Source organism: Pseudomonas sp. S3_C06 (assembly GCF_054667675.1).
On record NZ_CP162747.1, the window covers coordinates 2,772,579 to 2,872,500 of the forward strand.

A 99,922-nucleotide genomic window follows, 5' to 3' on the forward strand; every position below is an offset into this window, starting at 1 on the left:
AGGCCTGGAACAGGGTGAACAGGTGCGAGTTGTCCGGATCCTTGGCTTCGCCCGGCGCTTTGGAGTCGGTGACGATCCGCGAGATCGCGTCCTTCATCTCTTTGGCGCTGGAGAACAACGGAATGGTGTTGTCGTAGCTCTTCGACATCTTGCGACCGTCGAGGCCCGGCAATGTCGCCACGCTTTCTTCGATCAACGCTTCGGGCATGGTGAAGAATTCTTTGCCCTGACCGAACAAGTGGTTGAAACGCTGGCCGATATCGCGGGCCATTTCCACGTGCTGGATCTGGTCACGACCGACCGGCACTTTGTGCGCGTTGAACATCAGGATGTCCGCGGCCATCAGCACCGGGTAGCTGTAGAGGCCCATGGTGATGCCGGCGTCCGGGTCTTCACCGGTTTCAACGTTCTTGTCCACCGAGGCCTTGTAGGCGTGCGCACGGTTGAGCAGGCCCTTGGCGGCGACGCAGGTCAGCAGCCAGGTCAGCTCAGGGATTTCCGGGATGTCGGACTGGCGGTAGAAGGTCACGCGGTCAACATCGAGGCCACCGGCCAGCCAGGTCGCGGCGATTTCCAGACGCGAGCGCTGGATGCGCAGCGGGTCATCGCATTTGATCAGGGCGTGGTAGTCGGCCAGGAAGTAGAACGAATCGGCATTGCTGTCGCGGCTGGCAAGGATCGCCGGGCGGATGGCGCCGGCGTAGTTGCCCAGGTGCGGCGTGCCGGTGGTGGTGATGCCGGTGAGGATACGGGTACGGTTCGTCATGGGTAATCGCTTGTCAGACTGCAATCAATTCGAGAGACGCGGCAGGATCAGATCCTTGAGATCGGTCAGCTTGCCATGAAAAAAGTGTCCGCATTCTGCCACTTTCAGCAGCTCATGGGGGCGCTGGAGTTTTTCCGACCAGTCGTAAACGAGTTGCGGATCGATGACTTCGTCGGTTTCCGGCTGGATCACCGTGAGTTCACCCTGCTGCGGCAGTTGATCCTGTTCGCCCAGACGCATGACTGCCGGGGCGACCATGAACAGGTGCTTGAGCTGCACGCCTTGGGCTTCGAGACGCCCGCCGAGACTTGCTGCAACAAATCCGCCGAAGGAGAAACCGAACAGGGTCAGCGGCAGATCCGGGTGTTTCTCGCGCAACCACTTGGCGGCTGCCTGGGCATCGTCGACTTCACCAGTGCCCATATCGTGCGAACCTTCGCTGGCGCCGACGCCGCGATAGTTGAAGCGCAATGTGATCAGGCCGGCGTCGCGCGCAGTGCGCTGCAGGGTCGAAACGACCTTGTTGAGCATGGTGCCGCCCTGCACCGGGTTCGGATGACAGATCAGCGCGATGCCGCGCGGCTGCTCGTTATCGAGGTACAAAGCTTCGATTTGGCCGACTGGGCCGGCAATCACTACAGGGGTTTCACGCATCAGCAAGGAAGGAACTCCGTGACCTCGAATCGGGTCGACTCGTCTAGCAAATTGTCTGTGCCAATCTATTGCGAGTGAATCGCGGTATACAGCGCAGGTTCGAGCCGTTAACGTAAAGCAAAGCCGTTTATAGAGGAAGGACTCGTGGAACACTCGCTCTTAGTTTGGTTGTTACCGACTCTTGCCCTGGTTGTGGGTGTCGCCATTGGATTCCTGATCGCGCGCGTTGCGCCGAACGCCGCGCCGAGTCGTACGCAGCGTCAACTGGATGATATCCAGGAGCGTTTCGACAGTTATCAAAACGAGGTGGTCACCCACTTCAACAGCACCGCGATGCTGGTCAAGAAGCTGACCCAGAGCTATCAGGAAGTGCAGGATCATCTCGCCGAGGGCGCCAATCGTCTGGCCCTGGACGAGCAGACACGCCAGCGCCTGATCGCCGCCCTGCACGCTGACGCGGCAGTCGCGCCACGTGAACGCCTGACGCCACCGCGCGATCAGGAGCCGCCGCGTGACTACGCACCGAAGACTCCGAACTCGCCGGGCATGCTCGATGAGCATTATGGTCTGAAGAAGTAATCAGCCTTCGCTGGTAAAAAAGCCCCCGGACAGTGATGTGTCCGGGGGCTTTTTTGTGTCTGTAATCTTCGGTGCTGGTAGCGGCCCCTTCGCGAGCAGGCTCGCTCCCACAGGGGAATGCATTTCAAATGTGGGAGCGAACCGGCTCGCGAAGGGGCCGGCACAGGCCAGACAAAAAAATGCCCGATCACAGGATCGGGCATTTCTTCAATCAGGCATTCAGTTACGGATATTGCTGAACCGTACCCGGCTGCTGTTGCTGCTGACCACCATACTGCTGACCCGGAATCGCTTTCAGGTTGACTTCAACGCGGCGGTTCTGCGCCCGGCCATTCACATCGCCATTGCTGGCGATCGGGTTATCCGGACCGGCGCCACGGGCCGACAGGTTGGCACCGCTGACACCTTGCGAGGTCAGGTAGGTCGCCACGCTCTGCGCACGACGCTGCGACAGGTCCATGTTGTGCTGGCGGCTGCCGGTGCTGTCGGTGTAGCCGACGATTTCGATCTGGTTCTGGCTGAACTCTTTCAACGAGCCCGCGAGGTTGTTCAGCGGCTGGTAGAAGCTGGAGGCGATGTTCGCCGAATCGGTGGCGAACGTGATATTGCCTGGCATGATCAGCTTGATCTGGTCGCCCTGACGCTGCACTTCAACGCCGGTGTTGGCCATGCTCGCGCGCAGTTTCTTTTCTTGCTGGTCGGCGTAGTAACCGTAACCGGCAGCGGAAGCACCCACCACTGCGGCGCCGATCAAGGCACCCTTGCCGCGGTTGTTGTGGTCGATGGCAGCACCGGCGAGCGCACCGGCCAGAGCGCCGAGGCCGCCGTATTTGGCGGTTTTGCTCATGCCTTGCGAGCCGCTGTCAGCCTGGCCTTGATTGTCATACGGGTTAGGCGAGGCGCAGCCGGACAGCAAGGCCACGGCAGTAGCGACAATAATCAAACGACGCTTGGTGAACATGGAGAGCTCCTGGTTTTTCGCATTCTGTGGTGCAGCGGCCACTGGGTTAAATGGACCTGCGCGGGCGTTGGATCATGACAATGCACAAAAATTCCGCCGGGCACTCGTGACAAAATATTTAGGCACGTACAAACGGGTTTTCGCGCATCTCGTCACCCAGACGCGTATCCGGCCCATGCCCGGTCACCACTGTCGCGTCCTCGTCCAGCGTGTACAGCCGCTGCTTGATCGAACGCACGATGGTCGCCTGATCGCCGCCCCACAAATCCGTGCGCCCTACGCCGCGACGAAACAACGTGTCGCCGGCAATCAACAGCTTAGCCTCGGAAAACCAAAAGCTCATGGAACCGGGTGTATGTCCCGGAGTATGCAGGGCCACGCCGCAACCACAGGCCAGTTCTTCATCATCGCTCAACCAGCGATCCGGTGACGGCACCGGTGTATACGGCACGCCGAACATCTGGCATTGCATTTCGAGGTTGTCCCAGAGGAATTGGTCTTCCTTGTGCAAATGCAGGGTCGCTCCGGTCTTCTCTTTCATCTGGCCGGAAGCGAGGAAGTGATCGAGATGCGCGTGGGTGTGGATGATGCTGACGACTTTCAGGCCATGCGCATCGAGACGCGCCATGATCAGGTCAGGATTGCCGCCCGGGTCGACGACGATGGCTTTCTTTGTAATCGGATCGCCGATGATGGTGCAGTTGCACTGGAGCGGGCCGACGGGGAAGGTTTCGCGGATGAGCACTGGGCTTGAAACGGTCATGGGAAATCCTGGGCAGTGGTTCGAAACGGCCGATCCGCAATTTTACCGTCGCTAGATCATTAACCCCAGCTCTTTGGCCCGCGCCACTGCCTGTGTGCGCCGCTCAACCCCCAACTTGCTGTTGATATGACTGGCGTGAGTTTTTACGGTGTGCAGGGATATGAACAACTGCTCGCTGATTTCCTGATTCGAACAGCCTTGAGCAATCAGGCGCAGAACGGCCAGCTCTCGACTGCTGAGCTGTTCGGCCACCGAGACCTCTGCGACGGGCCGGGCAGCGGGAACAGGCAGGTGTCCCAGCAATTGCTGACTGACCGCTGTCGAAAGGTTCGAAACCAATTGCCCGCGTAGCCAGTCACCGTACTTTTTCAGCAAGCTGTCAAATGGCTGCACCACGCCACCCGCTGCCGCCTCCAACGCCTGGCTCAGCGCTTTTCTGGCCTCCGGCTCACGCCCACACGCCAGCAACAGGGCCACTTTCTGCGTCAACGCCATCACGCTGAGCAACTGCCGCCCGGTCTGCTGACCGTTTTCATGCAACACGTTCAGCCGTCCTTCGGCGAGCATGGGTTGCCCTTGAATCATGTCCAGCAACGCCTGCTGCAGTTCAACATGCAACGGCAACTGTGGATGAAACTCTGGTGGTGCGGCAGCACGCTCGCCGGTGTAAGTCTGCCCAAGACGCGCCAGCCACGCCTCGGCCAGATCGGTACGGCCCTGCGCCAGCCACAGCTCGCATTTGACCAGCGTGATCATCGCCAGGTAGTAGATCGGCGGCACGTCCCAGATGTGCATCAGGCGTTCGGCTTCGGCGAGTTCGGCAAAGGCCTTGGCGAATTCGCCACTGCTGCCGTCCAGACGAGCGATGACACAATGGCCGATCAACACACTGATATCGCGGCAGGCACGCGCCTCACCAATCCCGGCCAACAAGCGCAAACGAGCGGCCTGAGGCTGCAAGCGCATCGCCAATAGAAAACCTTCGTACAACGTCAGCCGCGCACGCACCGCGTATAAGCGTTGTGGCGACAGACCGCGCAAGCGTTCCAACCCCTGATGGACTTCATCGAGTGCGCGCAGAATCTCGCCACGCGCCTGCAAAACACGCGCACGATCGTAATGCGCCAACGCTTCAAACAAAGGATTGCCGACGCGCTGCGCCAGCTCCAGGGATTCACGATTAAGGCCGCGGGCGCGCCATAGATCGCCGTCGGCAATGGCCAGATTGGACAAGGTCGATAAACACATCAGCCGTTGGCCATAGCGCTTGGCCGGCAGGCTTTCCAGGGCCTCGGTGCAATATCTGATCGTCAATTCTCGATGCCCACGCCCGCGAGCGATGATCCCGCTCAGCGCCAGCCATTGCGCGAGCATCGACTTTTGCGCGGTAGCGGAAGGCGCCGGCAGAAAGCGGCTCAAGTGGCCGGACAACTCTTCGGCGGCATCGAGCTGACACGCCAGCCCCAATGCCCAGCTGTACAGCACGATCAGCCGCGGCGTGCTGATCAGCAAGCTGTCAGGTAAATCCATTTTCCAGCGCAGCAGCATGCCGACGTTTTGTTCGGCCAGCAGCTGTTCCTCGGAAAGGTTCTGTACGAGATTTGCCGCCACATCGAGGTGACCAGCGCGCAACGCCTGCTCCACCGCCTCGTCGAGCAAGCCTTGGGCATTGAACCAGCGACACGCGCGCAGATGCAGCGTTGCGGTCGGCACCATCGCTTGCGCTATCGGCCGGCTGCGCAACAAATCGGAGAACAGATGGTGGTAGCGATACCAGTGCCCGTGCTCGTCCAGCGGTACGAGAAAGACCTGATGCGCAAGCAGAAAGCGCAGGATCTCGGCACTGTCATGGGCCTCGCGAACGGCATCGCACAACTCGCTGCAAAAGCGTTCCTGGGGAGCGGTGTCGTAAAGGAAGGATTGCACTTCGGCCGGCAGGCAATCGATGACTTCTTCGAGCAGATAATCGCGAATCAGCCCTTCCCCGCCGTTCAACGTTTGCGGCAATGCGGCATCGCTGCCGGCTTCAGACATCGCCAGCAACCAGAAACGCAAACCGGCGACCCAGCCTTCACTGCGCTGAATCAGATTTTCCAGGGCTTCACCGCGCAGAGACGTGCTGTGGCGATCAAGCAAGGTCAGGGCTTCGTCGTGGGTCAGACGCAGATCAGACTCATGCAGCTCCAGTAACTGCCGCGACAGACGCAAACGCGCCAGATGCCAGTCCGGACGCTGCCGGCTGGTGACCATCACCAGCAAGCCGTCAGGCAAATGATTGAGAAAAAACTGCAGGCACCGGTCGAGTACCGGACCTTGTGCAAGATGATAGTCGTCGAGCACCAGCAGCAACGGCTTGGCTGGATCGAGGTGCAGGGTCAACTCATCGAGCAAGCCGTCGAGCCATTCTTCGAAGGCAAACGGCTGATGACGTTGGCGCATTTTCAGCAGGCCGAGTGCACGACTGCCCAGTTGCGGAAAGTAGTCCTGCAAGCCTTCGAGCAAACGCTCAAGAAAGCGTCCGGGGTCGCTGTCGCGCGGGCTCAGGCCCAGCCAGAGGCTTTGCCAGTGCGCCGGCAGACTCTGACAGAACTCCACCGCCAGCGAGCTCTTGCCGAATCCGGCGGGGGCGCTGACCAGCAACAGGCGCCCACCGAGTCCGGCCTGCAGGCGCTCGCAAAGACGTGGTCGCAAAACGTAGCCGTCGGGCAGCGGTGGGCGAAAAAAACGCCCGTCCAGTGCCGCGACGGCAACGCTTGCGGGACCCGGAAGTGGGGACAGATCAGTCATGGCCGGCTCTTGTTCGAATTGCTGTTGGCGGCGTTGCAGATGTCCGCAGACTAGCCTTAAACGAACCGGTTATGAAGGTTGCTGCTACAAATGGCTACAAAAAGGCTACGGAAAAATCCGCAGACAAAAAAACGCCCCGAACCGGTCGGGGCGTTTTCACGAGGATGCGGCCTCGGGTTACAGCGGGTTAGCGAACGCCATCCTGACGCAGTGCGGCCGGGGTGAAATCGCTGGTGGTGGCAGTGAAGCCGAAGTCATACGCACTCTTCTCTTCGTTCTTCATGCCCAGTGCCAGGTAGCGGCCGGACTGCAGGTCGTAGAGGGTTTCCAGGGCATACCACGGCACTTGCTTGTCGTAGTAGTTCTCCGCATGGGCTTCAGCGACGCGCCACAGTTGGCCACGACCGTCATAGTGGTCGATCACTGCCGCCTGCCAGGTGTCCTCGTCGATGTAGAAGTCACGTTTGGCGTAGATGTGGCGCTGACCTTCCTTCAAGGTTGCTACCACATGCCAGACGCGGCGCAGTTCGTAACGCGCCAGGTCCTGGTTGATGTGGCCGGCCTTGATGATGTCGGCGTATTTCAGCTTCGGATCGTCGAGCTTGTAGCTGTCGGAGGCGATGTACATCTCTTTCTTGCCTTCGAGCTTCCAGTCGTAGCGATCCGGTGCACCGTTGAACATGTCGAGGTTGTCGGAGGTACGCAGACCGTCGGCGGCAGTACCCGGACCGTCATAGGACACTTGTGGTGCACGGCGCACCCGGCGCTGACCGGCGTTGTAGACCCACGCCGAACGGGGTTCCTTCACTTGGTCGAGGGTCTCGTGCACCAGCAGCACACCACCGGCCAGACGTGCCGGCGCGGTCACTTTCTGCTTGAAGTAGAACAGGATATTGCCCGGGTTCGCCGGATCGTAGTCCTTCATCTTGTCGCGGAACACGAACTGATCCTGGAAGTACACCAGGCTGTACGAGCCGTTCGGTTGCGGAGTGGCCTGAGTCACCAGACGAGTCACGCTGCCGCCGCGATAGCGGGTGATGTGGTTCCAGATGACTTCCACACCGGTTTTCGGAATCGGGAACGGTACGGCGGTATCGAAGTTTTCCAGGCCGTTGCCGCCAGACACCAGGTTGGTGGTGGTGGCGTTTTTCTTGATGGCGGCGAATACGTCATCCGGCACGGTCGCACCGCGATGGGACGGATACACCGGCATCTTGAAGGTGTCCGGGTAACGCTTGAACATCGCGTACTGCCCCGGCGCCAGTTTGTCCTTGTACTTGTCGACGTCTTTCGCAGTGATGGTGAACAGCGGTTGCTCGCTGGCGTATGGATTGGACAGGAACCCCTTGCTGTCGACCGAGCCGGCATTCTTTGGCAGCGGCTTCCACGCCGGGATCGAACCGTCGGCGTTACCGGCCATTTCAGCGCCCATCGGCGTCAGGCTCTTGCCCAGTTTGTCGGCTTCTGCAGCAGGCACCGCAGCCATGACCCCGGTCGCCAGCAGCGACAGACCCAGAACACCGGCGTGGAACAGACTCTTTGTTATTTTCATAAATTCGTTCGTCCTGAAATGCAGTGCTTAGAAGTTCACGCCGAAGCTGAGCGCAACGAAGTCGCGATCATCCACAGTGGTGTACTTGCCATCGAAGAAGTTGGTGTAAGCCAGGCTCGCGGTGTAGGTGTTCTGGTATTCGGCATCGACGCCCAGGCTGACCGCTTTGCGACCTTCCTCGAAGTTACCGCCAGGGCCAGGGGAGTAACCGCTGACGTCGTGGGACCAGGCCACGTTCGGCTTCAGGTTCACACCGGCGAAGACGTCGTTGTATTCCCAGATGGCGCGACCGCGGTAGCCCCACGACACTGAGGTGGTGAAGCCGTCGTTGTCGCAATTGCGGCTGCGGTTGTTCTGCGGCGATCCTGCCCCTGCACCGTTGATGGTGCTGGCATTGAGGATATTGGCGCAGGTGTTGGTGGTGCCAGTGGCTGGCAACTCGCCCGGACCGTAGACCGGATCGCGGCCATAACGCATGTCGGAACGGCTTTCCAGGCCACCAACGTAAGTCGCGCCGACTTCACCGACCAAAGTCAGACGACTGGCGCCCATGACCTGATCGAAGAAGTGCGTGAACGTTGTCTGGATCTGGGTGATTTCCTTGCGCTCGTAACCGTGCAGATCCTGACCCGGCACACCATTGAGCAGCGAAGCGTTGGTCAGTGCGCCGCCGAGCGGACGTACACCGGCGAACAGGATGTCGGTGGAGTTCAGTTGTACCGGCGCGTTCGGACGATAGCTGATCTCACCGCTCCACGCCGTACCGGTAGGCAGAGTGGTGGAGAAGCTCAGACCGTAGAGGCGAATGTCTTCAGGGTATTCAATGAAGTAGTTCGAGTTGCCCGCGACCAGCAGTGGTGCGAGCGCCGCAAAAGGCCCTGGCAGCGCGCGTGCAGTGTTGTAGACCGATTGTGGCGCACCGGTGGCGCTGAAGATCGGCGCGCGGCTGTGGTAGTTCATGAAGTAGGCGCCGAACTCGGTGTCGAGCGGTTCGTACATGTACTTGAAGGATGCGCCCCACTGACCGCTGTCGCGGGCATCGCGATCCGGGCCACGACGAACCAGCACACCTTCCTCGTTGACGTTGACGCCGTTGGCGGCCAATGGGCCAAGGGCCACGGCCGGGATTTGCGAACGTTTGTTCAACACGCGCAGGTTGTCGTTGCAACCGTCAGCAACAATGTCCGGCTGCGAGAAGAACGTGCCGCAGTTGTCGACGACGGTCTGGTCCCATTCCAGTTGATAGAACGCTTCGGCCGAAAGGTTTTCGGTCAGGCTCTGGGACACGTAGAACATGTTCACCGGAATCAGGCCTTCCTTGATCTCGGCACCGGGACGGCGGAACGCGGAGACGTCGATCGGGTTGATCGAGTTGATGCCGCCGCCGATGAAGGTACTTTCACCCCAGCTCACAACCTGCTTGCCCAGACGCACGGAGCCCGGCTGATCGGCAATCGCATAGTTGTGGTAGACGAAGGCGTCGAGAATCTGCCCGCCGGACGACTTGGCGCCCTCTTTACGGTTGCTGTCGCTGATGTCTTTGAACTGGCGGCTCTCGTCCTTCAGTTCGAAGTCGTACCAGTATTTGCCACGGACGAATACGCCGGTGTCGCCGTACTTCAGCTCAAGGTCATGAATACCCTTGAAGATCTTCGAGAAGGTTTCACCGCTTTTGAAGTTGGCGTGACCGTCATCGGACGTTTGCGACAGACCGTGGCCGCCGTTGTTGACGCCGATGAGGTTCTTGTTCGGGCTCTGAGTAGACCAACTGGCACCGATCGACAAGGACGAGTCGAACTGGCCTTCGATTTCACCGACGTTGAAACTGACGCCGAATGCGGGCCCGGCGAGCGAGGAGGCAAGACTGACTGCCAGAGGCAGTTTCGCCCGGCGCCAGAACTGGTTTACTGAGGTCATCGACGCTACTCCATGTGCATTATTGTTATGGCAGTGAGTACTTTTAAAAACGCTGTGGAAGACCGGGTGCCAGGGCTGCCCGAATTCACTCCAAAGTTGCTCGCCCCAATCAGTGCGTGTGCTCCGTTCTTAAAAATCCTTGAGCGGACTATAGCCAGCAGGTGGTACTGCTTGATCCCTCTAAAGTGTGATTTGCAGCTGCCGGCCACTCTGGAACAGTCCTTTCGCCAGTCCGACACATGTCGGCACGGCAAGGATGGCTGATTTTTTCGATTTCACAAGCCAAGCGCTTGCTTGGTGGGTCTGGCGCGCCGGTTTCGGCGCGCCAGCAGACACTCAAAGTGTCGAGAGGAAGGTACTGTTGTTGGCCTGCCATTCGGTGATGTCGAGGCGGATGCGCTTCTTGTCGAGCTTGCCGACACTGGTCTTGGGAATTTCGGTAACAAGAGCGATCTGACTCGGAATCGCCCACTTGCTCAGATGGCCCAATTCCACGAACGGCTTGAGGTGTTCCTTGAGCTCGCGCGCCCCGATCACGTGCCCTTCACGGATTACCAGCAAGGCAAACGGACGCTCGCCCCACTGCGGATCGGCGATGCCCACCACTGCTACTTCGCGTACCGCGACGTGACGACTGATCAGGTCTTCGAGGTCCAGCGAGGAGATCCACTCGCCGCCGGTCTTGATCACATCCTTGATGCGGTCGCGGATATCGATCACGCCCATGCTGTCGAGCGTGGCGACATCGCCGGTGTGCAACCAGCCGCCGGCCCAGAGCTCGGCGCCCTTCTGCGGCTCGTTGAAATAACCCTCGGTGAGCCACGGCGCGCGCAGCACCAATTCGCCCTGGGTCTCGCCGTCAGCCGGAAGAAAGTTACCCTCGGCGTCGACAATCGCCGCTTCCACCAGCGGCCCCGGCACGCCGGCCTTGATCCGGTAAGTGGTGCGTTCGTCTTCAGTGCCGGCCATCAATTCATCATTGAGGTGCGCACAGGACACCAACGGCCCGGTTTCCGACATGCCATACGCGGCGGTGAGCTGAATGCCGCGTGCCTTCGCGGTTTCGTAGAGTGTGCGATTGAGCGCGCTGCCGCCAATGACGATTTTCCAGCCACCGAAATCAGTGCCTTGTGCGCCTTTGGCGTTAAGCAGCATTTGCAGGATGGTCGGTACACAGTGAGAGAAGGTGACTTTCTCCTTACGCCACAACTCGACGAGAAACTCCGGATCGTAACGCCCCGGATAAACCTGTTTCAGGCCCAACATGGTCGCCACGTACGGCAGACCCCAGGCGTGAACGTGGAACATCGGCGTGATCGGCATGTACACATCGTTGGTGCCAAGCAAGCGCACGCTGTCGATCGAACCCATGATCGTCGACACGCCCATGGTGTGCAGCACCAGTTGTCGGTGGGTGAAATACACGCCTTTCGGGTTACCGGTGGTGCCGGTGGTGTAGAACGTGGTGGCGACCGAGTTTTCGTCAAAATCCTGAAAGTCGTACTGCGGGCTCGCGGCGGCCAGCAGTTGCTCGTACTCGCCGACCAGATTCGGCAACTCGGCGGTTTTCTCCGGCAGATCGGTCAACAGCAGGGTTTTCTCGACCGTGGTCAGGTGCGGCGCGATCGCTTGATACAGCCCGACGAACTCGCTGTTGACCAGCACAAAGCGGTCCTCGGCGTGGTTCATGGTGTAGAGGATCTGCTCAGGCGAGAGGCGCACGTTGATGGTGTGGATCACCGCGCCGATCATCGGAATGGCAAACATGCACTCCAGATAACGATGGCTGTCCCAGTCCATCACCGCCACCGTGTCACCGGCCTTCACTCCGGCCGCCGTCAGCACGTTGGCCAACCGCGCGACGCGCTCGATCAGGGTCGGGTAGCTATAGCGAATCTGGTCGCGGTAAATGATCTCGCGGGTTTTCTCGTAACGGGCGCCGGACATCAGCAGCCGTTTGATCAGCAATGGATACTGGTAGGCCCCATCGGCCGGGGGAATGACGCGAGTCTGCAACATAAGAATCCCTTTTCTGACTGCACGGTGTTGGCGTAGAGACAGGTACTCTAGAACCCTTATACGCCAGCCAAATCAGCCAAAGGAATGATTTGCAAAGCCGTACAAATGCTAGCTTTGCGCCAGCATTTGCCGGTTTTCGTCTTCGGTCAGGCCGTTTGCCCTACAACCTCCTCGGAAGGTGTCCGTGGGAATACGACTGCCGCAAGGAAGGTCAACGCGCCGAAACCCGCGAGAATCAAGTACAGACCTACAAAGCCATGGCGCGGTTCGACGTAGGAAATCAGCGGTATCGCCGTCGCACTGGCGCCAAACGATAAACAATAACGCAGGGCGAAGATTCGCGATTGCCATTGCGGGGCGACGAAGTTGGCAACCATCGCATCGTTCACTGTTACCTGACCAAACACCACGAACATGAATGCCGCACCCAGCGCGATCACTGCCCAGCCGTCGGCATAGGCCAGCACGAACAGCAGCGGTGCCTGGCACAACGTCAGGACAACAAACGGCCATTTCAGGCTGAAGCGGTGCAACACCCGACCAATGCTCAGCTGCGCCACCGCGCCAAAGGCATAAGCCAGACTGACCACCACGCCGAGGGTTTGCGGCGAAGCGAACAGCTCATGCAAACGCTCCTGGAACAGTTTCGGATAAGTCATGGTGGTGGCGTTGAACACCACCCCGCCGGTAGCTGTGGCCAGCGCCAGCACGCCGAACACCATAACCATCGAAATACGCTGACCGGCGGCGCCTTTAAGCGCCGTGTGCGGGCGTTGCGGGATCGGCTCTTCGCGCACCTGCAAGGCGAAGCCAAGACCCAGCACAATCGCCACTGCGCCCGGTATCAGAAACGCCGAGCGCCAGCCGAACTGCGCCACCAGCAAGCCAGTGATCAGCGCCGAAAATGCCACGCCCAGATTGCCCCACATGCCGTTGATGCCGATTTCGCGGCCACGGTTCTGCGCGTAAGCAACCAGCATTGCCGTGCCGACCGGGTGATAAATCGCCGCGAAAATACCGATCAGGGTCAAGCCGATCACCAGCATGCTCGGGCTGTTGCTCAGGCCGGTAAAAATTGCCGAGACGCCAATGCCGAAGAAAAACACCAGCATCATTTGCCGCCGGCTCCAGTGATCGCCCAGCCACCCTGCCGGTAGCGAACAGGCGCCGAAAGCAATGAAACCGCCCAGTGACAGGCCGATCAGCGCGGCGTAATCAAGACCGAAGGCCTGAGTCATGCCGAGCACGGCGGCGGGAAAGATCAGCATGAACATGTGATCGATCACATGAGCGGCGTTGATGTAGCGAATGACATTTCGGGATTGATTCATGGCGGCACGCATTACGTTGTTGTGTGCCACTTATGCTAGGTTGGTCGTAAAGCGCATTTCTGCCAAGCAAGTCATCGAATCAGACATGTTGATCAGCCATTTCGAACACGGCCCGGTGAGTGCCTATCCCCGGGATTATCTGGACGGCGCCCACCAGCCGCTGCACCTGCATCGCGAGGCGCAATTGCTGTATGCCGTCAGCGGCCTCATGCGCGTGGTCACGGAATCGGGTGCGTGGGTGATTCCGCCAAGCCGCGCGGTGTGGATTCCGCCCGAAGTGGCGCACGAGATTTTCATGAGCGGTGATGTGCAGATGCGCTCGCTGTTCATCGCGCCGGAACTGTCACCCGCCAGCCTGCAACAGTGCTGCGTTTTGGCCGTGACACCGCTGCTGCGCGAGCTGATCCTGCGCGCGGTGCAAGGGCCGCCGCACGCCGACAATCCGCTGATTCAGCAGTTGATGCTGGAAGAACTCGCCAGCCTGGAAAACCTGCCGCTGCACATTCCGATGCCCAGCGACCGGCGCCTGCAAAACATTTGTCTGGCACTGCTGCACACCCCCGATCACGCCAACACCCTGGAAGACTGGGCGCAGCAGGTCGGCGCCAGCTCACGTACGTTGGCGCGGCTGTTTCAGCAACAGTTGCAGATGAGTTTCAACGCCTGGCGCCAGCAACTGCGCCTGATGGAAGCCCTGCCCCGCCTGCTCGCCGGGGACAGCGTGCAGCGTGTGGCGCAGGATCTGGGTTACGGCAGCGCGCGGGCGTTCAGCGCGATGTTTCGCCGCTTGCTCGGGGAAAATCCCCGCGAATACCTCAATAACCTGAGCAAACTCAGCGAACTTCTTTAGGAATTACTCAACCCCAATGTGGGAGCGAGCCTGCTCGCGAAAGCAATCTTCCAGTCACTTGTAATTTCGACTGATCCGACGCCTTCGCGAGCAGGCTCGCTCCCACAGGTTGTTCGCGGTGTTTTCTCAATGCATCTCGGTAAACGCGATTTTCACGCCGAGAGCGATCAGCACCGCGCCCATGGTGCGGTCGAACCAGTGACCCATGCGGGCAAAACCGGCACGCACGCGTTGCTGGCTGAACAGCATCGCCACCAGACAGAACCAAATCGCAGTCGCAACCGCCAGGTAAATACCGTAACCGGCCTGCACGGCCAGTGGCGTGTGCGGGTTGATCACCACGGTGAACAGCGACAAGAAGAACAGCGTGGCTTTCGGATTCAAACCGTTGGTCACGAAGCCCGAGGTGAACGCGCCGCGCGCCGTGCGTACGCCAGCCTCTTTGTGCAGATCATCGGTCACGGTTTTCGCCGGTTGCGCGCGCAGCGCCTTGAAGCCGATGTACAGCAAGTAAGCGGCGGCCGCCCACTTCAACGCGTTGAACAGCACGATCGACTGCGACACGATCAGGCCGATCCCCAGCAGCGAATAACCAACGTGGAGGAAAATCGCCGTGCCCACGCCCAGCGCGGTCCAGGTGCCAGCGCGGCGCCCGTGGGTCACGCTCTCGCGCACCACCACGGCAAAGTCCGGGCCGGGGCTGGCGACGGCCAGCAAGTGGATCAGTGCAACGGTCAAGAACTCGGTCCAGTACATGGGGGCTCCTTTCGGCCAAGCGTATCAATTTGTTTCATCTGGTAGGCTCGGCAGATTACGCCCAACGCTCACAGCACAAAAGGTACAGTTGATGACGAACACGCGCCGTGCGGTATTCCTTGATCACCCTTCGCTGGATCTCGGCGATCTGGACCTCAGTCCGTTGCGCGACTGCTTCAGCGATCTGCAGTTGTTCGCCCAGACCTTGCCCGAGCAAGTCGCCGAGCGTTTGCAAGGCGCCACCGTGGCGATCAGTAACAAGATCCTGATCGACGCCGCCGCGATGGCTGCCAACCCCGATCTGAAACTGATCCTGATCACCGCCACCGGCACCAACAACGTCGACCTCGCCGCCGCCCGCGCGCAGGGCATTACCGTGTGCAACTGTCAGGGTTACGGCACGCCATCGGTGGCGCAACACACCATCATGCTGCTGCTCAACCTCGCCACGCGTCTGGCCGATTATCAGAAAGCCGTCGGTGAAGGTCGCTGGCAGCAGGCCAAACAGTTCTGCCTGCTCGACTATCCGATTGTCGAACTGGAAGGTAAAACCCTTGGCCTGCTTGGGCATGGCGAACTCGGTGGCGCTGTTGCTCGATTAGCCGAAGCGTTCGGCATGCGCGTGTTGCTCGGGCAGATTCCGGGTCGCCCTGCTCGCCCGGATCGTTTGCCGCTGGATGAACTGCTGCCGCAAATCGACGCGCTCACCTTGCACTGTCCGCTCAACGAACACACCCGCCACTTCATCGGTGCCCGCGAACTGGCCGCAATGAAACCCGGTGCGTTCGTGGTCAACACCGCCCGTGGCGGTCTGATCGATGAGCAGGCGCTGGCCGATGCGTTGCGCAACGGCCACCTCGGTGGCGCCGCGACAGATGTGTTGAGCGTCGAGCCGCCGACCCAGGGCAATCCCTTGCTCGCGGCAGATATTCCGCGCCTCATCGTTACGCCGCACAACGCTTGGGGCAGTCGCGAGGCACGCCAGCGCATCGTCGGCCAATTGACCGAAAACGCTCAGGCGTTCTTCAGCGGTAAGGCGCTGCGGGTCGTCAGTTGATAAACTGCGGCACTTTTTTTTGAGGAGCAGTTATGGATCCGCGCAGTGAAGTACTGCTTCGTCAGCCCGAGTTGTTTCAAGGTTCGTTGTTGTTGGCCGGTTTGCCCGCCGACGATTTGCTCGGGCGCCTGCCCAATGCATTCGGCTGGTGCTGGCATGCCGGCGATCAAGCTGCGCTGGACGCACGCTTCGAGGGTCGCAGCCATTTCGGTGTGAACATTCCCGAGCGCGAGTTCGACAGCGCCGTGGTGTTTCTGCCCAAGTCCAAGGACCTGACCGATTACATCCTCAACGCCGTGGCCTCACGTCTGGCCGGGCGTGAAGTGTTTCTGGTCGGGGAAAAACGCAGCGGCATCGAGGGCGCGTCCAAGCAGCTCAACCCGTTCGGCAAGCCGCGCAAGCTCGACAGCGCGCGGCATTGCCAGCTCTGGCAAGTTACCGTGGCCAACGCCCCTGAAGCCAAGTCGCTGGAAAGCCTGGCGCAGACCTATGAGTTGCCTTTGGCCGAAGGTCCGCTGAAAGTCATCAGCCTGCCGGGCGTATTCAGCCACGGTCGCCTGGATCGCGGCAGCGCCCTGTTGCTGGAGCATCTGGACAAATTGCCGAGCGGTCATCTGCTCGACTTCGGTTGCGGCGCAGGTGTGTTGGGCGCTGCGGTCAAACGTCGCTACCCGCACAATCAGGTCACGTTGCTGGATGTGGATGCGTTTGCCGCTGCCAGCAGCCGTCTGACGCTGGCGGCCAACGGTCTGGAAGCTGAAGTACTGACCGGGGATGGTATCGACGCTGCACCGATGGGTTTGAATGCAATTCTGAGCAATCCACCGTTCCACGTCGGCGTGCACACTGATTATTTCGCCACGGAGAACTTGCTGCGAAAAGCAGCCAAACATCTGAAAAACGGCGGCGAACTGCGCTTGGTCGCGAACAGCTTCCTCAAGTATCAACCGCTGATCGAGGAGCATCTTGGCGTGTGTGCGATCAAGGCCGAAGGCAATGGTTTCCGCATTTACCGGGCCAAGCGCGGCTGAAACTTGTTTTAAAAAAGAGGCTTGCTCAATCGGATTTGCCTAGGCAGAATCCGCTCCGTCCTAGGGGAGTAGTCTCCCACGAGCGCCAAGCTCGTCCGGCATACGTCAACATACTTGATCCTCAGATCATGGCGTATGCGACCCAAGCGTCCGCAACAGACGGATCGCAGGGTTTGACAAGACCTATGACACGCACACCTTACCCGGGGCGGGAAGGCTGTACGTGTCATAGCCGTGTCGACCCGCCCCTTAGGAAATCCTGATGCTGGACTCGTTACTCGTTCCCACCGCAATCGTTGCCTTGGCCGAAATCGGCGACAAGACGCAACTGCTCGCGCTGATTCTCGCCGCTCGCTTCCGCAAACCCTGGCCGATCATTGCCGGTATTGTCGCCGCGACCCTGGCCAACCACGCAGCAGCCGGTGCGGTAGGCGCCTGGTTCGGTAGTTTCTTCTCGAATGCGACGCTGCACTGGATCCTCGCCGCGAGCTTCACGGCCACGGCGCTGTGGACGCTGGTGCCGGACAAAATGGACGACGATGAAACCAGCACCGCGCGCAAGTTCGGGCCTTTCCTGACCACACTGATTGCATTCTTCCTGGCGGAAATGGGCGACAAGACTCAGGTCGCCACGGTGATGCTCGCGGCGCAATACCCGGATCTGTGGCTGGTGATTATCGGTACGACAGCGGGCATGTTGATTGCCAACGTGCCAGTGGTATTGGCCGGTAACTTTGCCGCCGACAAATTGCCACTGACCCTGATCCGTCGCCTCGCAGCTTCGGCGTTCATGATTCTGGCAATTGTTGCGGTGTACAAAGCGATGCAGAGCAGTGGCTGGGTTTAACCCTGAGAGAAGGATCGTTCCCACGCTCTGCGTGGGAATGCAGCCGGGGACGCTCTGCGTCCCTTTTGGAACGCGGAGCGTCCTTAGAGGCATTCCCACGCAGAGCGTGGGAACGATCACCGACTCAGGATTTCGGGGCCTGTTCGTACAGCGGCATGACTTTCGGGATCGCCGCCTGCAACGAGGCAATCCGGCTGGTCGAGGCCGGGTGAGTGCTCATGAACTCCGGCGGCGAACCTTCCGACGCTTTGCTCATCTTGTTCCACAAAGTGATCGCGGCGTTCGGGTTGTAACCGGCGCGTGCGGCCAGTTCCAGACCGATCAGGTCGGCTTCGTTTTCGTTGGCACGGCTGTTCGGCAACGTCATGCCGTAGTTGGCCACCGTATCGGCCAGCGCCAGACTGTCCTGACCCAGACCAAGCAATGCACCTGCGCCCTGCTTGGCCATTTCAATCCCGTAGGCTTTGGACATTGCTTCACGACCATGCTCGCGCAGGGCGTGGGCGATTTCATGGCCCATGACCGCGGCGATTTCATCGTCGGTGAGCTTCAGGCTGTCAATCAGCCCGGTGTAGAAAATGATCTTGCCGCCAGGCCCGCAGTTGGCGTTGAGCTCGTCGCTCTTGATCAGATTGACTTCCCACTGCCACTGCGCCGAATCCGGACGGAAGTTCGGCGCCTGGGCGATCAAGCGATTGGCAATTGCCTGAACCCGCTTGGCCTCAGGACTGGTCTTGTCCAGCACACCTTTGCTGGAGGCTTCACCGACAGTCTTCTGATACGACTGGGCATACATCTGGTCGACCTCTTGCGAGGACAGCATGCTGAACATGTACTGCTTGCGCTCCACACCCACGGCACCGCCGCTGGTGGTGTTGACCGACTGACAACCGGCCAGCAACAGCGCTGCGCCCAGTGCACTTACAACCATTGTCTTGTTCATTCAAAAGCTCCCTGAAAACCTGTCGCGTATCCTAGGCGGGTAATTGTATCGACGCCAGATACAACGGACGTGCTGCAGCGACTTTCAGACGTTTCCCACCATGGCTGTCGTAAAAAATTCACAGCAACGGCAGAGCCTCTGCCACTGCGTCGCGCACTGATCCATTTGCGACATCGGCGTTCAATTGCCACTGCCCGCGCTCATGGCCCAATGCCGCCTGCCGATATATCACCGCAGACGTCCTCTTGCGTGCGGAGCTCCCATGAAGTTCAAGTCGATCCAGTTTTCCGTCGCCGCCCTGGCCGGCGCCATCGTGCTCAGTGTGGTCGCCGCGCTGGTGCTGTATGCGCTGTTCTCCGGTGCGCGCACGCAAGAGATGGTGCAACAACGCACCCAGGCGCAGTTCGAGCAAGTCATCGAACAGCGCCTGACCTCGCTGGCGCAAACCCAGGTCAGCCAGATCCAGCGCGAACTCGAAGCGCCGCTGCTGATTGCCGGCGGGCTGGTGCGGGTCAACGCCCTGCTCGGTACGCCGGGCGCCGATGGTCAGCCGCGCCTCACTGTCAGTCGCGAGCAACTGATCAGCCTGATCAAAGAGAACGTCGAAAAGAACCCGAAAATTCTCGGCACTTACATCGGCTGGGAAAAAAATGCTCTTGACCACAATGACGCGGCCTATGTCGGCACCAGCGTGGCTGGCATCGACGCGGCCAACGGGCGTTTTCTGCCGTGGTGGTTCCGCAACGATGACGGCACCCTCGGCCTGGACAAACTGGTCGACGTTGACGACCAGAAAACCCTGTCCACCGGTGTGCGCGCCAGCGAGTACTACCTGTGCTCGAAGGAGAGCAAAAAATCCTGTGTGATCGATCCGGCGCCGTACAAGGTCGGCGACAAGATCGTCATGCTCGCCTCCTTTATTGAACCGATCATGCTCAACGGCGCCTTCCAGGGCATCGTCGGCGCTGACCTGTCGGTGAACTTCATTCAGGAAATGCTCCTCGCCGCCAACCAGAAGCTCTACAGCGGCGCCGGGCAAATGGCCCTGATCGGCGGCAATGGCCGGATCGTCGCCTACACCAAAGACCCGAGCAAATTCGGCGAAAAAGTCAGCGATATCCTCGATGCCGAGCAGACCGCCAACCTGGCCAATCTCAAGCGCGATGAAGTGACTTACTCGGTCAACAAGGACAAGGGGCGCATCGAGTTGTACCTGCCGTTCGGCATCGGCCAGACCGACGCGCGCTGGACATTGATGCTGCAATTGCCTCTGAACGCGGTGATGGCTGATCTGCAGAAGCTACAGGCCGATCTGGATGCTCAGCGTAAATCCGACACCTTCGGCATGGCCATGGTCGGTCTGCTCATCGCTGGCATTGGCTTGCTAGTGATCTGGCTGGTCGGTCACGGCATTGCCCGACCACTGAAGCAGATGGTCGCGATGCTCAATGACATTGCTCAGGGTGAAGGTGATCTGACCCGACGCTTGAGCAGCGATCGCAGCGATGAACTGGGCTTGATCGCCAAGGGCTTCAACACCTTCCTCGCCAAGTTGCAGGCGATGATCACTCAGGTGGTGACGTCCGTGCAGAGCGTCAGCGATTCCTCGGAACACACCGCTGACATTGCCATTCGCACCAACATCGGCATCCAGAAACAAATGGCCGAGATCGATCAGGTGGCCACCGCCGTGCAGGAAATGACCGCCACTGCGCAGGACGTGGCGCGCAACGCAACGCAGGCTGCGCAAGCCGCCAGTCACGCCGATCAAGCGGCCAGTCAGGGCATGCAGATCGTCCGCGACACCTCGAATTCGATTGGCGTGCTGGCAGTGGAAATTGGCAAAGCCGTAGACGTGGTGCAGACGCTGGCCAAGGACAGCGAAAACATCAACGCGATTCTCACGGCGATTCGCGGGATTGCCGAGCAGACCAATCTGCTGGCCCTGAACGCGGCGATTGAAGCGGCGCGTGCCGGTGAGCAAGGTCGCGGTTTTGCCGTGGTCGCCGACGAGGTGCGCAATCTGGCGCAGAAAACCCAGAAAGCCACCGAAGAAATCCAGAGCATGATCCAGCAACTGCAACAGGGCACACGCGACGTGGTGCGGGTCATGGAAGACAGCCAGAACCGCACTGATGAAAGCGTGCAGCACGCGGCGAAAGCGGCTCAAGCGCTGGAAACGATTACTCAGGCAGTTTCGGTGATCAACGACATGAACACGCAGATTGCCAGTGCGGCGGAAGAGCAGAGTGCGGTGGCCGATGACATCAACCGCAATGTGATCAACATCGGGCAAGTGGCGAATGAAGTGGCGGGTGGCGCGGATGAGTCGAGTTCGGCGAGTGCCGACTTGACCAAACTGGCGGAGCAGCAGCGGCGGTTGATCAATCAGTTCAAGGTCTGAAAAGCGAAAAGCCCCTCACCCTAACCCTCTCCCAGAGGGAGAGGGGACTGACCGAGTTGTCTCCCGTCATACATCGACCTGAAATAACCAGTCGATTATGGATTCCAAGCTGAGCGTTCAAGTCGGTGTATTTCGTCAATATCCCCCAATCAGTCCCCTCTCCCTCCGGGAGAGGGCTAGGGTGAGGGGCTTTTGATCTAAAGGCTTTAACCCGGAGTCAAACACTCCGGCCCGTTGAGCTTGGGATCATTGATCAGATTCGCCAACACCCGCTCACGCAGCGCCGCCGGTTCACTGGCCAGCAACCCTTGCAACACATGCAACGGCGTCTCGGGATCCAGCCACGCCGCCTGCCCTGCTTCATCAAGGATCAACGGCCGGCGCTGACTCGACGCCGGCTGAGTAATCACCGCCGTACTCAACCACACCTGTTCCTGCACCGGATAAGCCTCCCAGATCGCCGCAAAAAACAGTGATGAGCCCTCCCCCGGCGTCAGCCAGAACGGGCGCTTGCGCTGGGTCCCGCGCCATTCATAGAAACCATTCGCCGGCAGCAGGCAGCGACGCTGGCGCAGCGCCTCACGAAACATCGGCTGCTCGGCCACGGTTTCCGCCCGGGCATGCGCCGGGGTTTTCGACAGATCGGTCAGCCACGGCGGTGTCAGCCCCCAACGGGCGCGCGCCAGGGTGCGCTGGCCGTCTTCAGCGGCGCGCAGCATCAACACCGAATCATTGGGGGAAATGTTCCACTGCGCCTGCTGATCGGCGGGAAAACCTGGCAGGGCCGCGAAATCGCGGTTCCAGCGAAACAGGGCATAACGTCCACACATGGGGCAACACGACTCTGAAGTAAAACGAAGCTCAGCCTAACAGACCAGCGTCCCGGGGAAGCTCTCCGGTTCATCGCCGGGCAGCGGCAGCGCGGCATTGTACGCGGTGATCAGCTCGCGAGCGTATTCGGCCTGATCGTTATCGACGGACAAGCCCAACAGACCGAAGATCGGCAGCTCGCCCGTTCCACCGAGCAAATCGCGGCCAATCAAGTGCGCCTCGATGCCTTCGCTGGCGAGCATGCCCTTGAGCATTTCACCTTCCATCAGGTTTTCCGGCTCGTAGATTCGCTGCATGGGCGCGCCTCACTCGTTTTCGCTGAAGACTTCCAGAAACCAGTCCTCTCCATGGACCTGCAACACGAACGTTATTGGTCGGCAACACACCTGACAGTCCTCGATGTAGGTCTGATCGCCACCGGACAAGTCCACCGTCGTCTCAACAGGCTCCCCACAATAAGGACATTCGTATTCAGCGGCTTCCAGCATCGCGGTCTCCCAAGTGACTTGTGCGTATAATCGCCGGTCTATTTGCAGGGCTATTTTTGTCTGGCTACTTTTTCAGACCGTGCCCCGTGGGTTTTCGATCAAAACCTTTACTTACCCTAGCCGTTTCCAACAAGAGAGCATGATGGGCGAATTCGATGCCATCCGACCTTACGACGACAGCGAAGTACCTGTGGTACTGGCAAGACTGCTCGGCGACAAGGCGTTTCTAGATATCCTCACCCACTTCCGCTTCCCGCGTTTTGCCGGTGCCTTCGGCTGGATGCTCAAACCACTTATAGCCCATCGGCTGCGTCGTGAGTTCGCCGACGTGACGTCGGTGGCGACGTTGCAGGACAAGGTCGAGTCCTACGTCGACCACACCATCGAGCGCGCCACCGACGGCGTGACCTACACCGGTGTCGAGCAATTCAAGTCCGGCAGCGCTTATCTGTTCATCGCCAACCACCGCGACATCGTGATGGACCCGGCCTTCGTCAACTACGCCGTGTACCACGCTGGCCTGCCGACGCCGCGCATCGCGATTGGCGACAACCTGCTGCAAAAACCGTTTGTCAGCGACCTGATGCGTTTGAACAAGAGCTTCATCGTCCACCGTTCGATCACCGGCCGCCGCGAGAAAATGGCTGCGTATCAACTGTTGTCGGCGTACATCAACCACTCGATCCGCAACGATTGCGCGTCGATCTGGATCGCTCAGGCCGAAGGTCGGGCGAAGGACGGAGACGACCGCACCGAGTCGGCGATCCTCAAGATGTTCCACATGAGCCGCAAGGACGAGCCGTTCGGCGAAGTGATCCGCTCGCTGAATGTCACCCCGGTGTCGATCAGCTACGAATACGATCCGTGCGACCAGGCCAAGGCCCGCGAGCTGTACATCCGCGCGACCACCGGCACTTACGCGAAAGCGCCGGGCGAGGATGACGTAAGCATTGCCAAGGGCATCACTGGCTACAAGGGCCGCGTGCATGTGAACTTTGCTGCGCCGATCACTGAGCTGTTCGAAGACACCAAGCAATTGGCGGTCGAAATGGACAAGCAGATTCTCGGCGGTTACCGGTTGTTCCCGGTGCATTACCTGGCGTATGCGCAGTGGGCCGATGCTGATCCGCAGTTGAATGTGCCGAAAGCTGCCGAGGTATTCCCGGCGGATGAACTGGCCAAGGCGCAGGAAGAATGGCAGAGCCGGCTGGATGCATGCCCTGCAGAGCACCGTCCGTATCTGGTGCTGCAATACGCGACGCCGGTACGTAATCAGTATCGGGTCAAGGCTGGGTTGCCGCTGTAAAACAACGGCAAGATCAAAAGATCGCAGCCTGCGGCAGCTCCTACACGGGAATGATGTACACCCTGTAGGAGCTGCCGCAGGCTGCGATCTTTTGCTTTTAGAAGCGCGTGCTGATCCAGGAAACGATCAGGGCCAGGCCCAGGCAAGCAAAACCAAAACGATAGAAAAACCGGTTCATGCGCAAGGTCGCCCAATCCAGTATCGGCTCGGCATTCGGCTGTGCCTGACGCTGGGCGGCAATGCTGGCCATCGCGCGCTGTTCACGGCGACGAGTGGCGTGCAGCAGCCAACTGCCCGGAAACGCCAACAGCAGTGCCAGCAAGTTGATCAACTTGGCGGGATGGGCGGTAAACAGCGTCATCAAGTGCAGCGACATCACAGACCTCTATCTGAACCGGTATGGCAGACGCCAGACCGACGACCGCGGCGCGGATTCTACCGAAACCTTGCTCCCCTGCCCCAGCCTTTGCGACAAATTACCTGACAATCGACCGATGGCTGTCCTGTGTCACGGCATCGTCATGTGGATAGGCCACCCTGCGCGCCTCGAAACACACATGGAACGCGACATGCTTCACGCTGAAAACCAGGATCGTCTTTATCTCATTACCCCTTACGACGAGCAGCAAAGCCTCGTCGGCAGCCTTGCCTTCAATGTTCAGGATCGCCATTGGCTGGTGTATTGCGCACTGGGCGGGCATCAGCATGCGGATTTGCCGGAGACGGATTTGCTGACGGGTGTCAGCGTTCTCGACTTTTACTCGCAGGCTGCCTGAAAGCAAAAGCCCCTCACCCTAGCCCTCTCCCGGAGGGAGAGGGGACTGACCGAGGTGTTTATTCGAGGTACATCGACCTGAAATATCGAGCCGAACTCAGATTCTGAAAAGCCCCCGATCGACTCCCTTTCCCCCTCGCCCCCCTTGGGGGAGAGGGCTGGGGTGAGGGGGATCGATTGTTCATCCAACACAAAATTTCAATCCTGACACCCACAAAAAAGCCCGAAACCATCACTGGCCCCGGGCTTTTTCACATCTGCCGAAAACTTACTCGGCCAGAACCTGACCCACAGTCGGATCCTTGAACAGACGCGTCAGCGCATCGCTCAACACGTCGCTGACCAGTTTGGTGTTGGTTTCTTGGTTCGGCGCCATGCCGAAACGCTGGTCCAGCGAAGCGCCGTAACGGCCGCTGTAACGGCGGTTGGCGTTCTGCACGTCGGAGCGGAAGGTCGCGCCGATGGTCGCCTCAGTCACGTACATGCCTTCTTTCGGCGACTGATACTTCAGCTCGGCCAGGGTCACGGTCAACTGCGGAGCATTCGGCGCGTTATTGGTCGGGGTGAAACCGAGCAGACGCACGGCGGCTTCAGCCTGAGCCTGCAGCTTGGGCAGGATCTGCTCGCGCTGCACGGTGATGGCGCTGGTTTCCGGGTACAGACCGCCACGCGTGCCCAAAGTTGGCGACGGACGACCGTCTACTACACGCACGACAACAGGCTGGCCACGACCGACCGCTGGCAGCTGGGTGGTCAGCTTCGGCTCCGGGTTCAGTTGTTGCGGGCTGTGGGCGCAGCCGGCCAAGGTCAAACCGGCCACAGTGATCAAACCGAACAACAGGCGTTGCAACATGCTCTTCTCTCCAGAATCAGGCACAAACAGGCCGGCAGTATAGCGGTGGGCCACTGCGGGTAACCAGCGCCCGACAGTGAATACTGAAATGTCTGACAAACCCGCGGGAAAGCGGTTCCTGTCACAGATTATTCACCCGGCATACACGTTCACGTCACGGCGCCTTGGCAACCTTGCAATCAGTCCCCCACAAGGTACTCAATCATGCGTTATCTGATCTCGTTGTTCTCGCCACGCCCGCTGCACCGCAGCTTCGCCCTGCTCGATCGCAACGGCCATTGCCAGGCATTCAAGCAGTGCAGCCTGCAACCGATGGGCGATGGCTGGGTGGAAATCGAAGAAATCCGCCTCAACTGGTTGCACCAGCCACTGCCCGCCAGCGCCCGCGTCATAGCGTCGCAGCCCCGTGCACGGGTGCAAGCGATGTTGAGCATCTGACCGGATGCCTAATAAAAGTCATTAAACACGAGCAACTGCCCGCATTTCTTCGATACAATCTCCCCCCGATTATAAGGACGTCTCCTGATCGGGCCCCGCAACAGCGTCAATGCGCATGCATCGACACCCAAAATCGCCCACAGAGAGCCGCCCACACAGATCGAGTGAAGTTGGCGCGCTTGCCTGTTCTTCCGGCAAAAACCCCGCTTTTCGCGAATCTGCAGAGCTGTCATGACGCTCGGCCACCGCGTTGTTTTTGCCCTCGGGCAAGGTGCCAGGCCTGGACAGCCCTTTTTTGAGGTTCACGTCTTCAAAAGAGCGTGAAAAAAACGGGTTTTCACAACTTCACAAGAGTGTGGCGAGCAAATGAAAAGTTTTGCGTCTGAACATGCACCATTAGCGTCTGAAACAGCCCAACGACACAGGACCGGGTATACCTCGAATATCGGAGCCTGAAGCCTGTCCGCTACGGATTTGGTTGCACAAAAACGGATGTCTCGACCATAAGTCGAATTGCCAGCTACGTGCTGAAATGAGTTCATGGAGCTCTTGAAAGCCAAGCCGCATACATCCGTCGAAGTTGCGAAAAATTGCGAAGATTCGGACATGGCGACCTGACCACGGATAGCTGGGGCATAACTGATCTGTCCCGGAACGCCTGGCAGCCATGCCGACAATTTGGTGCTGCAGATTTTGGAGACGCGTTAAATGGCGCATAACGAAGCAGTCGACGTAGTTCTGGTTGGGGCGGGCATCATGAGTGCCACTCTGGCCGTGCTGCTCAAAGAGCTCGACCCCGCGATCAAGCTGGAAGTCGTCGAGCTGATGGATTCCGGTGCCGCAGAGAGTTCCAACCCTTGGAACAACGCCGGTACCGGCCACGCCGGTCTGTGCGAGCTGAACTACACGCCGCAAGCCGCTGATGGCACCGTCGACATCAAGAAAGCCGTGCACATCAACACCCAGTTCGAGGTGTCGAAGCAGTTCTGGTCGTACCTGACCAAGAAAGGCACCTTCGGCTCGTGCAAATCCTTTATCAGCCCGGTGCCGCACCTGAGCTTCGTCCAGGGCGACAGCGGCGTGTCTTTCCTCAAATCGCGCTTCGACGTGTTGAGCAAGCACCACGCCTTCGCTGACATGGAGTACACCGAAGACAAGGCCAAAATGGCCGAGTGGATGCCTCTGATGATGCCGGGCCGCGCGCAAGACGAAGTCCTCGCCGCGACCCGCGTGATGAACGGCACCGACGTCAACTTCGGCGCCCTGACCAATCAGTTGCTCAAGCACCTGACCAGCGCCCCGGACACTCAAGTCAAATACTGCAAGCGCGTCACTGGCCTCAAGCGTAACGGCAGTGGCTGGACCGTCAGCATCAAGGACGTCAACAGCGGCAGCAGCCGTGAAGTCGACGCCAAGTTCGTCTTCCTCGGCGCCGGTGGCGCTGCCCTGCCGTTGCTGCAGGCTTCGGGCATCGAGGAAAGCAAAGGCTTCGGCGGCTTCCCGATCAGCGGCCAGTGGCTGCGTTGCGACAACCCGGAGGTGGTCAAGCATCACCAGGCCAAGGTTTACAGCCAGGCCGCTGTGGGTTCGCCACCGATGTCGGTGCCGCACCTGGACACCCGCGTAGTCGACGGCAAGAAATCCCTGCTGTTCGGGCCATACGCCGGTTTCACCACCAAGTTCCTCAAGCACGGCTCCTTCATGGACCTGCCGCTGTCGGTTCGCGCCGGCAACATCGGGCCGATGCTGGCCGTGGCGAAAAACAACATGGACCTGACCAAGTACCTGGTCAGCGAAGTGATGCAATCGATGGAACAGCGTCTGGATTCCCTGCGCCGTTTCTACCCGGAGGCGAAAGCCGAAGACTGGCGCCTGGAAGTGGCCGGCCAACGGGTGCAGATCATCAAGAAAGACCCGAAAAAGGGCGGCATCCTGCAGTTCGGTACCGAACTGGTTGCGGCCAAGGACGGTTCCCTCGCCGCCCTGCTCGGCGCTTCGCCAGGTGCGTCGGTGACCGTTTCGATCATGCTTGAACTGATCGAGAAGTGCTTCCCGGCCAAGGCCAAGGGTGAGTGGGCTGGCAAACTGGCGGAAATCTTCCCTGCCCGTGAAAAGGTCCTGGAAACCGATGCTGCGCTGTATCGCAAGATCAACACGCAGAACAACATCGCGCTGGAACTGGTTGAAGAAAGCAGCGAGACCCCAAGCTACGCTTGATCACGCCGCATGAAAAACGCCCCGATCGGGGCGTTTTTTATGCCTGTCAAAAGCAAAAGATCGCAGCCTTCGGCAGCTCCTACAGGGCCAACATAAATCCCATGTAGGAGCTGCCGAAGGCTGCGATCTTTTGATCTTGTCTTTTGCCCTTAACCGCGGGACTTTTCGATCAGCTCGATGTATTCCGGGGCGTTGCGCTGATCGGCGATCAGCTCAACGAAGGTCTTGCCCTGTTCGTCCTTGCCATCGACGTCGTAGCCAGCCGCAACGAAGAAGCCCAGAAAGCGCTCGAAGTCGTCGATACGCAGGCCACGGTAAGCCTTGATCAGTTTGTGCAGCGACGGCGAAGTGGCGTCGACCGGCTCAAAATCGAGGAACAGCTTGATCTGCTCATCGCCGATCTCGTCACCAATCACTTGTTTCTTATCTTTACGCATTGCCGACTCCAGCTCGCAGACATTACACGGGGCGGGCAGTTTACCCCTGCCCGGCCGCCCGGCTCAACGCGATCGCACCGCCCCGGTATGCAAATCGGCCCAGATATGGCCGTTGGCGTAACTGAGGAACTGCACATACACCGTGTCATTGCGCAGCAGATCGATGATCACGCGGTATTGAGCCAGTGGATAAAACAGCGTCAGGGTTTTGCTCTTGTCGTCGTAGATCGGCTTTTTCAGGCTTTTGCTTTCGCCGTCGAAATTGACCAGCACCTGAGTGATGGCCGCACCCTTGTTCAGGGATTTGCCCTTGAGGCGGATCATCAGCGATGAAGTAACCGGAATCGGCTGCTGATTGGACTGGCGTTGCGCGCCGACGACCACCGAGTAATCGGTGACCTGCAACAGTTGCTGCTGTTCAGGCTCGGCATCGCGCACCGTCAGATCGTCCGGCGGCAGGAATTGGCTGTGCATCGGCGCGGCGGAAAGAGGCAGGCTGAAGATCAGGAAAAGCGCGGCGAGGCTGCGGATCGAGAGGCTCATGACGGGCTCCGGAGGGCGGGGCCGAGCACTCTAGCATGGGTATCACGGATGGATCAGCACACACAAAACAACTGTGGGAGCGAGCCTGCTCGCGAAGGCAATTTCACATTCAACACTTATCCTGAATGAAAGATCGCTTTCGCGAGCAGGCTCGCTCCCACATTGGATCGAGGCGCGGATTACATGCCTTTAACGGCAAAGATCCCGTTGGCGTTGCGCCAGTAGCCTTTGTAATCCATGCCGTAACCGAAGATGTAACGGTCGATGCACGGCAGGCCGACGAAATCGGCTTTCAGGTCAGGACGCGCCTTGCGGTCGTGATCCTTGTCGATCAACACGGCGGTGTGCACTTTGCGCGCGCCGGCGTGTTTGCAGAAGTCGATGATCGCGCCCAGGGTGTGACCTTCATCGAGGATATCGTCGATGATCAGCACGTCGCGGTCGATGAACGAGACTTCCGGCTTGGCTTTCCAGAACAGGTCGCCGCCGCTGGTTTCGTTGCGATAACGGGTCGCGTGCAGGTAGGAGGCTTCCAGCGGGAATTGCAGATGCGTCAGCAGTTTGCCGGAGAAAATCAGCCCGCCGTTCATCACGCAGAACACTACCGGGTTGCTGTCGGCCAGTTGTTCGTTGATTTGTGCACCGACGCGGGCAATGGCGGCCTCGACTTCAGATTCGGTGTACAGGCAGTCAGCCTCTCGCATGATTTGACGGATATGCTCGAGATCAGCGGACATGGCGCTCTCCAGGGGTTGGCGGAATTGGAAAAGCGGGCAAAGGTACGCATCCATCGAGGCCGAATCAAGCCTTTATGGACTAACGTACAGAATGTCCTATAGGACATCACCCTCGGATAGATTAATCTAGGCCGGTTTTTTTGCCCGCCGCCGGAGTTTTTCCATGCCCATCCTCGAGATCCGCCATCCGCTGATCCGTCATAAACTCGGCCTGATGCGCCGCGCCGATATCAGCACCAAGAACTTCCGAGAGCTCGCTCAGGAAGTCGGCGCCCTGTTGACCTATGAAGCTACAAAAGATCTGCCGCTGGAGTCCTACGATATTGCGGGCTGGTGCGGCACCGTGTCGGTCGAGAAAATCGCCGGCAAGAAGATTACCGTCGTGCCGATCCTGCGCGCCGGCATCGGCATGCTTGAAGGCGTGCTGAGCCTGATCCCGGGTGCCAAGGTTTCCGCTGTGGGTGTCGCCCGCAACGAAGAAACCCTGCAAGCGCACACCTATCTGGAAAAACTGGTTCCGGAAATCGACGAACGGTTGGCGATGATCATCGACCCGATGCTCGCCACCGGCAGTTCGATGGTTGCGACCATTGACCTGCTGAAGAAAGCCGGCTGCAAAGATATCCGCGCCATGGTGCTGGTTGCCGCGCCGGAAGGCATTGCTGCAGTAGAAAAAGCTCACCCGGACGTGACCATCTACACCGCGTCCATCGATGAGCGCTTGAACGAGCACGGTTACATCATCCCTGGACTTGGCGACGCCGGTGACAAGATCTTCGGCACCAAGCAGAAGGACGCGTGACCATGCAGCAAGAGTTCAACGATCCGCTCTGGCGCACGGTGCTGTCCGGCGCCCAGATGCTGTTCGTGGCTTTCGGCGCTTTGGTGCTGATGCCGCTGATCACGGGCCTGGACCCGAACGTGGCACTGTTTACCGCAGGTCTGGGAACGATTCTGTTCCAGATCGTCACCGGGCGTCAGGTGCCGGTGTTTCTGGCGTCGAGCTTCGCTTTCATCACCCCGATCATTCTCGCCAAGGGCCAGTTCGGCCTCGCCGCGACCATGGGCGGGGTGATGGCGGCCGGTTTCGTCTACACCTTCCTCGGCCTTGCCGTGAAGATCAAAGGCACGGGCTTCATCGACCGTTTGCTGCCGCCGGTGGTGATTGGTCCGGTGATCATTTCCATCGGTCTGGCCATGGCGCCGATTGCCGCGAACATGGCGATGGGCAAGGCTGGCGACGGTTCTGAACTGATCCACTACCAGACCGCGATGATGATCTCGATGCCGGCATTGCTGACCACGTTGATCGTGGCGGTGTTCGGTAAAGGCATCTTCCGCCTGGTGCCGATCATTTCCGGCGTGCTGGTCGGTTTTGCTATGGCGTTCTATTTCGGCGTGGTCGACACGGCGAAGATTGCCGCTGCGCCATGGTTTGCGATCCCGCATTTCACCGCGCCGGAGTTCAACTGGCAGGCGATTCTGTTCATCGTTCCGGTGGCATTGGCCCCGGCGATTGAGCACATCGGTGGCGTGATTGCCGTCGGCAGCGTGACCGGTCGCGATTACCTGAAGAAGCCGGGCCTGCATCGCACCCTGCTCGGTGACGGCATTGCCACCACCGCAGCCGGTCTGTTCGGCGGTCCGCCCAACACCACCTACGCCGAAGTGACGGGCGCGGTGATGCTGACCAAGAACTACAACCCGAAAATCATGACCTGGGCGGCGATCTTCGCTATCAGCCTGGCGTTCATCGGCAAGTTCGGCGCGCTGCTGCAGAGCATTCCGGTGCCGGTGATGGGCGGGATTCTGTGCTTGCTGTTCGGTTCGATCGCGGCGGTGGGCATGAACACCCTGATCCGTCACAAGATCGATCTGGGCGAGGCGCGCAATCTGGTGATTGTCTCGGTAACGCTGGTGTTCGGGATTGGCGGTGTGCTGGTCGGCACCGGCACCGGCCCGGACGACTTCGGCCTCAAAGGCATCGCGCTGTGCGCGGTGGTGGCGATTGCGCTGAACCTGATTCTGCCGGGCAATGATGGCTGGAAGAACAAGAAGGCGGATGAGCCGCTGATCTAAGCCTTTAGATCTGATCGTTCCCACGCTCTGCGTGGGAATGCCTCTAGGGACGCTCTGCGTCCAGTGACGCGGAGCGTCACGGGCTGCATTCCCACGCAGAGCGTGGGAACGATCATCACAGGGCCAGCGGCGCTCGTTCGCAGAGGGTTGCCAAGGCCTTGGCCCATTGCGGGTCATCGTTCAGACATGGCACCAGCACCAACTCCTCGCCCCCCGCTTCGCGGAACTGTTCCTTGCCGCGATCACCAATCTCTTCCAGCGTCTCGATGCAATCGGCGACAAACGCCGGGCACATCACCAGAATCTTCTTCACGCCACTTTTCGCCAGCTCATCCAGGCGCGCCTCAGTGTACGGTTCGATCCACTTGGCCCGGCCCAGACGCGACTGAAACGACACCGACCATTTGCCATCCGGCAGGCCCATGCGCTCAGCGAATAACGCCGCAGTACGCAGGCATTGCGCGCGATAACACGTCGCCAATACCGCAGGCGAGGCGTTCTTGCAGCAGTCGTCATTCTTGAAGCAATGATTGCCGGTCGGATCGAGTTTGGTCAGATGCCGCTCGGGCAAACCGTGGAAGCTCAGCAGCAAGTGATCGTAATCCTGCTGCAGATGCGGCCTGGCGCTTGCAACCAGCGCGTCGAGATATTCCGGCTGATCGTAGAACGGCTGCAACACCGACAGTTGCACGTTGAGTTTCTTTTCGCGGATGACCCGCTTGGCTTCTTCGATCACTGTGGTCGTGGTGCTGTCGGCGAACTGTGGATACAGCGGCGCCAGCGTGATGCGCTTGTGCCCTGCCGCCACCAGTTTCAGCAAGCAGGTTTCAATCGACGGCTCACCGTAACGCATCGCCAGTTCTACCGGGCCATGCGTCCATTGCCGGGTCATTTGCTGCTGCAAGCGACGGCTGAGCACCACCAGCGGCGAACCTTCGTCCCACCAGATCGAGGCATAGGCGTGGGCCGATTGCTCGGGGCGTTTGATCAGGATCAGCGACACCAGCAGACGCCGCACCGGCCACGGCAGGTCGATCACATACGGGTCCATCAGGAATTGATTGAGGTAGCTGCGCACATCGGCCACCGAGGTGGAGGCCGGGGAACCCAGGTTGACCAGAAGCAAGGCGTGATCGGTCATGCAACGTCCTATTTCAGAGGCGGCTGGAGAGATCGTCCAGGGCCGCACGTAAATCCGTGAACTGGAAAGTGAAACCCGCTTCCAGCAAGCGTGCCGGCATAGCCTTCTGGCCGCCGAGCAACAACAAAGACATCTCGCCGAGGCCGACCTTCAGCGCCAGCGTCGGCATCGGCATGAACGCCGGGCGGTGTAAAACGCTGCCCAGCGTCTTGGCAAATTCGCGATTGCGCACAGGTTTCGGCGCGCAGGCATTATAAGGACCGCGGGCCTGATCGCGGTGCAGAAGAAAATCAATCAGGGCGATTTGATCGTTGATATGAATCCACGGCATCCATTGCCGACCATTGCCCAAAGGCCCGCCCAGCGCGAGTTTGAACGGCAATAACAAGCGCGACAAAAAGCCGCCCTCGGCCGACAGCACCAGCCCGGTTCGCACCAGCACCACACGGATGCCTTGGGCCTCGGCCCGTTGCGCGGTTTCCTCCCAGGCAATACACAACTGACTGGCGAAATCGTCGATCACCGGCGGCGACTCTTCCGTCAGTTCGCGCTCACCGCCATCGCCGTACCAGCCAATGGCCGATCCGGAGATCAGCAGCGCCGGTTTCTGTGATCGCGTTTCAAGCCACGCCAGCAAGGTTTCCGTGAGCTTGATACGGCTGCTCCACAGCAACGCTTTGCGTCGATGTGTCCACGGCCGATCGGCAATCGGCGCACCAGCGAGGTTGATGATCGCGTCCAGCGGCTCGTCACCCAACTCTTCGAGACGCGCGATACCACGCACCTGCGCACCGCAGATTTTCGCGACTTTCTCCGGTTTGCGACTCCACACCGTCAGGCGATGGCCCTGCCCCAACCAGTGTCGGCAGAGCTGACGTCCTATCAAACCAGTACCGCCGGTCAGCAATATGTGCATGACATCTTCCTCGCGTGGCGTTTAACCCGGATCACTAGTCTATTTTTATAAGCAGGGATCTTTTCTATCGGGCAGGCTCTATTGTTTAACAATAGGCCAAGCTGTCAGAACGAGAACGCTAGAAGTTATACCAAAAAACAAAATTGTACAGGTTTCATCCACGGCGTAGTCTGTACAGAAAGGTAAACGAGGCCCCTATGACTGTACCTATCGCAATCATCGGCACCGGCATCGCCGGGCTCTCCGCCGCCCAGGCTCTGACAGAGAGCGGGCATACCATCCAATTATTCGACAAGAGTCGCGGCAGCGGCGGGCGCATGTCGAGCAAGCGCAGCGACGCTGGCTCGCTGGACATGGGCGCGCAATATTTCACCGCCCGTGACCGGCGCTTCGTCACCGAAGTGCAGCGTTGGCAAAGCCAGGGCTGGGTCGCCGAGTGGACGCCACAGCTCTACACCTACCAGGGCGGGCAGCTGAATCTGTCGCCGGACGAGCAGACCCGCTGGGTCGGTACGCCGCGCATGAGCGCCATCACCCGTGGTCTGCTCGATGGCCTGGAAGTGCATTTTGCCTGCCGGATTACCGAGGTCTATCGCGGTGAGGAACACTGGCATTTGCAGGACGCCGAAGGTTTCACTCACGGGCCGTTCAGCCACGTGGTGATCGCCACGCCAGCCCCGCAAGCGACTGCATTACTGGCTGCTGCGCCGAAGCTGGCCGGTGCCGCCGCCGGGGTAAAGATGGAGCCGACCTGGGCCGTCGCCCTCGCCTTCGACACACCGCTGGATACCCCCATCGAAGGTTGTTTCGTGCAGGACAGCCCGCTCGACTGGCTGGCGCGCAACCGCAGCAAACCGGGGCGCGATACCACCCTCGACACTTGGGTGCTCCACGCCACCAGCGCGTGGAGCCGGCAACACATCGACCTGTCCAAAGAAGCGGTGATCGAGCAACTGCACGGTGCGTTTGCCGAATTGCTGCACAGCGCGATGCCTGCGCCGACCTTCAGCCTCGCCCATCGTTGGCTCTATGCGCGCCCGGCGACGGGCCACGAATGGGGTACGTTGGCCGATGCTGATCTGGGCCTGTACGCGTGCGGCGACTGGTGCCTGTCCGGGCGTGTCGAAGGCGCGTGGCTGAGCGGTCAGGAAGCCGCGCGACGTTTGCACGAACACCTGCAATGAACCGCATCAATCCGCAAAAATTGCTGCTGTCGAAATGGACAGCAGCTCACCCGCAGAATCGTGAAAAGCATTTTCTGGTCACCGAGTTGTTTCGCGACGAGGAAGGCACAGTGCTGGAAGTCGAGTTGCAGGCCGTGCTGACCAAGCGTGCCGAACGCCTCGATTGGCAAGTCCTCAGGAACAAGGATCACTGGTTATTAGGTTGGAAATAAAGATCCTGTAGGAGTGAGCCTGCTCGCGATAGCGTCGTATCAGTCAGCATCAATGTTGCTGACATACCGCAATCGCGAGCAGGCTCGCTCCCACAGTGAATTGCGTTCAATCAAAAAAGTTATACAAACAATTTGACTTGTACACCTATGAATCTATGCTGAGCAAAGTTGTACAGAGATTTACCTCTGTACAGGTATAGATTCGAGGTGCCCATGTCAGATCCTTGCGTAGCCAAGCCAAAAATCGCCATCAGCGCCTGTCTGCTGGGTGCCGAGGTGCGCTACAACGGTGGGCACAAGGAATCACGGCTGTGCAGCCGCACCCTCACCGAGCATTTCGATTTCGTCCCGGTGTGTCCGGAGGTCGCAATCGGCCTGGGCATTCCTCGCGAACCGATCCGCCTCGTCGGCGAGGCCGAACATCCACAAGCGGTCGGCACGGTGAACCGGGCGATCAACGTCACCCAGCCACTGGCTGAGTACGGCGAGAAAATGGCCGCCGAACTGGATGACATCTGCGGCTACATCTTCATGCAGCAGTCGCCGTCCTGCGGTCTGGAACGGGTCAAGGTCTATCACGCCAACGGTGCCCCGGTGAATGGCGGCGGACGCGGCATTTACGCCCAGGCGTTCTGCGCACGGCATCCGGATCTGCCCGTGGAAGAAGCCGGGCGCCTCAATGATCCGGTGTTGCGCGAGAACTTCATCACCCGCGTGTTCGCCTACAGCGAATGGCAGCAAGTCCTCGCCAATGGCCTGAGCCGTCGCGCCCTCACCGAATTCCATTCGCGCTACAAATATTTGCTGATGGCGCACAACCCGCTGCAATACAAAGCACTCGGCAAGCTGTTGGGCAACATGGTGCACAGCGATCCCGTCGAGCTCGGCCCGCGCTACTTCAGCGAGCTGATGGCGGCATTGAAGAAATGCGCCACGCGCGGCACCCACTGCAACGTGCTGCTGCACATCAGCGGTTATCTGAAACAGGTGATCAGCGCTGAAGACAAACAGGAAATGCAATACGTCATCGGCCAGTACCGCCAGGGCATCGTGCCGCTGGTGGTGCCGTTGACGCTGCTCAAGCATCACTTTCGCCTCCATCCGGATTCGTATATCGCGCAACAGGTTTACCTGCAACCGCACCCGGAAAACCTCAGCCTGCGAAACGCAATCTAATGAACGACAAAATGGATACCAGCGCCCAGGAAGGCCTAGGCGCGGATTTTAAAAAAGCCCTCGACGAGGGTTGGCTGCCGATTCGCGAAGTCGCCCGGCAGACCGGCGTCAACGCGATCACTTTGCGCGCGTGGGAACGCCGCTACGGGCTGGTCGTGCCGCAACGCACCCCCAAGGGCCACCGACTGTATTCGGCCGAACACGTGCAACAGATTCTGACCATCCTCACCTGGCTCAACCGTGGTGTTGCCGTCAGTCAGGTCAAACCGCTGCTCGACGCACCGCAGGCGTTCAGCGAATCGGTGGAAAACGACTGGCAGCGCTTGCGCCAAACCCTGCTTGCCGCCGTCACGCAGCTCAATGAACGCAGCCTCGACGACAGCGTCAATCAGGCCATGGCGCTCTACCCGCCACGCACCTTGTGCGAGCAATTGCTGATGCCGCTGCTGGCGGAACTGGAGCAGCGTTGGCAGGGCCAGTTCGGCGCGCAGATGGAACGGGTGTTCTTTTATTCGTGGTTACGCAGCAAATTCGGCACACGCATCTACCATAACAATCGTCAGTTGCATGGCGCCCCGCTGTTGTTGATCAATCATTCCGACCTGCCACTGGAACCTCATCTGTGGCTATGCGCGTGGCTGATCAGCAGCGCCGATTGTCCGGTGCAAGTGTTTGACTGGCCGCTGCCGGCCGCCGAACTGGCGCTGGCGGTCGAACATCTGCGAGCCCGTGGCGTACTGCTGTATTCCAGCAAAGCCATGAACCTTGCGCAGTTGCCCAAGCTACTGAACGGAGTCAGTTGTACAAAAATGCTGGTCGGACCAACGGTATGCATCCACCACGCCGAGTTGTCCGTAAAAACCTCAGAGATGGCTGATGTGTTCCTGGCTGAAGACGCGCTTGTAGCGCACCAGGTGCTCGTTCAGCGTGGGCTGATCTAATGGACGCAGTGAGTTCCGACATGCAATTGATCTGGCTGCGCAGCGACTTGCGCCAACATGACAACACCGCCCTCGCGGCCGCCGCAGCGCGCGGCCCGACGGTCGCCGTGTACCTGTTGAGCCCGCAGCAGTGGCTGGAACATGACGATGCGCCGTGCAAGGTCGACTTCTGGTTGCGCAACCTGCGTGAGCTGAGCGCAAGCCTTGGCAAACTCAACATCCCGTTGCTGATTCGCACCGCAACCCATTGGGATCAAGCCCCGGCAGAACTGCTCAAGCTCTGCCAGCAGTTGAAGATAGCGGCGGTTCACGTCAATGAGGAATATGGCGTCCATGAAAGCCGTCGCGACGCAGCGGTGGCCGAAACACTGAAGGCCGAGGGCATCACCTTTCACAGCTATCTCGACCAGTTGCTGTTCAAACCCGGCACGGTGCTGACCAAGACCGACAGCTACTTCAAGGTGTTCAGCCAGTTCCGCAAAGTCTGTTACGAACGCCTGCATCGCTCGATGCCGGCACTGGTTAAAGCCCCCGGCAAACAGGAAAAACTTGAGGTCAGCAGCGACCCGATTCCCGACTCGGTTAAGGGTTTCTCGACGCCGAGCCAAACCCTGCGCGATCTATGGCCCGCCGGCGAAAAGGAAGCCCGACGCCGTCTCGACACCTTCACCGACGCGCAAATCGACTACTACCAAAGCGAACGCGACTTCCCGGCCAAACCCGGCACCAGTCAGCTCTCGGCGTATCTCGCTGCCGGCGTGATCTCGCCGCGGCAATGCCTACACGCCGCCCTGCAAAGCAATCAGGGCGAGTTCGAGAGCGGCAAGGTCGGTGCGGTCACCTGGATCAACGAGCTGCTGTGGCGCGAGTTCTACAAACACATCCTGGTCGGCTACCCACGGGTCTCAAGGCATCGCGCTTTCCGCCCGGAAACCGAAGCACTGGCTTGGCGTGATGCGCCGGACGATCTCACCGCGTGGCAAGAGGCGCGCACCGGTTTGCCGATCATTGACGCGGCCATGCGCCAATTGCTCGAAACCGGCTGGATGCACAATCGCCTGCGCATGGTCGTGGCGATGTTCCTGACCAAAAACCTGCTGATCGACTGGCGCGAAGGCGAACGCTTTTTCATGCGTCACCTGATCGACGGCGATCTGGCAGCGAACAACGGTGGCTGGCAGTGGAGTTCGTCGACGGGCACCGATTCGGCGCCGTACTTCCGCATCTTCAATCCGCTGAGCCAGTCGGAAAAATTCGACAGCGAGGGCCTGTTCATCAAGCACTGGTTGCCGGAACTGGCCGACCTCAACAAAAAAGAACTGCACAACCCGGCCAACCTCGGTGGTTTGTTCGGTGCGGTGGATTATCCGTCGCCGATCGTCAACCTCAGCGACTCACGCCAACGGGCACTGGCAGCCTTCAAGAACCTGCCTGCGCGTACGTCTACAGGAGGCGACGATGAGTGAATTCCTGCGCCGCTTCGCCCGGCAATTCTCAGCGTTGAACAAAGACAACCTGCAAAGCCTGGGCGAGCTGTACAGCGATGACATTCACTTCACCGACCCGCTGCACGAAGTGCAGGGTCTGGGACAGTTACGCGACTATTTCGGCGAGCTATACGCCAACGTCAGCGAACTGCGTTTCGACTTTCATGGTTTCGACCAGATCAGCGACGGCGAAGGCTATTTGCGCTGGGTCATGAGCTATCGCCATCCGCGCCTGGCGAATGGCCGCGTGATTCGCGTCAGCGGCTGCTCGCATTTGCTGTGGCACGACAAGGTTTATCGCCATCGGGATTATTTCGATGCCGGGGCGCTGCTGTATGAACACTTGCCAGTATTGGGCCGGGTGATTGCCTGGCTGAAAAAGGAGAATGGGATGAGTCGTACACCTCCACGGCGTTATTGGTTGACCGGGGCCAGCAGTGGCATCGGCGCGGCGCTGGCTGAAGAGATCCTGAAAACCGGTGCGCATCTGGCGGTCAGTTCCCGTCAGATCGCCCCGCTCAAGGTCTTGTCGCAACGCTATCCGGGGCAGGTTCTGGTGGTGCCGGGGGATCTGACCAACAGCCAGACGGTTCGCGAAATCGGCGAGCAGATCGCCGCAGACTGGGGTTCGCTGGACTCGGTGATTCTCAACGCCGGCACCTGCGAATACGTCGATGCCAAACAGTTCGATTCGTCGATCATCGAGCACGTGGTACGTACCAACCTGCTCGCCAGCAGCTATTGCATCGAGGCTGCCCTGCCGCTGCTGCGCAAAGGCACCGCGCCGCATCTGATCGGCGTGGCCAGTTCGGTCACCTACTTGCCGCTGCCACGGGCCGAAGCCTACGGCGCCTCAAAGGCCGGTTTGCGTTACCTGTTCGAGTCGTTGCGCATCGATCTGGCCGACGAAGGCATTGAAGTCACCGTGGTCAGCCCGGGTTTTGTCGAAACTCCGCTGACCGCCAGGAATGATTTCCCCATGCCCTTGAGCTGGCCTGTGGATAAAGCCGCACGGCACATCTTCGCCAAACTCAAGGATCGACCATTGGAAATCGCCTTTCCGGCGCTGTTCATGGCCGCGCTGTGGCCGCTGTCGAAACTTCCGTCGCGGGTACAACTGGCAATCGGCAAGCGCATGGTGCGCAAGTCACCTCCGCTGAAGGATCCGACATGAAAATCGCCATCGTCGGCAGCGGCATCGCCGGGCTGACCTGCGCCTACCTGCTCAATCGCCGCCATGACGTGACGGTGTTCGAGGCGGGCGACTGGGTCGGTGGTCACACGCACACGGTGCCGGTGACCGTCGATGGCCGCCAATATGCGGTGGACACCGGTTTCATCGTGTTCAACGACTGGACCTACCCGAACTTCATCCGCTTGCTCGGCCAGCTCGGCGTGGCGTTCAAGCCGACCGAAATGAGCTTCTCGGTGACCGACCCAGACACCGGTCTGGAGTACAACGGCAACAACCTCAACAGCCTCTTCGCCCAGCGCAGCAACCTGTTTTCGCCGGGGTTCTGGGGTATGTTGCGCGACATTCTGCGCTTCAACAAAGAAGCCCAGCGCGACCTCGTTGAACTGCGCATCGCCGCCGACACCACCCTCGACGAATACCTCAAGGCTGGCGGTTACGGCGAGCGTTTCATCCTGCATTACATCGTGCCGATGGGCTCGGCGATCTGGTCGATGCCGATGGCGGAAATGCTCAATTTCCCGCTGCAGTTCTTCGTACGTTTTTTCAAGAATCATGGACTGTTGTCGGTCAGTGATCGTCCGCAGTGGCAAGTCATTGAAGGTGGCTCGAGCGCTTATATCGCGCCGCTGACGGCAGCGTTCAAGGAAAGGATTCGTCTCAATTGCCCGGTAGCCCGGGTTGATCGTGACGTGCATGGCGTAGTTATCCACAGCCCGGCGGGCCTCGAACACTTCGATCAGGTGGTGTTCGCCTGTCACAGCGATCAAGCGTTGAAACTGCTGGCGGTCCCGAGCGATGCCGAACGCGCGATCCTCGGCGCCCTGCCCTACGCCGACAATGAAGTGGTACTGCACACTGACACGCGTTTGCTGCCGACACGCAAACTCGCCTGGGCGAGCTGGAACTATCGGCTCAGCGGCGCCGGCCACACCCACGCCGCCGTCACCTACGACATGAACATTCTGCAGGGCATTCAGAGCGACACCACGTTCTGCGTCAGCCTCAATCAGAGCGCCGGCATCAGCCCCGACAAAGTGCTTGCCCGTTACACCTATGCCCATCCGCAATTCAGCCTCGCGGCGGTGGCAGCACAAAATCGCTGGAGTGAACTGGATGGCGCGCAGCACACGCATTATTGCGGCGCCTACTGGGCCAACGGTTTTCATGAGGACGGTGTGGTCAGCGCCTTGCGCGTGGCCGCCGCGTTCGGGGAAACCTTATGAACAGCGCACTCTACAGCGGCTGGATCGGCCATCGGCGCTTCTCGCCGCGCCGCCATGAATTCCGCTACCGGATCGGTCTGCTCTACCTCGACCTCAGTGAACAGGATGCAGTTCTTGAACTGTCGCCGCTGGCCGGACGCAGTCGCTTTGCGCCGTTTTCCTTTCGTGAGACGGACTATCTCAAGGCATTCACCGGCCGAGGCATGCGCCTGATCGATGCCGTACGTCAGCAGGTCGGCATCGCCATCGGCCACGAACCGCAAGGCGCGATCTGCCTGCTGACCCAGGCGCGCAGTTGGGGGTTGTCGTTCAACCCGGTGAGTTTCTTTTATTGCCATGAAGCCGACGGGCAACTGGCGGCGATTGTCTGCGAAGTCACCAACACGCCGTGGCGCGAGCGTTATCACTATGTGCTGCCGGCGCGTGCGCCCGCCAATCTGCAGGATTTTCACCAGCACTTCGCCGTGGCCAAGGCCTTTCACGTTTCGCCGTTTCTGCCGCGCGATCTCGAATACCGCATGAGCTTCAGCCCCGCCGCGCAATCCCTTGGCGTGCACATGGCCGACTGGCAGGGCGAACACAAACTGTTCGACGCGACACTCAATCTGCAACGCGAAAGCCTCGACCGTCGCAGCCTGCATCGTTACTTGCGGCGGTTTCCGTGGATGACCGCGAAAACTGCTTTGGCGATTTACTGGCAGGCGCTGCGCCTGCTGCTCAAACGCGCACCGATCTTTGCTCATCAGACTGCCGACGGCAGCTTTCAAACCGCCACTGTGCCTCCCAAGGAGCACCACCATGAAATCCTCTAGTCTGTCGGTCAGTCGGCTCAGCACCAACGGTTTGACCGGATCGCTGCTGCGCCGCGGCGTGTTGCGCCAATTGGCGCAGCTCAAACACGGACAACTGTTGGTGATCGAGGATGGCGAACGGCTGATGTTCGGCACGCCCGGCAGTGCGTTGCTCGGGGAAATCCATGTGCTCGACTCGGCCGTCTGGGGCATGGTCGCCGGCAATGGTTCGATTGGTGCCGGCGAGGCGTTTATCCACGGCTATTGGAGTTCGCCGGATCTGACAGCGGTGGTGCGCGTGTTCGTCAGCAATCTGGACGTGCTCGATGCCATGGAGGGCGGCCTGGCGCGCCTCGGCCGGCCGTTGGTGCAAGGCTTGCACTGGCTCAACCGCAATACGCGCAAGGGCTCACAGAAAAACATCGCTGCGCACTACGATCTGGGCAACGACCTGTTCGAACAGTTTCTCGACCCGACCATGATGTATTCAGCGGCGCAGTTCCTGACGCCCGAAGACAGTCTGGAGCAGGCTCAGTTGAACAAGCTGGAGCGAATCTGCCAGAAGCTCGCGCTCAAACCCGGCGACCATTTACTGGAGATCGGCACCGGTTGGGGCAGCATGGCGCTCTATGCTGCTCAAAATTACGGTTGCCGTGTAACCACCACCACACTGTCGAAAGAACAGTACGCGTTTACCGCGCAACGCATCGAACAGCTGGGCTTGCAGGATCGGGTCACGCTGCTGCTCAAGGACTACCGCGACCTCACCGGCGAATACGACAAACTGGTGTCGATCGAAATGATCGAAGCGGTCGGTCACCGCTTCCTGCCGACCTACTTCAAACAATGCGCGCACTTGCTCAAGAGCAACGGCCTGATGCTGATCCAGGCGATCACCATTCGCGAACAACGCTACGAACAAGCCAAGCGCGGCGTCGACTTTATCCAGCGTTACATCTTCCCCGGCGGCGCCCTGCCCTGCGTGCAGAAAATGCTCGAAGTGGTCAGCCGCGACACCGACATGAACCTGCTGCACATGGAAGATTTCGGCTTGCACTACGCCCGCACCCTGCGCTTGTGGCACGAGAACTTCCGTCGCGCCCACGGGCGCTTGAGCGAGTTGGGCTACGACGATTATTTCCTGCGCCTGTGGGAGTTCTACCTGTGTTACTGCGAGGGCGGTTTCCTCGAACGCACCATCGGCACCGCGCAACTGTTGCTGGCCAAACCGGCAGCGATGACCGCGCCGTTGCTCGGGCGTTTCGATGCTTGAGCGTGTTGCCAATGCCGTGTTGTTCCAGCTCGGCTGGCTGACCTGCGTACTCGGCGGCAACAGCTTGTGGTTGTTGCTGGCGTTGGCGGTGCTGGTGATTCATCTGCGCTGGATCAGCAGCTGGGCGGCTGAAGGCCGTTTGATTTTGAGCGTGGTGATTGTCGGCACGGCGGTGGACAGTGTGTTGCGTGGTGTCGGGGTGTTCGAGTTTCAGGATCAATCGCCGCTGATTCCGTTGTGGCTGATGCTGCTCTGGGCATTGCTGGCAACCACATTGCGCCATTGCCTGGCATGGAGCGCCCGGCCGTGGTGGCTGGCGAGTCTGCTTGGCGCGGTCGGCGGAGCACTGTCGTATTACGCCGGCGGTCGCTTGGCCGGGGTGCAATTTCCCTATGGCGAGTTACCGACACTGATCGGTATCGGCCTGCTCTGGGCACTGCTGTTTCCGCTGCTGCATTCCATGGCGCGGCGGTTGGCGCACTGAGCGTCTGTCAGACCTTTCACACGCACAGCAGCGACTGCCTTACACTGCCGCCATGAAAACCATTCCCCACCAGCAAATCACCGAGCCGGCGGTCACCTGCTCGACCTGCGCGGCGTGCTGTTGCCAGCTCGAAGTGATGTTGATCACCGACACTGGCGTGCCTGATCGCTTTATCGATACCGATGAATGGGGCGGCGAAGTGATGCTGCGCCTGGACGACGGCTGGTGCGCGGCGCTGGATCGCGACACGATGATGTGCACGATTTACGAAAAGCGTCCGTTGATTTGCCGCGAGTTCGAGATGGGCGCGCCGGAGTGCATTGAAGAACGCAAAGGCATCACTACCGCCTACCGCTGATCCCAAGAACACCCCCAAAACAAATGTGGGAGCGAGCCCGCTCGCGAAAGCGCTCTTTCATTCAACATCTTCGTTGAATGTGGAATAGCTTTCGCGAGCAGGCTCGCTCCCACTGGGGTCAGGTGTGTATCAGTCAGAGCGGCATTGTGTAATGCAGCGAGTAACTTTCTACCCCGTCGTTGCTGCTGGCCAGGCCGGCGTTGGAATAGTGCGTCGCACGAATTCCGACTTCATGCCCGCCATTGAAACGCAGACCAAAACCAAAGCGGTCTTCAAACTGGAAAGAGCCGCCGAGATTGTTGGATTCGTACTTGGTGTCAGAGAAGGCCGCCACACCGATCCCCGCTTCGATATACGGTTTTACCGACTGGCCGGCAAACTCGTAAACGAAGACTGGAGAGAACGACAAGCTGTTATTGCTCGACGTCTTGTCACCTTCCCAATAGGTATAAGCACCGCTCCAGTAGCCGGTCAGGCGACCGACGTCGCTCTGCAGCCAGCTCTTGTCCCAGTCGAAATTCATGCCCAGGCGATACGTCATGGTCGAGTCGCTGGTGGCCCCCACCGCAAACTCAACACCTGCCGCTTGTGCAGTAAAACTTTGCCCCATCAGTGCGGCCGCAATCGCGGCCAAGCAGAATAGTCGCTTCACGTTGAAACTTCCTTTTCCGGAACGATCGTTTGGTTTTCTAGATAACTCTTCGCTATAGAAGCTAGCGCCTGCTCAGAAGTTCAGCTGATTTTTTAGTTATTTCACAAATTTTTTACAAGTCGAAGTTTTGTACTTCGCCGCCGCTCTGGCCCAGTCGCGGCAGGATGTTTTCGAAGTAGGCAGGATCAGCGCTGGTCCAGAATCTGACCGGTCGGTTCGGGCCGGCAGCGAGCAAATCGCGCTCAGCCAAAAGGCGCTGAAGTTGCCGCGCTACAGCAGCACCGGTATCGATCAGGCTGATGTCCGCAGGGATCATCGACTTGAGCATCGGCTTGAGAAAGGGATAGTGGGTGCAGCCCAAAATGATTGTGTCGCAACCGCTGGCCAACAGCGGGTCGACATAGCCTTGCAGCAACTGACGCAACTCGGCGCTGTGCAGATCGCCGCTTTCAATCAGCTCGACCAGGCCAGGGCATGGCTGGGTGATCACACGCACGTCAGTGGCGAAACGATCAAGTAACGCGGCGAACTTGGCGCTCTGCAGCGTGCCGGTGGTGGCGAGCACGCCGACCACACCGCTGCGGGTCGCGGCGGCGGCAGGTTTGACCGCAGGCTCCATGCCGACAATCGGCCAGTCAGGAAAGTCGCGGCGCAAATCGGCAACGCCGGCAACCGTGGCCGTATTGCAGGCCAGCACCAAGGCCTTGGCACCCTGCTCACGGAAAAACCCGGCCATCACACTGCAGCGCTGGCGGATGAACTCCGGGGTTTTCTCTCCGTAGGGAATGTGCCCGCAATCAGCGACATAGAGCAGCGATTCATTGGGCAGCAAACGCTGGATTTCCGCCAGCACCGACAAGCCGCCGACACCAGAGTCGAATACGCCGATCGGCGCTTCACGCATGGCGCGAACCACAGACGCTGCAACCCGGATCACGCTTGACGCGCAACTCGCGGAAGCGCGAACCGAGAGCATCGATCAACAGCAAACGGCCCACCAGCGGCTCACCGAAACCGACCAATACTTTCAACGCTTCCAGCGCCTGCAAGCTGCCGACCAGGCCGACCAGCGGCCCGACTACCCCGGCCTCGCTGCAGGTCAGTTCAGCTTCGCTGCCGTGGCCGTATAAACAGTGGTAGCAAGGGCTCTCGGCTCGACGCGGGTCGAACACCGACAACTGCCCTTCCAGACGAATCGCCGCGCCGCTGACCAACGGTTTGCACGCAGCTACACACGCAGCGTTGACCGCTTCGCGGGTGGAGAAATTATCGGAGCAGTCGAGCACCAGATCCACCGCTGCCACGGCTGCGGCGAGAGAATCCTCGTCCAGCGCCTGACGATGAGGGATCAGTTGGATTTCTGGATTGATCGCGGTCAGACGCTTGAGCGCCGAGTCGACCTTGCTCATGCCGACGCTGTCGGTGTCATGGATGATCTGGCGTTGCAGGTTGGTCAGATCGACCGTGTCGAAATCCGCCAGATGCATTTCACCGACACCCGCCGCGGCCAGATACAAGGCAACCGGCGCACCGAGACCGCCAAGGCCGACGATCAGCACGCGACTGTCCTTGAGCTTCAATTGCCCGTCGATGTCGATGTGTTGCAGCAGAATCTGCCGGCTGTAGCGCAGCAACTCCTGATCATTCAGCACGGCAGGCGCCCCAGACTGATGCGTTGATGACCGCCCAGATCGGTGCGGCTGTGGACTTCTTCGAAACCGCGCGTGAGCAGCAAGTCGCGGACGGCTTCGGCTTGATCATAGCCGTGTTCGAGCATCAACCAGCCAGCGGCCTCCAGGTGATCCGGCGCCTGCGCAACGATCAAGCGCAGATCATCGAGCCCGTCTTCACCGGCGACCAGCGCACTGGCCGGTTCGAAGCGCACATCGCCTTCGACCAGATGCGGATCGGCGGCAGCAATGTACGGCGGGTTACTGATGATCAACTGGAAACGCTGACCTTCCAGCGCGCTGAACCAATGGCTGCTCAGCACCGTGGCGTTGTTCAAATGCAGGCGCTGGCGATTACGTTCAGCGAGGGCCACGGCTTCGAGCACGCGATCCACCGCAGTGACTTTCCACGCCGGACGCTCGCTGGCCAAGGCCAAAGCAATCGCGCCGCTGCCCGTGCCGAGATCGAGCACTTTGGCCGGCGTCGCGGGCAGTAATTCCAGCGCCGCTTCCACCAGCAGCTCGGTGTCCGGGCGCGGGATCAGCGTGTGCGGCGCGACTTCCAGATCGAGTTTCCAGAAACCCTGCTGACCGAGAATATAGGCCACCGGCTCACCGCTACGGCGGCGTTGCAGGTACTCGGCAAAAGTCAGCGCGGCCTCACTTGGCACGATGCGCTCGGGCCAGGTGTGCAGAAAACTGCGCGATTTGCCCAGTGCAGCGGCGAGAAGCAACTCGGCATCCAGACGCGCAGTCGGTGAATCCGGCAATTCCGCGGCACGCAACAGGCTGGCAATGATGGTCATTTATTCACCTATCGCTGCGAGTTGGTCAGCCTGGTATTCGGCCAGCAATGGCTCGATCACCGCTTCAACGCCACCGGCAAGAATTTCGTCAAGGGAGTACAGGGTCAGGTTGACGCGATGGTCAGTGACCCGGCCCTGAGCAAAGTTGTAGGTACGAATTCGCTCGGAACGGTCGCCCGAGCCAACCAGCAATTTACGCTCGCTGGCGATCGCGTTGGCCGCCGCTGCGTTTTGCTGATCGTTGAGCTTGGCCGACAGCCAGGCCATCGCCCGCGCCCGGTTCTTGTGCTGGGAGCGCTCTTCCTGACACTCGACGACGGTGCCGGTCGGTATGTGGGTGATGCGGATCGCCGAGTCGGTGGTGTTAACGTGCTGACCGCCGGCCCCGGAGGAGCGGAACGTATCGACGCGCAAATCCGCCGGGTTGATCTCGATGGCTTCGCGCTCGTCCGGCTCGGGCAATACCGCCACGGTGCAGGCCGAGGTGTGGATACGGCCCTGTGATTCGGTAGCAGGCACGCGCTGTACGCGGTGCGCACCGGATTCGAATTTCAGCTTGCCGTAAACGTTGTCGCCTTCGATGCGGGCGATGACTTCTTTATAGCCACCGTGTTCGCCTTCGTTTTCCGACAGGATCTCGACACGCCAGCCGCGCCGCTCGGCGTAACGCGAGTACATGCGGAACAGGTCGCCGGAGAAGATCGCCGCCTCGTCGCCACCGGTGCCGGCACGGATTTCGAGAAAGACGTTACGGCCGTCGTTGGGATCCTTGGGCAGCAACATGCGTTGCAGGTCGGCTTCCAGGGTGATCAGCAATTCCTTGGCTTCGCGGACTTCTTCCACGGCCATTTCACGCATGTCCGGGTCGCTGTCCTTGAGCAGCGCCTGCGCGCCTTCAAGATCGCTTTGTACGCTGAGCAGCTTTTTATAGCCTTGTACCACCGGCTCAAGTTCGGCGTATTCCTTGGAATAAGCGCGGAATTTGGCCTGATCGGCAATGACTTCGCCGTCGCCGAGCAGCGCGGTCAGTTCCTCGAAACGGTCCTGGAGGATGTCCAGCTTATTGAGCAGTGACGCTTTCATTGCGGTTTTTTATCCGAAAAGCTATCCGGTGAGCCCTCGAGGGCAAAGAGTTCCTGGGCCATGGCCAGCGCATCGAGGCGGCCTTCGGCAGAAAGCTTTTTCAGTTGCACACTGGGCGCATGCAACAGTTTATTGGTCAGGCCACGGGCCAGTTGTCCGAGCACGTCTTCGGCGTTGCCGCCATTGGCCAGCAGGCGCAGGGCTTTTTGCAGCTCCTCGTCGCGCAGGCGTTCGCTTTGTTGACGATAGGCCTTGAGCACATCGACCGCCGCCAGTTCGCGCAGGCGCACCATGAAATCGTCAGCGCCGACCGAGACCATCTCTTCGGCGGCTTGCGCTGCGCCTTGGCGGCTCTTGAGGTTTTCGGCGACCACTTCGTGGAGATCGTCAACGCTGTAGAGGTAAACGTCGTCCAACTCGCCGACTTCCGGCTCGATATCCCGGGGAACGGCGATGTCGACCATAAAGATCGGTTTGTGCTTGCGCAGTTTCAATGCGCTTTCCACCGCGCCCTTGCCAAGAATCGGCAACTGACTGGCGGTTGAACTGATGACGATATCGCTGCGCACCAGTTCGGCCGGGATGTCCGAGAGCAACACCGCGTGAGCACCGAACTGCTCGGCCAGCAGACTGGCCCGTTCCAGAGTGCGGTTGGCAACGACGATGCGCTTGACGCCCAGTTCGTGCAAATGGCGGGCGACCAAAGTGATGGTCTCGCCGGCGCCGATCAACAAAGCCTGACTGCGCTGCAAATCACTGAAAATCTGCTTGGCCAGGCTGACGGCGGCAAACGCCACTGATACCGGGTTTTCACCGATGGCGGTGTCGGTGCGTACCTGTTTGGCGGCATTGAAGGTTGCCTGAAACAGCCGCCCCAGCAGCGGCCCGATGGTGCCGGCCTCGCGGGCCACGGCGTAGGCCGATTTCATTTGACCGAGAATTTGCGGCTCGCCCAGCACCAGCGAGTCGAGCCCGGAGGCGACGCGCATCATGTGACGAACTGCCGCATCATCTTCATGCACATAAGCACTCGCGCGCAGCTCATCGAGGCTTAAATGGTGATAGTCGGCCAGCCAGCGCAGCACGATATCGGCAGAAAGCTGATCCTGTTCTATATAAAGCTCACTGCGATTGCAGGTGGAGAGGATCGCAGCTTCGCGGCTGTCGGTCAGTCGGCAGAGCTGCTGCAAGGCCTCCACCAGCTGTTCAGGAGTAAAAGCCACGCGCTCGCGGACGTCTACTGAAGCAGTCTTGTGGTTGATACCGAGTGCAAGGAAGGCCATTCAAGGTCGCTGATGGTGACGTGAAGCCGGCAATTGTCCTACTTCGAAAGATTCAGAACAACTACCGCTGACTATTGTCCCAATCGTCAGTCCCTATAATGGGCACAATTTGGCTCCTTGCAGGAGCTGCCGCAGGCTGCGATCTTTTGATTGTGGTTTTTCGAATCACCAGCAAGATCAAAAGATCGCAGCCTTCGGCAGCTCCTACGGTTATGTTTGGCCGAAGGCTTGTGTCATGATGATCCGACCGCAGGTTAGTCGTCCTCTTCCTATATGAATAGATCTTCCGCGTTGCTCCTCGCTTTTGTCTTCCTCAGCGGCTGCCAGGCCTTGGCTCCCGTTTCGCCGGACGGTACGCCGTCGGTTGAAGACACCACGCCCGCGCCTGAAAAGCCCAAGGTTTACAGCTCGTTCAGCGAGGAAACCGTTTTCAGCCTGTTGAGCGCCGAACTCGCCGGTCAGCGCAATCGTTTCGACATTGCGCTGGATAACTACGTGACCCAGGCCATCAATACCCAGGATCCGGGCGTCTCCGAGCGCGCATTCCGTATCGCCGAATATCTGGGTGCCGATCAACCGGCCCTCGATACCGCGCTGATCTGGGCGAAAAACGCCCCGGACGACCTCGAAGCGCAACGCGCCGCTGCCGTGCAACTGGCGCGCGCCGGGCGTTATGACGACTCGATGGTCTATATGGAAAAGGTCCTGCAGGGCAAGGGCGATACCCATTTCGACTTCCTCGCGTTGTCGGCAGCGGATACCGATCAGGAAACCCGCAACGGTCTGATGAAAAGCTTCGACCGTTTGTTGCAACGCCATCCGAACAACAGCCAGCTGATTTTCGGCAAGGCCCTGCTCCTGCAACAGGACGGCGACAACAAAGGCGCACTGGCATTGCTCGAAGACCATCCGCCAGAAGAAGGCGAAATCGCCCCGATTCTGCTGCGCGCGCGCCTGCTGCAACTGCTGAACCGTGGCGACGAAGCGCTGCCATTGCTGCAAAAAAGCATCAAGAAGTACCCGGACGACAAGCGTCTGCGCCTGACTTACGCGCGCATGCTGGTTGAACAGGACCGGATGGACGACGCCAAGGCCGAGTTCTCCAGCCTGGTTCAGCAATACCCGGAAGACGACGAACTGCGTTACTCGCTGGCCTTGGTCTGCCTGGAAGCCAAAGCGTGGGACGAGGCCAAGGGGTATCTGGAAGACCTGATCGCCCGTGAAAGCCACGTCGATTCGGCGCACCTGAACCTCGGTCGTATCGCTGAGGAACGCAACGACCCGCAAGGCGCCCTCATCGAGTACGCCCAGGTCGGCCCGGGCAACGATTATCTGCCGGCGCAATTGCGTCAGGCCGATATTCTGATGAACAACGGCAAGACCGCAGAAGCGCAGAGCAAACTCGCCGCCCAGCGCGACGAACAACCGGATTACGCGATTCAGCTGTACCTGATCGAATCGGAAACCCTGTCGGCCAACAAGCAGGACGACAAGGCCTGGAAAGTCTTGCAGACAGCCTTGCAGCAGTATCCGGACGATCTGAATCTGCTCTACACCCGGGCCATGCTCGCGGAAAAACGCAATGACCTGGCGCAGATGGAAAAAGACCTGCGCCTGATCATCAAGCGTGATCCGGACAACGCCATGGCACTCAATGCTTTGGGCTACACCCTGTCCGATCGCACCACGCGCTACGCTGAAGCCAAAACGCTGATCGAGCAGGCACATCAGATCAACCCGGAAGACCCGGCCGTACTCGACAGCCTCGGCTGGGTGAATTACCGCCTGGGCAATCTGGATGACGCCGAGAAATATCTGCGTCAAGCGCTGGAGCGTTTCCCTGATCACGAAGTCGCCGCGCACCTCGGTGAAGTGTTGTGGACCAAGGGCAACCAGCGTGAAGCCAAACAAATCTGGGGCAAATTCCTCAAGGATCAGCCCGACAGCACCATTCTGCGCAGCACCATCAAGCGCCTGACCGGATCCGAGACTCTTTAACTCATGTTTTTGCGCCACGTTATTGTTTTCAGCTTCATCGCCCTGCTCGCTGGCTGCTCGGGTTTTGGCACTCGCGAATCGGTCGAGGGCCACGGCAGCCCGGCTCAATGGGCCGCAAACAAACAACAGCTGACCGGCCTCGACGGCTGGCAGATCGACGGCAAGATCGGCATCCGCGCACCGAAAGATTCCGGTAGCGGCACGCTGTTCTGGCTGCAACGTCAGGATTACTACGACATTCGTTTGTCCGGCCCGCTGGGGCGTGGCGCGGCACGTTTGACCGGGCGTCCGGGCAAGGTGTCGCTGGAAGTCGCCAACCAGGGTCGCTATGAATCTCAGTCCCCGGAAGCCCTGCTCGAAGAACAGCTCGGCTGGAAACTGCCGGTGTCGAATCTGGCCTGGTGGGTCCGTGGCCTGCCAGCGCCTGATAGCAAAAGTCGCCTGAATCTGGACGCCGACAGCCGTCTGGCCAACCTCGAACAGGATGGCTGGAAAGTCGAATACATCGCTTACACCGAACAGAACGGTTACTGGCTGCCCGAGCGCATCAAGCTGCACGGCACCGACCTCGACGTCACACTGGTGATCAAGACCTGGCAACCGCGCAAGTTGGGGCAATAACGCATGACCGCTGCACGCCTGACCCTGCCCTCGCCGGCCAAACTCAACTTGATGCTGCACATTCTCGGTCGTCGTGAAGACGGTTATCACGAGCTGCAGACGCTGTTTCAGTTTGTCGATTACGGCGATGAAATCACTTTTGCCGTGCGCGATGACGGCGTGATTCAGTTGCACACCGAATTCGCCGGCGTGCCGCATGACAGCAACCTGATCGTGCGCGCGGCGAAAATGCTCCAGCAACAGTCAGGTTGCGCGCTCGGTATCGATATCTGGATTGATAAAGTGCTGCCCATGGGCGGCGGCATCGGGGGCGGCAGCTCGAACGCGGCGACGACTTTGCTCGGTCTGAATCATTTGTGGCAACTGGGTTGGGATGAAGATCGCCTGGCCGCACTGGGCCTGACACTCGGCGCCGACGTACCCGTTTTTGTCCGTGGCCATGCGGCTTTTGCCGAGGGCGTGGGCGAGAAACTCACTCCGGTCGATCCCGAAGAACCGTGGTATCTGGTGCTCGTGCCGCAAGTCTCTGTTAGTACGGCAGAAATTTTTTCCGATCCTTTGTTGACACGTAACACGCCGCCCATTAAAGTGCGCCCCGTTCCCGAGGGAAACAGTCGAAATGACTGCTTGCCGGTGGTTGCAAGGCGTTATCCAGAAGTACGTAACGCATTGGATTTGTTAGGTAAATTTACCGAAGCAAAGCTCACCGGAACTGGAAGTTGTGTGTTTGGGGGCTTCCCAAGCAAAGCTGAAGCTGATAAAGTCTCGGCCCTTCTGACAGAGACCCTTACAGGGTTTGTAGCCAAAGGCAGCAACGTTTCGATGTTGCACCGCAAGCTGCAAAGTCTGCTCTAAAGGAACCAGGTGCTCGGCACTTGATGCAACAGATACAGGGGCGTCGCCAAGCGGTAAGGCAGCAGGTTTTGATCCTGCCATGCGTTGGTTCGAATCCAGCCGCCCCTGCCATTTTCTATACTCATCCAGGTTACCCTCAGCCTCTAGGTACTGCGCGTGTCCAAGATGATGGTCTTTACGGGGAACGCTAACCCCGATCTGGCTCGGCGTGTTGTACGTCAGCTGCATATCCCTCTAGGTGACATCTCTGTCGGTAAGTTCTCCGACGGCGAAATTACTGCCGAGATCAATGAAAACGTTCGCGGTAAAGACGTTTTCATTATTCAGCCGACTTGCGCTCCGACCAACGATAACCTGATGGAACTGGTAGTGATGGCTGATGCCTTCCGCCGCTCCTCGGCTACTCGTATCACTGCTGTTATTCCTTATTTTGGTTATGCCCGTCAGGATCGCCGTCCGCGTTCCGCACGTGTGGCTATCAGCGCGAAAGTCGTTGCTGACATGCTTACCGTAGTCGGCATCGACCGTGTTCTCACGGTTGATCTGCATGCTGACCAGATTCAGGGTTTCTTCGATATTCCGGTAGATAACATCTACGGCTCCCCGGTTCTGGTGGATGACATTGAAGATCAGCGCTTCGAAAACCTGATGATCGTGTCCCCGGACATTGGTGGCGTCGTGCGTGCACGTGCTGTTGCCAAATCCCTGGGCGTGGACCTCGGGATCATCGACAAACGCCGTGAGAAAGCCAATCACTCTGAAGTGATGCATATCATCGGTGATGTCGAAGGGCGTACCTGCATTCTGGTCGATGACATGGTCGATACCGCCGGCACTCTGTGCCACGCGGCCAAGGCCCTGAAAGAGCATGGCGCAGCCAAGGTCTTTGCCTACTGCACACACCCTGTGCTGTCGGGTCGGGCCATCGAGAATATCGAAAATTCCGTGCTGGACGAGCTGGTGGTGACTAACACCATCCCGCTGTCCGCTGCAGCACAAGCCTGTGCACGTATCCGTCAACTGGATATCGCACCGGTTGTTGCCGAAGCGGTTCGCCGCATCAGCAATGAAGAATCGATCAGCGCGATGTTCCGTTAAGGGCCCTGCCCTTCGCGAAATGTCTCGTTGACGAAAAGCGCCCCGCCCCGGCATTCCTGCCGGGGCGGGGCTTTTTTGCCCATACCGTGTTTGGCGCTGGTCGCAAACGCCACTCCGGTCATGGCTATTTTGGAGATACACAATGAACGATTTTACTCTGAATGCTGAAGTGCGTTCCGACCTGGGGAAAGGTGCGAGCCGCCGCCTGCGTCGTCTCGCCGCTCTGGTTCCAGCTGTTGTTTACGGTGGCGAAAAAGCCCCTGAATCCATCAGCATGCTGGCCAAAGAAGTTGCCAAACTGCTCGAAAACGAAGCTGCCTACAGCCACGTTATCGAACTGAACGTTGGCGGCAAAAAGCAGAACGTCATCATCAAAGCCCTGCAACGTCACCCGTCCAAGGGTCACGTTCTGCACGCTGACTTCGTACGCGTCGTAGCCGGTCAGAAACTGACCGCTATCGTGCCTGTGCACTTTGTTGGTGAAGAAGCTCCGATCAAGAAAGGCGGCGAGATCTCGCACGTCCTGAACGAAATCGAAGTAACTTGCCTGCCGAAAGATCTGCCTGAGTTCATCGAAGTCGACCTGTCGGCTCTGGAAATCGGCGCAATCGTCCACCTGTCCGACATCAAAGCCCCTAAAGGCGTTGAGTTCGTTGCACTGGCTCACGGTGACGACAAAGCTGTTGCAAACGTACACGCTCCACGCGTTGCTCCAGAAGCTACCGAAGAAGGCGCAGCAGAGTAATTCACTCTGTCATGCCTGAGTGAACAAGTAACATCGCGGACTGGAACGTAGCGAGAAAGCGGGCGAGAACGCGGAGTTTACATCCATGGTAAATGAGCATTTTTCGTCCACTTTCGCCGCTTTCCCTGATCGCGGCGATGTTACTCACCACTCAAAGGAAGGGCCCCTATCGTGACTGCCATCAAACTGATCGTTGGCCTGGGAAATCCAGGCGCCGAATACGACCAGACCCGGCATAACGCAGGGGCCCTTTTTGTTGAGCGCATCGCTGACGCACAAGGTGTCAACCTTGTCGCCGATCGCAAATATTTCGGCCTGACCGGGCGCTATTCGCATCAGGGTCAGGATGTTCGTCTGCTGATTCCCACCACCTACATGAACCGCAGCGGCCAGGCCGTGGCGGCACTCGCCGGTTTCTTCCGCATCAAGCCTGAAGAAATCCTCGTGGCGCATGACGAACTCGACTTGCCTCCGGGCGTTGCCAAGCTCAAGCAAGGCGGCGGCCATGGCGGTCACAACGGGTTGCGCGACATCATTGCGCAACTGGGCAATCAGAATACGTTCTACCGCCTGCGGCTTGGCATTGGCCACCCGGGCGTCGCCAGTATGGTTTCAAATTTCGTCCTGGGTCGTGCGCCACGCGCCGAACAGGAAAAACTCGATGCCAGCATCGACTTTGCCCTCGGCGTGCTGCCGGATATCCTCGCCGGTGAATGGAACCGCGCGATGAAAAACCTGCACAGCCAGAAGGCCTGACTCTACTCCGAGGGGAAACACCATGGGATTCAATTGCGGCATCGTCGGCCTGCCTAACGTCGGCAAGTCCACCCTGTTCAACGCCCTGACCAAATCCGGTATCGCGGCCGAAAACTTCCCCTTCTGCACTATCGAGCCGAACAGCGGCATCGTGCCGATGCCGGATCCGCGTCTGGACGCTCTGGCGGCCATCGTCAATCCGAAGCGCATCCTGCCGACCACCATGGAATTCGTCGACATCGCTGGCCTGGTTGCCGGCGCCTCGAAAGGTGAAGGCCTGGGCAACAAGTTCCTCGCCAACATCCGCGAAACCGATGCGATCGCTCACGTGGTGCGCTGCTTCGAAGACGAAAACGTGATCCACGTTTCCAACAGCGTCGACCCGAAACGCGACATCGAAATCATCGACCTGGAACTGATTTTCGCCGACCTCGACAGTTGCGAGAAGCAACTGCAGAAAGTTGCGCGTAACGCCAAGGGCGGTGACAAGGACGCCGTGGTTCAGAAGGCTCTGCTTGAGCAACTGATCGCGCACTTCACCGAAGCCAAGCCGGCACGCAGCCTGATGAAGAACATGAGCGCTGACGAAAAAGCAGTGATCAAGGGCTTCCACCTGCTGACCACCAAACCGGTCATGTACATCGCCAACGTCGCTGAAGACGGTTTCGAGAACAACCCGCACCTGGACGTGGTTCGCGCCATTGCCGAAGAGGAAGGCGCGATGGTGGTTCCGGTCTGCAACAAGATCGAAGCGGAAATCGCCGAGCTCGATGACGGCGAAGAGAAGGACATGTTCCTCGAGGCCCTGGGCCTGGAAGAGCCTGGCCTGAACCGCGTGATCCGCGCCGGCTACGAAATGCTGCACCTGCAGACCTACTTCACCGCCGGTGTCGAAGAAGTCCGCGCCTGGACCGTCAAAGTCGGTGCCACCGCACCTCAGGCTGCCGGCGTGATCCACACCGACTTCGAGAAAGGCTTCATCCGCGCTGAAGTGATCGCCTACAACGACTTCATCCAGTACAAGGGCGAAGCCGGTACCAAAGAAGCCGGTAAATGGCGTCTGGAAGGCAAGGACTACATCGTCAAGGACGGCGACGTGATGCACTTCCGCTTCAACGTGTAAGCGTTACGCCCAAGAAAAAGCCGCGTTTGATACGCGGCTTTTTTGTGCCTGAAATTTACTACTGAACCTGTTTCCCCTGTGGGAGCGAGCCTGCTCGCGAAGAGGGAGTGTCAGTCACATCTCTGCGGATGACACACCGCATTCGCGAGCAGGCTCGCTCCCACAGTTGGGAATGGTGTGGCGTCAGGCCTTTTTGGTGCGAGGCAGGAAGATCGCCAACACGCCAAACAACGGCAGAAACGAGCACAGGAAATACACGTACTCAATCCCGTGAATATCCGCCAGATGCCCGAGCAACGCCGCGCCGATCCCGCCAAACCCAAACATCAAACCGAAGAAGATTCCGGCAATCATCCCGACATTGCCCGGCACCAGTTCCTGCGCGTACACCACAATCGCCGAGAACGCCGAGGCCAGAATGAAGCCGATCACCACGCTGAGGACAGTGGTCCAGAACAGGTCAACGTGGGGCATGAGCAGCGTGAACGGTGCCACGCCGAGGATCGAGAACCAGATCACTGCCTTACGCCCGATCTTGTCGCCGATCGGCCCGCCGAAGAACGTCCCCGCCGCGACCGCTCCGAGAAACAGGAACAGGTGCAGCTGCGAACTGGCCACCGACAAGTCGAACTTCTCGATCAGGTAGAAGGTGAAGTAGCTAGTCAGGCTGGCCATGTAGAAATACTTGGAGAACACCAACAGGCCCAGCACCACCAGCGCACTGGTCACCCTGCCCTTCGATAGCCCGTGAGTCGCTGCCTGACCGGCCTTGAGCTTGAACAGATTGAGATGATGGGCGTACCAGCGGCTGATGCGGTACAGCACGAACAGCGCAAACACCGCGAACAAGCCAAACCACGCCACGTTGCCCTGACCGAAGGGAATAATGATCGCCGCCGCCAGCAACGGACCGAACGCGGAGCCGGCGTTACCGCCAACCTGAAAAGTCGACTGCGCCAGGCCAAAGCGTCCGCCCGAGGCCAGTCGAGCAATCCGCGAGGCTTCCGGGTGGAACGTTGAAGAGCCGATACCAATCAGCGCCGCCGCCAGCAGAATCAACGGAAAACTACCGACCATCGACATCATCACGATGCCAATCAGCGTGCAGATCGAACCCGCCGGCAACAGCCACGGCTTCGGATGCCGATCGGTGTGATAACCGACCCACGGCTGCAACAACGAGGCGGTCAGTTGAAAGGTCAAAGTGATCAGGCCGACCTGAGTAAAGGTCAGGCCGTAATTGGCCTTGAGCATCGGGTAGATCGACGGCAGCACCGATTGGATCAGGTCGTTGATCAAATGCGCCAGCGCCACCGCGCCGATGATACGCATCACCAATGGGCTGCTTTGCGGAGCAGCGGGCGCCGAGACAGCGGCGGTCTGAACGTTGCTGATAGCCATGAAAGTTTCCGGACAGCAGATGGGTGCACGCAGGCAGGTGCGTCAATGTGCCATTTTTCGGTGCGCCAGCGCCATCCCCTTAGCCAGCTAACTAACTGACTGGTCGTCGACTGCAAGGTGATAGCGCAACGCCATGGTCTGAATCTTGCCTTGCTTCTCCCCTTGAACGCGGGCGCCTTACAAAGGCGACCGACAATGGGAAGTTTCGCTACAGAGCCGGCCTACAGAGCGGGCGAGAGTGAACTTTCGAGGCCTTTTAGCAGGGCACAACATCAACGTCGAACGACCGCGATGCACGCCAATGGTGCGTGGTGTCCAGAGGAGTCATGGGGCATGCAGGCTTTCCTTTCACCGGGGATCAAATTGCTGGGGCGGTTTGGCTTCGCAGGTAAATTCCAGTTGTTGTTTCTGCTGTTCATTCTGCCGTTGGCCGGCAGCCTGTTGATGATCGGCCAGGACTATCGCGACAAGCTCAATCTGATTTCCGGCGAACGCGCCGGCGTGCGGCAGTTGCTCGCACTGGATGCGCTGGACAACCTGCTCGCCGCGCAACGTGACCGCGCCGCCCGTTGGCGCGCCACGGAAACCAATCGCCAGCCGACACCGGCCACTCTCGCCGCCATGGGCGCCTTCGACGCAGTGCAACCGGCGGTTCTGCAAGCCACCACGGACTTGGGCAACGCCCTGAAAAACGAAGGTGCCGAAGGCGCAACACTCGCTCGCTATCAAGCGCTGCAAACCGCACTCAATGGTCTGGATTCGAAAAGCCTCAGTGGTGTCGGTTGGTGGCCGGACGGTTACGAGCGCTTCACCAATGCGTTGAGCGCCCTGCAAGCGTTGCGCGAACAGATCGTCATGGACAATCGCCTGACCCTCGCGCCGTGGCTGGAAACCTACCTGCTGACGCAAATCTCCACGCAACACGCGCCAGACCTGATCGAACGCGTTGGACGCCTCGCCGCAGTCGGCCAAGCCTCGGTCGTCTCCGGCCAATTCACCCTGCAAAGCCGTTTGCAGTTGCGCGACCTGCGCAGCCGCATCGGTGACGCCCGCGAGCAACTGGTCAAAACGGCCACGCTGCTCGAAGCACGCCTGCCGAAAGATCAGCAGAGCTGGGCCAGCCAATACCACGACAGCCTGAAACGCCTCGACAGCGGCCTGAAGGTCCTTGATGACGGCGTGTTCGGCGGCAGCATCACGCTCAAGCCGGACGACTTCGAACGCAACCTCGATGCCCTGTTGACCGACCTCGCCGCCCTGCGCCAGCAATCGCTGGTGTCGCTGGATCAGCGCCTCGACGCCTACCACAGTTCAGCAATCCGTCAGCTCATCATCGTCGCGGCGATCTTTGGTTGCTTGCTACTGGCGGCGCTGTACTTGTTTGTCTGCCTGCAAGCCTCGATCCGCCGCAGTGCCAGCGGCATCACCCTGCTCGCTGAGGCCCTGCGCGACGGCAACCTCAGCCTGCAAGTGCCGGTGGTGGGCCGCGATGAATTGGCGGCGATCAGCACCGCGCTCAACGTGGCCGTGGTGCAACTGCGCAGCAGCATGCTCGGCGTCGATCACGAGACCTCGCAACTGAGCAACGCGGTACGCAGCCTCAATGAGCATTCCAGCGGCGCCCTCGGCGAAGTCGAAGCGCAGCAGTTGCAGATCAGCCAGATCGCCGCAGCCGCCACGCAATTAGCCGCCACCTCGCAAGGCGTGGCGCAGAGTTGCGAACAGGCTTCCGGCAGCGCCCAGCACACCCGGCGCATTGCCGCTGACAGCAGCCGCGACAGCCAGCGCACCACCGCGAGTATTCAGCAGCTCAATCAACGCTTGAACGACACTGCTGCGGCACTCGGTCGAGTCAGCGAGCAAGGCCAGCAGATTCAATTGGTCGTCGACACGATTCGCGGTGTTGCCGAACAGACCAATCTGCTCGCGCTCAATGCGGCCATCGAAGCCGCACGCGCCGGTGAACAGGGTCGCGGTTTCGCCGTAGTGGCCGATGAAGTGCGCAGCCTCTCGCAACGTACGCAATCGTCCACCGCGCAGATCGCCGGTACGGTCGACAGCCTGCGCGCTACGGTCAACGAAGCCGTGACTCTGATGGAAGCCGCGTGCGGCCAGGCGCAAACCGATGCCGAGTCGGTCACCGGTCTCGGTGAACGCCTGGGCGAAATCGCCAGCGCCGTGCAGAGCGTCACCGACACGTTGGCGCAGATCGCCACGGCGGTAGAGGAACAGGCCAGCACCGCCGACGAGGTCAGCGGCAATATCCAGCAGGTCGATCAGGCTGCCGTGCGTTTGCTCGAAGGTGCACGGGCGGTGAATCTTGCCGCAGACACACTGAGCCAAGGCAGCAAGGCGCTGAGCGACAACACCGCACGCTTCCGCCTCAGTTGATCACGGCCTCGGGGAAGTCCGCCTGCAGCTCAGCCTTGAGCCATTGAATAAACCACGCCACATCCGCCGAGAGTTCGGCGGACGGCGTCAGCACTCGATAGCTCTCAAGCTTCACCTCAGCATCGACCGCACGCACCAGTTTGCCGCTGGCCAGCTCATGGCGCACCAGCACTTCGTTGGCCAGCGCGATGCCCTGCCCGCTTTCGGCGACTGACAGCGCGTGGTCATTGTTGACGTAGAGCATGTCGGAATTGAGATGAATATCGAGGTCGTGCGCGGCGAACCACAGGTTCCACCATTCGCCGTCATCGACGTGGATCAGTTCGTGGCTGACCAGATCGGCCGGGCTGTTGATCGCTGCGATGCTGGCCAGATACGCCGGCGTGCAAATCGGGAAAACCCGAGGACAAATCAGCGCTTCCCGTGAGTCGGCATATTGCCCGTCGAGGCCGTAGACGATGCCCAGATCTGCGCTTTTGCCATCCACTTCGGTAAAAGTCGAATTCGGCTCAATGGCCAGTTTCAGCCCCGGCCGCAGATGGCGCAGCGCTTCGATCCTCGGCATCAGCCAACGCTTGGCAAAACCCGGTACCACCATGATCCGCAGCCAGCGCTCGGCATCTTTCGGCTGCGCTTCCTTGCCCGCCTCGATGATCAACTGCAAAGCCGCGCTGATCTTGCGGTGATACTTCTCCCCCGCCGGCGTCAGGTTGACCCCGCGCGAGGTGCGCTCGAACAGTTGAATGCCCAACCAGTCCTCGAGCAATTTCACATGCCGGCCAATCGCAGGCTGGGTCACGTGCAGGGCTTTCGAGGCTTCGACGTAGCTGCCCAAACGAGCGGCGGCATCAAACGCACGCACCGCGTTGAGCGGCGGCAAACGGTGGTCGGGCATGATTCCTGGCACCTTCGGCTGTTAAATTAACTAACACCTGCCATGTTTAAATTGAAGTGTCGCGCCGCGCAACCCCTGGCTGATAATCGAGCCACAGCAGAACAAAAAAACAGCTGGTTTCACACCCGAACGCAATCTCGATCCTGCCCAAAAAAATAATATCCATGGCCCGACGGCAACGCTTTGCAAAGCGAGTCGCAGGCGATGGGGGAATCGGAGGTAACGCATGAATGCCCTGCATTCGCTGCAAACGCTGGCGGTCTCGATCCGCTCAGTACGCAAGGTTTACGGTGATCCGCAGACCGGCCCGGTGGCGCTGAAAAGCATCGACCTGGACATCCGCGACAACGAATTCTTCACCCTTCTCGGCCCGTCCGGCTGCGGCAAGACCACGCTGCTGCGGATGATCGCCGGTTTCGAGTTTCCCACCGAAGGCGAGATTCTCCTCTACGGCGAAAACATTGCTGACCGCCCGCCATTTCAGCGTCCGGTCAACACGGTGTTCCAGCACTACGCGCTGTTCCCGCACATGACCATCGCCGAGAACCTGGCTTTCGGTCTCGAATCGCAGCCGATGGGCAAAGTCCTCAGCAAGGCGCAAATCGCCGAGCGTGTGCGCGAAATGCTGGCGCTGGTACAGATGGAACGCTTTGCCAATCGCAAACCGGCGCAACTGTCTGGCGGTCAGCAACAACGTGTCGCCCTCGCCCGCGCGCTGGCCCCGCATCCGAAAGTACTGCTGCTCGATGAGCCACTGTCGGCGCTCGATCTCAAGCTGCGCCAGGCGATGCGCGAAGAGTTGAAAACCATCCAGGCCAAGACCGGTATCACCTTCATCTTCGTCACCCACGACCAGGAAGAAGCGCTGACCATGTCCGACCGCATCGCCGTGCTTTCCGAAGGCGAAGTGCAGCAGGTCGGACGCCCGGAAGATATCTACGAACGCCCGCGCAATCGCTTCGTCGCCGACTTCATCGGCGAAACCAATTTCATCGAAGGCACCGTCACTCGCGTGGAAAACGGTCAGGCGTGGTTCGCCGGCCCGGCGGGTCATCCATTGCCGGCGCAACCGTGCAGCGATGTGCAGGTCGGCGCCAACATCACGCTGTCAGTACGTCCCGAACGCTTGCATCTGGTACCGGCCGCGACTGAAGCCGCGCTGCCGTGCCGGATCGAAGCGCAAATCTACCTCGGCACCGATCTGCAATATCAGGTCAGCCTCAGCGACGGTTCGTGCCTCACCGTGCGTACGCCCAATTGCGTCGATCAAAGCCTGCGCTTTGCCGTCGGCTCCCAGGCCGGTCTGTTGTTCGACCGCGGAAGCGCCAGCGTCCTGCACGACTGAGCCGGAGAAATTGCCATGCCCGCCTTACCGATTGCCAACACGCTGGAGCGGCGCAAAGCCTTCCAGAGTTTCCTCGGGGTCAGCCCGGCGCTGATCGCCATCTGTTTGTTTCTGCTGGTGCCGATTCTGATCGTCATCGGCTATTCGCTGATGGAGGCCAACCCCTACGGCGGGGTCAACAAAGTCTTCAGCAGCGACGCCTACACCTCACTGCTGTTCGAGCGCCAACTGGACGACAGCCTCGCGTTTGCCGACTCGTATTTGCTCATCGCCCTGCGCTCGATCGGCATTGCCGGGCTGACCACGATCATCACGTTGCTGATCGGTTTTCCGGTGGCGGTGTGGCTGGCCATGCAACCGGCGCATCGCCGTGGCTTGCTGATCTTTCTGATCACCGTGCCGTTCTGGGCCAACCTGCTGATCCGCACTTACGCGTGGATTCTGCTGCTGCGTAACACCGGGGTGATCAACAACAGCCTGATGGGCATGGGCGTTATCCATGAACCATTGCAGTTGTTGTACACCGACGGCGCGGTGCTGCTCGGGCTGGTTTACACCTATGCGCCGTTCGTGGTGTTGCCGATCTACGCGACGCTGGAAAAGATGGATATCCGTCTGCTCGAAGCCGCGCAGGACCTCTACGCCGGACGCGTGCGCACCTTGCGCAAAGTGGTGTTACCGATCGCCAAACCGGGAATTATCGCCGGCGCCATCCTCACTTTCGTGCCATGCCTGGGGGCGATGATCGCCCCGGAACTGCTCGGTGGCGGCACGCGAATGATGCTCGGCAACCTGATCTTCCGGCAGTTCAGCGATGCACGTAACTGGCCGTTCGGCGCAGCGCTGTCGCTAGTGCTGATGGCCGCCGTGATGCTGGTGTTGACCGTGTATGCCCTGCGCGCCGAGCGCCAGCGCATCGCCAAAGGAGGTGCGTGATGATCGGAGTATTCAAACGCAAAGGGCTGGGTGTGCAGGACTTTCCCGGTTTCGGCGGCTTCAGTTTTCTGTTCTACCTTTACCTCTATGCGCCGATCGTGGTGCTGGTGGTGTTCTCCTTCAATGCCAACCAATCGGCGACGGTGTGGACCGGTTTCAGCCTCGATTGGTATCGCGCCGCCTTCGCCAATCAGGCCTTGCGCCAGGCCGCCGGCAACAGCCTGTTGATCGCGGTGTGCGCGAGCATGATCGCCACGGCGATTGCCACCCTCGCCGCCCTCGGCACCTCGCGTGGGGCCAAGTTCAAGGGCCTGCAGTTGTCGATGGGCGCGATCATGTTGCCGCTGGTGTTGCCGGAAATTGTCGTCGGTGTGGCAACGCTGGCGCTGTTCTCCACCATCGGTCTGTCGCTGGGCTACGGCAACCTGATCATCGCGCACACGGTGTTCTGTATTCCCTTCGCCTACCTGCCGATTCGTGCACGGCAGAACGACATGGACCTGTCGCTGGAACAAGCCTCGGCCGACCTGTATGCCGGCCCTTGGCGAACCTTTCGCAAGGTCACTCTGCCGCTGCTGATGCCGGGGATTTTCTCCGGGCTGATGCTGGCCTTCATCGTCTCGCTGGATAACTTCGTGATCTCGATGATGGTCTCGCAAGCGGGCACCACGACCCTGCCGATCTTCATTTTCGGCCTGCTGCGGATGGGCGTGACACCCGACGTCAACGCCGTGTCGACGCTGATCCTCGGCGTCTCGGTGCTGTTCGTCAGCCTCTCTTACCTGTTGGGCAAAAAGAACGCCTGAACCTTCTACGACCTGTGGGGAAATAGCATGAGCAAGTGGATAAAAAGCGTCGGCACTTCGTTGTTTCTGACATTGCCGTTGAGCATGGCCGCCAGTGTTCAGGCCGCAGAGAAACTCAACGTGGTGAGCTGGAGCGGCTACTTTTCGCCGGAGATTCTTGCCAGGTTCCAGAAGCAGACCGGCATCGAAGTCACCGTCGATTCCTACGACTCCAACGAGACCTTGTTGGCGAAATTGAAACAGGGCGGCGCCGGTTATGACGTGGCGATTCCGTCGCACCAGTTCGTGCCGATCCTGATCAAGGAAAACCTGCTGGAGCGCTTCGACCCGGTCAAAGAGCCCTACTACGCCAGCCTTGTGGATAACCTGAAAAAACCGAGCTGGGACCCGGAAGGCGCGTATTCGGTGCCGTTCATTTGGGGCACCACCAGCGTCGTGCTGGACTCCGCGCGTTACAAAGGTCCGGCCGACAGCTACAAGGTTTTGTATGAGCCGCCAGCCGAATTGCAAGGGCGGATCAACATGTTCGACTCGGTCAGCGACATGGTCGACATGGCCAGCCTCTATCTGAATATCCCGCTGTGCAGCGAAGACCCGAAACAGATGCAGCAGGTGCTGACGTTGCTCAAGGCGCAGAAGCCGTTCGTCAAGACCTACAGCTCCAAGGCCGGTTCGATTCGCGAGAACCTCGCCTCCGGTGAAATCGACATGTCGATGTTCTGGGGCGGCTCGTCGATGCGTGCCCGCGAGATGAAACCGACGCTGAAATACCTCTACCCGAAAGAAGGCGTGCTGGCCTGGGTCGATAACATGGTCATCCCCACCGGCAGTAAAAATCCGGCGAATGCCAAGGCGTTCATCGCCTTCCTCAGCCAGCCGGAAAACTCGGCGATGACCCAGAACTTCCTCAAGCATCAGAGCCCGATCAAAGGCGTCGAACCGTTCCTTGATGCAGCGCTCAAGGACGCGCCGGAATTGCACATTCCCGAGGGCACCAACGTGGTGTTCAGCAAGACTTGCGGCGAAGGTGCGATCCGCCTCGCCGACCGTCTGTGGACCAACCTGATGCGTTGATCTTTACCGCCCCGTCGCACTGGCGGGGCGTTTTTCCAGCCTTCTGAAAGGCCGCTTGCAATGAACTCTAATAACATCAGCGAACTGGTCCTGTTGCAGGCCCACGCGCTCGCCGAACGCATCCGCCTGCGCCAGGTTTCCTGCCGGGAAGTGATGCAGACTTACCTTGCCCATATCGAACGTTTCAATCCGTTGGTGAATGCGCTGATCAGCCTGCAATCACCGGAACATCTACTGGCTCAGGCCGATGAACGCGATGCCGAACTGGCGCGTGGCCAATACCGTGGCTGGATGCATGGCTTGCCCCACGCGATCAAGGATCTATCGCTGACCCACGGCATTCGCACCACGCTGGGATCGCCGCTGTACAAGGACTTTGTGCCTGAGCGCGACGGCATCATGGTCGAGCGGATCAAGGCTGCTGGCGCGATCATTATCGGCAAGACCAACACCCCGGAATTCGGTCTCGGCTCGCAAAGTTACAACCCGTTGTTTGGCGCGACTGCTTGCGCGTATGACCCGAGCAAAACAGCCGGTGGCAGCAGTGGCGGCGCGGCGGCGGCACTGGCGATGCACCTGGTGCCGGTGGCGGATGGCAGCGACATGATGGGGTCGCTGCGTAATCCGGCGGCGTTCAACAATATCTTTGGTTTCCGCCCGTCACAGGGGCGTGTGCCGTTTGATGACAGTGCTGATCTGTTTTTTGATCAGCTCGGTTATGAGGGGCCGATGGCGCGCAGCGTGAGGGATGCGGCGTTGCTGTTGTCGGTGCAAGCCGGGGGCGATGCACGGGCTCCGCTGTCCATCGCTGAATCCGGTGAGGCCTTTGCGGCGCCGCTGGAGCGTGATTTCAAGGGCTCGCGGTTGGGTTGGTTGGGCGACTTCAACGGTTATCTGCCGATGGAGAACGGCGTTCTGTCGCTGTGTGAGAAGACGTTTGCCGACTTTGAAAGCCTCGGCTGCCACGTTGAGTCGGTTGAGCCTGGGTTCGCGCCGGAACGGCTGTGGAGCAGTTGGCGGACGTTGCGGCACTGGATGGTCGCGGGGTCGTTGGGCGCAACCTATGCCGATCCGCAGAAGCGTGCGTTGTTGAAACCGGAAGCGATCTGGGAAGTGGAGAACGGCCTGAAGCTGTCGGCCAGCGAAGTGTTCGCCACCTCCGTGGTGCGCAGCGATTGGTATCGGGCAATCTCGAAGTTGTTCGAACGCTACGACTATCTGTTGCTGCCGAGCGCTCAGGTGTTTCCGTTCGACAAAACCCAGCCGTGGCCAACGTCTATCGAAGGCGTGGCGATGGACACGTATCACCGCTGGATGGAGGTGGTCATCCCCGGCACGCTGTCGGGTTGCCCGGTCGCCAGTGTGCAGGCCGGATTCAATTCGCACGGTTTACCGATGGGGCTACAGATCATCGGCAAGCATCAGGCCGACTTCGCTGTCCTGCAATTGGCGCACGCTTATGAGCAGGCCAGCCGCTGGTTCCAACGCTGCCCTTCGCCGCTGCTCAGCCAGTGATTTTGATAAACGGTTGAAAGCGTAGAAAAAATTTTTAAATTTACGCTTGACGCTTTTCCATTTCAGGGGAATAATGCGCGCCACTTGGCTACATAGCTCAGTTGGTTAGAGCATAGCATTCATAATGCTGGGGTCCGGGGTTCAAGTCCCTGTGTAGCCACCAAGTACTAAAAACGGCTTACCGAAAGGTAGGCCGTTTTTTTATGCCTGCAATAATTCCCCCTCCGGTTCCCCACCTACAGAAGGCCTATCCACAGCCCTTTCGATTGGATCAGTGTGATCGCAGCCCCTCATCAGTCAGACTTTCTTACATTTTGCACTTCGCCTTTTTTCACATAAGCAAATATCAAATTCAAGATAATGCTAACCTCACACCTCAGCTTTTAGCCAATAAATCCTGGCCTCCACAATAGAAAATTCAAGATAATCAAAAATAACACTTGAGATAATTATTATCATGGCCGAGTTTTTCCATCACGACCTGGCGCTGCTCAATCCCTCCTTTGACTCTGACCTGGTGGATGTCTTGAGCGAACTGGAGCACCTACGTCGTCTGAGACTCGAAGGCGATACGCCGCCACAGGTGTTTCACCAACTCAAGTCATTGTTCCATGCGCTGGAAAGCCTCGGCTCTGCGCGCATTGAGGGCAACCACACAACCTTGGCGGACTACATTGAGAGCAAAGTGGAGGGGAAGGCCCACGAAACTGACCAGCTTCGTGAGGTAGCCAACATCGAGAATGCGATGGATTACATCGAGCAGATCATGGCGCCGGGCGCAGAACTGACCGAGCGTACGATCCGCGAGCTACACGCGATGACCGTCGACAATCTCCAACGCGAAGGCGACAAAACGCCAGGCGCATACCGCAGCGGTGGTGTGCGGATTTCACAATCCGATCATCTGCCGCCCGACTTCATCCAGATTCAGGCATACATGGAGGAACTCGTCGAGTTCGTTAACCGTAAGGACTCCCCCAAATATGACCTGATGAAGGTCGCGCTGGCGCACCATAGATTTGGATGGATACACCCGTTCGGTAATGGCAATGGCCGCGTGGTCAGACTGCTCACCTATGCGTTACTGATGAAATATGGCTTCAACGTCAATACGGGCGGTCGCGTATTGAATCCTACAGCCGTGTTCTGCAACGACCGTGAACGCTATTACTCAATGCTCGCAACAGCTGACAAGGGAACAACGGAAGGGTTGGAGCAATGGTGTACGTATGTCTTGCAAGGCATACGCGACGAGCTTGAAAAGGTCGACCGCCTAACCAATTATTCTTATCTCACCAAGTGCATTCTCGTCCCTGCTATCGCCTTTGCACGGGAACGCGAATGGATCACCGAGACAGAGGAACTGGTGCTCTCTGCCGCGATTAAACTGAAGCTAGTCAAATCTGCGGATGTAGCAGCTGTACTCCCCAAACATTCGAGTAATCAACGGACCTACTTGATAAAAAAACTGGTGGATCAGGGAATGCTTTTACCGCTTACCCCCGGAGCAAGGCAGTACACGATTGGATTTTCCAATAACTACCTGATTCGCGGAGTCATTAAGTCACTCAGAGAGCAAGGCTTCATACCTGCCCCTTTGGAAATCCCCTGAGCACCGATCTACAACCGGTAGTATTCGAGTCCTGCTACCGATTTGAACTGCGGATTATCGGATACTCACCCGAATAAGCAGCCGGCAGAAAGGCTCTTAAAAAACGCCGCTATCCCTTGAGGGTTAGCGGCGTTTTTCCTACGCAAATAGCGTTGCGGCTTTACTCGGACGATTCATCTATTCCGCTGTAATCACCAGACACCCTTTCATCACACGCACTTTGACGTTCTCGTTCACCTCGAATCCCGCCTGCCGCAACCACAGTCCGCGAAGCCTGATCCAGGGCACCGGTTTGGCGGGGCTGTAGGTCTTTTCCTTGGTGTGAACCGGGTAAAAATCAGCGGCGATTTTCAACCTGCGTTCAGTGATGGGGGTTGATGACGTATGATTGGTGTTAGCCATGATTAGCTCCTGTTATTAGCTCCTGTTTAGCTGCTTGTGGTTAGCGGGGCCAGGGTGTTCGCGCACCTTGGTTCCGCGTTCTTTGGGTTACTTCAAATTTCTTTTTCTTCGTCGCTCGCTTTGGTCGCTGCCTGTGCGATTAGTGCGTCGAGCATCTGCGCAATGACCTTCTGTTGGACCTTCGAAAGTTCATTGATGGACTGCAGCCGTCGATACCACGCCGAGGTCAAGCTGCGTCTGGGCGTCTCCGTGTAAGAGGGAACCCCGAGCAGGTCTTCAACGGGCACGCGAAGCGCAAATGCCATCTTCACCAGTGTCGTGACCGGCATGCTGCGCGTGCCCTCCTCGTAGCCCTGAAAGGTTTGCCGGGAAAGACCTAAAGCCCGTGCAAACCGAGTCTGTGTGATCTCGTGCACTGTGCGTAAGTGAGCAATGCGACTGCCCATCGCCACCAGAAAATCGCGATCCTCATTGGAAATACTCATGACAATGGCCGACTGAAAATAGAGTTGAATGGCAACGGACTCATCCTTTTCATCTGAAATCCATCCTGGAAAAACAACAGAAAACATCCTCAGGTAAAGGCGCGTAAGTTGTCGACCTGAAAGATTTGTAGGAGAAATGCAGAACAACCGCTAGGTCGGGGGCGAGGTACTACAGGCGCGAAAATGCCTTTTCATTCGACTAAATCGGTACCGACAGATCAGGTTGAAAAACCGCTGTAGGAAACGTGTTCGATCCAGGTATGAATTAGATCGCGCAGCACGGATACAAAAAACGGCTTACCGCAAAGTGAGCCGTTTTTTGTGCCCGGAGGAAAGTGCCGGCAGCAAAGACACTGATGATTTACCGCGACCAGTTACCCAACGCCGACAACCCTTTCGCCCAGATCTGCCGAGTGCGCAAACTGACCATTGCGCGCCAGTCCGGATCGGTCGGATAGAACTGCTCGAGCAGATTCAGTTTGATCTCACGCCCTATCGCATCCAGCGGATCACCATACAAATGCAGCCAGTGATCATCGCGCAAATGCCGATGCACAGCCGGCCCCGGATACGTCCCGCACTCGATCACGAACGGCATCAACTGCACGTCCGGCAATGCATTAAGCAACGCCTGCGAGGTGTACCCGGTAGCCGTCGCTGCCACTCCGGTTTCGCTCAGGGTGTCGGCGCCCGTGTGCAGGGTGTAAAGCCATGGACCATAAATCGCCTGGGCCTGCGCGAGTGCCGGGTACGGCGCCTGGGTGATGGTCAGCAACATCGGATGGCCGTATTCGCCAGCGCCGGTATGCAGATCGAAACACATCACGGTTTCAGCGCCAGCCAGATGCGCGTCGATGATTTGATGCAACGTGCGATTCGACCAGCTCGGCGCGAGGCCACCGTAAAACAGCCCGTCGGGATGACTGTGCTGACCGCCCTCGACAATCGACATCACCGCTGGCCAGCCGTGTTCTTTTATCTGCGCATCGAGCAAGGCATCGGCGCTTTTGCGCTCGGGGCCGTTCAGATCAGTGCACGCGTAGATTTCATGCAGGGCGGCGTAAGCGCGGTTATCCGGTAGCGGCCCGGTGAAATCGAGGTGATTACGGTTGAGGTCGATGTTGTCTTCGTTGACCCGGCGCAGCCATGCGGTGCCCCATGGGTTGATCAGGTGCACCATCACCACGGCGACATCCTTGGGCAGCGAACCGGGTACGAATGCCTTCAGCCAATCGATCTGACAGTCCGAGCCGTAATAACCCTCGACCCCGTGCGTGCCGCTGAGCGCTAACAGCCGACGTTTGGCTTGCGGATCGCCGAGCACAGCGACGTCGGTACTCAGCGGTTCGCCGAATGGCCCGCAGCGTGGATGGGCGTAGGAGGTGAGCGTGGCGCCGACGGCATTGGCGGCGGCGATGAACTGTTCGCGTTGATCGCGGTAGCTGGACTCGGTGGGGAACTCGCTGTGCATTATTGGCCTCTTGTGATTTTTATGGTTTGACCTCTGTAGGAGTGAGCCTGCTCGCGATAGCGTCATCACATCCAACATCATTGCTGACTGACCCACCGCTATCGCGAGCAGGCTCACTCCTACAGGGGGACGTGTGCGGTCAGTCAATTGAGGTTGACCCTAGCGAACATCCGCCCCGAAAAGAAAGACAAAAATGCCCATCGGTTTGCGTCGCGACCGAGCGGTCGATAAAGTCCCCGAGACTTTTATCCCACGGACGGAGAGCCCCACGTGTTTCCAGCCCTGCCCTTGAGCCGCTTGCGCCTGCCAGCCCTGACGCTGATCATCAGCGCCCTGACCCTCACCGCCTGCAACGCCCCGCCCTCCTCGACCTTGCCGCTGGCACCGGAGGCTGCTTCCGGTTACCGCACCGATCTACAAACCCGTCACGCCAGTAAACACATGGCCGCCGCCGCCAATCCGCTGGCTGCTGAGGCCGGTCGCGAGATGCTGCGTCAGGGCGGTTCGGCGATTGATGCGGCGATTGCGATGCAAGCGGTGTTGACGCTGGTTGAGCCGCAGTCGTCCGGGATCGGCGGCGGCGCGATGATCGTGTTGTGGGACGGTAAACAGGTGCGCACCTACGACGGTCGCGAAACCGCACCGGCTGGCGCCACCGAGAAGCTGTTCCTGCGCGCCGATGGCCAACCGATGTCGTTCCCGCAAGCACAGATCGGCGGTCGCTCGGTCGGTACACCGGGGGTGTTGCGCGCACTGGAGATGGCCCATAAACAACACGGTCGCCTGCCATGGGCGAAGCTGTTTGAACCGGCGATCAAACTGTCCGAGCAAGGCTTTGCGATCTCTGCGCGTTTGCACTCGCTGCTGGAATCAGATCCAGTCATCCGCAAGTCGCCGGACATGGCCAAATATTTCCTCAACGCCGATGGCAGCGTCAAAGCCGTCGGCACGCGCCTGCAAAACCCGGCGCTGGCCGCAGTGCTCAAACGCATCGCCAACGAAGGCGCGGACGCGCTGTACAAAGGCCCGATCGCCGAAGAAATCGTCGCCAAGGTGCAGGGCCACGCCAACCCCGGCAGCCTGTCGTTGAATGATTTGCAGCGCTATCAGGCCAAGGAACGCGCGCCGCTGTGCACCGATTACAAACGCTGGCAGGTCTGCGGCATGCCACCACCGTCATCGGGCGGCATCGCCGTGGCACAGATTCTCGGCACGTTGCAGGCGCTGGAAACCCGCGATCCACGTCTTTCCCTGACACCGCTCAAACCGCTGAAGACCGACAAGCCAGCCGGCATTGAACCGGATCCGCAAGCCGTGCATCTGATCGCCGAAGCCGAACGCCTGGCTTACGCCGACCGCGCGCAATACGTCGCGGATACCGACTTCGTGCCGGTGCCGGTCAAAGGCCTCGTCGACCCGGGTTATCTCGCCAGCCGCGCCAGCCTGATCGGCGAACGCAGCATGGGCAGCGCCAAACCGGGCACACCGCCGGGCGTGCAGGTGGCCTACGCGCCGGACCGCTCGCCGCTGCGCATCTCCACCTCGCAAGTGGTCGCGGTGGATGACCTCGGTGGCGCGGTGTCGATGACCACCACCATCGAAGCCGCGTTCGGCTCGCACCTGATGGTTCAGGGCTTCTTGCTGAACAACCAGATGACCGACTTCTCGTTCATCCCCGAAGAGAACGGCCAGAAAGTCGCCAACCGTGTCGAACCCGGCAAACGCCCGCGCTCGTCGATGGCGCCAACGCTGATCTTCGATCGCCACAGCGGCGAATTCGTCGCCACAGTCGGCTCGCCGGGTGGTTCGCAAATCATCGAATACGTGGCGAAAACCACCGTCGGCCTGCTCGACTGGCACCTCGACCCGCAAAGCGCCATCAGCCTGCCCAACTTCGGCAGCCGTAACGGCCCCACCGAACTGGAACAAGGCCAGTTCAGCCCGGCGCTGATTCAGGCGCTGAAAAACAAAGGGCATGCGGTGCATGAAATCGACATGACCAGCGGCACCCAGGCCATCGTGCGGGTCAAGGATGCGCAGGGGAAAGCGTCGCTGGAGGGTGGCGCGGATCCACGGCGTGAAGGCGAAGCGTTGGGGGATTGAGGCTAGGACGCAAAACAAAAAAGGCTTACCGCGAGGTAGGCCTTTTGTTTAGCACACTGCGTATTTCAAATCGGGATGTTTAAAAGCTGCGAGGTAAACAGAGAACCGTCCCACAAGGTTTTCAGGTTGTCCGTCGGACGTCAGCTCTCTAGCCTGTACTCGTCGCTGCCAATTCAGTGACCGGGATTGGAAACCCCGAGTAGAACCGAGCGCACAAGCGCCTTTCATAACGTATCCTTGCGCACCTTCATGGTGTGCACTCCGTTATGGCGGCTGTGCGCGGGAGACCTTCGGGTCAACCGGGTTCTCCGTTCCCCGGGTTTCCAACCTGCGTACAGCTGCCACCTATTCGTTCGGAAACCGAATCGGCCAGCTCCTATCCTGATCGGAGAACACCATGAAAAAACCAACACCCAATCCCCCCGAAACAGACACCGACCCAACATCCCCGTACGCAACCATCGACAGCAAAAAACTCAACGAAGCGGCCGACCGCGCCCTCGACCACTACCTCAAACCGACCATTCACATCATGGCGTCCACCCGCGTAGCTGAACCCATGTACCTCGCCAACCCGGTGTACGACACCGAATCCCTGCTGGCCAATGCCAGCGAAACCCTGGGCTCGGTCACGGAGATGCTCAACAATTTCGCCGCTGTGCTGGATACCGCGCACCGCAAGACCGCGCTGGGTATCGCGCAAATCGTCATGCTGAGTGAGTTGGCGGTGAATCAGGCGCTGGATAACGTTCAGCCGGTTACGTAGTTTTCGCAATGCATAAAAAATCCGATGCCGTGCAGGCATCGGATTCTTATTTCCTGGCACATACGAGGCAAAACAGCTTTCACATCCAAGATATATGGCTCAGCGATTCGCCAGCAGATGCGCCCCAAACAGCAAATAACAACCACCGGCCAAGCGATCCAACCATTGCCGCGAACGCTCATACACACCAGCGATCCGGCGACTGGCGAAGAACAACGCGACGCAGCAATACCAGCTGAACGACAGCGTCGCCATGGTCATCACCGCCAGCGCCAGTAACAGTGGCGGGATGTGAGCCGGCATGGCCGTGGCGAAAATGGTGGCGACGAATAATGCTGACTTGGGATTGGTCATGTTGCCCAGAAAGCCGCGGCCATAAGCGCCGAGCAACGTTTGCTGCGAGTCATCCAGCGTACCCGCGACGATCGGCGCCTTGCGCTTGAACTGCTTGAGCCCGAGGTAGATCAGGTAGCAGCCACCGGCAATCTTGAAGCTCAGGTACAGCGTCGGCGCGGCACTGAAAAGCGACTGAATGCCCAAGCCACCCGCCAGCCCCCACAACACGGTTCCGCTGGCCACGCCGAGCGCCGCGACGACACCGTGGCGGCGGGAACGGCTGACCGCCAGTTGCGCGATATTGAAGAAGTTCGGGCCGGGCGTGACCACGGCCACAGTCCACAACAGGGCCAACGACAGCAACGGCGCCAGATAACTCGAAAGGGAAAAATCCATGAGGGTATGCGCCTGATTGGGTTCGACGATGCCCTCTACCTTGCAACATCCCGCAATGTTTTGCCATCAGCCGTCATTCAGACCGCTAGCGTCTTGCCATCCACCGCATCACCAATCGTCAGAAAATGCCCGCCCGCCACGTGGTGCAAGGTGCGCAAACCATCGTGCCCTTCGAAATGCCAGCGCCCGTCGCTGAACACACGCTCATCGGCGTGGGCGGCGATGACTTCGGCGAGGAACAGATCGTACTGCTCGTGATTGCGCGGCTCCGGGAGCAAACGGCATTCCAGCCAGGCGACGCAGCCGTCAAGCAGCGGCGCTTCGACTTGTTCGCCGGCGAGGGTCTGCAGGCCGTACGCCTGAAATTTGTCCTGTCCCTGGCTTTGGCTGATTTCCAGACCAGATGTATTGCCGACGGTTTGCACGATGTCGGCCTGATCGACGCACGGGACGTTGAGCACGAAGGTGCCGGACGCTTCGAGCAACTGGCGGGTCCAGGTGGATCTATCGAGGACGACGGCGACTTTCGGTGGCTCGAAATCCAGCGGCATGGCCCAAGCGGCGGCCATGATGTTGCGCTGGCCGTCGTGGGCGGCGCTGACCAGTACGGTCGGCCCGTGATTGAGCAAACGGTAGGCTTTGTTCAGGGGCACCGGGCGGCGGTGGGAATCGCTCATGGGATCTGCTCCGCGGGAAAAGGAGCCGATTGTAGCGCCAGACCACAGAAAGAAGGCGGGTGAAAAACCTGTGGGAGCGAGCTTGCTCGCGAAGGCGATAGGTCAGTCACATCAATGTTGAATGACACACCGCTTTCGCGAGCAGGCTCGCTCCCACATGGGATCAGTGCAGGTCAGTTGGAGAGTTGATTGGCGAACTGGCCCACTGCGTTGACGACTTTCTGCGCACCGTCCTGAATTTCGACAATCACCGTGCCCGCCTCGGCCGCCAGCGCCAGCCCTTGTTCAGCCTGAAGCTTGCCGTCGGTCATCAGCGCCACGGCGTTGCGCGCCATTTCCTGGTTCTGCCGCACCACGGTGACGATCTCTTCAGTCGCCTGACTGGTGCGCGAGGCCAGTTGTCGCACCTCGTCGGCCACCACCGCAAAACCACGGCCCTGCTCACCGGCGCGCGCCGCCTCAATGGCAGCGTTGAGCGCCAGCAGGTTGGTCTGTTCGGCAATGCCGCTGATGGTTTTGACGATGGTGCCGATCACCTGCGACTGCTCGTTCAGTGCCTCGATGCCCTCACCGGCAGCCTGCATGTGCCGCGACAGATCACGCATCACATTCACCGCCTCGGTGACCACGGTGGTGCCACGTTGCGCGGTGCTGTCGGTTTGCTGCGAGGTGCTGTAGGCGATGCTGGCTGCGTCGGCGACGGCTTGTTCGCGGTTGACCTGATCAGTGATCACGGTGGCGAACTTCACCACTTTGTACAGTTTGTTGTTGGCATCGACCACCGGGTTGTAGGACGCCTCCAGCCACACCGTACGACCATGGCTGTCGACACGCTTGAAGCGATCAGCGACGAATTCACCGTTGTTCAAACGGCGCCAGAAGTTCTGGTACTCGGCGCTGTTGTATTCCTCCGGGGTGCAGAACAGGCGGTGATGTTTGCCCTTGATCTGCGCCAGGCTGTAACCCATGCCGCTGAGGAAGCGATCGTTGGCATTCAGCACATTGCCGTTGAGGTCAAACTCGATTACCGCGGTCGAACGCACCAGCGCACCGATGAGGTTTTCGTGTTCACGAGAAGCTTCGATGGTGCGGGTCAGGTCGCTGGCGAACAGCGAAATATGCTTGATTCGCCCGTCCGAAGAACGCACCGGTTGCACGATCGAACGCAGCCACGCTTCCTCACCATTACCGCGCAACAGGCGCACGGCACCAGCGAAGTGCTCGCCGCGGGTCATGGCGTTTTTGAAGCGATGATGGAATTCGTCGGACTTCACGTGGGCCGGGACGATGTCTTCAATCGCCCGACCGATCAGGTCCTGACTCTTGTAGAGCATCTCGGTGAGAAAGTTCTGGTTGACCGACTGAATGCGCCCGTCGGGTTCAAGGTTCAGCACCAGCATCTCGCTTTCCAGGCTTTCCTTTACCTGCACGAGGCTGGAGAGTTCTTCACGAAGAGCGGCCAGCTCTTGCTTCAAGCGTTTGTTGAACATGGGGAGTACCGATGGGCAGGTTGGAAAGCGGGATGCAGCCTAACCATCGGCCTTGAAAATCTTTTCTGAAGAGCGTTTGCGACCCGACGGTCAAAAATAGTTCCAAGCTACCGAGTCAGGCAGTTCCCGCCACCTGGCAGGGTCCCGTGCGCGGCATACGCGAGCCGAAATACGCCGCTGTCAGGAGGCCCACCACCCCCATCACCGCGCAGAACATCACGCAGATCCATGGGCTCCATGGCATCAGACCAATCAGCAGCAGCGGTGTGATACTCGCCCATGCGGCGTAGGCAATGTTGTAGGTGAAGGAAATGCCTGACACGCGAATACGCGCCGGGAACAACCCGACCATCACCGAAGGCACTGCGCCGACAACACCGCACGCAAGACCGGCCAAGGCGTAGGCGGCGCCGACCCAATCACCACCGCTGATCAAACAACCGTAAAGCACGCCGACGCCCAATGGCAGCAACAGGCTGTAGAGCATGACCGTGCGCCACGCGCCAATGCGATCGACCAGCAACCCGGCGATCACGCAGCCGATGTTGAGGAAGACAATGCCCAGTGCACTGAGGGCGAAGGTGTGGCTGGCGGTCATGCCGAAGGTTTTCTGCATCATGGTCGGCGTAATGACGACGAACACCACCACCGCCGAGGTCAACACACAGGTCAGCAGCATCGCTGGCAGCATCGCCAGGCGGTGCTCGCGCAGTACCGTGCGCAGCGGCAGCTCTACCCGCGCTTCACGCTGCGCTTCCATGGCCATGAACACCGGGGTTTCGCTCAGCCAGCGGCGCAGATAAACGCCAATCACGCCGAACACGCCACCGAGCAGGAACGGGTAACGCCAGGCGTAATCGAGGATTTCCGCCGGGGTGAACACTTGTGCGAGGAACGTCGCGGTCAACGCGCCGATCAGGTAACCGAAGGTCAGCCCGGCCTGCAAAAAGCCCAAGGCATAACCGCGATGGCCGGTCGGCGCGTGCTCGGCGACAAACACCCAGGCACTCGGCACTTCACCGCCTACCGCCGCACCTTGGAGGATGCGCAACGCCAGCAGCAACAGCGGTGCGAAGTAACCGATCTGCGCGTAGGTCGGCATGATCCCGATCAGCAGGCACGGCAGCGCCATCATCAGGATGCTCAGGCTGAAGACTTTCTTGCGCCCGAGTTTGTCGGCGAAATGCGCCATCAGAATACCGCCCAAGGGCCGCGCCAGATAACCGGTGACGAAAATCCCGAAGCTTTGCAGCAAACGCAGCCACTCGGGCATTTCCGGCGGGAAAAACAACTGGCTGAGGGTCAGGGCGAAGAACACGAAGATGATGAAATCGTAGATTTCCAGCGCGCCGCCAAGGGCCGCAAGGCCGAGGGTCTTGTAGTCGGAACGGCTGAACGGCGCAGGTTTGGCCGGAGATTGGGCAGTCATGGCAAAGAACTCGGAAACAGGCAAAAAACCAAGGCGCCCATGGTCTACGCAAATGGGCGGATGGACAACCCGTTAGACCATAGTCCCGGTTTTGCAAAACCGGCTCACAAAGCACCGGCAGTTGAATTACTGTTAATGCCTGTCCAGCGGGACCACGCCAACCCCGGCCAACCGCAGTGAACCTCATGTGGGAGCGAGCCTGCTCGCGAAAGCGTCAGCCCAGCCAACTTCAATGTTGAATGTGCCGGCCTATTCGCGAGCAGGCTCGCTCCCACAGGGATCTCTGTGTTGTGGAGATCGGCGAGCGTTCCCGCGGACCACAATAACCATAAAAATCCGAGGTATTCCCTGTGGCCGTTGATATCGAAGATAGCCGCTCCGCACGCTTTGCCCTGCGCTGCTCCAGCTTTGCCGAACGCTGGTTTCCCGATTCCTGGGTGTTCGCCGCACTGGCCGTGATCATCGTCGCCCTGGCCACACTGGCCATGGGCGCTAAACCCACCGATGCGGCGATGGCGTTCGGTGACGGTTTCTGGAGCCTGATTCCATTCACCATGCAGATGGCCTTCGTGGTGATCGGCGGTTACGTGGTCGCCAGCTCGCCACCCGCCGTGAAACTGATTGACCGGTTGGCACGCATCCCGAAAAACGGCCGCTCCGCTGTGGCGTGGGTCGCGTTGATCTCAATGGTCGCCTCGTTGCTCAATTGGGGCCTGTCGCTGGTATTCGGCGGTTTGCTGGTACGCGCCCTGGCCCGCCGCACCGATCTGAAAATGGATTACCGCGCCGCCGGTGCCGCTGCCTATCTGGGCCTTGGGGCGGTGTGGGCGCTGGGTCTGTCGTCGTCGGCCGCGCAGTTGCAAGCCAACCCGGCCAGCCTGCCGCCGTCGATCCTGTCGATCACCGGGGTGATTCCGTTCACCGAAACGATTTTCCTCTGGCAGTCCGGCGTGATGCTGCTGGCGCTGATCGTGATCTCGATCATCATCGCCTACGCCACCGCTCCCGGGCCGAACTCGGCGCGCGACGCCAAGGCCTGCGGCATCGACCCGGCCTTCAACCTGCCTCCGCTGCAACCGCGTACGCGTCCCGGTGAATGGCTGGAACACAGTCCGCTGCTGATCATCGTGCTGGTATTGCTGGCGGCGGGATGGCTGTTCCACGAATTTTCGACCAAACCGGCGATCACTGCGATTTCCGGGCTGAACACCTACAACTTCCTGTTCATCATGCTCGGCGCCTTGCTGCACTGGCGGCCGCGCAGTTTCCTCGATGCCGTCGCGCGTGCGGTGCCGACCACCACCGGCGTGTTGATCCAGTTCCCGCTGTACGGCTCGATTGCCGCACTGATGACCACGGTCAAAGGCACCGATGCGCAAACCCTGGCGCACCACATCTCGACGTTTTTCGTCAGCATCGCCTCCCACGACACCTATGCGCTGCTGATGGGCGTGTACTCGGCGATACTGGGTTTCTTCATTCCGTCGGGCGGCGGCAAGTGGATTATCGAAGCGCCGTACGTGATGCAGGTCGCCAATGATCTGCAGTATCACCTCGGCTGGGCGGTGCAGATCTACAACGCGGCCGAAGCGCTGCCAAACCTGATCAACCCGTTCTACATGCTGCCACTGCTCGGCGTACTGGGACTGAAAGCGCGGGATCTGATCGGTTTCTCGTTCGTGCAGTTGCTGGTGCACACGCCACTGGTGCTGCTGTTGCTGTGGGCGCTGGGGACAACATTGGCGTATACGCCGCCAGTCATGCCGTAACCCAGAGCGGGGTGCAGTCATGCTGGCCGCGCCCCGCACTTTTCTCCTGAAACAGCCCTGTATCGGGCTGCCTGTCGCAAATAATGGCTCAGAGCCATCATCCTGCTTTACCGCATCGTCCCCTCGGTAATATTCTGCGCGCCCATAAATGTTTCATTTTTTACCAAGCGCAAAGGGAGTTCGTTGCAATGATCGTAGGGATTGACCTGGGAACCACCAACAGCCTGGTCGCCGTCTGGCGTGGTGATGCCACCGAGTTGGTGCCCAATGCCCTGGGTCAGTTCCTGACACCGAGCGTTGTCGGGCTGGATGATCAGGGCCGGATTCTGGTCGGTCAGGCGGCGCGCGAGCGTCTGCACACGCATCCGCGTCTGACCGCATCGCTGTTCAAGCGCCACATGGGCAGCGCCACGGAAGTTTATCTGGCCGACAAGGCATTTCGCCCGGAAGAACTCTCCGCCTTGGTGCTCAAGAGCCTGAAAGAAGACGTCGAGCGCGCTTTTGGCGAAACCGTCACCGAAGCCGTGATCAGCGTCCCGGCCTACTTCAGTGATGCCCAGCGCAAGGCCACGCGGATCGCCGGCGAACTGGCCGGGCTGAAGGTCGAGAAGCTGATCAACGAGCCGACCGCTGCCGCCCTCGCCTATGGACTGCACCAACGGGACAAGGAAACTTCGTTCCTGGTTTTCGACCTCGGTGGCGGCACGTTCGACGTGTCGATTCTGGAGCTGTTCGAAGGGGTCATGGAGGTGCGCGCCAGCGCCGGTGACAACTTCCTCGGTGGCGAAGACTTCGACACCGTGCTGCTTGAGCACTTCATCAGCCAGCACCGCTCGGCCGCAGACTTCCCGGAGCGCAGCAGCGTCATCCAGCCCCTGCGTCGCGAGGCCGAGCGCGTGCGCAAGGCGCTGGGGCAGGACGACAGCGCCGAATTCCGCTTGCAGCTCGGTGAGCGGCAGTGGACGCAAATCATCACCCAACAACAGTTGGCAACGCTGTACATGCCGCTGCTCGAGCGCCTGCGCGCGCCGATTGAGCGGGCGCTGCGCGATGCGCGCATCCGTGTCAGCGACCTCGACGAGATTTTGCTGGTCGGCGGCACCACGCGCATGCCGCTGGTACGCAAACTCGCCGCCGGGCTGTTCGGCCGCTTCCCGTCGATCACCCTCGACCCTGATCAGGTCGTGGCACAAGGCGCGGCCATTCAAGCGGCACTCAAAGCCCGCGCCGCCGCGCTGGAAGAAGTGGTGCTGACCGACGTCTGCTCCTACACCCTGGGCATCGAGACCTCCACTCAGGTCGGCCGCACCTATGAGAGCGGCCACTACCTGCCGATCATCGAGCGCAACAGCATCGTGCCGGTGAGTCGGGTGAAAACCGTTTACACCCTGCACGACAATCAGGAACAGGTGGTCGTGCGCATCTTTCAGGGCGAAAGCCGCCTGGTCAAAGACAACGTCGCACTCGGCGAACTGGACATCAAGGTGCCGAAACGCAAGGCCGGCGAAGTTGCCCTCGACGTGCGTTTCACCTACGACAACAACGGCCTGCTCGAAGCCCAGGTGAAAATCCCCCTGACCGGGCAACAGCATTCGCTGGTCATCGAGAACAACCCGGGCGTGCTGTCACCCGAGGAGATCCAGCAACGCCTGGCGAACCTTGCGCAACTGAAGATTCACCCGCGCGAGCAACAGGTCAACACGCTGCTGAGTGCACGTCTGGAGCGCCTCTATCAGGAAAGCCTGGGCGATCTGCGTGATCTGATGGGCGATTGGGCCAAGCAATTCCAGATCGCCCTCGACTCTCAGGATGAACGCCAGATCCGTGAAGTGCGCACCGACTTGAGCCGACGCCTGAGCGAACTTGATCGCACCCCGTGGCAATAAGGAGCCTGGCCATGGATTGCTGGTCGGTGCTGCACCTGCACGATGACGCTGAAGCCCGCGACATCAAACGCGCCTATGCGCGCCTGCTGAAAACCTTCCGCCCCGATGAGGATGCCGAAGGTTTCCAGCGCTTGCGCGAAGCCTACGAACAAGCGCTGGCGATTGCCCGGTGGCGCCTTGAAAACGCTGAGCCTGCCGACGATGAAGACGTCGCCGTAGCCACGGCTTCCAGCGCCTTTGCCGCGCTGGCATTGGATGCCGCACTGGCAAAAACCCCGGCGCAGGATGTTGCAGCGTTTGAGTTCCCGCCCGTCAGTCCGGCCGCCCCGCAAGCGTTTACGCCGCCCGAGAAGGACGATGTTCGACGTGTCGAGCCACTGGCGGCGGACGCTTTTGTGGACGCCCAAGCCATTGAAACGCAGGCCGCCCTGCAACTGCTCGAAGATCTAACGCCCGACAACCTCGACGAGCGCTGGAATCAGGCGCAACAGCAAAGCTGCGCCAAGGCCTTCGAAAGGCTGTTGCTGCAGCTGTGCTTTGAACATCCCCACCTGCGCAGCCCGGTGCTGAATTGGGCCGTCGAGCAACTCGGATGGTTGGGGCCGTGGCAAGAAGTCCTGATGAATGATCATCAGCGCGACCGGCTCGCTGAAAGCCTGATGGCCGATTACCGAAACGCCTTGCAGACGCTGCTCGAAAGCCAGAGCGAACGCGAATTTCTCAACGTGCTCAAACGCTACAGCGCTCAACCGTGGCTGCAGGTATTCGATCGCCGTGAACAATGGCAGCAAACCCTGCTGCACTTGCTCAATGACACTGAGTGGAGCGTGCCGCTGTTCGACCGCATCGGCCAACTGTTCGGCTGGGATCACAACAAAGGCCTGCACCCGCAACCGGACTGGCTCTGGGACACCTTGATCGAACGCTGCGATCAGGAAAGCTTCTATGACAATCTGCGCGCCAAGGCTGAAAGCGACCGGACGTGGGCGGCCGACGTGCAAGCGGCGCATCTGTTGATCAATCCGCTCAAGCCCCTGCAGCAGAAGAAGATCATCGACGGCTTTGGTCAGAATGAATGGCAGGCCTGCCATGACTTGTCGGAAAAACTCACGTGGCGTTTCCCCGAACTGCTCGCTCGCTTGCCCTACGCCGATGTTTTTTACTGGCGGCGGTTCCTTCCGCGACCGATTGCCGCCGAAACCTGGGTGTGGGTCTGGACGGCGATTGCCTTGGCGCTGTTCCTGCAAACTCTGCCCTCCCAACAAAAAACCGCCATGAACCTCGTCTTCATGCCGATGTTATTTGCCTGCGTGCCGGTCTGGTTTTTCCGCTTCGCCCTGAGTTGGTGGGTGGTGCTCACGTCCTATGTCATCGTGCCGGACCTGTGGCTCACCGAATGGCTGATTCCGCGCAAATGGAACCCTGACACGCGCTGGCTGGTGATACGCCATGGAGTACCGCAAGGGGTGATGGTGCTGCTGTTTTCGCTGTTGCTTGGCCCGCTGGGGGCGCTCACTTATGTCGGCACGCTCTTGATCGGGCTGGTGCACAAACGCCGTATCGGCTCGCTCGATACGGAGCTGAGCCAACGTCGTCCTTGGCTGACAGCGCTGCACTGGGCGCGCTTCAGTCCGTTGCAATTGCTGTTTCTGGTGGTCATGACCGCAATCACGGCAGCCAGCAGACTCGGTTTTTCGCTCAGCCAACTCATGCCCGGCTAGGCAAGCAGCGCCGGTGCCGCTTGTCATCCCTCCGTCACATTCACTTGGTAGCGTCCGCCCGAAACATACTGAAACAATTAAGCAAGAACGGGCTGACAGATGAAAGACGACACAGACGGCACTGACGCACCTGAATCCAATCACCCCACCGACACCAGTCGCCGCCGCTTCCTTGGCGGCGTCGCGGTGCTGGGTGTCGGTGCCACGCTGACCGGGTGTGGCAGCACCAGCGATCAACCGGGTAAACCGGCCGAGCGCCCGCTGACGCCCGCCGAGCTGGACAAGGCCCTGCGCGACCAAGTGAAAACCGTGGTGGTGATCTACGCCGAAAACCGCAGCTTCAATAACCTGTTCGGTGATTTCCCCGGTGTCGAAAAACCGCTGTCAGCGCTCCAGCCCGGCGACTATCAACAACGTGACCGCGACGGCTCGCTGCTGCAAACCTTGCCGCCCGTCTGGGGTGGCGTGCTGCAGATCGGCCCGCAAACCCTCGATGGCGTGACCTACCCCAGCGCCACGCAGTTTCAGGAAAATTTGCCCAACGCCCCCTTCGCTCTCAAAGGCCCGAACGCTGAAGATTTGCCGTTCGGTCTGGTGACCCGCGATTTGTGGCACGTGTTCTATCAGAATCAGATGCAGATCAACGGCGGCAAAAACGATGGCTTCGTTGCCTGGGCCGATTCCGGTGGCTTGACCATGGGCCACTACGCGCAGAGCCGTTATTCCCTGCGCCTGTGGGACGTCGCTCAGGAATTCGTGCTGTGTGACAACTTCTTTCAGGGCGCCTTCGGTGGCTCGTTCCTCAACCATCAGTACCTGATCAGCGCCACCGCACCGTTCTATCCAGACGCGGCCAATTCGGTGGCCAAGTCACAGATCGCCGCGCTGCAAAGCGACGATCCGGCCGATTCGCGCCTCAAACCGCTGGAGCAATCCCCCGCCAGCGCCATGAGCGGCCCACCGCAGTTCGGCCCGAGTGCGCTGACCCCGGATGGCTTCGGCGTCAACACCCTCGCCCCGCCCTACTGGCCCACATGGATTCGCGACCCCGAGCGCCCGGCGTACTCCAAAGCGGATCTGCCCAACGTCATGGTGCCGCAGACCCACGAACACATCGGCGACAAGCTGTCGAAAAAGAACATCGATTGGGCCTGGTACGCCGGCGCATGGCAGGCGACGCTGGATCAGTACAAGGATTCCGGCGGCATTCCGAAGATTCCGAATTTTCAGTATCACCACCAGCCGTTCAACTACTTCAAGCAGCAAGGGCCGGAAAACCCTGACGAGCGCAACAAGCGTCTGCGTGATGCTGGCTTGGGTGACGAATCGAGCAGCAACAAGTTCTTCGCCGATGCCGACGCGGGCAAGTTGCCGGCGGTGAGTTTCTACAAACCCCAGGGCAACCTGAACATGCACGCCGGTTATGCCGACGTGGCCTCCGGGGACCGGCACATCGTCCGCGCGTTGAAAGTGCTGCGCGAAAGTCCGCAATGGCAAAACATGGTGGTAATCGTCACGGTCGACGAGAACGGCGGCTGGTGGGATCACGTCGCACCGCCCAAGGGTGACCGCTGGGGCCCGGGGTCACGCGTGCCGGCGCTGGTGGTGTCGCCGTTCGCGCGCAAAGGCACGGTGGATCACACGGTCTACGACACCGCGTCGATCCTGCGGCTGATCACCCGTGTCTTCCAGCTGGAGACCCTCGACGGCCTCAAACAACGGGATGAGGCGATGATTGCCCGGGGTCAGAAACCCATGGGCGATTTGACCAACGCCCTGCATTTTCAAGTTTGAAAACCAGCCCTGCGAGTTTGCGCAAAATTCTGCCGATGACGGCTTCTCTGTCAAACGCGGCTGATCCACTATGAGCCGCCCCCGAAACGCGGGGAACCGACGCTGAAAAGGATCTGAGCATGTTCAAATTCGCAGGACTTAACCCGATAGCATTGGCTCTTGCCGCGCTCACGCTGAGCGCGGCCGCCCACGCCGATGTCGACTTGAAACTGGGCAGCACTGAGCGCGTCACCCGCCTCTTCGCTTACCCCAACAACTGTAACGTCATCTGTTTCCGCAACTGGACGCTGGAACAGACCGTCGCCCATTACCTGAGCCAGAGCGTGCAGCGCGATGGGTATGCCGATGCCAAGGTGTTGGTAAAAACCGACAACGGCCAGCTCTACGCCGAAATCACCGGCGTGCCGAAGGATTACGACAAACCGCTGTCGGCGCTGCTGGATGCGGGGGATCTGGCCTACACCGGCGCGAGCAAGCTCAACGCCGACGGCAAGTGGGCCTACAGCTGGTATCTGTTCCTGCCACTGGGCATGGCCCTGGAAAACCGCAAAAGCGTCGAGTTGCTGCACTTCCCGCCGGATTACTCGCTGACCCAAGCGCAGGATTATCTGCGTTCGAACACCACCGATCGCTGGGCCACGCTGCTGACCGACAATGGTATTCCTGCCGGGCAGACGCCGGCCTATCAAACCATCATCGACATTGCCCCGATCGCTGCGCCGTCCAATGCCGGCAGCGACCTGGAAGGCGTGTATGACTACTTCAAGGACTACCAGACCACGCTGGTCAAACAATTCAGCCAGACCGCCAGCGGCACGACGCTGCCGATGGTCGCGTTCGGCGCGCCGGTGCGTAACTGGATCAAGCAGCAATACGGGCCAACCGTGAATGTATTGGGGCTGGCGACCATCAGCCCGAGCGAAGGTGTGAAAGTGCCCGTGCTGGGTTCGAACCACCCGAGTTACATCTGGTACGCCTCTGACCCGAAGAGCTACACCGGCGACGATGCGCAAGCCAAGGCCGATGCTGCAGGCCTGAAAGTCATGGGGCAGGATTTGAGCGCCGCCTGCTGGCAGGCCGGCATGGGCAGCAAACCGGGCAGCGATGCGCAAACAACGCTCAACAGTTGCACGCAGACGTGGCAAGTCACGCAGAAAGTCAAAACCTGCGAGCTGTTCTACACCTCGATCCGCAATCTGACCCCGGAACAGGCCACCGCCAAGTGCGCGACCACCCCGATCAAGACTCAACTGAAGCAACTGCAGGCACCGCTGCCAGCCACTGCAATCCCCGCCCCGCACCTGTAATCGCTTGAGGCATTCCCGTGTCAGCCAAGGCTGACGCGGGAATACGTCTAAATCGCCTGTCAGATCTGACAGTAGACCAGCTATACCTAATAAGACACGATTGGATCCAACCAGCAGTATTGCAGCGCTGACAGGACGTCAACCCAAGGAAGTCGCAAAAGCCTTGCGACAAGGACTGATATGAACATCCACGCTATGGCGCACTCGCCGCCACGCGATACTGAAGGCATCTATCCCTTCGCCGGCCTGCCCGTGCGCCTGGGGTTTCCGGCCAGCGCCGATTTCGAAATCCTTCAGGATGGATACGGCGCCCCTACGGCGGTCGCCGCGCGGCGCGAGTTCCTGCACACCCACCGGATGTGCCGGGTGTCCGGGCAATTACTGCCGTATCGCTGCCGCCAGACCCGACAATTGCTGACGGGCATCCACATCTACGATCCGCGCTTTTGCGGATTGATCGAACACGCGTGCGACCCCAACGTGTTTCTCGACATGAGCGAGTTATGGTTGTGGGCGTTGAAAGATATCCACAGCGGCGAAAGGCTGACCATGGACTACACCGCCACTGAAGACAAACTGCTGCACCAGTTTGCCTGCGGTTGCGGTTCGCCACGCTGCCGTGGGTGGATCACCGGCTACGACGAACCACCCACCCTCGAAGGTCAGCACTTTCTACAGCGCTGGCGGCATTCAGGTCGCTGAAAGGTGCGCTGGAAGCTGAGTTATACCGCGCCAACCGGCCGCAAACGATACTGCGGCGGCAGTTGCTCGAAACCACTGATGGTCGTGTTCAGGCTTTTCCAGCGGCCATCCTTGATGCCGTAGATGCAACCGTGGATCGACAGGCTCTGCCCGCGATGCCAGGCGTTCTGGATGATGCTGGTGTGGGCGACGTTGGCCACTTGCTGGACCACGTTGAGTTCGCACATGCGATCAACCTGCTCTTCTTCCGTCGGCAACTTGGCCAGTTCTTCACGTTTTTCGTAATACAGATCACGGATCGAACGCAGCCAGCCGTCGATCAGACCGAACTGCCGGTCCTGCATCGATGCGCGCACACCGCCGCAGCCGTAGTGACCGGTAACGAGGATATGTTTGACCTTGAGCACGTCGACTGCGTACTGGATCACCGACAGGCAGTTGAGGTCGGTGTGCAGCACCACGTTGGCGACGTTGCGGTGTACGAACAGATCGCCCGGCAACATGCCGACGATTTCGTTGGCCGGTACGCGTGCGTCGGAGCAACCGATCCACAGATATTCCGGCGTTTGCTGGCGCGCCAGTTTGGCGAAGAAATCCGGGTCTTCCTTGGTGATCGCGTCAGCCCAACGCTCGTTGTTATCAATCAGGTCTTGTAAGTCATGCATGCTGTAAGGCCTCAAGAAAGATGCGCTGGTATGACAGACGACCACCCGTCGGGGTCACGCCGCCAGCGCAAGTGATTTCATTGGAATTCTCGTGTGCCCGGTGAGTCCACCTAAGTAAGGCCCACAGTATGAGGAATTGCCATGACTGATTCACGACGCCCTTACGATGCGGTGCAACCAGAGCCCATCGATGATAACGAAGACCGCATGGGTTCGGTGCATGAGCTGGATTTCGATGAAGACCAACCGAGCGCGAAAATCGGTGACGAGATTCCCGAACGTGAACGCGAGCAGTTGATGCCGCGTGAGCGGGTGCGCGAGGCCGGGATGACCGGGGCTTCAGTCAGTGATCATGAGCCGACTGACGACGACATGAGCCCGGAAACGCTGATTCATGAAGACGGTGCGCGGGATGCCGGAGAGGCTGGGGAAGGCAATCAGGCCGATTGGGATCTGAGCATTGTCGATGAGGATGACATTGGCGGTGGCAATGGGCTGGATGAGGCGGAACTGGCGCGGCGTGAGCCGCTGGATGGTAACCGCTGATCTTCGTTGCCTGACAGGACGCTTTCGCGAGCAGGCTCGCTCCCACAGGGGTTTCGGGTTGCGCACAAATTGGTGAACGCCCTGAGTCCAATGTGGGAGCGAGCCTGCTCGCGAAGCTTTTAAAGGCGATCAGTCAACCAGGGTGCAGGCCATGACCACCGCGTCTTCACGCCCACCCACCGCCGGATAATAATCCCGGCGCCGGCCAATCTCATTGAAGCCATAACGCTCATACAACTTGAACGCACCCGTATTGCTGTCGCGCACTTCCAGAAAACATTCCCGCGCCGAAGCCGCATACGCCCGCGACATCAGATGCTCTAGCAACGTCAGCCCCAGCCCGCGCCCCTGATTCTCCGGTTTGACGGTGATATTGAGCAGATGCGCCTCATCCAGAATGATCTGCACCACCCCGTGGCCAACCTGCTGCTCACCCTCGAACATCAGCCAGATCTGGTACTTGCCCAGCCCGTCGAGAAAAATCCCCCGCGTCCACGGATGGCTGTAAGCGGCGTACTCGATTTTCAGCACGGTTTCCAGATCCGCCTCGGCCATCGGGCGGAACGATACAGCGTCACTCATTCGATTCTTTCCAGCGCGCCATCAGCCGACGCATGGCTTGCCACACAGCGGCCTTGCGCTGTGGCTCTTCCATTAACAATTCCAGACCGGGAATGGCCCAGGCCGAGCCCAGACCTTCGATCTGCAATTCACGATTGAACGCTTCGGCATCCGCTTCACCGGCGAAACGCACCGCCGGCAGGCCGATCAGCCACAGGCAGGCGCACGGAGCGGCTTCCATTTGCACGGAAAGGAAACCCTGCACAAAGTCACGCGCCGCTTCCGGGCCCTGATCCATGGTGCCGCGATTGAGCCACGGCCAGCGCACCGGCTCGCCGACGATTTGCGGCGCATCCGGCAGACCGGCGGCGCGCAACATGTCTTTGAGCAACAGATAAGCCGGATCGCGGCTCTGGAACGGTTCGCCTGTGGGTAACTCGACCAGCAGCAGGCAACGTCCGGCGCGCAGCAATTGCAGGGCGAAACGCGGTGGGGGCACCGGGGCCGGTTTGACGACGACTGGCGTGTCGTCGACCTCTTCTACCGGTTTGGCACCGGTGCGGGTACTCGCCAACGACGGCCGCGGCACTTCGATTTTCGGACGTTCGACCGGACGAGCGACAGCCGTTTGCACCGGGGCTTCGGCCTGCGGAGCAAGCACGACCGGCGCCTCTACCTCGGGCTCGGGCATGTCCAGCAGCTCGGGCCGCGACGGTGCGGCGAAGGGCAATTCGGTGCGCGGCAGCCAATTGACCACCTGCATGGCGTTCAAATAGGCGCGGCGGCGGGACTCGATTAGCAAGGGTCGGCCACTTGTGGATAACTGAAGTGCGCTGATTCTACCGCCCTTCGCTCAAGATCGCCCGTTGTTGATCGACACACTTAAGCGAAAGAAAAACGACAGCCCGTCCCGAGAGTGAATCGCATCGGCCTTGATGCAGTACAATCGCGGCTTTTAATCGTCAACCAGCCGGCCATTCCGATGATCGAACCCAAGCGCGTCTTGCGCGCCCTCGCTGAACACTGGGCACTTCTGGAGCCACTGTGCGAGCACTTCGACCAAGGCACACTGAGCCTCAACGAACTGCGCACGCAACTGGCCGCCCAACAACTGGACAGCACGCCGCAGGACATCACCAGCCTGCTCGACGTGTGGATTCGTCTCGATATTCTGATTCCGGTGGCGAAAAGCCCGAACCGTTTCGAGCTGAACGCACAGATTCACGACTTCCTCGCTTACTTGCGTCGTGAACACCGCTTGGGCCTGTGCCTGGAAATCGAAGCCTATCTGCGTCACCTCGAGCGTCTGGCCGGTTACATCCAGGACGCGTTCGAAGTCCGTGATGGCCACGACCTCGCCCGCCAGTTGCGCCTGCTCGATATGCGCGTGCGCGACGTGCTGAAGAAACTCGACAACGACGAACAGGCGCTGGTGGCCGTCGCTGAACGGGCGAAAACCAGCGACCGGCAGATCCCGCTGCGTCAGCGTTACGCCGAAGTACTGGCGACGTGGGACGAATACGTCGAGCCGATGATCGATCTGGTGAACGCCGACGGCGCCTTCGAACAAGGCGTGCGCAAGGTCGAAACCGTGCTGCTGAAAATGCTCAGCGAACAGCAACGCCTCGGCCATCTGGTTGACGACGATATGCTCCTGCGCACCCACGCGCGCATCCTCGAAATGCAGACCAGCGCCCAACTGACTTTGCGTCATGCCCGCGAACTGCTGCTGCCGCTGCGTGAAGAAGCGCGCCGGCACAACGCCGTGACCCGTGGCGCCGCGTTGGCTTTGGCAGCGATTCGCCGCAAAGGCATCGACGCCGTGCCGCAAGCCGCAATGCCGCTGTTCACCCGTCCGCAAAGCACCTTCCTCGGCAGCGCCAGTCAGGTCGAAGCCTACGTCTATGCACTGGCGCGTTTCGAGCCGAAACCGGCGCGCTTCCCCAAGGCGCACAAGACCCAGAAAGGCGAAGCCCCGCGTGCTCCGCGTACCGTGCGCGAGATGGTCGACCGTTGCGAAGAAGCCCTGCCGATGCCGGATCTGATGACCTGGCTGCTGGAGCAGGAACCGGACGGCGCCACCGACGAATTGCTCTACTGGTTCTCGCGCCTGTCGCGGGAAAAACGCTTCAAGCGCGAGCGTCTGGAACGCCGCGAATACCACACTCATGAGCACCAGGTCAGCCTGCGCTCCTTCGCCCTGCTCTCGGCCAGCGACAGCGCCGCCGAGAATTCTGCGAGCATCCCCAATGCATCTTGATCTTTCCGAACTGTCGCAACTCGCGCCGATCTTCCGCGAGCTGTTCAAGGGTTACCACGTCAGCCGCCGCGACCCGGAGCTGTACGCGCAACTGTCGAACTTCCAGGATCAATACCGCACGCTGTTCAAGGCCCTGGGCTTTGAACTGGTCTGCGATACCCGTGGTTTCTACTACTTTGTGCCGGACATGGCCGCCGCGGCGGTGAACAAGACTGCCCAGCGTCTGGCGCTGTTCACCTTCATCCTCGTCGAGCATCTGGCCGATCAGGGCCGCGACCCGATCGCCGTGCTCGATGGCGGCAGCCTCGGCCGCGAAGAGCTGCCATCGCTGCTGGAGAAATACCGCGACCTGTTCATTCAGGCCGAAGTGCAGACCGTTGAAGAGCTCGAAGAAAAGATCATGCGCCGCATGACTCAACTCGGTTTCGCCAGCGAAGAAAACGGCGTGTATCGCTTCCTGCCGCCGATGCACCGCTTCCTCGATGTGTGCCTGTCGGTGCAGCAGGATCGCGATCTGGCAGCCAGCGTGCACAGCGTTCTGCCGCTGCCGGCACCGGTGCTGATCGACGAAGCCGCCGAAGCCAAATTCCTCGAAACCGACGACCCGCTCGATCTTTCAGAGTTTGAAGAAGAGAGCGAAGAAGACGCACTGGCCCGCGCCATTGCCGAAGAACAGGAGTCCGACGCATGAGCCAGGAACGCTACGGCATCCGCCGCTTTGCCCTTTTGAACACCGCCGGTTACAGCCTCGGCCTGTTCCCGCTGGAAGAACCGTTGTCGGTTTACGGCGCGAACAACCTCGGTAAATCGGCGTCGATCAACGCCTTGCAGTTCCCGATTCTGGCGCGCATGTCGGACATGAGTTTCGGCAAGTACAGCCTCGAACAGTCGCGGCGTTTCTACTTCGCTTCCGACACCAGCTACATCCTCGTCGAAGTGAACCTGCCCCATGGCCCGCACGTGATCGGCGTGGTCGGTCGCGGCCCGGGCGGTGGTTTCGGTCACCAGTTCTTTGCCTACGCCGGCAAGCTTGATCTGGCGCATTACCAGAAGAACGACACCTGCCTGCGCCAGAAAGAGCTGTTCAGCAACCTTGAGAAAGAAGGCCTGAAAGCTTACGAACTCAAGCCGGATGAATTGCGTCGCTTGCTGGTGGGCGGTCATACGTCGATTCCGCTCGACCTGACGCTGATCCCGCTGCGCTCCACCAGCGAACAGAGCCTGAAGACCTTCCGCGCGTTGTTCATCAACCTGCTGCACATGCGCGAAATCACCGCGGCCAAACTCAAGCAGTTGTTCCTCGATGCCTTCGAGCACAGCCTGCGTTCCGGTAGCGTCGATTACATCGCCGCGTGTGAAGAAGCCTTCCGCGATGTGCGGCGCATGGAACAGGACTACAACTCGCTGGTCGCGGCCGGCCCGCTGGTTGAGGCCTTGGCCAATGGCGTGAAACAGCGCGACGTGCTGCGCGGCAAACTGCATCGCCTGTCGCCGCTGCTCGACTCGTTGCTCGGCACCTGGTCGGACTACGCCAGTGCGCGCAAGGAAGAGCTGACTATTCAGGCCGACCACTACCGTGGCGAGCAGGACAGTCTGCAAAACGATCAACGCGGTGGCACCCAGGAACTGATGCGTCTGGAGCGGGAAATTTCCGGCATCCAGCGCTGGCTCGGTGAGCTGTCGGTGTTGAAGAATCGCTTCGCGCTGGTCGACGACGTCAAAGTGCTCGAGCAACAATTGCTCGCGGCCAAGGACGCTCACGACGAACTGGCCGGTGCCCTGGCGCAATCCCGCCAGTTCAGCGCCGAAGATTTGGAAGAGCGCGTGCGCGATCTGGAAAAACGCCTGAAGTCGGTGAAGCAGCAGCTCGATCACGCCGACAACAACAGCTACGCCCGTCTGCGCGAAGAGTTCTCGCAGCAGGATGTCGAGCGTCTGATGCGTCTGTTCAACAGCGCCCTGTTCAGCCTGCCGCTGGGTGAACACGGCATCACCCTCGACGACGATGGCGAGTGGGTCAAATCGGTCGAGCTGATCCTTGATGGCTTCAAAGGCGAGCGCTTCGAAGTGCCGGGCTTGTCCATCGACATCTCGCACATCGAGCCACCGGCGCTGCAAGCCTTGGCTGACCGCGCGGCATTGCGCGATCAGAAAGAGCGTCTGGAAAAAGAACTCAAGCAACTGAAAACCCAGCAGGCCGTGGCCGCCGACCGCGCCGCGAGCAAGACCCAGACCGAAGCGCTGTACCAGCAAGTGCTGGACGCGCAGAAAGCCCTGGAAGATTTCCGCCGCACGCAGACTTTGAGCGCTGAAGAAAGCGACAAACTCGAACAACTGGCGCAGATGGAAGGCGCGCAGGACGAACTCAAGCGCTCCAGCGATGCCTTCACCGAGCGCGTCCAGCAACTGTCGGCCAAGCTGCAACTGGTCGGCCGGCAGATCGCCGATATGGAAGCCAAGCAACGCACCCTCGACGATGCGCTGCGCCGTCGTCAGCTGTTGCCGGCGGATCTGCCATTCGGTACGCCGTTTATGGATCCGGTCGACGACTCGATGGACAACCTGCTACCGCTGCTCAACGACTACCAGGACAGCTGGCAAGGACTGTTGCGCGCCGATGGCCAGATCGAAGCGCTGTACGCGCAGGTGCGCCTCAAAGGCGTGGCCAAGTTCGACAGCGAAGACGACATGGAGCGCCGTCTGTCGCTGCTGATCAACGCTTATGCGCACCGCACCGATGAAGCGCTGACGCTGGGCAAGGCCCGTCGTGCGGCGGTCACCGACATCGCCCGGACCCTGCGCAACATTCGCAGCGACTACGACAGCCTCGAGCATCAACTGGCGCTGTTCAACCGCGAGATCAACAAGCGTCAGGTCTCCAACCTGCAGAGCTTCCGCATCGTCCTCGCGCCGAACAAAGAAGCCCTCAAGCACATCGACCAGATCATCCACAGCGCCGGTCAGTACGAAGAAGGCGAAACCCTGTCGGTGTTCGACCTCAGTCAAAGTGCCGAGCAGGACAACAAGAACGAAGAGGCCAAGGAATACCTGGCGCGGCTGGTGGCGGCAAACCACAACCAGCTCGGTCTCAAGGACTTGTTCGAACTGGCGTTCGAGATCACCAAGGTCAACGGTCAGCCGGTGATCCACACCGACATCGATGGCGCGGCGTCCAACGGTACGACCATGACCATCAAGGCGCTGACCAACATGTATTTGTTGCTGCACTTGATGGATCGCGATCAGGCCGGTCGCGTGCGTCTGCCGTACTACCTCGACGAGGCGGCGGACATCGATGAGAAGAACCAGGCCGCGCTGCTGGAAACCAGTCTGCAACTGGGCTTCGTGCCGATTCTGGCGAGTGTGAAGCCGCAGGTCTGCGCCAGTGTCGCGATCGACCTGGAAGGCGGCAGCGGTCCGGCAGGCATCTACATTGATGAGGCGGACTGGAAGTACATCCGTCGCCATGATGTGGTGAAGGCTACGGTCAATGTTGAAGCGGATGAGCCGGAGCTGGATGCGGTTTGATCGGCGTTAACTGAAGGCAAAAAAGGGCCGCGATCTGTTTGGATCGCGGCCCTTTTTTATGGCTTGGGGTTTGTGCTGATTTTGCGGGCCCTATCGCGAGCAGGCTCACTCCCACAGGGATTAGCGTCGAACACAATTTTTGTGTACACCGCTCATCCACTGTGGGAGCGAGCCTGCTCGCGAAGGCGTCCTTTCAGACGCCGAATAATCTGGAGTTTATTTACCGAGGGAAATCTTCGGCGCCCACGTCAGCCACTCATCCTCAAACTTGTCGAACAACGGAAACGTCTGCTCAGCCCGCGCCGGGTTACCCATGCGCTCGCCATCCGGCGTAGCAAAAGCAATCCCGCCCTGAATCGCCGTCTCCAGCGACTCGGTGCGCACTGTCAGTCCGTTGAACAAACCGATATCGAAACCGACACCGCTGGTGTTCCAGAAGCGGCTACCGCTACGCACCAACGGCGCATATTTAGGCTCGATCAGAATGTGTACCAACACACGATCAGCGGTCTGGCCCAGTTCATAACCGGTGACCTTACCCACAGTAATTTCGCGGTAGGTGACTGGCACACCCGGCTTCAGCGAACCACGACGGGCAGCGCTGAGTACCAGACTCAGACCCGCCTCTTGCTTGGTGACTTCCGGCGCACTGGCCAGGGCAACGAAGTTTTTCTGCGGGCCGAGGTTCTTGGCCGCCGGTTGCACTTCGATGTACTGCCCGGTCACCAGGGTTTCCAGATTGGCAGTTTTGATCAGGCCCAGCTCCGGTTTGACCACCCAGAACTGACTGCCGACTCGGGCGATCTTCTCTGGCACTTCGGTGATGCGCGCCGTGAGGATGACCGATTGCAGATCGTCAGTCAGATCGACACTTTCAATCTTGCCGACATCCAGTCCCTTGAAGCGCACCGGGGTGCCACTACGCAGACCATCAGCGCGATCGACTTTGATCGTAACCACCGCGCCTTTCTGATTCGCCTCATCATGGTTGGCGAACAGACGGAAACGCGGAATACGTTTCTGCAGCGGCGCCTTCGCTTGCGGTGTCTCGAAGGCGATACCACCGGCCATCAGGGTCTGCAGCGACTCACTCTTGACCTGAATGCCACCGGTCAGTCCGCCGGTCAACGTGATGCCACTGACATTCCAAAAGCGCGTCGAGGCGTTGACCAGGTTTTCGTATTCCTTATCGATGTGCACGCCAATGACCAATTGCTTCTTGGTCTTGGAGAACTGATAGCTCTGCACCGAACCGACCTTGACCTGTTTGTACAGAATTGGACTGCCGACATCGATCGAGCCGAGGACATCGGTGAACAGCACCAGGTGCAAGCCCGGTGAGCGCAGATCCAGCGGCGGCGCCTTTGGCCGGGCCTCGAATTCGCGTTTCGGTGCCGCACCTTTGTCGCCCGGGCGTACGGCGATGTAGTTACCTTTCACCAAGGCTTCCAGACCGGTGATCCCAGCCAGAGAAATCGACGGTTTAACTACCCAGAACTGCGTGCCATCGACCAGATAGTCCTCAGCCAATGGATCGAGAGTGAGCTCGGCTGTGGCACTGTTCAGGTCAGGATCAACCTTCAGCGCCTTCATGTTGCCGACTTGAATGCCTTTGTACATCACCGGTGTGCGGCCGGCCTGCAGTCCTTCGAAGTCGCTGAGTTTGACCTTTACGCGGATCCCGGCAGCGGCAGCGTCGAAGTCCTCATAGAGACGGAACGGCAGGCTAGGATCGGTCGGCGGGCTGTCTTTGCGGTTTTCCGGTGTGGCGAAGGCGATACCACCCGCGACGATGCTGGCCAGCGATTCGCTGCGTACTTTCACGCCGGACAGGTTGGCGTCGATGCTGATGCCGCTGGCGTTCCAGAAACGCGTGTGTTTGCGCACCAGTTTGGCGTAGGTCGGCTCGATGAAGACTTTGAGCTCAACGGTACTTTGGTCTTCCGAGAGCACGTAGCTTTTGATCTGGCCAACCTTGATTTGCTTGTAGAACACCGGGCTGCCGCGGTCCAAAGAGCCGAGACGATCCGCCTTGATGGTCAGGTGCAGACCGGGTTTGGCATCAGACAGCGGCGGCTCTTCGGCCAGCGCTTTGAACTTGCGCACCGGCTCGCCTTCGCCGGGACTGATGGCCACGTAGTTACCCGAAACCAGGGTTTCCAGGCCGGTAATACCGGCCAGGGTCACACTCGGTTTGACCAGCCAGAAGCGCGTGCTGGTTTTGAGGTATTGCTCGACGTCTTTATTCATCTCGACGGTGGCAATCACGCCTTTGGAGTTGCCCTCATCGTCGAGCTTGAGCGCCTTGACCTTACCGACCGACATGCCTTTGTACATGACCTCGGTCTTGTTGGCCTGAATGCCTTCGCCGCTTTCAAAGCGGATCTGAATTTCGATACCGGTTTCGGAATAGGCACGCCAGCCGAGCCAGCCGCCGATGATCAGCGCGATCAGAGGCAGTACCCAAATGGCAGACCAGTTCGAAGCCGGTCGGGTTTTCGCTACGGGCAAATCAGTCATGGTCGTCGTCCGACTCCGTGTTATCCCAAATCAGTCGGGGATCGAAAGTTACTGCGGCGAGCATCGTCAGAATCACCACACTGGCGAAGGCGATGGCACCAAGATTGGCTTCGACACTGGCAAGCCGGCCGAAGTTGACGACCGCCACGAGAATGGCGATCACAAAAATATCGAGCATCGACCAGCGGCCGATGAACTCGATGAAGCGGTACATCCAGATGCGCTGACGAGCCGACAATGGCTGACGTCGTTGCACCGAAAACAACAGCAGTGCGATACCGACCAGTTTGAAGGTGGGCACCAGAATACTAGCGATAAACACCACGGCCGCGATCGGAATCATGCCGTGCTGCACCAACTGGATCACGCCGGACATGATGGTGCTCGGATCACCCTGACCCAAGGAGCTGACCGTCATGATCGGCAAGACATTGGCCGGAATATAGATGATTGCTGCCGTGATCAGCAGTGCCCAGGTGCGCACGAGGCTGTTCGGACGGCGAGCGTGAACCAGCGCACCGCAGCGGGTGCAGGTTTGCTCGTCGGTATCCGCTTCCTGTTTGTTCAATTCGTGGCATTCGGTACACACCAGAATGCCCGCATCAATCGCCCGCATGAGCGTCCTCTCCTGATAACGCCTGCCAGATCTGGTGCGGTGACATCACCACTTCCAGCCAGACCTGCACCAACAACAGACCGATGAAACACACCAAGCCCAGACCTACGGTAATGGCGGCCATGTCCGCCAGTTTGACGATCGCCACCAGTACGCCCATGAGGTAGACCTCGAGCATTCCCCAGTCTTTGAGGTGGTGATAAATGCGATAGAGCAGCAAGCCGTAGTTACGACCAATATCGAAACGGATCGTCAGTAACACGAACAACTGGCACAGCAATTTCAGCAGCGGGATGGCCATGCTGCACAGGAATACGACGATCGAAACGCCCTGCATGTCGGTGTTGAACAGGCCGAGCACGCCACTCCAGACCGTATCCTGCGAAGACTGCCCGAGGATATTGAGCTGCATGATGGGTAAAAAGTTTGCCGGGATGTACAACAGCAATGCCGCAATCACCAAGGCAAGGCTGCGCTGCACCACGTTATGACGGTGAGCGTACAACTCGTAACCGCAGCGCGGGCAGAGCGCTTTCTCACCATGGGCAAGTGTGGGCTTGCGCATCAGCAGGTCGCACTCATGACAGGCCACCAAGTCTTCCAGCGGTAAATCTGACAGCCCGGGGGCGTCAACCGACTCTGACATAAAGGCTCTGGCTCCGAATAAGGTGGGGCTATTCTAGTGTTCTGATTCGAAAATAACTGTGCAAATTTGTTCGCTGTCGCGAGCAAAAAACTTTCCTGCGGGCAAAACAAAACCCCAACTGCTTTCGCAATTGGGGTTTCGGAATTTAATCTTGACGATGACCTACTCTCACATGGGGAAACCCCACACTACCATCGGCGATGCATCGTTTCACTGCTGAGTTCGGGATGGGATCAGGTGGTTCCAACGCTCTATGGTCGTCAAGAAATTCGGGTACCGAGTCGTGGCCTTGTGGCCTCGCTTCAGCAAATTGGGTATGTGACAGCTAGGTGTTTTGTGAACATCGAACTTTCGGTTCGTTTCGTCTTCACACACCGCAATCTGGCCTTTCGACGCAAATTGCTTGGGTGTTATATGGTCAAGCCTCACGGGCAATTAGTATTGGTTAGCTCAACGCCTCACAGCGCTTACACACCCAACCTATCAACGTCGTAGTCTTCGACGGCCCTTCAGGGAACTCAAGGTTCCAGTGAGATCTCATCTTGAGGCAAGTTTCCCGCTTAGATGCTTTCAGCGGTTATCTTTCCCGAACATAGCTACCCGGCAATGCCACTGGCGTGACAACCGGAACACCAGAGGTTCGTCCACTCCGGTCCTCTCGTACTAGGAGCAGCCCCTCTCAAATCTCAAACGTCCACGGCAGATAGGGACCGAACTGTCTCACGACGTTCTAAACCCAGCTCGCGTACCACTTTAAATGGCGAACAGCCATACCCTTGGGACCGGCTTCAGCCCCAGGATGTGATGAGCCGACATCGAGGTGCCAAACACCGCCGTCGATATGAACTCTTGGGCGGTATCAGCCTGTTATCCCCGGAG

The 99,922-nt window shown here is 59.6% G+C and carries 91 protein-coding genes, 2 tRNA genes, 2 rRNA genes, 3 pseudogenes and 1 riboswitch (2 of these 99 only partly in view); of the genes and pseudogenes, 53 read left to right on the forward strand and 45 right to left on the reverse strand.

Annotated features, from left to right (window positions below; all coding sequences use genetic code 11):
* Nucleotides 1-766 carry the 5' portion of a tryptophan--tRNA ligase gene (locus tag AB4N44_RS12125; RefSeq protein ID WP_460108819.1) on the reverse strand. The gene continues 590 nt to the left of window position 1, outside the view, so only the first 766 of its 1,356 coding nucleotides appear in the window; its start codon is at nucleotides 764-766; the stop codon falls past the left edge of the window.
* A gap of 24 nt (nucleotides 767-790) precedes the next feature.
* On the reverse strand, nucleotides 791-1,420 hold the full coding sequence (locus AB4N44_RS12130) for an alpha/beta hydrolase (protein WP_160042580.1): 630 nt from the start codon (nucleotides 1,418-1,420) through the stop codon (nucleotides 791-793).
* Nucleotides 1,421-1,564: 144 nt separating this feature from the next.
* Here AB4N44_RS12130 and AB4N44_RS12135 point away from each other — a divergent pair, with 144 nt between their 5' ends.
* Complete coding sequence (locus AB4N44_RS12135) at nucleotides 1,565-1,999, forward strand: Z-ring associated ZapG family protein (RefSeq protein ID WP_007917055.1); 435 nt, start codon at nucleotides 1,565-1,567, stop codon at nucleotides 1,997-1,999.
* Between the two features lie 223 nt (nucleotides 2,000-2,222).
* Here AB4N44_RS12135 and AB4N44_RS12140 read toward each other — a convergent pair whose 3' ends face one another.
* The 7 genes from AB4N44_RS12140 to AB4N44_RS12170 form a co-directional block, all read right to left on the reverse strand.
* Nucleotides 2,223-2,960, reverse strand: coding sequence for an OmpA family protein (locus AB4N44_RS12140; protein ID WP_127929722.1), 738 nt, complete (start codon nucleotides 2,958-2,960; stop codon nucleotides 2,223-2,225).
* A 118-nt stretch (nucleotides 2,961-3,078) separates the two neighbouring features.
* Nucleotides 3,079-3,723, reverse strand: coding sequence for an MBL fold metallo-hydrolase (locus AB4N44_RS12145; RefSeq protein ID WP_127929723.1), 645 nt, complete (start codon nucleotides 3,721-3,723; stop codon nucleotides 3,079-3,081).
* A 51-nt stretch (nucleotides 3,724-3,774) separates the two neighbouring features.
* The gene (locus AB4N44_RS12150; RefSeq protein WP_160041776.1) at nucleotides 3,775-6,510 is read right to left on the reverse strand and encodes a LuxR C-terminal-related transcriptional regulator; all 2,736 of its coding nucleotides are present in this window, start codon (nucleotides 6,508-6,510) and stop codon (nucleotides 3,775-3,777) included.
* Between the two features lie 187 nt (nucleotides 6,511-6,697).
* Nucleotides 6,698-8,062, reverse strand: a complete 1,365-nt coding sequence (locus AB4N44_RS12155) for a DUF1329 domain-containing protein (RefSeq protein WP_095050635.1) — start codon at nucleotides 8,060-8,062, stop codon at nucleotides 6,698-6,700.
* Nucleotides 8,063-8,089: 27 nt separating this feature from the next.
* Nucleotides 8,090-9,979 carry a DUF1302 domain-containing protein gene (locus AB4N44_RS12160; protein WP_150750482.1) on the reverse strand — a complete coding sequence of 630 codons (1,890 nt, stop codon included), beginning with the start codon at nucleotides 9,977-9,979 and terminating at the stop codon, nucleotides 8,090-8,092.
* 336 nt (nucleotides 9,980-10,315) lie between these two features.
* Complete coding sequence (locus tag AB4N44_RS12165) at nucleotides 10,316-11,998, reverse strand: fatty acid--CoA ligase (RefSeq protein WP_102901156.1); 1,683 nt, start codon at nucleotides 11,996-11,998, stop codon at nucleotides 10,316-10,318.
* 146 nt (nucleotides 11,999-12,144) lie between these two features.
* Entirely contained in the window at nucleotides 12,145-13,329 is a 1,185-nt protein-coding gene (locus AB4N44_RS12170; RefSeq protein ID WP_460108817.1) for an MFS transporter, read from the reverse strand.
* A gap of 85 nt (nucleotides 13,330-13,414) precedes the next feature.
* Here AB4N44_RS12170 and AB4N44_RS12175 point away from each other — a divergent pair, with 85 nt between their 5' ends.
* Complete coding sequence (locus AB4N44_RS12175) at nucleotides 13,415-14,179, forward strand: AraC family transcriptional regulator (RefSeq protein ID WP_460108816.1); 765 nt, start codon at nucleotides 13,415-13,417, stop codon at nucleotides 14,177-14,179.
* A gap of 126 nt (nucleotides 14,180-14,305) precedes the next feature.
* On the opposite strand, the gene AB4N44_RS12180 is transcribed toward AB4N44_RS12175, so the two are convergent.
* Nucleotides 14,306-14,935, reverse strand: coding sequence for a LysE family translocator (locus tag AB4N44_RS12180; protein ID WP_007912807.1), 630 nt, complete (start codon nucleotides 14,933-14,935; stop codon nucleotides 14,306-14,308).
* Between the two features lie 91 nt (nucleotides 14,936-15,026).
* On the opposite strand from AB4N44_RS12180, the gene AB4N44_RS12185 reads away from it, so the two are divergent.
* The 3 genes from AB4N44_RS12185 (at nucleotide 15,027) to AB4N44_RS12195 (ending at nucleotide 17,870) form a co-directional block, all read left to right on the forward strand.
* Nucleotides 15,027-15,992, forward strand: a complete 966-nt coding sequence (locus AB4N44_RS12185; RefSeq protein WP_160041782.1) for a 2-hydroxyacid dehydrogenase — start codon at nucleotides 15,027-15,029, stop codon at nucleotides 15,990-15,992.
* Between the two features lie 32 nt (nucleotides 15,993-16,024).
* The gene (locus tag AB4N44_RS12190) at nucleotides 16,025-17,023 is read left to right on the forward strand and encodes a class I SAM-dependent methyltransferase (protein ID WP_077574494.1); all 999 of its coding nucleotides are present in this window, start codon (nucleotides 16,025-16,027) and stop codon (nucleotides 17,021-17,023) included.
* 50 nt (nucleotides 17,024-17,073) lie between these two features.
* A riboswitch (yybP-ykoY riboswitch) is annotated at nucleotides 17,074-17,198 on the forward strand.
* Between the two features lie 87 nt (nucleotides 17,199-17,285).
* Nucleotides 17,286-17,870, forward strand: coding sequence for a TMEM165/GDT1 family protein (locus tag AB4N44_RS12195; RefSeq protein WP_007912813.1), 585 nt, complete (start codon nucleotides 17,286-17,288; stop codon nucleotides 17,868-17,870).
* A gap of 124 nt (nucleotides 17,871-17,994) precedes the next feature.
* On the opposite strand, the gene AB4N44_RS12200 is transcribed toward AB4N44_RS12195, so the two are convergent.
* Nucleotides 17,995-18,813 carry a M48 family metallopeptidase gene (locus AB4N44_RS12200; RefSeq protein ID WP_127929730.1) on the reverse strand — a complete coding sequence of 273 codons (819 nt, stop codon included), beginning with the start codon at nucleotides 18,811-18,813 and terminating at the stop codon, nucleotides 17,995-17,997.
* Between the two features lie 1,351 nt (nucleotides 18,814-20,164).
* Here AB4N44_RS12200 and AB4N44_RS12205 point away from each other — a divergent pair.
* A pseudogene (locus tag AB4N44_RS12205) lies at nucleotides 20,165-20,362 on the forward strand (HAMP domain-containing protein); the annotation flags it as partial.
* 111 nt (nucleotides 20,363-20,473) lie between these two features.
* Nucleotides 20,474-21,217, forward strand: coding sequence for a methyl-accepting chemotaxis protein (locus tag AB4N44_RS12210; RefSeq protein ID WP_412072186.1), 744 nt, complete (start codon nucleotides 20,474-20,476; stop codon nucleotides 21,215-21,217).
* A gap of 206 nt (nucleotides 21,218-21,423) precedes the next feature.
* Here the strand turns inward: AB4N44_RS12210 and AB4N44_RS12215 are convergent, their stop codons facing one another.
* From AB4N44_RS12215 to AB4N44_RS12225, 3 genes are read right to left on the reverse strand one after another with little or no spacing between them, the layout of a single operon-like run.
* A complete protein-coding gene (locus AB4N44_RS12215; RefSeq protein WP_102901149.1) occupies nucleotides 21,424-22,047 on the reverse strand; it encodes an SOS response-associated peptidase in 624 nt (207 codons plus the stop codon).
* Nucleotides 22,048-22,083: 36 nt separating this feature from the next.
* Nucleotides 22,084-22,344, reverse strand: coding sequence for a putative signal transducing protein (locus AB4N44_RS12220; protein WP_007912819.1), 261 nt, complete (start codon nucleotides 22,342-22,344; stop codon nucleotides 22,084-22,086).
* A 9-nt stretch (nucleotides 22,345-22,353) separates the two neighbouring features.
* The gene (locus AB4N44_RS12225; protein WP_201147727.1) at nucleotides 22,354-22,536 is read right to left on the reverse strand and encodes a CPXCG motif-containing cysteine-rich protein; all 183 of its coding nucleotides are present in this window, start codon (nucleotides 22,534-22,536) and stop codon (nucleotides 22,354-22,356) included.
* Nucleotides 22,537-22,678: 142 nt separating this feature from the next.
* On the opposite strand from AB4N44_RS12225, the gene AB4N44_RS12230 reads away from it, so the two are divergent.
* Complete coding sequence (locus tag AB4N44_RS12230; RefSeq protein ID WP_176470129.1) at nucleotides 22,679-23,842, forward strand: 1-acyl-sn-glycerol-3-phosphate acyltransferase; 1,164 nt, start codon at nucleotides 22,679-22,681, stop codon at nucleotides 23,840-23,842.
* 97 nt (nucleotides 23,843-23,939) lie between these two features.
* On the opposite strand, the gene AB4N44_RS12235 is transcribed toward AB4N44_RS12230, so the two are convergent.
* Nucleotides 23,940-24,218, reverse strand: coding sequence for a hypothetical protein (locus AB4N44_RS12235; RefSeq protein WP_016985168.1), 279 nt, complete (start codon nucleotides 24,216-24,218; stop codon nucleotides 23,940-23,942).
* Between the two features lie 193 nt (nucleotides 24,219-24,411).
* Between AB4N44_RS12235 and AB4N44_RS12240 the strand changes: the two genes are divergently transcribed.
* Nucleotides 24,412-24,618, forward strand: coding sequence for a hypothetical protein (locus AB4N44_RS12240; protein ID WP_008083982.1), 207 nt, complete (start codon nucleotides 24,412-24,414; stop codon nucleotides 24,616-24,618).
* Between the two features lie 267 nt (nucleotides 24,619-24,885).
* Here AB4N44_RS12240 and AB4N44_RS12245 read toward each other — a convergent pair whose 3' ends face one another.
* Nucleotides 24,886-25,470 (reverse strand): YajG family lipoprotein, encoded by a 585-nt coding sequence (locus tag AB4N44_RS12245; RefSeq protein ID WP_008086137.1) that lies wholly within the window; start codon nucleotides 25,468-25,470, stop codon nucleotides 24,886-24,888.
* Nucleotides 25,471-25,674: 204 nt separating this feature from the next.
* Between AB4N44_RS12245 and AB4N44_RS12250 the strand changes: the two genes are divergently transcribed.
* Both AB4N44_RS12250 and mqo read left to right on the forward strand, forming a co-directional pair.
* Nucleotides 25,675-25,908: a hypothetical protein gene (locus tag AB4N44_RS12250; protein WP_127929735.1), complete on the forward strand. Its 234-nt coding sequence runs from the start codon at nucleotides 25,675-25,677 to the stop codon at nucleotides 25,906-25,908.
* Between the two features lie 708 nt (nucleotides 25,909-26,616).
* The gene (gene mqo / locus AB4N44_RS12255) at nucleotides 26,617-28,125 is read left to right on the forward strand and encodes a malate dehydrogenase (quinone) (RefSeq protein WP_460108814.1); all 1,509 of its coding nucleotides are present in this window, start codon (nucleotides 26,617-26,619) and stop codon (nucleotides 28,123-28,125) included.
* A 149-nt stretch (nucleotides 28,126-28,274) separates the two neighbouring features.
* Here mqo and AB4N44_RS12260 read toward each other — a convergent pair whose 3' ends face one another.
* The 3 genes from AB4N44_RS12260 to AB4N44_RS12270 all read right to left on the reverse strand — a co-directional run bounded on the left by AB4N44_RS12260 (nucleotide 28,275) and on the right by AB4N44_RS12270 (nucleotide 29,842).
* Nucleotides 28,275-28,562, reverse strand: a complete 288-nt coding sequence (locus AB4N44_RS12260) for a PA4642 family protein (protein WP_095123008.1) — start codon at nucleotides 28,560-28,562, stop codon at nucleotides 28,275-28,277.
* A gap of 63 nt (nucleotides 28,563-28,625) precedes the next feature.
* Nucleotides 28,626-29,105: a hypothetical protein gene (locus AB4N44_RS12265; protein WP_460108813.1), complete on the reverse strand. Its 480-nt coding sequence runs from the start codon at nucleotides 29,103-29,105 to the stop codon at nucleotides 28,626-28,628.
* A 179-nt stretch (nucleotides 29,106-29,284) separates the two neighbouring features.
* Nucleotides 29,285-29,842 carry a hypoxanthine-guanine phosphoribosyltransferase gene (locus tag AB4N44_RS12270; RefSeq protein WP_016987197.1) on the reverse strand — a complete coding sequence of 186 codons (558 nt, stop codon included), beginning with the start codon at nucleotides 29,840-29,842 and terminating at the stop codon, nucleotides 29,285-29,287.
* Nucleotides 29,843-30,005: 163 nt separating this feature from the next.
* On the opposite strand from AB4N44_RS12270, the gene upp reads away from it, so the two are divergent.
* Together upp and AB4N44_RS12280 are read left to right on the forward strand one after the other, a co-directional pair.
* Nucleotides 30,006-30,644, forward strand: a complete 639-nt coding sequence (gene upp, locus AB4N44_RS12275) for a uracil phosphoribosyltransferase (RefSeq protein WP_007912842.1) — start codon at nucleotides 30,006-30,008, stop codon at nucleotides 30,642-30,644.
* A gap of 2 nt (nucleotides 30,645-30,646) precedes the next feature.
* The gene (locus tag AB4N44_RS12280) at nucleotides 30,647-31,921 is read left to right on the forward strand and encodes a uracil-xanthine permease family protein (RefSeq protein WP_007912843.1); all 1,275 of its coding nucleotides are present in this window, start codon (nucleotides 30,647-30,649) and stop codon (nucleotides 31,919-31,921) included.
* 115 nt (nucleotides 31,922-32,036) lie between these two features.
* Here the strand turns inward: AB4N44_RS12280 and hemH are convergent, their stop codons facing one another.
* Entirely contained in the window at nucleotides 32,037-33,062 is a 1,026-nt protein-coding gene (hemH, locus tag AB4N44_RS12285; RefSeq protein ID WP_127929739.1) for a ferrochelatase, read from the reverse strand.
* Nucleotides 33,063-33,075: 13 nt separating this feature from the next.
* Nucleotides 33,076-33,978, reverse strand: coding sequence for a TIGR01777 family oxidoreductase (locus AB4N44_RS12290; protein WP_127929740.1), 903 nt, complete (start codon nucleotides 33,976-33,978; stop codon nucleotides 33,076-33,078).
* 197 nt (nucleotides 33,979-34,175) lie between these two features.
* Here AB4N44_RS12290 and AB4N44_RS12295 point away from each other — a divergent pair, with 197 nt between their 5' ends.
* The 12 genes and pseudogenes from AB4N44_RS12295 (at nucleotide 34,176) to AB4N44_RS12350 (ending at nucleotide 44,302) form a co-directional block, all read left to right on the forward strand.
* Nucleotides 34,176-35,162, forward strand: coding sequence for an NAD(P)/FAD-dependent oxidoreductase (locus AB4N44_RS12295; RefSeq protein ID WP_150750490.1), 987 nt, complete (start codon nucleotides 34,176-34,178; stop codon nucleotides 35,160-35,162).
* Complete coding sequence (locus AB4N44_RS12300) at nucleotides 35,159-35,374, forward strand: TIGR02450 family Trp-rich protein (RefSeq protein WP_160041794.1); 216 nt, start codon at nucleotides 35,159-35,161, stop codon at nucleotides 35,372-35,374. The genes AB4N44_RS12295 and AB4N44_RS12300 overlap by 4 nt, the downstream gene beginning before the upstream one ends.
* A 213-nt stretch (nucleotides 35,375-35,587) precedes the next feature.
* Entirely contained in the window at nucleotides 35,588-36,550 is a 963-nt protein-coding gene (locus tag AB4N44_RS12305; protein WP_460108812.1) for a YbgA family protein, read from the forward strand.
* A complete protein-coding gene (locus AB4N44_RS12310) occupies nucleotides 36,550-37,491 on the forward strand; it encodes a MerR family transcriptional regulator (protein ID WP_460108810.1) in 942 nt (313 codons plus the stop codon). Before AB4N44_RS12305 ends, AB4N44_RS12310 begins: the two co-directional genes overlap by 1 nt.
* A gap of 20 nt (nucleotides 37,492-37,511) precedes the next feature.
* On the forward strand, nucleotides 37,512-38,957 hold the full coding sequence (gene phrB / locus AB4N44_RS12315) for a deoxyribodipyrimidine photo-lyase (protein ID WP_460108808.1): 1,446 nt from the start codon (nucleotides 37,512-37,514) through the stop codon (nucleotides 38,955-38,957).
* Nucleotides 38,950-39,201: pseudogene (locus tag AB4N44_RS12320) on the forward strand (nuclear transport factor 2 family protein); the annotation flags it as partial. The gene phrB and the pseudogene AB4N44_RS12320, both read left to right, overlap by 8 nt.
* A gap of 168 nt (nucleotides 39,202-39,369) precedes the next feature.
* Entirely contained in the window at nucleotides 39,370-40,152 is a 783-nt protein-coding gene (locus AB4N44_RS12325) for an SDR family NAD(P)-dependent oxidoreductase (RefSeq protein WP_460108806.1), read from the forward strand.
* Nucleotides 40,149-41,396, forward strand: coding sequence for an NAD(P)/FAD-dependent oxidoreductase (locus tag AB4N44_RS12330; RefSeq protein ID WP_127929748.1), 1,248 nt, complete (start codon nucleotides 40,149-40,151; stop codon nucleotides 41,394-41,396). The genes AB4N44_RS12325 and AB4N44_RS12330 overlap by 4 nt, the downstream gene beginning before the upstream one ends.
* Nucleotides 41,393-42,208 carry a DUF1365 domain-containing protein gene (locus tag AB4N44_RS12335; protein WP_127929749.1) on the forward strand — a complete coding sequence of 272 codons (816 nt, stop codon included), beginning with the start codon at nucleotides 41,393-41,395 and terminating at the stop codon, nucleotides 42,206-42,208. The genes AB4N44_RS12330 and AB4N44_RS12335 overlap by 4 nt, the downstream gene beginning before the upstream one ends.
* Nucleotides 42,195-43,460, forward strand: coding sequence for a cyclopropane-fatty-acyl-phospholipid synthase family protein (locus AB4N44_RS12340; protein WP_316917089.1), 1,266 nt, complete (start codon nucleotides 42,195-42,197; stop codon nucleotides 43,458-43,460). The genes AB4N44_RS12335 and AB4N44_RS12340 overlap by 14 nt, the downstream gene beginning before the upstream one ends.
* Nucleotides 43,453-43,944 (forward strand): DUF2878 domain-containing protein, encoded by a 492-nt coding sequence (locus AB4N44_RS12345; protein WP_127929751.1) that lies wholly within the window; start codon nucleotides 43,453-43,455, stop codon nucleotides 43,942-43,944. The genes AB4N44_RS12340 and AB4N44_RS12345 overlap by 8 nt, the downstream gene beginning before the upstream one ends.
* A 52-nt stretch (nucleotides 43,945-43,996) precedes the next feature.
* On the forward strand, nucleotides 43,997-44,302 hold the full coding sequence (locus tag AB4N44_RS12350) for a YkgJ family cysteine cluster protein (RefSeq protein WP_077574517.1): 306 nt from the start codon (nucleotides 43,997-43,999) through the stop codon (nucleotides 44,300-44,302).
* Between the two features lie 133 nt (nucleotides 44,303-44,435).
* Here AB4N44_RS12350 and AB4N44_RS12355 read toward each other — a convergent pair whose 3' ends face one another.
* The 6 genes from AB4N44_RS12355 to hemA form a co-directional block, all read right to left on the reverse strand.
* Entirely contained in the window at nucleotides 44,436-44,954 is a 519-nt protein-coding gene (locus tag AB4N44_RS12355) for an acyloxyacyl hydrolase (RefSeq protein WP_150750496.1), read from the reverse strand.
* 112 nt (nucleotides 44,955-45,066) lie between these two features.
* Complete coding sequence (gene murI / locus AB4N44_RS12360) at nucleotides 45,067-45,858, reverse strand: glutamate racemase (protein ID WP_127929753.1); 792 nt, start codon at nucleotides 45,856-45,858, stop codon at nucleotides 45,067-45,069.
* Complete coding sequence (locus AB4N44_RS12365) at nucleotides 45,851-46,606, reverse strand: molybdopterin-synthase adenylyltransferase MoeB (RefSeq protein ID WP_150652014.1); 756 nt, start codon at nucleotides 46,604-46,606, stop codon at nucleotides 45,851-45,853. Before AB4N44_RS12365 ends, murI begins: the two co-directional genes overlap by 8 nt.
* Entirely contained in the window at nucleotides 46,600-47,430 is an 831-nt protein-coding gene (gene prmC, locus AB4N44_RS12370) for a peptide chain release factor N(5)-glutamine methyltransferase (RefSeq protein ID WP_127929755.1), read from the reverse strand. Before prmC ends, AB4N44_RS12365 begins: the two co-directional genes overlap by 7 nt.
* A complete protein-coding gene (prfA, locus tag AB4N44_RS12375) occupies nucleotides 47,431-48,513 on the reverse strand; it encodes a peptide chain release factor 1 (protein WP_460108803.1) in 1,083 nt (360 codons plus the stop codon). It lies immediately after the preceding gene.
* A complete protein-coding gene (gene hemA / locus AB4N44_RS12380) occupies nucleotides 48,510-49,796 on the reverse strand; it encodes a glutamyl-tRNA reductase (protein ID WP_007951716.1) in 1,287 nt (428 codons plus the stop codon). The genes prfA and hemA overlap by 4 nt, the downstream gene beginning before the upstream one ends.
* A 273-nt stretch (nucleotides 49,797-50,069) precedes the next feature.
* Between hemA and AB4N44_RS12385 the strand changes: the two genes are divergently transcribed.
* The 8 genes from AB4N44_RS12385 (at nucleotide 50,070) to ychF (ending at nucleotide 56,992) form a co-directional block, all read left to right on the forward strand.
* A complete protein-coding gene (locus AB4N44_RS12385) occupies nucleotides 50,070-51,794 on the forward strand; it encodes a tetratricopeptide repeat protein (protein ID WP_127929757.1) in 1,725 nt (574 codons plus the stop codon).
* A 3-nt stretch (nucleotides 51,795-51,797) separates the two neighbouring features.
* Nucleotides 51,798-52,415 (forward strand): lipoprotein insertase outer membrane protein LolB, encoded by a 618-nt coding sequence (gene lolB / locus AB4N44_RS12390; protein WP_150750498.1) that lies wholly within the window; start codon nucleotides 51,798-51,800, stop codon nucleotides 52,413-52,415.
* Between the two features lie 3 nt (nucleotides 52,416-52,418).
* Nucleotides 52,419-53,270 carry a 4-(cytidine 5'-diphospho)-2-C-methyl-D-erythritol kinase gene (ispE, locus tag AB4N44_RS12395; RefSeq protein WP_150750499.1) on the forward strand — a complete coding sequence of 284 codons (852 nt, stop codon included), beginning with the start codon at nucleotides 52,419-52,421 and terminating at the stop codon, nucleotides 53,268-53,270.
* A gap of 36 nt (nucleotides 53,271-53,306) precedes the next feature.
* A tRNA-Gln gene (locus tag AB4N44_RS12400) sits at nucleotides 53,307-53,381 on the forward strand.
* Between the two features lie 45 nt (nucleotides 53,382-53,426).
* Nucleotides 53,427-54,368, forward strand: a complete 942-nt coding sequence (locus AB4N44_RS12405; protein WP_003171603.1) for a ribose-phosphate pyrophosphokinase — start codon at nucleotides 53,427-53,429, stop codon at nucleotides 54,366-54,368.
* A 142-nt stretch (nucleotides 54,369-54,510) separates the two neighbouring features.
* Nucleotides 54,511-55,113, forward strand: coding sequence for a 50S ribosomal protein L25/general stress protein Ctc (locus AB4N44_RS12410; RefSeq protein WP_093441442.1), 603 nt, complete (start codon nucleotides 54,511-54,513; stop codon nucleotides 55,111-55,113).
* Between the two features lie 171 nt (nucleotides 55,114-55,284).
* Nucleotides 55,285-55,869, forward strand: a complete 585-nt coding sequence (gene pth, locus AB4N44_RS12415; RefSeq protein ID WP_007912902.1) for an aminoacyl-tRNA hydrolase — start codon at nucleotides 55,285-55,287, stop codon at nucleotides 55,867-55,869.
* 22 nt (nucleotides 55,870-55,891) lie between these two features.
* Complete coding sequence (ychF, locus tag AB4N44_RS12420) at nucleotides 55,892-56,992, forward strand: redox-regulated ATPase YchF (RefSeq protein WP_016987222.1); 1,101 nt, start codon at nucleotides 55,892-55,894, stop codon at nucleotides 56,990-56,992.
* 183 nt (nucleotides 56,993-57,175) lie between these two features.
* Here ychF and AB4N44_RS12425 read toward each other — a convergent pair whose 3' ends face one another.
* Complete coding sequence (locus AB4N44_RS12425; protein ID WP_127929760.1) at nucleotides 57,176-58,393, reverse strand: MFS transporter; 1,218 nt, start codon at nucleotides 58,391-58,393, stop codon at nucleotides 57,176-57,178.
* A gap of 333 nt (nucleotides 58,394-58,726) precedes the next feature.
* Here AB4N44_RS12425 and AB4N44_RS12430 point away from each other — a divergent pair, with 333 nt between their 5' ends.
* Complete coding sequence (locus AB4N44_RS12430) at nucleotides 58,727-60,784, forward strand: methyl-accepting chemotaxis protein (protein WP_460108799.1); 2,058 nt, start codon at nucleotides 58,727-58,729, stop codon at nucleotides 60,782-60,784.
* Here AB4N44_RS12430 and AB4N44_RS12435 read toward each other — a convergent pair.
* Entirely contained in the window at nucleotides 60,777-61,679 is a 903-nt protein-coding gene (locus tag AB4N44_RS12435; RefSeq protein WP_316917095.1) for a LysR substrate-binding domain-containing protein, read from the reverse strand. The genes AB4N44_RS12430 and AB4N44_RS12435 overlap by 8 nt on opposite strands.
* Nucleotides 61,680-61,905: 226 nt before the next feature.
* Between AB4N44_RS12435 and AB4N44_RS12440 the strand changes: the two genes are divergently transcribed.
* The 7 genes from AB4N44_RS12440 (at nucleotide 61,906) to AB4N44_RS12470 (ending at nucleotide 68,967) form a co-directional block, all read left to right on the forward strand.
* On the forward strand, nucleotides 61,906-63,024 hold the full coding sequence (locus AB4N44_RS12440) for an ABC transporter ATP-binding protein (RefSeq protein WP_460108797.1): 1,119 nt from the start codon (nucleotides 61,906-61,908) through the stop codon (nucleotides 63,022-63,024).
* Nucleotides 63,025-63,039: 15 nt separating this feature from the next.
* Nucleotides 63,040-63,960 carry an ABC transporter permease gene (locus tag AB4N44_RS12445; RefSeq protein ID WP_460108795.1) on the forward strand — a complete coding sequence of 307 codons (921 nt, stop codon included), beginning with the start codon at nucleotides 63,040-63,042 and terminating at the stop codon, nucleotides 63,958-63,960.
* Complete coding sequence (locus tag AB4N44_RS12450) at nucleotides 63,960-64,766, forward strand: ABC transporter permease (protein ID WP_460108793.1); 807 nt, start codon at nucleotides 63,960-63,962, stop codon at nucleotides 64,764-64,766. Before AB4N44_RS12445 ends, AB4N44_RS12450 begins: the two co-directional genes overlap by 1 nt.
* A gap of 27 nt (nucleotides 64,767-64,793) precedes the next feature.
* Nucleotides 64,794-65,840, forward strand: coding sequence for an ABC transporter substrate-binding protein (locus AB4N44_RS12455; RefSeq protein ID WP_460108792.1), 1,047 nt, complete (start codon nucleotides 64,794-64,796; stop codon nucleotides 65,838-65,840).
* Between the two features lie 60 nt (nucleotides 65,841-65,900).
* Nucleotides 65,901-67,355 carry an amidase gene (locus AB4N44_RS12460; RefSeq protein WP_460108790.1) on the forward strand — a complete coding sequence of 485 codons (1,455 nt, stop codon included), beginning with the start codon at nucleotides 65,901-65,903 and terminating at the stop codon, nucleotides 67,353-67,355.
* Between the two features lie 86 nt (nucleotides 67,356-67,441).
* Nucleotides 67,442-67,518, forward strand: a tRNA-Met gene (locus AB4N44_RS12465).
* A 294-nt stretch (nucleotides 67,519-67,812) separates the two neighbouring features.
* A complete protein-coding gene (locus tag AB4N44_RS12470; RefSeq protein WP_150750507.1) occupies nucleotides 67,813-68,967 on the forward strand; it encodes a Fic family protein in 1,155 nt (384 codons plus the stop codon).
* 177 nt (nucleotides 68,968-69,144) lie between these two features.
* Here AB4N44_RS12470 and AB4N44_RS12475 read toward each other — a convergent pair whose 3' ends face one another.
* The 3 genes from AB4N44_RS12475 to AB4N44_RS12485 form a co-directional block, all read right to left on the reverse strand.
* Nucleotides 69,145-69,369 carry a SymE family type I addiction module toxin gene (locus AB4N44_RS12475; RefSeq protein WP_150776205.1) on the reverse strand — a complete coding sequence of 75 codons (225 nt, stop codon included), beginning with the start codon at nucleotides 69,367-69,369 and terminating at the stop codon, nucleotides 69,145-69,147.
* 92 nt (nucleotides 69,370-69,461) lie between these two features.
* Nucleotides 69,462-69,854, reverse strand: coding sequence for a helix-turn-helix domain-containing protein (locus AB4N44_RS12480; protein WP_224790100.1), 393 nt, complete (start codon nucleotides 69,852-69,854; stop codon nucleotides 69,462-69,464).
* Nucleotides 69,855-70,215: 361 nt separating this feature from the next.
* On the reverse strand, nucleotides 70,216-71,325 hold the full coding sequence (locus AB4N44_RS12485; protein ID WP_460108788.1) for a DUF2817 domain-containing protein: 1,110 nt from the start codon (nucleotides 71,323-71,325) through the stop codon (nucleotides 70,216-70,218).
* 270 nt (nucleotides 71,326-71,595) lie between these two features.
* Between AB4N44_RS12485 and ggt the strand changes: the two genes are divergently transcribed.
* Together ggt and AB4N44_RS12495 are read left to right on the forward strand one after the other, a co-directional pair.
* Nucleotides 71,596-73,428 carry a gamma-glutamyltransferase gene (gene ggt / locus AB4N44_RS12490; protein ID WP_460108786.1) on the forward strand — a complete coding sequence of 611 codons (1,833 nt, stop codon included), beginning with the start codon at nucleotides 71,596-71,598 and terminating at the stop codon, nucleotides 73,426-73,428.
* A gap of 397 nt (nucleotides 73,429-73,825) precedes the next feature.
* Entirely contained in the window at nucleotides 73,826-74,194 is a 369-nt protein-coding gene (locus AB4N44_RS12495; protein WP_127929772.1) for a DUF6124 family protein, read from the forward strand.
* 99 nt (nucleotides 74,195-74,293) lie between these two features.
* On the opposite strand, the gene AB4N44_RS12500 is transcribed toward AB4N44_RS12495, so the two are convergent.
* The 5 genes and pseudogenes from AB4N44_RS12500 to AB4N44_RS12520 all read right to left on the reverse strand — a co-directional run bounded on the left by AB4N44_RS12500 (nucleotide 74,294) and on the right by AB4N44_RS12520 (nucleotide 78,522).
* Nucleotides 74,294-74,926, reverse strand: coding sequence for a LysE family translocator (locus AB4N44_RS12500; RefSeq protein ID WP_127929773.1), 633 nt, complete (start codon nucleotides 74,924-74,926; stop codon nucleotides 74,294-74,296).
* A gap of 77 nt (nucleotides 74,927-75,003) precedes the next feature.
* Nucleotides 75,004-75,603 (reverse strand): flavin reductase family protein, encoded by a 600-nt coding sequence (locus tag AB4N44_RS12505; protein ID WP_460108783.1) that lies wholly within the window; start codon nucleotides 75,601-75,603, stop codon nucleotides 75,004-75,006.
* A 173-nt stretch (nucleotides 75,604-75,776) separates the two neighbouring features.
* Nucleotides 75,777-76,385 carry a methyl-accepting chemotaxis protein gene (locus AB4N44_RS12510; RefSeq protein ID WP_446730742.1) on the reverse strand — a complete coding sequence of 203 codons (609 nt, stop codon included), beginning with the start codon at nucleotides 76,383-76,385 and terminating at the stop codon, nucleotides 75,777-75,779.
* Nucleotides 76,365-77,093 (reverse strand): annotated as a pseudogene (locus AB4N44_RS12515) (PAS domain-containing protein); the annotation flags it as partial. The gene AB4N44_RS12510 and the pseudogene AB4N44_RS12515, both read right to left, overlap by 21 nt.
* 115 nt (nucleotides 77,094-77,208) lie before the next feature.
* Complete coding sequence (locus AB4N44_RS12520; RefSeq protein WP_127929776.1) at nucleotides 77,209-78,522, reverse strand: MFS transporter; 1,314 nt, start codon at nucleotides 78,520-78,522, stop codon at nucleotides 77,209-77,211.
* A gap of 350 nt (nucleotides 78,523-78,872) precedes the next feature.
* On the opposite strand from AB4N44_RS12520, the gene AB4N44_RS12525 reads away from it, so the two are divergent.
* The 6 genes from AB4N44_RS12525 to AB4N44_RS12550 all read left to right on the forward strand — a co-directional run bounded on the left by AB4N44_RS12525 (nucleotide 78,873) and on the right by AB4N44_RS12550 (nucleotide 87,701).
* Nucleotides 78,873-80,291, forward strand: coding sequence for a short-chain fatty acid transporter (locus AB4N44_RS12525; RefSeq protein ID WP_007912940.1), 1,419 nt, complete (start codon nucleotides 78,873-78,875; stop codon nucleotides 80,289-80,291).
* A 188-nt stretch (nucleotides 80,292-80,479) separates the two neighbouring features.
* Complete coding sequence (locus AB4N44_RS12530; protein ID WP_127929777.1) at nucleotides 80,480-82,177, forward strand: molecular chaperone HscC; 1,698 nt, start codon at nucleotides 80,480-80,482, stop codon at nucleotides 82,175-82,177.
* An 11-nt stretch (nucleotides 82,178-82,188) separates the two neighbouring features.
* Complete coding sequence (locus AB4N44_RS12535; protein ID WP_316917105.1) at nucleotides 82,189-83,898, forward strand: J domain-containing protein; 1,710 nt, start codon at nucleotides 82,189-82,191, stop codon at nucleotides 83,896-83,898.
* A gap of 99 nt (nucleotides 83,899-83,997) precedes the next feature.
* Nucleotides 83,998-85,692 (forward strand): acid phosphatase, encoded by a 1,695-nt coding sequence (locus AB4N44_RS12540; protein WP_460108782.1) that lies wholly within the window; start codon nucleotides 83,998-84,000, stop codon nucleotides 85,690-85,692.
* Between the two features lie 119 nt (nucleotides 85,693-85,811).
* Complete coding sequence (locus AB4N44_RS12545) at nucleotides 85,812-86,999, forward strand: hypothetical protein (protein ID WP_460108781.1); 1,188 nt, start codon at nucleotides 85,812-85,814, stop codon at nucleotides 86,997-86,999.
* A 180-nt stretch (nucleotides 87,000-87,179) separates the two neighbouring features.
* Nucleotides 87,180-87,701 (forward strand): SET domain-containing protein-lysine N-methyltransferase, encoded by a 522-nt coding sequence (locus AB4N44_RS12550; protein WP_127929781.1) that lies wholly within the window; start codon nucleotides 87,180-87,182, stop codon nucleotides 87,699-87,701.
* A gap of 20 nt (nucleotides 87,702-87,721) precedes the next feature.
* On the opposite strand, the gene can is transcribed toward AB4N44_RS12550, so the two are convergent.
* The gene (gene can, locus AB4N44_RS12555; protein WP_460108779.1) at nucleotides 87,722-88,366 is read right to left on the reverse strand and encodes a carbonate dehydratase; all 645 of its coding nucleotides are present in this window, start codon (nucleotides 88,364-88,366) and stop codon (nucleotides 87,722-87,724) included.
* Between the two features lie 141 nt (nucleotides 88,367-88,507).
* Between can and AB4N44_RS12560 the strand changes: the two genes are divergently transcribed.
* Nucleotides 88,508-88,912, forward strand: coding sequence for a serine kinase/phosphatase (locus tag AB4N44_RS12560; RefSeq protein WP_460108777.1), 405 nt, complete (start codon nucleotides 88,508-88,510; stop codon nucleotides 88,910-88,912).
* A 129-nt stretch (nucleotides 88,913-89,041) separates the two neighbouring features.
* Here AB4N44_RS12560 and rimI read toward each other — a convergent pair whose 3' ends face one another.
* Complete coding sequence (gene rimI, locus AB4N44_RS12565) at nucleotides 89,042-89,494, reverse strand: ribosomal protein S18-alanine N-acetyltransferase (protein WP_460108775.1); 453 nt, start codon at nucleotides 89,492-89,494, stop codon at nucleotides 89,042-89,044.
* Nucleotides 89,487-90,236: an energy transducer TonB gene (locus tag AB4N44_RS12570; protein WP_160042582.1), complete on the reverse strand. Its 750-nt coding sequence runs from the start codon at nucleotides 90,234-90,236 to the stop codon at nucleotides 89,487-89,489. The genes rimI and AB4N44_RS12570 overlap by 8 nt, the downstream gene beginning before the upstream one ends.
* Before the next feature lie 219 nt (nucleotides 90,237-90,455).
* Between AB4N44_RS12570 and mksB the strand changes: the two genes are divergently transcribed.
* From mksB to mksF, 3 genes are read left to right on the forward strand one after another with little or no spacing between them, the layout of a single operon-like run.
* Complete coding sequence (gene mksB, locus AB4N44_RS12575) at nucleotides 90,456-91,733, forward strand: Mks condensin complex protein MksB (protein ID WP_026000484.1); 1,278 nt, start codon at nucleotides 90,456-90,458, stop codon at nucleotides 91,731-91,733.
* Nucleotides 91,723-92,424, forward strand: a complete 702-nt coding sequence (gene mksE, locus AB4N44_RS12580; protein ID WP_007912968.1) for an Mks condensin complex protein MksE — start codon at nucleotides 91,723-91,725, stop codon at nucleotides 92,422-92,424. Before mksB ends, mksE begins: the two co-directional genes overlap by 11 nt.
* Nucleotides 92,421-95,261, forward strand: coding sequence for an Mks condensin complex protein MksF (gene mksF, locus AB4N44_RS12585; protein ID WP_102901100.1), 2,841 nt, complete (start codon nucleotides 92,421-92,423; stop codon nucleotides 95,259-95,261). Before mksE ends, mksF begins: the two co-directional genes overlap by 4 nt.
* Nucleotides 95,262-95,477: 216 nt before the next feature.
* On the opposite strand, the gene AB4N44_RS12590 is transcribed toward mksF, so the two are convergent.
* From AB4N44_RS12590 to AB4N44_RS12610, 5 genes are all read right to left on the reverse strand, one after another.
* The gene (locus tag AB4N44_RS12590) at nucleotides 95,478-97,781 is read right to left on the reverse strand and encodes a PqiB family protein (protein WP_127929785.1); all 2,304 of its coding nucleotides are present in this window, start codon (nucleotides 97,779-97,781) and stop codon (nucleotides 95,478-95,480) included.
* Entirely contained in the window at nucleotides 97,774-98,397 is a 624-nt protein-coding gene (locus AB4N44_RS12595; protein ID WP_016983584.1) for a paraquat-inducible protein A, read from the reverse strand. The genes AB4N44_RS12590 and AB4N44_RS12595 overlap by 8 nt, the downstream gene beginning before the upstream one ends.
* A complete protein-coding gene (locus AB4N44_RS12600) occupies nucleotides 98,384-99,043 on the reverse strand; it encodes a paraquat-inducible protein A (protein ID WP_160041846.1) in 660 nt (219 codons plus the stop codon). Before AB4N44_RS12600 ends, AB4N44_RS12595 begins: the two co-directional genes overlap by 14 nt.
* Before the next feature lie 149 nt (nucleotides 99,044-99,192).
* Nucleotides 99,193-99,308: ribosomal RNA gene (gene rrf, locus AB4N44_RS12605) — 5S ribosomal RNA — on the reverse strand.
* Between the two features lie 149 nt (nucleotides 99,309-99,457).
* A 23S ribosomal RNA gene (locus tag AB4N44_RS12610) occupies nucleotides 99,458-99,922 on the reverse strand; it runs 2,429 nt beyond the window's last position.

Bases quoted from the DNA above. Each gene is read 5' to 3' on its own strand.
- AB4N44_RS12540 (WP_460108782.1), top strand. From the start codon at position 83,998: ATGAAAGACGACACAGACGGCACTGACGCACCTGAATCCAATCACCCC.
- AB4N44_RS12495 (WP_127929772.1), top strand. From the start codon at position 73,826: ATGAAAAAACCAACACCCAATCCCCCCGAAACAGACACCGACCCAACA.
- AB4N44_RS12470 (WP_150750507.1), top strand. From the start codon at position 67,813: ATGGCCGAGTTTTTCCATCACGACCTGGCGCTGCTCAATCCCTCCTTT.
- AB4N44_RS12345 (WP_127929751.1), top strand. From the start codon at position 43,453: ATGCTTGAGCGTGTTGCCAATGCCGTGTTGTTCCAGCTCGGCTGGCTG.
- AB4N44_RS12180 (WP_007912807.1), bottom strand. From the start codon at position 14,935: ATGTACTGGACCGAGTTCTTGACCGTTGCACTGATCCACTTGCTGGCC.
- AB4N44_RS12280 (WP_007912843.1), top strand. From the start codon at position 30,647: ATGCAGCAAGAGTTCAACGATCCGCTCTGGCGCACGGTGCTGTCCGGC.
- AB4N44_RS12195 (WP_007912813.1), top strand. From the start codon at position 17,286: ATGCTGGACTCGTTACTCGTTCCCACCGCAATCGTTGCCTTGGCCGAA.
- AB4N44_RS12150 (WP_160041776.1), bottom strand. From the start codon at position 6,510: ATGACTGATCTGTCCCCACTTCCGGGTCCCGCAAGCGTTGCCGTCGCG.
- lolB (WP_150750498.1), top strand. From the start codon at position 51,798: ATGTTTTTGCGCCACGTTATTGTTTTCAGCTTCATCGCCCTGCTCGCT.
- AB4N44_RS12535 (WP_316917105.1), top strand. From the start codon at position 82,189: ATGGATTGCTGGTCGGTGCTGCACCTGCACGATGACGCTGAAGCCCGC.
- ychF (WP_016987222.1), top strand. From the start codon at position 55,892: ATGGGATTCAATTGCGGCATCGTCGGCCTGCCTAACGTCGGCAAGTCC.
- prfA (WP_460108803.1), bottom strand. From the start codon at position 48,513: ATGAAAGCGTCACTGCTCAATAAGCTGGACATCCTCCAGGACCGTTTC.
- AB4N44_RS12220 (WP_007912819.1), bottom strand. From the start codon at position 22,344: ATGCAGCGAATCTACGAGCCGGAAAACCTGATGGAAGGTGAAATGCTC.
- AB4N44_RS12440 (WP_460108797.1), top strand. From the start codon at position 61,906: ATGAATGCCCTGCATTCGCTGCAAACGCTGGCGGTCTCGATCCGCTCA.
- AB4N44_RS12545 (WP_460108781.1), top strand. From the start codon at position 85,812: ATGTTCAAATTCGCAGGACTTAACCCGATAGCATTGGCTCTTGCCGCG.
- AB4N44_RS12265 (WP_460108813.1), bottom strand. From the start codon at position 29,105: ATGAGCCTCTCGATCCGCAGCCTCGCCGCGCTTTTCCTGATCTTCAGC.
- AB4N44_RS12160 (WP_150750482.1), bottom strand. From the start codon at position 9,979: ATGACCTCAGTAAACCAGTTCTGGCGCCGGGCGAAACTGCCTCTGGCA.
- hemA (WP_007951716.1), bottom strand. From the start codon at position 49,796: ATGGCCTTCCTTGCACTCGGTATCAACCACAAGACTGCTTCAGTAGAC.
- AB4N44_RS12130 (WP_160042580.1), bottom strand. From the start codon at position 1,420: ATGCGTGAAACCCCTGTAGTGATTGCCGGCCCAGTCGGCCAAATCGAA.
- mksF (WP_102901100.1), top strand. From the start codon at position 92,421: ATGAGCCAGGAACGCTACGGCATCCGCCGCTTTGCCCTTTTGAACACC.
- ispE (WP_150750499.1), top strand. From the start codon at position 52,419: ATGACCGCTGCACGCCTGACCCTGCCCTCGCCGGCCAAACTCAACTTG.
- AB4N44_RS12330 (WP_127929748.1), top strand. From the start codon at position 40,149: ATGAAAATCGCCATCGTCGGCAGCGGCATCGCCGGGCTGACCTGCGCC.
- AB4N44_RS12410 (WP_093441442.1), top strand. From the start codon at position 54,511: ATGAACGATTTTACTCTGAATGCTGAAGTGCGTTCCGACCTGGGGAAA.
- AB4N44_RS12530 (WP_127929777.1), top strand. From the start codon at position 80,480: ATGATCGTAGGGATTGACCTGGGAACCACCAACAGCCTGGTCGCCGTC.
- AB4N44_RS12245 (WP_008086137.1), bottom strand. From the start codon at position 25,470: ATGTTGCAACGCCTGTTGTTCGGTTTGATCACTGTGGCCGGTTTGACC.
- AB4N44_RS12295 (WP_150750490.1), top strand. From the start codon at position 34,176: ATGACTGTACCTATCGCAATCATCGGCACCGGCATCGCCGGGCTCTCC.
- AB4N44_RS12500 (WP_127929773.1), bottom strand. From the start codon at position 74,926: ATGGATTTTTCCCTTTCGAGTTATCTGGCGCCGTTGCTGTCGTTGGCC.
- AB4N44_RS12550 (WP_127929781.1), top strand. From the start codon at position 87,180: ATGAACATCCACGCTATGGCGCACTCGCCGCCACGCGATACTGAAGGC.
- AB4N44_RS12325 (WP_460108806.1), top strand. From the start codon at position 39,370: ATGAGTCGTACACCTCCACGGCGTTATTGGTTGACCGGGGCCAGCAGT.
- AB4N44_RS12225 (WP_201147727.1), bottom strand. From the start codon at position 22,536: ATGCTGGAAGCCGCTGAATACGAATGTCCTTATTGTGGGGAGCCTGTT.
- AB4N44_RS12335 (WP_127929749.1), top strand. From the start codon at position 41,393: ATGAACAGCGCACTCTACAGCGGCTGGATCGGCCATCGGCGCTTCTCG.
- AB4N44_RS12240 (WP_008083982.1), top strand. From the start codon at position 24,412: ATGCTTCACGCTGAAAACCAGGATCGTCTTTATCTCATTACCCCTTAC.
- mksE (WP_007912968.1), top strand. From the start codon at position 91,723: ATGCATCTTGATCTTTCCGAACTGTCGCAACTCGCGCCGATCTTCCGC.
- AB4N44_RS12485 (WP_460108788.1), bottom strand. From the start codon at position 71,325: ATGCACAGCGAGTTCCCCACCGAGTCCAGCTACCGCGATCAACGCGAA.
- AB4N44_RS12570 (WP_160042582.1), bottom strand. From the start codon at position 90,236: ATGCAGGTGGTCAATTGGCTGCCGCGCACCGAATTGCCCTTCGCCGCA.
- AB4N44_RS12290 (WP_127929740.1), bottom strand. From the start codon at position 33,978: ATGCACATATTGCTGACCGGCGGTACTGGTTTGATAGGACGTCAGCTC.
- AB4N44_RS12235 (WP_016985168.1), bottom strand. From the start codon at position 24,218: ATGTCGCTGCACTTGATGACGCTGTTTACCGCCCATCCCGCCAAGTTG.
- can (WP_460108779.1), bottom strand. From the start codon at position 88,366: ATGCATGACTTACAAGACCTGATTGATAACAACGAGCGTTGGGCTGAC.
- rimI (WP_460108775.1), bottom strand. From the start codon at position 89,494: ATGAGTGACGCTGTATCGTTCCGCCCGATGGCCGAGGCGGATCTGGAA.
- AB4N44_RS12455 (WP_460108792.1), top strand. From the start codon at position 64,794: ATGAGCAAGTGGATAAAAAGCGTCGGCACTTCGTTGTTTCTGACATTG.
- mksB (WP_026000484.1), top strand. From the start codon at position 90,456: ATGATCGAACCCAAGCGCGTCTTGCGCGCCCTCGCTGAACACTGGGCA.
- AB4N44_RS12340 (WP_316917089.1), top strand. From the start codon at position 42,195: ATGAAATCCTCTAGTCTGTCGGTCAGTCGGCTCAGCACCAACGGTTTG.
- AB4N44_RS12445 (WP_460108795.1), top strand. From the start codon at position 63,040: ATGCCCGCCTTACCGATTGCCAACACGCTGGAGCGGCGCAAAGCCTTC.
- AB4N44_RS12155 (WP_095050635.1), bottom strand. From the start codon at position 8,062: ATGAAAATAACAAAGAGTCTGTTCCACGCCGGTGTTCTGGGTCTGTCG.
- phrB (WP_460108808.1), top strand. From the start codon at position 37,512: ATGCAATTGATCTGGCTGCGCAGCGACTTGCGCCAACATGACAACACC.
- AB4N44_RS12250 (WP_127929735.1), top strand. From the start codon at position 25,675: ATGCGTTATCTGATCTCGTTGTTCTCGCCACGCCCGCTGCACCGCAGC.
- AB4N44_RS12210 (WP_412072186.1), top strand. From the start codon at position 20,474: ATGGCCGAGATCGATCAGGTGGCCACCGCCGTGCAGGAAATGACCGCC.
- AB4N44_RS12305 (WP_460108812.1), top strand. From the start codon at position 35,588: ATGTCAGATCCTTGCGTAGCCAAGCCAAAAATCGCCATCAGCGCCTGT.
- AB4N44_RS12600 (WP_160041846.1), bottom strand. From the start codon at position 99,043: ATGTCAGAGTCGGTTGACGCCCCCGGGCTGTCAGATTTACCGCTGGAA.
- AB4N44_RS12145 (WP_127929723.1), bottom strand. From the start codon at position 3,723: ATGACCGTTTCAAGCCCAGTGCTCATCCGCGAAACCTTCCCCGTCGGC.
- AB4N44_RS12595 (WP_016983584.1), bottom strand. From the start codon at position 98,397: ATGCGGGCGATTGATGCGGGCATTCTGGTGTGTACCGAATGCCACGAA.
- upp (WP_007912842.1), top strand. From the start codon at position 30,006: ATGCCCATCCTCGAGATCCGCCATCCGCTGATCCGTCATAAACTCGGC.
- AB4N44_RS12310 (WP_460108810.1), top strand. From the start codon at position 36,550: ATGAACGACAAAATGGATACCAGCGCCCAGGAAGGCCTAGGCGCGGAT.
- AB4N44_RS12450 (WP_460108793.1), top strand. From the start codon at position 63,960: ATGATCGGAGTATTCAAACGCAAAGGGCTGGGTGTGCAGGACTTTCCC.
- AB4N44_RS12460 (WP_460108790.1), top strand. From the start codon at position 65,901: ATGAACTCTAATAACATCAGCGAACTGGTCCTGTTGCAGGCCCACGCG.
- murI (WP_127929753.1), bottom strand. From the start codon at position 45,858: ATGCGTGAAGCGCCGATCGGCGTATTCGACTCTGGTGTCGGCGGCTTG.
- AB4N44_RS12185 (WP_160041782.1), top strand. From the start codon at position 15,027: ATGACGAACACGCGCCGTGCGGTATTCCTTGATCACCCTTCGCTGGAT.
- AB4N44_RS12560 (WP_460108777.1), top strand. From the start codon at position 88,508: ATGACTGATTCACGACGCCCTTACGATGCGGTGCAACCAGAGCCCATC.
- AB4N44_RS12505 (WP_460108783.1), bottom strand. From the start codon at position 75,603: ATGAGCGATTCCCACCGCCGCCCGGTGCCCCTGAACAAAGCCTACCGT.
- AB4N44_RS12425 (WP_127929760.1), bottom strand. From the start codon at position 58,393: ATGGCTATCAGCAACGTTCAGACCGCCGCTGTCTCGGCGCCCGCTGCT.
- hemH (WP_127929739.1), bottom strand. From the start codon at position 33,062: ATGACCGATCACGCCTTGCTTCTGGTCAACCTGGGTTCCCCGGCCTCC.
- AB4N44_RS12215 (WP_102901149.1), bottom strand. From the start codon at position 22,047: ATGTGTGGACGTTATGCCCTGTTTCGCTGGAACCGCGATTTCGCGGCC.
- AB4N44_RS12480 (WP_224790100.1), bottom strand. From the start codon at position 69,854: ATGAGTATTTCCAATGAGGATCGCGATTTTCTGGTGGCGATGGGCAGT.
- AB4N44_RS12175 (WP_460108816.1), top strand. From the start codon at position 13,415: ATGTTGATCAGCCATTTCGAACACGGCCCGGTGAGTGCCTATCCCCGG.
- AB4N44_RS12230 (WP_176470129.1), top strand. From the start codon at position 22,679: ATGGGCGAATTCGATGCCATCCGACCTTACGACGACAGCGAAGTACCT.
- AB4N44_RS12200 (WP_127929730.1), bottom strand. From the start codon at position 18,813: ATGAACAAGACAATGGTTGTAAGTGCACTGGGCGCAGCGCTGTTGCTG.
- AB4N44_RS12190 (WP_077574494.1), top strand. From the start codon at position 16,025: ATGGATCCGCGCAGTGAAGTACTGCTTCGTCAGCCCGAGTTGTTTCAA.
- mqo (WP_460108814.1), top strand. From the start codon at position 26,617: ATGGCGCATAACGAAGCAGTCGACGTAGTTCTGGTTGGGGCGGGCATC.
- AB4N44_RS12385 (WP_127929757.1), top strand. From the start codon at position 50,070: ATGAATAGATCTTCCGCGTTGCTCCTCGCTTTTGTCTTCCTCAGCGGC.
- AB4N44_RS12430 (WP_460108799.1), top strand. From the start codon at position 58,727: ATGCAGGCTTTCCTTTCACCGGGGATCAAATTGCTGGGGCGGTTTGGC.
- AB4N44_RS12260 (WP_095123008.1), bottom strand. From the start codon at position 28,562: ATGCGTAAAGATAAGAAACAAGTGATTGGTGACGAGATCGGCGATGAG.
- AB4N44_RS12590 (WP_127929785.1), bottom strand. From the start codon at position 97,781: ATGACTGATTTGCCCGTAGCGAAAACCCGACCGGCTTCGAACTGGTCT.
- AB4N44_RS12165 (WP_102901156.1), bottom strand. From the start codon at position 11,998: ATGTTGCAGACTCGCGTCATTCCCCCGGCCGATGGGGCCTACCAGTAT.
- AB4N44_RS12270 (WP_016987197.1), bottom strand. From the start codon at position 29,842: ATGTCCGCTGATCTCGAGCATATCCGTCAAATCATGCGAGAGGCTGAC.
- AB4N44_RS12435 (WP_316917095.1), bottom strand. From the start codon at position 61,679: ATGCCCGACCACCGTTTGCCGCCGCTCAACGCGGTGCGTGCGTTTGAT.
- AB4N44_RS12475 (WP_150776205.1), bottom strand. From the start codon at position 69,369: ATGGCTAACACCAATCATACGTCATCAACCCCCATCACTGAACGCAGG.
- prmC (WP_127929755.1), bottom strand. From the start codon at position 47,430: ATGACCATCATTGCCAGCCTGTTGCGTGCCGCGGAATTGCCGGATTCA.
- AB4N44_RS12140 (WP_127929722.1), bottom strand. From the start codon at position 2,960: ATGTTCACCAAGCGTCGTTTGATTATTGTCGCTACTGCCGTGGCCTTG.
- AB4N44_RS12300 (WP_160041794.1), top strand. From the start codon at position 35,159: ATGAACCGCATCAATCCGCAAAAATTGCTGCTGTCGAAATGGACAGCA.
- AB4N44_RS12170 (WP_460108817.1), bottom strand. From the start codon at position 13,329: ATGAATCAATCCCGAAATGTCATTCGCTACATCAACGCCGCTCATGTG.
- AB4N44_RS12350 (WP_077574517.1), top strand. From the start codon at position 43,997: ATGAAAACCATTCCCCACCAGCAAATCACCGAGCCGGCGGTCACCTGC.
- AB4N44_RS12520 (WP_127929776.1), bottom strand. From the start codon at position 78,522: ATGACTGCCCAATCTCCGGCCAAACCTGCGCCGTTCAGCCGTTCCGAC.